General features: G+C 55.7%; 104 protein-coding genes, 4 tRNA genes, 2 other RNA genes and 1 pseudogene (1 of these 111 running past the window's edge). 31 read left to right on the top strand and 80 right to left on the bottom strand.

What is annotated here, in order from left to right:
• From hemG to pepQ, 4 genes are all read right to left on the bottom strand, one after another.
• The coding region (hemG, locus tag ACUTSU_RS15395; RefSeq protein WP_445654363.1) for a menaquinone-dependent protoporphyrinogen IX dehydrogenase at window positions 1-526 on the bottom strand (526 nt) is incomplete at its 3' end.
• Window positions 527-548: 22 nt separating this feature from the next.
• Window positions 549-2,000: a Trk system potassium transporter TrkH gene (gene trkH / locus ACUTSU_RS15400; RefSeq protein WP_012004734.1), complete on the bottom strand. Its 1,452-nt coding sequence runs from the start codon at window positions 1,998-2,000 to the stop codon at window positions 549-551.
• Window positions 2,001-2,034: 34 nt separating this feature from the next.
• A complete protein-coding gene (locus ACUTSU_RS15405) occupies window positions 2,035-2,649 on the bottom strand; it encodes an IMPACT family protein (RefSeq protein ID WP_261166075.1) in 615 nt (204 codons plus the stop codon).
• The gene (pepQ, locus tag ACUTSU_RS15410; protein WP_445652155.1) at window positions 2,649-3,980 is read right to left on the bottom strand and encodes a Xaa-Pro dipeptidase; all 1,332 of its coding nucleotides are present in this window, start codon (window positions 3,978-3,980) and stop codon (window positions 2,649-2,651) included. Before pepQ ends, ACUTSU_RS15405 begins: the two co-directional genes overlap by 1 nt.
• Before the next feature lie 390 nt (window positions 3,981-4,370).
• On the opposite strand from pepQ, the gene fadB reads away from it, so the two are divergent.
• Both fadB and fadA read left to right on the top strand, forming a co-directional pair.
• A complete protein-coding gene (fadB, locus tag ACUTSU_RS15415; RefSeq protein ID WP_445654364.1) occupies window positions 4,371-6,560 on the top strand; it encodes a fatty acid oxidation complex subunit alpha FadB in 2,190 nt (729 codons plus the stop codon).
• A gap of 10 nt (window positions 6,561-6,570) precedes the next feature.
• Entirely contained in the window at window positions 6,571-7,734 is a 1,164-nt protein-coding gene (gene fadA, locus ACUTSU_RS15420; RefSeq protein WP_445652157.1) for an acetyl-CoA C-acyltransferase FadA, read from the top strand.
• A 170-nt stretch (window positions 7,735-7,904) separates the two neighbouring features.
• Here the strand turns inward: fadA and fre are convergent, their stop codons facing one another.
• The 3 genes from fre to pepE all read right to left on the bottom strand — a co-directional run bounded on the left by fre (window position 7,905) and on the right by pepE (window position 11,090).
• Window positions 7,905-8,606, bottom strand: a complete 702-nt coding sequence (gene fre / locus ACUTSU_RS15425) for an NAD(P)H-flavin reductase (RefSeq protein ID WP_445652158.1) — start codon at window positions 8,604-8,606, stop codon at window positions 7,905-7,907.
• A gap of 173 nt (window positions 8,607-8,779) precedes the next feature.
• The gene (ubiD, locus tag ACUTSU_RS15430; protein WP_135314738.1) at window positions 8,780-10,276 is read right to left on the bottom strand and encodes a 4-hydroxy-3-polyprenylbenzoate decarboxylase; all 1,497 of its coding nucleotides are present in this window, start codon (window positions 10,274-10,276) and stop codon (window positions 8,780-8,782) included.
• Between the two features lie 88 nt (window positions 10,277-10,364).
• Window positions 10,365-11,090 (bottom strand): dipeptidase PepE, encoded by a 726-nt coding sequence (pepE, locus tag ACUTSU_RS15435; RefSeq protein ID WP_445652159.1) that lies wholly within the window; start codon window positions 11,088-11,090, stop codon window positions 10,365-10,367.
• A 244-nt stretch (window positions 11,091-11,334) separates the two neighbouring features.
• Between pepE and rfaH the strand changes: the two genes are divergently transcribed.
• A complete protein-coding gene (gene rfaH, locus ACUTSU_RS15440; protein WP_445654365.1) occupies window positions 11,335-11,823 on the top strand; it encodes a transcription/translation regulatory transformer protein RfaH in 489 nt (162 codons plus the stop codon).
• Window positions 11,824-11,988: 165 nt separating this feature from the next.
• On the opposite strand, the gene hemB is transcribed toward rfaH, so the two are convergent.
• From hemB to udp, 12 genes are all read right to left on the bottom strand, one after another.
• Window positions 11,989-13,011: a porphobilinogen synthase gene (gene hemB / locus ACUTSU_RS15445; protein WP_012004724.1), complete on the bottom strand. Its 1,023-nt coding sequence runs from the start codon at window positions 13,009-13,011 to the stop codon at window positions 11,989-11,991.
• Between the two features lie 14 nt (window positions 13,012-13,025).
• Window positions 13,026-13,808, bottom strand: coding sequence for a 3'-5' ssDNA/RNA exonuclease TatD (gene tatD, locus ACUTSU_RS15450; protein ID WP_445652161.1), 783 nt, complete (start codon window positions 13,806-13,808; stop codon window positions 13,026-13,028).
• 213 nt (window positions 13,809-14,021) lie between these two features.
• Entirely contained in the window at window positions 14,022-14,792 is a 771-nt protein-coding gene (gene tatC / locus ACUTSU_RS15455) for a Sec-independent protein translocase subunit TatC (RefSeq protein ID WP_261093067.1), read from the bottom strand.
• A 3-nt stretch (window positions 14,793-14,795) separates the two neighbouring features.
• Complete coding sequence (tatB, locus tag ACUTSU_RS15460) at window positions 14,796-15,362, bottom strand: Sec-independent protein translocase protein TatB (RefSeq protein ID WP_445654366.1); 567 nt, start codon at window positions 15,360-15,362, stop codon at window positions 14,796-14,798.
• A 3-nt stretch (window positions 15,363-15,365) separates the two neighbouring features.
• Window positions 15,366-15,629 (bottom strand): Sec-independent protein translocase subunit TatA, encoded by a 264-nt coding sequence (gene tatA / locus ACUTSU_RS15465; protein ID WP_085116539.1) that lies wholly within the window; start codon window positions 15,627-15,629, stop codon window positions 15,366-15,368.
• A gap of 80 nt (window positions 15,630-15,709) precedes the next feature.
• Window positions 15,710-17,341, bottom strand: coding sequence for a ubiquinone biosynthesis regulatory protein kinase UbiB (gene ubiB, locus ACUTSU_RS15470; protein ID WP_445652163.1), 1,632 nt, complete (start codon window positions 17,339-17,341; stop codon window positions 15,710-15,712).
• Window positions 17,338-17,946 carry a ubiquinone biosynthesis protein UbiJ gene (ubiJ, locus tag ACUTSU_RS15475; RefSeq protein WP_445654367.1) on the bottom strand — a complete coding sequence of 203 codons (609 nt, stop codon included), beginning with the start codon at window positions 17,944-17,946 and terminating at the stop codon, window positions 17,338-17,340. The genes ubiB and ubiJ overlap by 4 nt, the downstream gene beginning before the upstream one ends.
• 13 nt (window positions 17,947-17,959) lie before the next feature.
• Window positions 17,960-18,715, bottom strand: a complete 756-nt coding sequence (ubiE, locus tag ACUTSU_RS15480) for a bifunctional demethylmenaquinone methyltransferase/2-methoxy-6-polyprenyl-1,4-benzoquinol methylase UbiE (protein WP_012004718.1) — start codon at window positions 18,713-18,715, stop codon at window positions 17,960-17,962.
• A gap of 79 nt (window positions 18,716-18,794) precedes the next feature.
• Window positions 18,795-20,342: a DNA recombination protein RmuC gene (gene rmuC / locus ACUTSU_RS15485; protein WP_445652165.1), complete on the bottom strand. Its 1,548-nt coding sequence runs from the start codon at window positions 20,340-20,342 to the stop codon at window positions 18,795-18,797.
• 140 nt (window positions 20,343-20,482) lie between these two features.
• The gene (locus ACUTSU_RS15490) at window positions 20,483-21,013 is read right to left on the bottom strand and encodes a DedA family protein (protein WP_445654368.1); all 531 of its coding nucleotides are present in this window, start codon (window positions 21,011-21,013) and stop codon (window positions 20,483-20,485) included.
• Between the two features lie 87 nt (window positions 21,014-21,100).
• On the bottom strand, window positions 21,101-21,883 hold the full coding sequence (locus tag ACUTSU_RS15495; RefSeq protein WP_445652166.1) for a tyrosine-protein phosphatase: 783 nt from the start codon (window positions 21,881-21,883) through the stop codon (window positions 21,101-21,103).
• Window positions 21,884-22,053: 170 nt separating this feature from the next.
• On the bottom strand, window positions 22,054-22,815 hold the full coding sequence (udp, locus tag ACUTSU_RS15500) for a uridine phosphorylase (protein ID WP_153858756.1): 762 nt from the start codon (window positions 22,813-22,815) through the stop codon (window positions 22,054-22,056).
• 705 nt (window positions 22,816-23,520) lie between these two features.
• On the opposite strand from udp, the gene ACUTSU_RS15505 reads away from it, so the two are divergent.
• Entirely contained in the window at window positions 23,521-24,357 is an 837-nt protein-coding gene (locus ACUTSU_RS15505) for a dienelactone hydrolase family protein (RefSeq protein ID WP_445652167.1), read from the top strand.
• A gap of 112 nt (window positions 24,358-24,469) precedes the next feature.
• Here the strand turns inward: ACUTSU_RS15505 and metE are convergent, their stop codons facing one another.
• Window positions 24,470-26,746 carry a 5-methyltetrahydropteroyltriglutamate--homocysteine S-methyltransferase gene (metE, locus tag ACUTSU_RS15510; protein ID WP_445652168.1) on the bottom strand — a complete coding sequence of 759 codons (2,277 nt, stop codon included), beginning with the start codon at window positions 26,744-26,746 and terminating at the stop codon, window positions 24,470-24,472.
• Between the two features lie 105 nt (window positions 26,747-26,851).
• Here metE and metR point away from each other — a divergent pair, with 105 nt between their 5' ends.
• A complete protein-coding gene (metR, locus tag ACUTSU_RS15515) occupies window positions 26,852-27,802 on the top strand; it encodes an HTH-type transcriptional regulator MetR (RefSeq protein WP_012004711.1) in 951 nt (316 codons plus the stop codon).
• A 33-nt stretch (window positions 27,803-27,835) separates the two neighbouring features.
• Here metR and ACUTSU_RS15520 read toward each other — a convergent pair whose 3' ends face one another.
• Window positions 27,836-28,699, bottom strand: a complete 864-nt coding sequence (locus tag ACUTSU_RS15520) for a carboxylate/amino acid/amine transporter (RefSeq protein WP_445652169.1) — start codon at window positions 28,697-28,699, stop codon at window positions 27,836-27,838.
• Between the two features lie 151 nt (window positions 28,700-28,850).
• Between ACUTSU_RS15520 and ACUTSU_RS15525 the strand changes: the two genes are divergently transcribed.
• On the top strand, window positions 28,851-29,180 hold the full coding sequence (locus tag ACUTSU_RS15525; protein ID WP_445652170.1) for a hypothetical protein: 330 nt from the start codon (window positions 28,851-28,853) through the stop codon (window positions 29,178-29,180).
• On the opposite strand, the gene ugpQ is transcribed toward ACUTSU_RS15525, so the two are convergent.
• The 11 genes from ugpQ to ACUTSU_RS15580 all read right to left on the bottom strand — a co-directional run bounded on the left by ugpQ (window position 29,177) and on the right by ACUTSU_RS15580 (window position 40,930).
• Entirely contained in the window at window positions 29,177-29,923 is a 747-nt protein-coding gene (ugpQ, locus tag ACUTSU_RS15530; protein ID WP_445652254.1) for a glycerophosphodiester phosphodiesterase, read from the bottom strand. The two genes, ACUTSU_RS15525 and ugpQ, sit on opposite strands and share 4 nt — an antisense overlap.
• Window positions 29,923-30,996 (bottom strand): sn-glycerol-3-phosphate import ATP-binding protein UgpC, encoded by a 1,074-nt coding sequence (locus tag ACUTSU_RS15535; protein ID WP_445652171.1) that lies wholly within the window; start codon window positions 30,994-30,996, stop codon window positions 29,923-29,925. Before ACUTSU_RS15535 ends, ugpQ begins: the two co-directional genes overlap by 1 nt.
• A 270-nt stretch (window positions 30,997-31,266) precedes the next feature.
• Complete coding sequence (ugpE, locus tag ACUTSU_RS15540) at window positions 31,267-32,112, bottom strand: sn-glycerol-3-phosphate ABC transporter permease UgpE (RefSeq protein WP_445652172.1); 846 nt, start codon at window positions 32,110-32,112, stop codon at window positions 31,267-31,269.
• On the bottom strand, window positions 32,109-32,996 hold the full coding sequence (gene ugpA, locus ACUTSU_RS15545; RefSeq protein WP_445654390.1) for a sn-glycerol-3-phosphate ABC transporter permease UgpA: 888 nt from the start codon (window positions 32,994-32,996) through the stop codon (window positions 32,109-32,111). The genes ugpE and ugpA overlap by 4 nt, the downstream gene beginning before the upstream one ends.
• Before the next feature lie 162 nt (window positions 32,997-33,158).
• Entirely contained in the window at window positions 33,159-34,478 is a 1,320-nt protein-coding gene (ugpB, locus tag ACUTSU_RS15550) for a sn-glycerol-3-phosphate ABC transporter substrate-binding protein UgpB (RefSeq protein ID WP_445652174.1), read from the bottom strand.
• A 315-nt stretch (window positions 34,479-34,793) separates the two neighbouring features.
• Window positions 34,794-35,981: an aminotransferase-like domain-containing protein gene (locus ACUTSU_RS15555; RefSeq protein ID WP_445654369.1), complete on the bottom strand. Its 1,188-nt coding sequence runs from the start codon at window positions 35,979-35,981 to the stop codon at window positions 34,794-34,796.
• 42 nt (window positions 35,982-36,023) lie between these two features.
• Window positions 36,024-36,725 (bottom strand): high-affinity branched-chain amino acid ABC transporter ATP-binding protein LivF, encoded by a 702-nt coding sequence (gene livF / locus ACUTSU_RS15560; protein ID WP_445654370.1) that lies wholly within the window; start codon window positions 36,723-36,725, stop codon window positions 36,024-36,026.
• Window positions 36,725-37,495 carry a high-affinity branched-chain amino acid ABC transporter ATP-binding protein LivG gene (gene livG / locus ACUTSU_RS15565; RefSeq protein WP_445652177.1) on the bottom strand — a complete coding sequence of 257 codons (771 nt, stop codon included), beginning with the start codon at window positions 37,493-37,495 and terminating at the stop codon, window positions 36,725-36,727. The genes livF and livG overlap by 1 nt, the downstream gene beginning before the upstream one ends.
• A complete protein-coding gene (locus tag ACUTSU_RS15570; protein ID WP_445652178.1) occupies window positions 37,492-38,775 on the bottom strand; it encodes a high-affinity branched-chain amino acid ABC transporter permease LivM in 1,284 nt (427 codons plus the stop codon). The genes livG and ACUTSU_RS15570 overlap by 4 nt, the downstream gene beginning before the upstream one ends.
• Window positions 38,772-39,698 (bottom strand): high-affinity branched-chain amino acid ABC transporter permease LivH, encoded by a 927-nt coding sequence (livH, locus tag ACUTSU_RS15575; protein ID WP_445652179.1) that lies wholly within the window; start codon window positions 39,696-39,698, stop codon window positions 38,772-38,774. The genes ACUTSU_RS15570 and livH overlap by 4 nt, the downstream gene beginning before the upstream one ends.
• A gap of 116 nt (window positions 39,699-39,814) precedes the next feature.
• On the bottom strand, window positions 39,815-40,930 hold the full coding sequence (locus ACUTSU_RS15580; protein ID WP_261093052.1) for a branched-chain amino acid ABC transporter substrate-binding protein: 1,116 nt from the start codon (window positions 40,928-40,930) through the stop codon (window positions 39,815-39,817).
• A gap of 406 nt (window positions 40,931-41,336) precedes the next feature.
• Here ACUTSU_RS15580 and panM point away from each other — a divergent pair, with 406 nt between their 5' ends.
• Genes panM through ACUTSU_RS15595 form a run of 3 tightly spaced genes read left to right on the top strand, consistent with a single transcriptional unit; the run spans window position 41,337 to window position 44,987 of the window.
• Window positions 41,337-41,729, top strand: a complete 393-nt coding sequence (panM, locus tag ACUTSU_RS15585) for an aspartate 1-decarboxylase autocleavage activator PanM (protein ID WP_445652180.1) — start codon at window positions 41,337-41,339, stop codon at window positions 41,727-41,729.
• Window positions 41,726-42,943 carry a DUF3142 domain-containing protein gene (locus ACUTSU_RS15590; RefSeq protein ID WP_445654371.1) on the top strand — a complete coding sequence of 406 codons (1,218 nt, stop codon included), beginning with the start codon at window positions 41,726-41,728 and terminating at the stop codon, window positions 42,941-42,943. The genes panM and ACUTSU_RS15590 overlap by 4 nt, the downstream gene beginning before the upstream one ends.
• A gap of 46 nt (window positions 42,944-42,989) precedes the next feature.
• The gene (locus ACUTSU_RS15595; RefSeq protein WP_445652255.1) at window positions 42,990-44,987 is read left to right on the top strand and encodes a hypothetical protein; all 1,998 of its coding nucleotides are present in this window, start codon (window positions 42,990-42,992) and stop codon (window positions 44,985-44,987) included.
• A 59-nt stretch (window positions 44,988-45,046) separates the two neighbouring features.
• Here ACUTSU_RS15595 and rpoH read toward each other — a convergent pair whose 3' ends face one another.
• The 4 genes from rpoH to ftsY all read right to left on the bottom strand — a co-directional run bounded on the left by rpoH (window position 45,047) and on the right by ftsY (window position 49,451).
• Window positions 45,047-45,904 carry an RNA polymerase sigma factor RpoH gene (gene rpoH / locus ACUTSU_RS15600; RefSeq protein WP_012004694.1) on the bottom strand — a complete coding sequence of 286 codons (858 nt, stop codon included), beginning with the start codon at window positions 45,902-45,904 and terminating at the stop codon, window positions 45,047-45,049.
• 316 nt (window positions 45,905-46,220) lie between these two features.
• Window positions 46,221-47,174, bottom strand: a complete 954-nt coding sequence (ftsX, locus tag ACUTSU_RS15605) for a permease-like cell division protein FtsX (RefSeq protein ID WP_445652182.1) — start codon at window positions 47,172-47,174, stop codon at window positions 46,221-46,223.
• A complete protein-coding gene (gene ftsE, locus ACUTSU_RS15610; RefSeq protein ID WP_012004692.1) occupies window positions 47,164-47,835 on the bottom strand; it encodes a cell division ATP-binding protein FtsE in 672 nt (223 codons plus the stop codon). Before ftsE ends, ftsX begins: the two co-directional genes overlap by 11 nt.
• Before the next feature lie 5 nt (window positions 47,836-47,840).
• Entirely contained in the window at window positions 47,841-49,451 is a 1,611-nt protein-coding gene (ftsY, locus tag ACUTSU_RS15615; protein ID WP_445654372.1) for a signal recognition particle-docking protein FtsY, read from the bottom strand.
• Window positions 49,452-49,796: 345 nt separating this feature from the next.
• Between ftsY and rsmD the strand changes: the two genes are divergently transcribed.
• Together rsmD and ACUTSU_RS15625 are read left to right on the top strand one after the other, a co-directional pair.
• The gene (gene rsmD, locus ACUTSU_RS15620; protein ID WP_445652184.1) at window positions 49,797-50,417 is read left to right on the top strand and encodes a 16S rRNA (guanine(966)-N(2))-methyltransferase; all 621 of its coding nucleotides are present in this window, start codon (window positions 49,797-49,799) and stop codon (window positions 50,415-50,417) included.
• A complete protein-coding gene (locus tag ACUTSU_RS15625; RefSeq protein WP_006317223.1) occupies window positions 50,407-50,679 on the top strand; it encodes a DUF1145 family protein in 273 nt (90 codons plus the stop codon). The genes rsmD and ACUTSU_RS15625 overlap by 11 nt, the downstream gene beginning before the upstream one ends.
• Window position 50,680: 1 nt before the next feature.
• Here ACUTSU_RS15625 and ACUTSU_RS15630 read toward each other — a convergent pair whose 3' ends face one another.
• Window positions 50,681-51,046, bottom strand: coding sequence for a DUF2500 domain-containing protein (locus ACUTSU_RS15630; protein ID WP_445652185.1), 366 nt, complete (start codon window positions 51,044-51,046; stop codon window positions 50,681-50,683).
• A 160-nt stretch (window positions 51,047-51,206) separates the two neighbouring features.
• Between ACUTSU_RS15630 and ACUTSU_RS15635 the strand changes: the two genes are divergently transcribed.
• The gene (locus ACUTSU_RS15635; RefSeq protein WP_261152884.1) at window positions 51,207-51,833 is read left to right on the top strand and encodes a lysoplasmalogenase; all 627 of its coding nucleotides are present in this window, start codon (window positions 51,207-51,209) and stop codon (window positions 51,831-51,833) included.
• A 37-nt stretch (window positions 51,834-51,870) separates the two neighbouring features.
• Here the strand turns inward: ACUTSU_RS15635 and ACUTSU_RS15640 are convergent, their stop codons facing one another.
• The gene (locus ACUTSU_RS15640) at window positions 51,871-52,248 is read right to left on the bottom strand and encodes an AprI/Inh family metalloprotease inhibitor (protein WP_445652186.1); all 378 of its coding nucleotides are present in this window, start codon (window positions 52,246-52,248) and stop codon (window positions 51,871-51,873) included.
• A gap of 52 nt (window positions 52,249-52,300) precedes the next feature.
• Window positions 52,301-53,764, bottom strand: a complete 1,464-nt coding sequence (locus ACUTSU_RS15645) for a serralysin family metalloprotease (RefSeq protein WP_445652187.1) — start codon at window positions 53,762-53,764, stop codon at window positions 52,301-52,303.
• Window positions 53,765-54,378: 614 nt separating this feature from the next.
• Between ACUTSU_RS15645 and ACUTSU_RS15650 the strand changes: the two genes are divergently transcribed.
• Window positions 54,379-56,694: a zinc/cadmium/mercury/lead-transporting ATPase gene (locus tag ACUTSU_RS15650; RefSeq protein ID WP_445652188.1), complete on the top strand. Its 2,316-nt coding sequence runs from the start codon at window positions 54,379-54,381 to the stop codon at window positions 56,692-56,694.
• Window positions 56,695-56,756: 62 nt separating this feature from the next.
• Here the strand turns inward: ACUTSU_RS15650 and tusA are convergent, their stop codons facing one another.
• Window positions 56,757-57,002, bottom strand: coding sequence for a sulfurtransferase TusA (tusA, locus tag ACUTSU_RS15655; protein ID WP_445652189.1), 246 nt, complete (start codon window positions 57,000-57,002; stop codon window positions 56,757-56,759).
• 487 nt (window positions 57,003-57,489) lie between these two features.
• Here tusA and ACUTSU_RS15660 point away from each other — a divergent pair, with 487 nt between their 5' ends.
• The 4 genes and pseudogenes from ACUTSU_RS15660 to ACUTSU_RS15675 all read left to right on the top strand — a co-directional run bounded on the left by ACUTSU_RS15660 (window position 57,490) and on the right by ACUTSU_RS15675 (window position 59,023).
• Window positions 57,490-58,155, top strand: coding sequence for a 7-cyano-7-deazaguanine/7-aminomethyl-7-deazaguanine transporter (locus tag ACUTSU_RS15660; protein WP_445652190.1), 666 nt, complete (start codon window positions 57,490-57,492; stop codon window positions 58,153-58,155).
• 3 nt (window positions 58,156-58,158) lie between these two features.
• Window positions 58,159-58,287, top strand: coding sequence for a hypothetical protein (locus ACUTSU_RS15665; protein WP_445654373.1), 129 nt, complete (start codon window positions 58,159-58,161; stop codon window positions 58,285-58,287).
• Window positions 58,281-58,379: pseudogene (locus ACUTSU_RS15670) on the top strand (GNAT family N-acetyltransferase); the annotation flags it as partial. The gene ACUTSU_RS15665 and the pseudogene ACUTSU_RS15670, both read left to right, overlap by 7 nt.
• A gap of 80 nt (window positions 58,380-58,459) precedes the next feature.
• Entirely contained in the window at window positions 58,460-59,023 is a 564-nt protein-coding gene (locus ACUTSU_RS15675; RefSeq protein ID WP_445652192.1) for a DcrB family lipoprotein, read from the top strand.
• Between the two features lie 47 nt (window positions 59,024-59,070).
• Here the strand turns inward: ACUTSU_RS15675 and glpC are convergent, their stop codons facing one another.
• Genes glpC through glpA form a run of 3 tightly spaced genes read right to left on the bottom strand, consistent with a single transcriptional unit; the run spans window position 59,071 to window position 63,171 of the window.
• On the bottom strand, window positions 59,071-60,270 hold the full coding sequence (glpC, locus tag ACUTSU_RS15680) for an anaerobic glycerol-3-phosphate dehydrogenase subunit GlpC (protein ID WP_445654374.1): 1,200 nt from the start codon (window positions 60,268-60,270) through the stop codon (window positions 59,071-59,073).
• Window positions 60,267-61,538, bottom strand: a complete 1,272-nt coding sequence (gene glpB / locus ACUTSU_RS15685) for a glycerol-3-phosphate dehydrogenase subunit GlpB (protein ID WP_445652256.1) — start codon at window positions 61,536-61,538, stop codon at window positions 60,267-60,269. Before glpB ends, glpC begins: the two co-directional genes overlap by 4 nt.
• Window positions 61,528-63,171: an anaerobic glycerol-3-phosphate dehydrogenase subunit A gene (gene glpA, locus ACUTSU_RS15690; RefSeq protein ID WP_445654375.1), complete on the bottom strand. Its 1,644-nt coding sequence runs from the start codon at window positions 63,169-63,171 to the stop codon at window positions 61,528-61,530. The genes glpB and glpA overlap by 11 nt, the downstream gene beginning before the upstream one ends.
• A gap of 365 nt (window positions 63,172-63,536) precedes the next feature.
• Here glpA and glpT point away from each other — a divergent pair, with 365 nt between their 5' ends.
• Window positions 63,537-64,892: a glycerol-3-phosphate transporter gene (glpT, locus tag ACUTSU_RS15695; RefSeq protein WP_445652195.1), complete on the top strand. Its 1,356-nt coding sequence runs from the start codon at window positions 63,537-63,539 to the stop codon at window positions 64,890-64,892.
• A gap of 82 nt (window positions 64,893-64,974) precedes the next feature.
• The gene (gene glpQ / locus ACUTSU_RS15700) at window positions 64,975-66,054 is read left to right on the top strand and encodes a glycerophosphodiester phosphodiesterase (protein WP_153858711.1); all 1,080 of its coding nucleotides are present in this window, start codon (window positions 64,975-64,977) and stop codon (window positions 66,052-66,054) included.
• Window positions 66,055-66,089: 35 nt separating this feature from the next.
• Here glpQ and yigL read toward each other — a convergent pair whose 3' ends face one another.
• On the bottom strand, window positions 66,090-66,890 hold the full coding sequence (yigL, locus tag ACUTSU_RS15705; protein WP_445652196.1) for a sugar/pyridoxal phosphate phosphatase YigL: 801 nt from the start codon (window positions 66,888-66,890) through the stop codon (window positions 66,090-66,092).
• Between the two features lie 11 nt (window positions 66,891-66,901).
• Window positions 66,902-67,939, bottom strand: coding sequence for a lysophospholipase L2 (gene pldB, locus ACUTSU_RS15710; RefSeq protein WP_445652197.1), 1,038 nt, complete (start codon window positions 67,937-67,939; stop codon window positions 66,902-66,904).
• Window positions 67,940-68,074: 135 nt separating this feature from the next.
• On the opposite strand from pldB, the gene rhtB reads away from it, so the two are divergent.
• Window positions 68,075-68,695: a homoserine/homoserine lactone efflux protein gene (gene rhtB / locus ACUTSU_RS15715; RefSeq protein WP_174354698.1), complete on the top strand. Its 621-nt coding sequence runs from the start codon at window positions 68,075-68,077 to the stop codon at window positions 68,693-68,695.
• A 126-nt stretch (window positions 68,696-68,821) separates the two neighbouring features.
• Here rhtB and rhtC read toward each other — a convergent pair whose 3' ends face one another.
• The 3 genes from rhtC to pldA all read right to left on the bottom strand — a co-directional run bounded on the left by rhtC (window position 68,822) and on the right by pldA (window position 72,321).
• Window positions 68,822-69,448 carry a threonine export protein RhtC gene (gene rhtC, locus ACUTSU_RS15720; RefSeq protein WP_445652198.1) on the bottom strand — a complete coding sequence of 209 codons (627 nt, stop codon included), beginning with the start codon at window positions 69,446-69,448 and terminating at the stop codon, window positions 68,822-68,824.
• Between the two features lie 12 nt (window positions 69,449-69,460).
• A complete protein-coding gene (gene recQ, locus ACUTSU_RS15725) occupies window positions 69,461-71,293 on the bottom strand; it encodes an ATP-dependent DNA helicase RecQ (protein WP_445654376.1) in 1,833 nt (610 codons plus the stop codon).
• 149 nt (window positions 71,294-71,442) lie between these two features.
• Window positions 71,443-72,321 (bottom strand): phospholipase A, encoded by an 879-nt coding sequence (pldA, locus tag ACUTSU_RS15730; RefSeq protein WP_445652200.1) that lies wholly within the window; start codon window positions 72,319-72,321, stop codon window positions 71,443-71,445.
• 201 nt (window positions 72,322-72,522) lie between these two features.
• Between pldA and ACUTSU_RS15735 the strand changes: the two genes are divergently transcribed.
• Together ACUTSU_RS15735 and rarD are read left to right on the top strand one after the other, a co-directional pair.
• Window positions 72,523-72,993, top strand: a complete 471-nt coding sequence (locus tag ACUTSU_RS15735) for a thioesterase family protein (protein WP_445652201.1) — start codon at window positions 72,523-72,525, stop codon at window positions 72,991-72,993.
• A 64-nt stretch (window positions 72,994-73,057) separates the two neighbouring features.
• On the top strand, window positions 73,058-73,945 hold the full coding sequence (gene rarD / locus ACUTSU_RS15740; protein WP_445652202.1) for an EamA family transporter RarD: 888 nt from the start codon (window positions 73,058-73,060) through the stop codon (window positions 73,943-73,945).
• Window positions 73,946-73,953: 8 nt separating this feature from the next.
• Here rarD and ACUTSU_RS15745 read toward each other — a convergent pair whose 3' ends face one another.
• Together ACUTSU_RS15745 and corA are read right to left on the bottom strand one after the other, a co-directional pair.
• Entirely contained in the window at window positions 73,954-75,012 is a 1,059-nt protein-coding gene (locus ACUTSU_RS15745) for an AbrB family transcriptional regulator (RefSeq protein WP_445654377.1), read from the bottom strand.
• Between the two features lie 202 nt (window positions 75,013-75,214).
• Complete coding sequence (gene corA, locus ACUTSU_RS15750; RefSeq protein ID WP_445652204.1) at window positions 75,215-76,165, bottom strand: magnesium/cobalt transporter CorA; 951 nt, start codon at window positions 76,163-76,165, stop codon at window positions 75,215-75,217.
• Between the two features lie 445 nt (window positions 76,166-76,610).
• On the opposite strand from corA, the gene ACUTSU_RS15755 reads away from it, so the two are divergent.
• Window positions 76,611-77,108 (top strand): WbuC family cupin fold metalloprotein, encoded by a 498-nt coding sequence (locus tag ACUTSU_RS15755; RefSeq protein WP_445652205.1) that lies wholly within the window; start codon window positions 76,611-76,613, stop codon window positions 77,106-77,108.
• Between the two features lie 131 nt (window positions 77,109-77,239).
• On the opposite strand, the gene uvrD is transcribed toward ACUTSU_RS15755, so the two are convergent.
• The 6 genes from uvrD to lptM all read right to left on the bottom strand — a co-directional run bounded on the left by uvrD (window position 77,240) and on the right by lptM (window position 83,017).
• Window positions 77,240-79,402, bottom strand: coding sequence for a DNA helicase II (uvrD, locus tag ACUTSU_RS15760; RefSeq protein WP_218218128.1), 2,163 nt, complete (start codon window positions 79,400-79,402; stop codon window positions 77,240-77,242).
• 201 nt (window positions 79,403-79,603) lie between these two features.
• Window positions 79,604-80,320: a 5-amino-6-(5-phospho-D-ribitylamino)uracil phosphatase YigB gene (gene yigB / locus ACUTSU_RS15765; protein WP_445652206.1), complete on the bottom strand. Its 717-nt coding sequence runs from the start codon at window positions 80,318-80,320 to the stop codon at window positions 79,604-79,606.
• On the bottom strand, window positions 80,320-81,231 hold the full coding sequence (xerC, locus tag ACUTSU_RS15770) for a tyrosine recombinase XerC (protein ID WP_445652207.1): 912 nt from the start codon (window positions 81,229-81,231) through the stop codon (window positions 80,320-80,322). The genes yigB and xerC overlap by 1 nt, the downstream gene beginning before the upstream one ends.
• The gene (locus ACUTSU_RS15775; protein WP_445652208.1) at window positions 81,228-81,932 is read right to left on the bottom strand and encodes a DUF484 domain-containing protein; all 705 of its coding nucleotides are present in this window, start codon (window positions 81,930-81,932) and stop codon (window positions 81,228-81,230) included. The genes xerC and ACUTSU_RS15775 overlap by 4 nt, the downstream gene beginning before the upstream one ends.
• Window positions 81,929-82,753 carry a diaminopimelate epimerase gene (dapF, locus tag ACUTSU_RS15780; RefSeq protein ID WP_020824769.1) on the bottom strand — a complete coding sequence of 275 codons (825 nt, stop codon included), beginning with the start codon at window positions 82,751-82,753 and terminating at the stop codon, window positions 81,929-81,931. Before dapF ends, ACUTSU_RS15775 begins: the two co-directional genes overlap by 4 nt.
• A 57-nt stretch (window positions 82,754-82,810) precedes the next feature.
• A complete protein-coding gene (gene lptM / locus ACUTSU_RS15785; protein WP_017891271.1) occupies window positions 82,811-83,017 on the bottom strand; it encodes an LPS translocon maturation chaperone LptM in 207 nt (68 codons plus the stop codon).
• A gap of 78 nt (window positions 83,018-83,095) precedes the next feature.
• Between lptM and cyaY the strand changes: the two genes are divergently transcribed.
• The gene (cyaY, locus tag ACUTSU_RS15790) at window positions 83,096-83,416 is read left to right on the top strand and encodes an iron donor protein CyaY (protein WP_012004651.1); all 321 of its coding nucleotides are present in this window, start codon (window positions 83,096-83,098) and stop codon (window positions 83,414-83,416) included.
• Window positions 83,417-83,462: 46 nt separating this feature from the next.
• On the opposite strand, the gene ACUTSU_RS15795 is transcribed toward cyaY, so the two are convergent.
• Complete coding sequence (locus tag ACUTSU_RS15795) at window positions 83,463-86,015, bottom strand: class I adenylate cyclase (RefSeq protein ID WP_445652209.1); 2,553 nt, start codon at window positions 86,013-86,015, stop codon at window positions 83,463-83,465.
• A gap of 316 nt (window positions 86,016-86,331) precedes the next feature.
• On the opposite strand from ACUTSU_RS15795, the gene hemC reads away from it, so the two are divergent.
• Genes hemC through hemY form a run of 4 tightly spaced genes read left to right on the top strand, consistent with a single transcriptional unit; the run spans window position 86,332 to window position 90,355 of the window.
• On the top strand, window positions 86,332-87,273 hold the full coding sequence (hemC, locus tag ACUTSU_RS15800; protein ID WP_445652210.1) for a hydroxymethylbilane synthase: 942 nt from the start codon (window positions 86,332-86,334) through the stop codon (window positions 87,271-87,273).
• Window positions 87,270-88,010, top strand: a complete 741-nt coding sequence (gene hemD, locus ACUTSU_RS15805; protein ID WP_445652211.1) for a uroporphyrinogen-III synthase — start codon at window positions 87,270-87,272, stop codon at window positions 88,008-88,010. The genes hemC and hemD overlap by 4 nt, the downstream gene beginning before the upstream one ends.
• 23 nt (window positions 88,011-88,033) lie before the next feature.
• A complete protein-coding gene (gene hemX, locus ACUTSU_RS15810; protein ID WP_445654378.1) occupies window positions 88,034-89,158 on the top strand; it encodes a uroporphyrinogen-III C-methyltransferase in 1,125 nt (374 codons plus the stop codon).
• A 3-nt stretch (window positions 89,159-89,161) separates the two neighbouring features.
• The gene (gene hemY, locus ACUTSU_RS15815; protein WP_445652213.1) at window positions 89,162-90,355 is read left to right on the top strand and encodes a protoheme IX biogenesis protein HemY; all 1,194 of its coding nucleotides are present in this window, start codon (window positions 89,162-89,164) and stop codon (window positions 90,353-90,355) included.
• Between the two features lie 791 nt (window positions 90,356-91,146).
• Here hemY and ACUTSU_RS15820 read toward each other — a convergent pair.
• The 21 genes from ACUTSU_RS15820 to trxA all read right to left on the bottom strand — a co-directional run bounded on the left by ACUTSU_RS15820 (window position 91,147) and on the right by trxA (window position 109,280).
• A non-coding RNA gene (locus tag ACUTSU_RS15820) (RtT sRNA) lies at window positions 91,147-91,276 on the bottom strand.
• A 31-nt stretch (window positions 91,277-91,307) separates the two neighbouring features.
• A non-coding RNA gene (locus ACUTSU_RS15825) (RtT sRNA) lies at window positions 91,308-91,435 on the bottom strand.
• Between the two features lie 32 nt (window positions 91,436-91,467).
• A tRNA-Pro gene (locus tag ACUTSU_RS15830) sits at window positions 91,468-91,544 on the bottom strand.
• A gap of 76 nt (window positions 91,545-91,620) precedes the next feature.
• Window positions 91,621-91,707, bottom strand: a tRNA-Leu gene (locus ACUTSU_RS15835).
• Window positions 91,708-91,750: 43 nt separating this feature from the next.
• A tRNA-His gene (locus ACUTSU_RS15840) sits at window positions 91,751-91,826 on the bottom strand.
• Window positions 91,827-91,888: 62 nt separating this feature from the next.
• Window positions 91,889-91,965 (bottom strand) — tRNA-Arg (locus tag ACUTSU_RS15845).
• A gap of 135 nt (window positions 91,966-92,100) precedes the next feature.
• Window positions 92,101-93,504 (bottom strand): bifunctional threonine/serine APC transporter ThrP, encoded by a 1,404-nt coding sequence (gene thrP / locus ACUTSU_RS15850; RefSeq protein ID WP_445652214.1) that lies wholly within the window; start codon window positions 93,502-93,504, stop codon window positions 92,101-92,103.
• Window positions 93,505-93,873: 369 nt separating this feature from the next.
• Window positions 93,874-94,614 carry a lipopolysaccharide N-acetylmannosaminouronosyltransferase gene (wecG, locus tag ACUTSU_RS15855; protein WP_445652215.1) on the bottom strand — a complete coding sequence of 247 codons (741 nt, stop codon included), beginning with the start codon at window positions 94,612-94,614 and terminating at the stop codon, window positions 93,874-93,876.
• Window positions 94,615-94,627: 13 nt separating this feature from the next.
• Entirely contained in the window at window positions 94,628-96,004 is a 1,377-nt protein-coding gene (gene wzyE, locus ACUTSU_RS15860; protein ID WP_445652216.1) for an ECA oligosaccharide polymerase, read from the bottom strand.
• A complete protein-coding gene (locus tag ACUTSU_RS15865) occupies window positions 96,001-97,086 on the bottom strand; it encodes a TDP-N-acetylfucosamine:lipid II N-acetylfucosaminyltransferase (RefSeq protein ID WP_445652217.1) in 1,086 nt (361 codons plus the stop codon). The genes wzyE and ACUTSU_RS15865 overlap by 4 nt, the downstream gene beginning before the upstream one ends.
• Entirely contained in the window at window positions 97,083-98,333 is a 1,251-nt protein-coding gene (gene wzxE / locus ACUTSU_RS15870) for a lipid III flippase WzxE (RefSeq protein WP_445654379.1), read from the bottom strand. The genes ACUTSU_RS15865 and wzxE overlap by 4 nt, the downstream gene beginning before the upstream one ends.
• A 1-nt stretch (window position 98,334) precedes the next feature.
• The gene (gene rffA, locus ACUTSU_RS15875; protein ID WP_445652219.1) at window positions 98,335-99,465 is read right to left on the bottom strand and encodes a dTDP-4-amino-4,6-dideoxygalactose transaminase; all 1,131 of its coding nucleotides are present in this window, start codon (window positions 99,463-99,465) and stop codon (window positions 98,335-98,337) included.
• Window positions 99,452-100,183 carry a dTDP-4-amino-4,6-dideoxy-D-galactose acyltransferase gene (gene rffC, locus ACUTSU_RS15880; protein ID WP_445654380.1) on the bottom strand — a complete coding sequence of 244 codons (732 nt, stop codon included), beginning with the start codon at window positions 100,181-100,183 and terminating at the stop codon, window positions 99,452-99,454. The genes rffA and rffC overlap by 14 nt, the downstream gene beginning before the upstream one ends.
• Window positions 100,161-101,042 (bottom strand): glucose-1-phosphate thymidylyltransferase RfbA, encoded by an 882-nt coding sequence (rfbA, locus tag ACUTSU_RS15885; RefSeq protein WP_445654381.1) that lies wholly within the window; start codon window positions 101,040-101,042, stop codon window positions 100,161-100,163. Before rfbA ends, rffC begins: the two co-directional genes overlap by 23 nt.
• Before the next feature lie 51 nt (window positions 101,043-101,093).
• On the bottom strand, window positions 101,094-102,161 hold the full coding sequence (gene rffG / locus ACUTSU_RS15890; RefSeq protein ID WP_445652222.1) for a dTDP-glucose 4,6-dehydratase: 1,068 nt from the start codon (window positions 102,159-102,161) through the stop codon (window positions 101,094-101,096).
• Window positions 102,158-103,420 (bottom strand): UDP-N-acetyl-D-mannosamine dehydrogenase, encoded by a 1,263-nt coding sequence (gene wecC / locus ACUTSU_RS15895; protein ID WP_445652223.1) that lies wholly within the window; start codon window positions 103,418-103,420, stop codon window positions 102,158-102,160. Before wecC ends, rffG begins: the two co-directional genes overlap by 4 nt.
• A complete protein-coding gene (gene wecB / locus ACUTSU_RS15900) occupies window positions 103,417-104,547 on the bottom strand; it encodes a non-hydrolyzing UDP-N-acetylglucosamine 2-epimerase (protein ID WP_261093006.1) in 1,131 nt (376 codons plus the stop codon). Before wecB ends, wecC begins: the two co-directional genes overlap by 4 nt.
• Window positions 104,548-104,631: 84 nt before the next feature.
• Complete coding sequence (gene wzzE, locus ACUTSU_RS15905; RefSeq protein ID WP_445652257.1) at window positions 104,632-105,684, bottom strand: ECA polysaccharide chain length modulation protein; 1,053 nt, start codon at window positions 105,682-105,684, stop codon at window positions 104,632-104,634.
• Between the two features lie 20 nt (window positions 105,685-105,704).
• Window positions 105,705-106,802 (bottom strand): UDP-N-acetylglucosamine--undecaprenyl-phosphate N-acetylglucosaminephosphotransferase, encoded by a 1,098-nt coding sequence (gene wecA / locus ACUTSU_RS15910; protein ID WP_445652224.1) that lies wholly within the window; start codon window positions 106,800-106,802, stop codon window positions 105,705-105,707.
• Window positions 106,803-107,115: 313 nt separating this feature from the next.
• A complete protein-coding gene (rho, locus tag ACUTSU_RS15915; protein WP_004950874.1) occupies window positions 107,116-108,375 on the bottom strand; it encodes a transcription termination factor Rho in 1,260 nt (419 codons plus the stop codon).
• Between the two features lie 578 nt (window positions 108,376-108,953).
• Window positions 108,954-109,280 carry a thioredoxin TrxA gene (gene trxA, locus ACUTSU_RS15920; RefSeq protein ID WP_445652225.1) on the bottom strand — a complete coding sequence of 109 codons (327 nt, stop codon included), beginning with the start codon at window positions 109,278-109,280 and terminating at the stop codon, window positions 108,954-108,956.
• Window positions 109,281-109,397: 117 nt separating this feature from the next.
• Here trxA and rhlB point away from each other — a divergent pair, with 117 nt between their 5' ends.
• Both rhlB and ppx read left to right on the top strand, forming a co-directional pair.
• Window positions 109,398-110,684 carry an ATP-dependent RNA helicase RhlB gene (gene rhlB / locus ACUTSU_RS15925; RefSeq protein WP_445652226.1) on the top strand — a complete coding sequence of 429 codons (1,287 nt, stop codon included), beginning with the start codon at window positions 109,398-109,400 and terminating at the stop codon, window positions 110,682-110,684.
• 6 nt (window positions 110,685-110,690) lie between these two features.
• Window positions 110,691-112,187 carry an exopolyphosphatase gene (gene ppx / locus ACUTSU_RS15930; protein WP_445652227.1) on the top strand — a complete coding sequence of 499 codons (1,497 nt, stop codon included), beginning with the start codon at window positions 110,691-110,693 and terminating at the stop codon, window positions 112,185-112,187.
• Between the two features lie 337 nt (window positions 112,188-112,524).
• On the opposite strand, the gene rep is transcribed toward ppx, so the two are convergent.
• Complete coding sequence (gene rep / locus ACUTSU_RS15935; protein WP_012004628.1) at window positions 112,525-114,549, bottom strand: DNA helicase Rep; 2,025 nt, start codon at window positions 114,547-114,549, stop codon at window positions 112,525-112,527.
• Between the two features lie 109 nt (window positions 114,550-114,658).
• On the opposite strand from rep, the gene ppiC reads away from it, so the two are divergent.
• Entirely contained in the window at window positions 114,659-114,940 is a 282-nt protein-coding gene (gene ppiC, locus ACUTSU_RS15940; protein WP_017891252.1) for a peptidylprolyl isomerase PpiC, read from the top strand.
• Window positions 114,941-114,965: 25 nt separating this feature from the next.
• Here the strand turns inward: ppiC and ACUTSU_RS15945 are convergent, their stop codons facing one another.
• On the bottom strand, window positions 114,966-115,343 hold the 3' portion of the coding sequence (locus ACUTSU_RS15945) for a M16 family metallopeptidase (protein WP_445652228.1). Its footprint extends 1,116 nt past the window's final position; only the last 378 of its 1,494 coding nucleotides appear in the window; its start codon lies beyond the right edge, outside the window; it ends in the stop codon at window positions 114,966-114,968.

Consider the following 115,343-nt stretch of genomic DNA (forward strand, 5'->3'; position numbering starts at 1 on the left):
CATACTGAATATGGCCAAACTCCTGGGCAAAACGATCCACCTGCTGCCAGTCTGTGTACTCCACTTCTTTACTGGTATCTGTTTCGCCCCCCGTCATACGCATAATAAGTTGAATCATGACTCGATCGAACCAGCGATAACGTGGATAGCGAAGCGCGCCGGCAAACACGGCACACTGTTTTGGCTGCCAGGGAGAAGACAAGAGGAACTTGCGGGTATAGGCGTTGGTCTGTGGCGAACGCTTGTCTGCCGTACGGGCGGTCAGGTTAACGCTAAAAAACGCGCTCGGCATCTGGTTCAACTGCTCAACATGCCTCTTAACAAACTTCTCCAGTGTCGGATGAAAATGGCCATAGCGTATCGAGGCACCAATCAGCACCTGCTGATACTGGCTGAGGTCGACATTATCCGCCTGTAGCAAATCGATCACATCGCAGCGCAGCGTATCCTGCAATTTGCTTGCTATATAAGAAGCAATAGAACGTGTTTGCCCATCACGGCTAGAATAAAGAATCAGTGCCTTCACGGCGTTACTCCTTCTATCAGGATCATTCACGCCAGAATGTCGGCGTGAACAGAACCAGCAGTGTAAAGACTTCAAGGCGCCCGAACAGCATCGTCAGGACCAAGATCCACTTCGCCGGGGCAGGCATAGTAGTGAAGTTATCCGCCACCACTCCCAGCCCAGGCCCAAGGTTGTTCAGCGTCGCCGTGACCGCAGCAAAAGCAGAAAAATCATCAACGCCGGTGGCAATAATCGCCAACATGCTGACGATAAACACCAACGCATATGCAGAGAAGAAACCCCATACCGCCTCCAGGATGCGTTCCGGAAGCGCGCGGTTACCCAACTTGATAGTGTAAACCGCATTAGGGTGCACCAGCCTTTTTAGCTCACGCGAGCCCTGTAAATACAGCAGCAGAATGCGAATCACCTTCAGGCCGCCACCGGTCGAGCCGGCACAGCCACCAATAAATGCAGAGCACAGCAACAACATCGGCAGGAATAACGGCCATTTGGCAATACTATCAGTCGTAAAACCGGCAGTTGTCGCCATAGACACTACCTGGAAGAACGCCTGATTGACCGTTTCCATACCGGTTTTGTAGACACCATGCCCCCACAACACGGCAGTACACACCACTACCAGCGTCAACTGCACGGCAATGAACATGCGGAACTCAGGATCGCGCCAGTAAACTTTCAGGCTACGGCCGCTCAGCAAGGCGAAGTGCAAGCCGTAATTACAACCGGAGATCAGCAGGAAAATAGCAATGATAGTGTTGATGGTCGGACTGGCGTAATAACCGATGCTGGCGTCATGGGTAGAGAAACCGCCAATCGCGATGGTCGAGAAGCTGTGGCCAATGGCGTCAAACACTGACATGCCAGCGCCCCAAAGCGCCAGTGCACAGGCAATGGTCAACAGGACATAAATCAGCCACAGGGTTTTGGCCGTTTCGGCAATGCGCGGCCGCATTTTATTATCTTTCAACGGGCCTGGCATTTCTGCGCGATACAGCTGCATGCCACCAACACCGAGGATCGGCAGTATCGCCACTGCCAACACAATGATCCCCATCCCGCCCATCCATTGCAGCATCTGCCGATAGAACAAAATGGCTTTGGGTAGTGAGTCCAGCCCCACCAGCGTCGTCGCGCCGGTGGTGGTTAAACCGGAAAATGATTCGAAGAAGGCATCGGTCAGTGAAAGATTAGGCCGCTCCGAGAATAAAAACGGTAATGCCCCGACGCTGCCCAGCACCGTCCAGAACAACACCACAATCAGAAAACCCTCTCGCGGCTTCAGCTCATGCTTTTGTTTACGGTTGGGCCACCACAGCATCAGACCGATGGTTACCGCTACAAAGAAGGTTTGGCTGAACGCCCGCCCCGCCCCATCGCGGTATATCAATGCCACCAGCCCAGGAATAAACATCGTCCCGGAGAACAGGATGACCAGCAAACCAACGATACGGGTTATAGCGCGAAAATGCATTTCAGCACGATCCTTAGCAATTCAGTTGGGGGAATTATTGCGAAATGGGGGTTAATTGCAAATTACCGCGACTGAGATCACGTAATTTATTCCCGAACGCTTCGACACCGGTGACCGGCAAAGCCAGATGCAACATGACGGAAGCACCATATTCCCCCTGCACTATCCGTCCTTCAGTTTGCTGCAATAAATTCTCTACCAATGCCAACTGAGCATAGTCACATTGCAAAGTATATTCGGCCTGCGGGATTTTGTAGCTCACGGCCAATTGCTTTAATGCCTGCTGCACGCCACTGCCGTAGGCTCTCACCAAACCGCCGGTGCCCAACTTGATACCGCCGTAGTAACGCACGACCACGGCGGTGATTTCGCCGATTCCACTGCCCATCAGTTGTGCAAGAATGGGTTTACCGGCCGTGCCGGAAGGTTCGCCGTCGTCGGAGAAACCCAACTGTTGTGAGTCAGTCGGTGAGCCTGCGACAAATGCCCAGCAATGATGCCTGGCCGCAGGGTGTTCATCACGAACCTGCTGGATAAACGCCTTTGCCGCATCAACCCCGCTGGTCGGTGCCAGCAGGGTGATAAAACGACTCTTCTTTATTTCTTCACTGACGCTGACGGGGCCTGCCGGGATCGGGTAAGGCTGCATCAGGCCAGATTCAGATCGCGCGTCATGTTCTCGATACGCTTTTCGTGGATCACGATATTGTCTTCAATACGGATACCACCATAAGGTTTCAGCGCATCGATGCGATCCCAGGCAAAGTGTTGACTGAATTCGCCGCTGCGCCATGGCGCCAACAGGGAATCAATAAAATACATACCGGGTTCAATGGTTAACACCATGCCAGGTTGCAACACGCGGGTGCAGCGCAGGTACGGGTATTTGGATGGGGCGGCGAGATGGGTACCCTGTTCATCCTGCATAAAGCCGGCAGAGTCATGCACCTGCAATCCCAGGGGATGGCCCAGGCCGTGTGGCAGGAATGGCGTGGTCAGCCCCTGCTCAACCATCGCCTCTTCACTGATGCCGGTCACCAGTTTGTGGCTCTTGAGCAGTTTGGCGATACGTTGATGCATTTGCACATGGTAATCGGTGTAACGCACTCCGGCTTTAATGGTCTCCATCAGTGCCAGTTGCTCACCGTTAAGATCTTTTATCAGATGCGCGAAATCACTGCCGCTCTGGCCAGCGTAGGTACGAGTCAGATCGGCAGCGTAACCGTTATATTCGGCACCGGCATCAAGCAGGAAGCTCAGCATTTCTGACGGTGGTTGATGATCCAACGTGGTGTAATGCAGTACCGACGCATGCTCATTCAGCGCAACAATGTTGTCATAAGGCACATCGGTGTCACGATGCCCCGTGGCGGTGAGGTAAGCCTGGTTGATATCAAACTCACTCATGCCTGACAGGAAGGCCTCATGAGCAGCACGGTGCCCCATAACCGCGGTTTTCTGCGCTTCGCGCATGCAGGCCAGCTCGTAGCCAGTTTTGATTGAGCGATGGAAATCGAGGTAATTCAACACTGCTTTCGGGTTGACGTTTTCTGCCAGGATACCGAGATCGCGGGCACGTTGCTGCGCATAGCCGATATAACCCACACGCTCACGCTGGGCAGGAAGTTGCTGCGCGATATCATCAGCATTGGCCAAGGGCATCAGTTCAACGGATTTGGTCCAGAAACTCTCCGGCAGTGGCTCAACGCTGTGCCAGTAATCGACCGGCGAATAGAACCACAGCTTCGGTTTGTTAACGCCATCCACCCACAACCAGCAGTTGGGTACCGAGGTGACTGGCACCCAAGCCTTAAAGTGCGCGTTCACTTTGAACGGATAGCTGCGATCATCTTGGAATATCCTTTGCAGCTCTCCTGAGTGAATCAGCAGCGCATCCAGTTTGTTGCGCGTTAACACTTCACACGCCCGTTTTTGCAGTTCTGCCAGGTGGTCGTTATACAAAGAAGCCAGCGTTTCCATCACAATACCCTTATACATACCATTAGAACGGAATGAGTCATCTTAGCACACCGTTCAGGTGCACCAACCCCATCAGCTCTGGCATGCGGAGCGGTTCGCAAATCGCTGTAAACGTCGTTACATCCGTAGCTTAACAATTAACCAGGCGAGCAGACCAAGCCGCGCGATGGCGGCCGCCCAACGCGACGATAAAGGCTTATGAAGGCTTTCACTCGTCGACAAATCAGCATAAAGCATAAAATATAACTTCGTTTTAAATCAAAGCACTAACTCATAGTCATGTGATCAGACTAGCAAAAATGCAATCTCTCATTTGCATATTGTTAACATAAAAACCACACTCCTCATCATCTGGTCATACCAGATCAAACGCTGATTCAGGAGATAGACATGCTCTACCAAGGCGAAACATTACAACTGCACTGGCTCGACAACGGCATCGCCGAGCTGGTGTTCAATGCCCCAGGCTCGGTAAACAAGCTGGATACACGCACCGTTGCCAGCTTGGGCGAAGCGCTCGCGGTGCTGGAAAAGCAGACCGAGTTAAAAGGCCTGCTGCTGCGTTCTACCAAGGCCGCCTTTATTGTCGGCGCCGACATCACCGAATTCCTTTCGCTGTTTGCTGCCCCGGCTGAAAAGCTGCAGCAGTGGCTGAACTTCGCCAATGCGATCTTTAACCGGCTGGAAGATTTGCCGGTGCCAACCATTTCGGCCATTAACGGCTATGCGCTCGGCGGTGGCTGCGAATGTGTTCTGGCGACCGACTTCCGCGTTGCATCTCCGGATGCGCGTATCGGCCTGCCGGAAACCAAACTGGGTATTATGCCCGGCTTCGGCGGCTCGGTTCGCTTGCCACGCCTGTTGGGTAACGACAGCGCACTGGAAATTATCGCCGTCGGTAAGGACGTCAGTGCCAAAGATGCATTGAAGGTTGGCCTGGTGGATGCGGTAGTTGCACCGGAGAAGTTGGTGGATGCTGCGCTGAACATGCTGCAACAGGCGATTGAGGGCAAATTGGACTGGCGCGCCTATCGCCAGCCAAAGCTCGAGCCGTTGAAACTCAGCCCAATTGAAGCGGCCATGAGCTTCACCACCGCCAAAGGCATGGTGATGCAAACGGCCGGGAAACACTATCCGGCGCCAATGACCGCAGTCAAAACCATTGAGGCCGCAGCCAAGCTGGGCCGTGATGAAGCGCTGAAACTGGAAAGCGCCAGCTTTGTGCCGTTGGCCCGCTCCAAAGAGGCCCGCGCGCTGGTTGGCATCTTCCTTAATGACCAATTTGTGAAAGGTCAGGCGAAGAAGCTGGCAAAAGGTGTCGAAGCACCGAAGCAGGCTGCCGTGTTGGGTGCCGGTATCATGGGTGGCGGTATCGCCTACCAGTCGGCACTAAAAGGCGTGCCGGTTGTCATGAAAGACATCAGCGACAAGTCCCTGACGCTCGGTATGAACGAAGCCGCCAAGCTGCTGAACAAGCAGTTGGAACGCGGCAAGCTCGATGGCATGAAAATGGCCCAAGTGCTGTCGACCATTCAACCCCGGCTTGATTACGCCGGTATCGAGCGCGCTCAGGTGATCGTCGAAGCCGTGGTCGAAAATCCAAAGATTAAGGCGGCAGTACTGTCCGAAGTGGAAGGCTTGATCGGTGAAGATACCGTACTGGCGTCCAATACCTCGACCATTCCTATTAATCACCTGGCCAAATCGCTCAAACGCCCACAGAACTTCTGCGGCATGCACTTCTTTAACCCGGTACATCGCATGCCACTGGTGGAAATCATCCGTGGTGAGCAGACCAGCGACAGCACCATCGCCGCCGTGGTGGCCTATGCCAGCCGTATGGGTAAAACGCCGATTGTGGTTAACGACTGCCCAGGGTTCTTCGTCAACCGTGTGCTGTTCCCGTATTTTGCCGGTTTCAGCATGCTACTGCGCGACGGTGCGGACTTCCGCCAGATCGACAAAGTGATGGAAAAACAGTTTGGTTGGCCAATGGGCCCAGCTTATCTGCTCGACGTTGTGGGGATTGATACCGCGCACCACGCCCAGGCGGTGATGGCGACCGGCTTCCCTGAGCGCATGAGCAAAGATTACCGCGACGCTATCGACGTGATGTTCGATAACCAGCGTTTTGGTCAGAAAAATCAGTTGGGCTTCTATCGTTACAGCCAGGACAACAAAGGCAAGCCACGTAAAGATAACGATGAGCAGACCGATGTGCTGCTGGCCGAAGTCAGCCAACCGCGTCAGACCATCAGCGACGAAGAAATTATCACCCGCATGATGATCCCGATGATTAACGAAGTGGTGCGCTGCCTGGAAGAAAACATTATTGCCAGCCCGGCCGAAGCCGATATGGCGCTGGTTTACGGCATCGGTTTCCCTCCGTTCCACGGCGGGGCGTTCCGCTACCTGGATACGCTTGGCACCGCCAATTATGTTGAACTGGCCCAGCGTTATGCGCATCTTGGCGCCCTGTATCAGGTGCCTGCCGGCCTGCGTGCCAAAGCTGAACATAATGAAAGCTACTACCCGGTGGCAGCGCCGCTGTCCGATGTCTCCACTGGCCAACCGGCATGAGGTCATAAAGATGGAAAACGTAGTTATTGTTGATGCCGTACGCACGCCGATGGGCCGCTCCAAGGGCGGCGCCTTCCGCCAGGTACGTGCTGAAGATCTTTCCGCTCATCTGATGCGTGCCGTACTGAGCCGTAATCCGTCACTGGATGCCGCCGAAATTGACGACATTTACTGGGGTTGCGTGCAGCAAACGCTGGAGCAGGGCTTTAACATTGCCCGTAACGCTTCGCTGCTGGCTGAGATCCCACACAGTGTCCCGGCGGTCACCGTCAACCGACTGTGCGGCTCATCCATGCAGGCACTACACGACGCCGCACGCGCCATTATGGTCGGCGATGCACACGTCAGCCTGATTGGTGGCGTAGAACATATGGGCCACGTACCGATGAATCACGGTGTGGATTTCCACCCGGGTCTGAGTCGCAGCGTGGCAAAAGCCGCCGGTATGATGGGGCTGACCGCCGAGATGCTGGCCAAGATGCACAATATCAGCCGCCAGATGCAGGATGAGTTCGCAGCACGCTCGCACCAACGCGCGCATGCCGCCACCCTGGCCGGCTATTTCAAGAATGAAATCATCCCAACCACCGGCCACGATGCCGACGGCGTGCTGACTCGTTATGACTTTGACGAAGTGATCCGTCCGGAAACCACCGTCGCCAGTCTTGCAGCGCTGCGCCCGGCCTTCGATCCGGTCAACGGGACCGTGACCGCCGGCACTTCTTCAGCGTTGTCCGATGGTGCGTCTGCCATGCTGTTGATGAGTGAATCACGCGCCAAAGCGCTTGGCCTGAAAGCCCGCGCCCGCATTCGTTCAATGGCGGTAGTCGGTTGCGATCCTTCCATCATGGGCTACGGCCCGGTGCCTGCCAGCAAATTGGCGCTCAAACGTGCCGGACTGAGCGTGCAGGACATCGACCTGTTTGAACTGAATGAAGCCTTTGCCGCCCAGTCACTGCCGTGCATCAAGGATTTGGGACTGTTGGACAGCATCGACGACAAAATCAACCTGAACGGCGGTGCCATTGCTCTGGGCCACCCATTAGGCTGCTCGGGCTCGCGTATCTCGACTACCCTGCTGAACAATATGGAACGCCGCAACGTACAGTTTGGTCTGGCGACCATGTGTATCGGTCTGGGTCAGGGGATTGCCACCGTTTTTGAACGCGTTTAGCTGTGTCTATTAGGGATGACTGCGTCAACACTTCAAACCGCAGCATTCCACCAAGTTTAGTTGCCGTACTTCCCGCCTGTCAGGGGCGGGTTTTTTACGTCTGAATTCTTCTGACGCCCCCAATAAAAAGGGGCAGCCATTGGCCACCCCGTTTGCTACTGCTTCGCGCCTCAGATAAACGAGAAGGCGTCGCCAAACATATGCGCTTCCAGCGCGCCACGTTCGGCACAGAAACGTTCGCGAGCGATTTTTGCCATCTCGAAGCGACCGGCAATATAAATGTCGTGCTCTGCCAGCGTCCCGAAATCTTGCAGCACCGCGCTGAGCACCGTGCCACTACGGCCACGCCACTCCTCTTCCGGCTGTTCAACTACCGGTATGACTTTCAGATTTGGATGCCGCAACGACAGCGCTTCCAGCTCGCTCAAGTCATACAGGTGCTTCAGCTCGCGTCCGCCCCAATAGATGGAAATATCGCGTTCCGGCTGCTGCTCCAGTGCGGCCAACAGAATCGAGCGCGCGTAGGAGAAACCTGTGCCACCGGCGATCAACACCAGCGGACGGCTGCCTTCTTCACGCAACCAGGCGTCACCGTGCGGGATATCAACGGTAATCGCCCGCTCTTTCAGAATGCGACCCATCACCGCCATGGCGTACAGATTCAGCTCCGAAGCGCCAATATGTAGCTCAATGTAATCCTGGTCTGACGGAATGGAGGCCAGTGAGAACGGACGCTTGTCACGCTCATCCATCACGACCATCAGATACTGTCCTGCCTTGAAAGAAAACGGTGCCTCAGGCACCAAGCGTACCCGATAAACCGTATCGGTAATGGCCTCTACGGAGGTCACTTTACAGCTCAATATTGTCATGCGTTCCCTCTGTCGGGTCATCAATGCAAAACTGAGAACAGAACCTGTCATACCCTTCATACTTGAAGCTGCATTTTGTTGGCTTTCCTCGCTTATCCCAGTCACTTACTCAAGTAAGCTCTTGGGATTCGCTGCGTTGCCGCCTCAATGCAACTCCAATTATTTTGGGTATATTATAATGTCGGTTCTCTGTCACTGAAAATTGCGAGCTCATCCCAGATTTCATCGACGCGCGCACGCACCTTTTCATCCATCTGAATCGGACGGCCCCATTCGCGCTGGGTTTCACCCGGCCATTTATTGGTGGCATCCAGCCCCATCTTCGAACCCAAACCGGAAACCGGTGAGGCGAAGTCCAAATAATCGATCGGCGTATTCTCCACCAAAACAGTATCCCTTGCCGGATCCATTCGGGTGGTGATCGCCCAAATCACATCATTCCAGTCGCGTGCGTTGACGTCATCGTCGCAGACGATAACAAATTTGGTGTACATAAACTGACGCAGGAACGACCAGACCCCCATCATTACGCGTTTGGCATGACCAGCATACTGTTTCTTGATAGTCACCACCGCCAGGCGATAAGAGCACCCCTCAGGCGGCAGGTAGAAATCGACAATTTCCGGGAACTGCTTTTGCAAGATAGGAACGAAAACTTCATTCAGCGCCACGCCTAACACCGCAGGCTCATCCGGTGGACGGCCGGTATAGGTCGAGTGATAAATGGCATCACGACGCTGGGTGATATGGGTGATGGTGAATACCGGGAAGTGGTCAATTTCGTTGTAGTAACCGGTGTGATCGCCATACGGGCCTTCAGGCGCCATTTCACCCGGTTCGATATAGCCTTCCAACACGATTTCCGCGCTGGCGGGCACTTCCAGATCGCAGGAGATACACTTGACCACTTCGGTTTTGTTGCCGCGCAACAGCCCGGCAAAGGCATATTCAGACAGGGTATCCGGCACTGGCGTGACCGCACCGAGAATGGTGGCGGGATCCGCGCCCAGCGCAACCGCAACCGGGAAACGCTCACCGGGGTGCGCCTGGCACCATTCAAGATAATCCAGCGCGCCGCCGCGGTGCGACAGCCAACGCATGATGACTTTATTCTTACTCAGCACCTGTTGACGATAAATACCCAGGTTCTGCCGCTCTTTTTGCGGCCCACGGGTCACGGTCAGGCCCCAGGTGATCAGCGGTGCGGCATCTTCCGGCCAGCAGTGCATCACCGGAATACGGCTGAGATCGACGTCATCACCCTGCCATACCTGCTCCTGACAAGGCGCTGAACCCAATACCTTGGTCGGCATGTTCAGCACTTGCTTGAACTTCGGCAGTTTATCGAACAGATCGCGAAAGCCCTTTGGTGGCTCCGGCTCTTTCAGGAACGCCAGCAACTTGCCGACCTCGCGCAACGAGCTGACATCCTCCTGGCCCATCCCCATCGCTACACGACCAGGAGTACCGAACAGATTGCACAGCACTGGCATGTCGTACCCTTTCGGGTTTTCGAACAGCAATGCCGGGCCGCCCGCACGTAAAGTACGATCGGCAATTTCTGTCATTTCCAGATAGGGATCAATCGGCTGGCTAATGCGTTTTAGTTCGCCTCTCTTTTCCAGCAACGAGAGGAAATCGCGTAAGTCACGGTATTTCATGCTGATCATTATAACGGCCAGTGAGGAGGATATTATAAGCCCTCTTCACGGTTGTTGCTGCACTTTTGTTAAACACCGGTAAAGACCTCACCAGCACTCAGTGACACGTGAACGGCACCAGCGGGCGTAATGCCTGCGTATCCTGGTACTCATGGGTCTCTGCGCCTTGGCGGAACACCTTGAAGCCCTGGTCTCTGGCACTGAAATAACGTAATTCATTGCCCTCAACATGCAACATGCTGCCCTCGCGCAGCGCCACCACAGATTCGCTCGGATTAACCGCGCAGAACTCCGCCAGGCGCTCATCACGGGTTTCGCCCATGTGACCGCTGATATGGGCGTCAATGTAGTGCGGGTTAATCTGCACCGGGAACAGGCTCAACGCCGGCAACACCACGCTGTTGCGTACCGGCATGTCATTGGTGGTACGGATACTTGGCGTAGCCACGTTACAACCGGCGCTCCAGCCAATATAGGGGACGCTACGTTCACGAACAGCCCGCTGGATCGGGACAATCAGGCCTTTCTCATGCAGCATTTGGTTCAGCATCCAGGTATTGCCGCCGCTGACCAGGATACATTCCGCCTGTTCAATTGCCGCAGCCGGGGATTCGGCATGGTGAATGCTGGTGACCTTGATACCCAACGTTTGCGCCAGCTCCTGCGCACGCTGATCGTAATCACCGCGGATCATGGCATATGGGATAAAGACGGCGGACGTGATACTGCGGCGCGCGATCATCGCCAACAGGTGGCTCTTGGCATAGCCCAGCAGCTCACTCTCACCGGACAGTTTACCGTTGCTTAACAGAAATAACTCCATTTCTCCCCCTCAATCAAAAACGATGAATGCCGTCACATCAGGCGACAGCGCCCCGAGGCATACTGCGACGGTAGCAAATTTTTAGCCCTCTGTTATACCCAAGCCGTGCGGATAAGTGTGTGACCCCTCGCTAATTGCAAAAGATTCATGCAGATAGCGGCTGTTACATGCTGAAACCTGCATCACTATGTATCCGTAATGGCTTTTGATATGCTTACCGGCTGACAGAAAGGCATGTGAAATTATGGAATCCTGGTATCTATTGTATTGCAAACGCGGCCAGCTCTTACGGGCGCAGGAACATCTCGAGCGGCAGGAAGTGAACTGCCTGAGCCCGATCATTACGCTGGAAAAGATCGTTCGCGGCAAACGCATCGCGGTCAGCGAACCCCTGTTCCCCAACTATCTATTTGTGGAATTCGATCCGGAGCGTATCCATACCACCACCATCAGTGCAACACGTGGTGTCAGCCACTTCGTGCGCTTTGGTTCGACACCGGCCACTATCCCGCAGAAGGTCATCGAAGAGTTGCAGACTCATACCTGCGAAACCTATGTCGATCCGGAAACGCCGCAACCTGGCGATAGTGTGTTGATCGTCGATGGGGTGTTCGAAGGGCTGCAGGCGATTTACACCGAGCCGGACGGCGAAGCGCGCTCAATGCTGTTGCTCAACCTGATCAACAAACAGGTCAGCCAAAGCGTGGACAACCGACAGTTCCAAAAGCTGTAATGTAAAAAAGGCGCCCAAGGCGCCTTTCAGACTGATGACAAACCTCATTCCTGCCCAGAGCAAGTAGAGGCCGATAAACAAAAATCAGGAGAAACCACGCTTTTTCCTGCTTTGTCAGCAACCTAAAAGGCGCCCAAGGCGCCTTTTTTATTGGATACTCGCGCCTTAGCGCTGCATTGCGTCGTCATGCATCCACTGAGCTACCCGCTTGGCGAAGTAGGTCAGCACGCCATCCGCACCGGCACGCTTGAAGCACATCAACGACTCCATCACCGCCGGTTGTTCCTGCAACCAACCGTTTTGAATCGCCGCCATGTGCATCGCATATTCACCAGACACCTGATAGGCGAAGGTCGGCACACCGAAGGTGTCTTTCACCCGGCGTACCACGTCCAGATACGGCATGCCCGGCTTCACCATTACCATATCTGCACCTTCCTGCAGATCCTGCGCAATTTCCTGTAGCGCTTCGTCGCTGTTGGCAGGGTCCATCTGGTAGGTTTTCTTATTGCCACCTTTCAGATTACCGCTGGAACCGAGCGCATCCCGGAACGGGCCATAGTAGCAAGACGCATATTTGGCTGAGTAAGCCATGATCTGAGTGTTAATCAGGCCCTGATGTTCCAGTTGATCGCGGATCGCACCAATTCGGCCATCCATCATGTCACTTGGTGCCACGATTTCTGCACCGGCTTCAGCATGGGACAGTGCCTGGCGTACTAAAATCTCTTTGGTGATGTCGTTAATCACATAACCTTGCTCGTCAATGATGCCGTCCTGACCGTGGGTGGTGTAAGGGTCGAGCGCCACATCAGTCAAAATACCCAGCTCTGGCACCGCGTCTTTCAACGCACGTACTGTGCGCTGCACCAGGCCGTCCGGGTTATAAGCTTCTTCTGCGTGCAGTGACTTGAGGCCCGGCTCAATGACCGGGAACAGGGAGATCACCGGCACGCCCAGCTTGGCAATGGCTTCCGCTTCTTTAACCAGCAGGTCGATGCTCATACGCGATACGCCAGGCATCGATGCCACGGCTTCTTGGCGGTTACTGCCTTCCATGACAAATACTGGGTAGATCAGGTCGTTAACCGTCAGTTGGTTCTCCGCCACCAGGCGACGACTGAAATCATGACGGCGCACGCGGCGCATACGGCGACCTGGGAAGGTGCCCGGAAATGCATAGCTCATAGTTTTCTCCTAACTCATTCCAGCCGGAATAGCCGGCGGGCGTTCTCATCGATTTTTCGCCCCAGCCATTCGGGATCTTCTTGCCGCCAGGCAGCCACCTGCCGGACGATATGAGGCAAAAAACAGGGTTCGTTGCGGCGAGATGCGGGTTTCGGAAGTAAATCCCGGGGCAACAGATAGGGGGCGTCGGTTTCCAGCAACAGACGGTCCGCCGGGATCTGCGGCAGCAACGCACGCAATTCCAGGCCACGCCGCTCATCGCAGACCCAACCGGTAATACCCACCGACAGGCCTAACGACAGGCAGTTTTCCAATTCTTCGGCAGTGCCGGTAAAACAGTGGACCACGGCCGCGGGCAGTTTATCCAACCAAGGGGTCAGCAGCGCGGCAAATCGTGCGTGTGCATCACGGCAATGAAGAAAAACCGGCATCGACAGCTCTGCTGCCAGCGCCAACTGCGCGCTGAATGCCGCTTCCTGCTGCTTCGGGGTAGAAAAGTTACGGTTGAAATCCAGCCCGCATTCACCAATAGCCGCGACCTGCGTCAAAGAGGCTAACTCGCGGATTTGGTCTGCGGCCCGATGGTCCCAACCGCTAGCATGGTGAGGATGTACGCCGACAGTGGACCAGCAAAAACCCGCATGCTGTTGCGCCAGTTCACTGGCAGCCAGGCTTTCCGGCAGATCGGTACCAGTAATCAGCAGCCCTGTTACACCTGCAGCACGGGCGCGCTCCACCACCGCCGGACGGTCTTTGGCAAATTGTGAGCTGGTGAGATTGACGCCGATATCAAACATGATGTTCCCAAAGTAAAAGCCGCCCATCGGGCGGCTTCAGACTGATGACAAACCTCATTCCTGCCCAGAGCGAGTCGAGGCCGATAAATAAAAATCAGGAAAATCAATTTATTGATTTTCGGCTGCTCACCACAAAGCAGGAAAAACCACGCTTTTTCCTGCTTTGTCAGCAACCTAAAGCCGCCCATCGGGCGGCTTGCGACATACTAATTTTTAAGGTGCCGGGGGTTCATCGCCCTCATCTTCTTCTTCCGGCTGCGCGCGACGCTTACCCGTGTAGAAACGGGCAAAGAAAACGCCCACTTCAAACAACAGGTACATCGGGATCGCCAACAGAGTCTGAGAGAACACATCCGGCGGGGTCAACAGCATACCAACCACGAAAGCGCCAACCAGCACGTAAGGTCGTTTCTTTTTCAGGTCTTCCGGTGAAGTGACGCCACTCCAGCACAGCAGAATAATGGCAACCGGTACCTCAAAGGCCACGCCGAACGCCATAAACAGCGCCATGACGAAATCGAGGTAGTTATTGATGTCGGTGGCAATCATCACCCCGGCAGGCGCGGTCTTGGCAAAAAAACCGAACGCCAACGGGAACACGATAAAGTAGGCAAACGCCATGCCGAGATAAAACAGCAGGCTGCTGGAGACCAGTAAAGGCATCATCAGACGGCGTTCATGCTTGTATAACGCCGGTGCGATAAACGACCACACCTGATACAGGATCACCGGTGCAGACACAAACACCGAGACGATCATGGTCAGCTTGATCGGAGTAAAGAACGGTGAAGCCACGTCGGTGGCGATCATGCTCGCCCCGGCAGGCAACTGCTTGATCAGCGGTGCAGACACCAGTTGATAAATGTCATTGGCGAAAAAAACCAGCACCAGGAAGATCGCCAGTATGCTGATAATCGAGTTTAACAGCCGCTTACGCAGTTCTATCAGATGACTGATAAGGGGTTGGGTATCTTCAACAGCCATGTTTTAACGATCGCCACTAGGTTGGTGAGACGCTGGGGTTTTATCCACAACAGGTTCTGAGGTTGCCTGAACGGCCGACGCGACCGGTTGTTTAACCGGCTCGACCACGGGTTGTGCAGCCGGCGGCGTTACCGCAACCACCGGCTCCGGCACGGCAGCCGGGGACGATGCCACAGCCGCAGCCTCTGCCGGCGTCACACCGTCATGAATGGCTTCAGGATCGGTGACCAGAGGGTTATGGATGGTGTGCGCAGGTTCGGTTTTATCGTCACTGCCGCCCTGATAAGAACGTTTCAGCGATTCCGCCGCGTCTTTCAGCTCATCCATTGACGCCTTCAGCTCCGGCGACAAATTCTGCATGCCCGCCTTCTCTACCTTTTTCAGGCTATCCTGCAGTTCCTGCAGTTTTAGTTCCTGAGAAAGTTCGTTCTGCACCGAAGCCGCCAGCGCTCGCAGCGCGCGGATCCAGCCCGAAACTGTTCTTACCGCAACCGGCAACCGTTCCGGTCCGAGTACCACCAGGCCGATAACCAGAACCAGCAACAGTTCACTAAACCCAATGTCAAACACGGTTTATACCTGCTCTTTGTTCTTCGACTCTTCCGTTTTCACTTCCGGCTGCTTATCGGTAATAGGCTTGGCCGTGAAGTCAGCGTCATCCAGGCTGCTTTTCTCAGCCGTGTTGGTCGGCGGCGTATTTTCATCGCCGATCGCCTTTTTGAAACCTTTGATTGATGCACCGAGATCAGAGCCCAGCGTACGGAGCTTTTTGGTACCAAACAGCAGCACCACGATCACTGCGATGATCAACAATTGCGTAATACTAATACCGCCCATTGCAATTACCTCTATTTTTACAGGTTTTTTTCAAAATCCGTCGCATTATACGGCAGATTTTACCAGAGTTTCGAATCAATTCAGGTGGTTCGCTTCCAGCCAATCACCCAGGATACGATGCCGGCCGTTATCAGCCACGCAGGGAACACTTCAACATCCCCCAACAGCAAAATCGTACCGCTTACTAACAGTGTAGCGCCAACGCCGAACAAATAACGCGATTGTCCCTGACGAACGCGCTGGGCCTGCATCTGATTGGTCAGCTTATCAACGCTTTGTTGCAACAGTTTATGCTGCTGCAGGCTGTCGTAAAATAATTCGGGCAGTTCGGGCAGTTTCTCGGCCCAAAACGGCGCTTTTTCTTTCAGTGCGCGGAGCACTGCTGGTATACCGACCTGATCACGCATCCAACTTTCCAGGAACGGCTTCGCAGTGGTCCACAAATCCAGCTGTGGATAGAGCTGCCGGCCCAGACCTTCAACATACAGCAAGGTCTTCTGCAATAACACCAGTTGGGGCTGCACTTCCATATTGAAACGGCGTGCGGTATTGAACAGGTTCATCAGCACGTTGCCGAACGAAATTTCCGACAGTGGCTTTTCGAAAATCGGCTCACACACCGTGCGAATAGCGAATTCGAAATCTTCCACGTTGGTGTCGCGCGGCACCCAGCCAGAATCAACGTGCAGCTCTGCAACCTTGCGATAGTCGCGATTGAAGAAGGCAATAAAGTTTTCCGCCAGATAGCGTTTATCGTCTTTGTTCAACGAGCCGACAATACCGCAGTCAATGCCGATATAGCAGGGATCTTCAGGATGCTCATAGCTGACAAAAATATTACCGGGATGCATGTCTGCATGGAAGAAACTGTCGCGGAAGACCTGGGTGAAGAACACCTGAACCCCGCGTTCGGCCAACAGTTTCATGTTGGTGCCCTGCTTTTCCAGCGTTGGGATATCCGAAACCGGAATTCCGTAGATGCGCTCCATCACCAACACGCTTTCGCGGCAGTAATCGGAATAAACCTCCGGCACGTACAGCATCGGGCTACCGTCGAAATTACGGCGCAGCTGGATGGCGTTGGCCGCTTCACGCAGCAGGTTCAACTCATCCAGCAAGGTCTTTTCATATTCGCGCACTACTTCACGCGGACGCAGACGGCGACCATCCGGCAGCAGCTTTGGCACCCAGGCCGCCAAACGATACATCAGGCGGACGTCAGCCCTGATGATCGGCCGGATATCGGGCCGAATCACCTTCAGAACCACTTCCTGCCCGGTCGTTTTTAGCCGTGCGGTATGCACCTGAGCTATCGATGCCGAAGCCAGCGCCTGCTGGTCAAAATCATCAAACCAGGTTTCCAGCGGGCCGCCCATCGCCAACTCAATATGCTTGCGCGCCAGTGCACCATCGAAGGGGGCAACCCGGTCCTGCAGCAAAGTCAGTTGATCGGCAATCTGTGGTGGGAACAGGTCGCGGCGGGTAGACATCATCTGCCCAAACTTGATCCATACCGGACCCAGCTCCTGCAAGGCCAAACGCAGACGCTCACCCAGAGGTTTATCCGCATGGCGGTTTGGCATCCAGAACAGCAGACGGCGCCCCACGCGCAGCGGCAACGTCAAGCGCATCTGGGGGATCAATTCATCCAGGCCATAGCTGAGAAAAACGCGGACGATCAAATACAGGCGGCGTAGTTCGCCAGGGGTCATCGTTTACCCTCCAACTTGTCCATGCGAGCAATCAGCGCTTCGAGGTTGCGAACGGTGGCATCAACTTCCTCGTTGAACCACACAACTTCCAGTGGGCCTGGTGCCACGCGCCACTCTTCCGTCAGCGTTTCCGCTACATAATGCTGTTGACGCTGGAAGCCGGTCTTCAGCAGGTTCGCGCCCTTACCGAGCACCTGCGTAATACCCTGCGCGGCAATATCACCGATGTAGGGGGCCAACCATTCAGCCGGATCCCACTCTGCCAGATCGAGCAGCCCAACCAGTTGCTGAACCACCTGAATATCCCCTTCGACGATCAGCTCACCGCTACGCATCAATGGCGAAAGTTGCTGGCGATCCCGCAGCTTCAGCAACACCGAGATGCAGCTGCGCACCGTGCAGTCGGCGGTATCTTCAGACTGACCAAGCACATCAACACGCTGCTCACTGAACAGCAACACCAGCGGTGAGGAAAGCTCTTGCAATTCAATACGCAAGACCTTACCTGCCAGGCGCAAACGGGCGGCTTTCATGCTGCGATCGCGGAACAACAGGCTATTGAGCGATGTTTCCAGCACGCCGGTCAACAACGGGGTTAACAGCATCGGCATGTCCATATCAGAACTTGAAGCCGCGATGCAGGGCCACAATACCGCCGGTCAGGTTAAAATAGGTCACGTTGTCAAAGCCGGCAGCCCCCATCATGCCTTTCAGGGTTTCCTGATCGGGATGCATGCGGATCGACTCAGCCAAATAGCGGTAACTTTCCGGATCCTTCACCACCAGCTCACCGATTTTCGGCAGCACGTGGAACGAGTAAGCGTCATAGGCTTTACTTAACGGCGCCAGCAGCGGTTTGGAGAACTCCAGCACCAGCAAACGGCCGCCCGGCTTAAGCACGCGGAACATGGAACGCAGCGCTTTGTCCTTGTCGGTCACGTTACGCAGGCCGAAGGAAATGGTAATGCAGTCAAAATAGTTATCCGGGAACGGCAGCGCCTCGGCATTGGCCTGCACATAGTTGACGTTGCCAATAATGCCGCGGTCACGCAGCTTCTCGCGCCCCATCTTCAGCATGGAATCGTTAATGTCCGCCAGTACCACCTGCCCCTGCTCGCCGACCATGCGGGAGAACTTGGCGGCCAGGTCACCGGTACCACCGGCCAGATCCAACACCCGCTGCCCACGGCGAACGCCGCTGCAGTCAATGGTAAAACGCTTCCAGATTCGGTGGATACCAAACGACATCAGGTCGTTCATCACGTCATACTTTGCAGCTACCGAATGAAAAACGTCTGCCACCATGGCCTGCTTCTCGTCTCTAGCTACGGTGCGAAAACCGAAGTCGGTGGTTTCCTGCGGTTGATCTGCCATTGTCCTGCCTGCTATTCAGTCAATTTAGTGTGGATGAGTGTACCAGAACCCTACGCAATACCCCACCTCGCCGCAGCTGTCATGCCTGCGATGCGGAGCGGGGTTCCTCTGCGGAGTCGTCGTCTTCCGCCCCGGGCAACGCGTCAACTTCATCAAGGCCCGCCGTCTCGAATTCTTCATCATGCTGCGCACTGGCCTGCTGAGCCAGCAGCGGGTTAATCGGTCTTTTCACCTCAACCCCCAACGCGCGGAACCCCTCGGTCTGGCCAATAAGATTACCACGGCCTTCGCTCAGTTTATTCATCGCCTGGCGATAACTCCCCTGGGCCTTGTCCAGGCTCTGCCCCAGCGCCGACATGTCGTCAACAAACAGCCGCATTTTGTCATACAACCGCGCCGCTCTGTCGGCAATGCGTTGGGCATTCTGGCTTTGATGCTCATAGCGCCAAAGGTTGGTGATGGTACGCAACGCCACCAGCAAGGTGGTCGGACTGACCAGCATGATATTGTGTTTGAGCGCTTCGCTGATCAGCTCCGGTTCACGGTCAATGGCCAACAGGAAAGCCGGCTCGACCGGAATAAACATCAGTACGTAGTCCAGCGAACGCAAGCCGGGCAACTGCTGGTAATCCTTGCGGCCCAACAGGCGGATATGGCCACGCAGCGAGCCAATATGCTCACTCAGCGCCGCCTCGCGTTCCACTTCATCTTCACTGTTGAAGTAACGTTCATAGGCCACCAGCGACATTTTCGCATCGATGACCACGTCCTTCCCCTGCGGCAAACGAACAATGACGTCGGGCTGCATACGGCTCTGATGATCCAGCCGCACATTGACCTGGGTTTCGTATTCGTGCCCTTCACGCAGGCCGGAGGCCTCCAGTACCCGACTTAACACCACCTCACCCCAGTTACCCTGAGTTTTATTATCCCCTTTCAGGGCCTTGGTGAGGTTAATCGCCTCGCGCGCCATTTGTGCATTGAGCTGCTGCAGGTTACGTATTTCGTGAGTCAGCGTATGGCGTTCACGCGCTTCCTGGCCAAAACTGTCCTGCACCTGGCGGCGGAATCCATCAAGTTGCTCACGCAGCGGCAGTAACAGGCGGTCCAGACTTTGCTTATTCTGCTCGTCAACCTTGCGCCCGCTGTGTTCAAAAATGCGGTTGGCCAAATTTTCAAATTGGGTGGTGAGGCGCTGTTCACTGTTAATCAGCAGACGCTGTTTCTCTTCTGCCGCCATACGGGTTTCTTCCAGACGGATAGTCACCTCACGCAGCTCGGCCTCCTGAGCGCTGTTAACCTCACGCTGGGCGCGTAGTTCCTGATTCAGTAACTCGCATTCGTTGCGCCAGTGATTGAGCTGTTGAAGTTTTTCGTGCCCGGCAGCCAGCTGGCTGTGCAAATTACGCAGTTCCAGATCGGTTTGCCGCATTTGTTGTTCATTACGCTGCAGCGTTTCTTGCCGGGCTGCTGTTTCCTGCTGCGCCTGTTGCAGCGATTGTTCCAGCAGACGTAGCTCGGTTTCATGCTGTGCATGCGTCTGCTGCACGCGCAGACTGGCAATTAGCCAGCCCAGCAGCAGGCCAATTGCCACCCCGCCCATACCGTAAACCAAACTGGTATCCACCCTGCCTCCTGTTACACCTGATCGTTCCGGCGTTTTATGCGCCTGTTGCCCGTCACGTTAAGGGGATGCTGTATGGATGTCCAGTCTGTTTTTACCTCGACGGCGCAAAATTGCGAAACGCTACGCAAGTCAGACCAGAACTAGCCAAACCACTGGCTTAACCACTTGATGCCAAACGCCCCCGGCGCGAGCATGCCGAACGCCCAGATCATCGCCGAAGTAATATTCGCTACCTGGAAATAACGTTGGGGCATGCCGCAAATGCCACCGACCAACGGCACCACGGCACGCAACGGGCCGAAGAAGCGACCGATGAAAATGCCCAGTACGCCCCAGCGTTCAAAAAACGCATGGCCACGCGTGAGTAGCTGTGGATTGCGGGAAAGGGGCCACATATGTGCCACCCGGTCTTGGTAGTGATAGCCAATCCAGTAAGAGAGCCAGTCGCCGAAAAAGGCCCCGGCAGCAGCAGCGGCCCAGATAGGCCAGAATGCAATGCCGCTTTCGCCGATCAAGGCTCCCAGCGCCAGCAAAATCACCGTGGCCGGCAACAGCAGCGACAGGAACGCCAACGATTCGCCGAACGCCAGGAAGAAAATAATCGGGATGGCCCAGGCTTCATGCTGCCGCACGGTGTCGCTGACCCAGTGGATAATGTCATTGAGGCTCAATATGGGCTCCTGATGCGGGATTTATGGTCCCAAGGATACGCAATGCCGGCCGGGGCCGATTAAACCCCGGCTAAACACCCGTGCAGTTTACTCGAGGTAAAACGCCTGCAACACTTCACGCTGATTTTGGCCCAGGCCGTACTCGGCTTCCAGCCAGCGATCGGTTGAACCGTATTGGTCACGGATGCAGCTCAGGGCGGTCATCAGGAATTCTTCACGGGCGCTGAGCACGTAGGTAAATTGCCCCAGTGCCGGGGCGCTCAGGCGAATCGACAATTGATCCAGCATCTGCTCGCGGAAGGTCGCCAGCGTGGTTTCGGTCAGTAGGTAATCTTCCACTACCGTCGCCTCATCCGCTCCCAGAGCAAACAACACCAGCGCCGATCCTATCCCGGTGCGGTCTTTACCTACCGCGCAGTGCTGGACGATGGCTCCGTTATCGACATTGCTCAGCAATTGGACCAACTGTTTATACGCCGCATTACCGAAAGGCAACCGACGGTACAGTTCCAGCATAAAAGCCTGAGCGTCGAAGCCGGCCAACGTATCACTGGTCAACTTTTCCAGATTGGCATTCACTTCATTGCTCAACGGGTTGGCTGGGAAATGATGGTAATCGGCACCACTCCACAGGATGTCTGGCTTGGCCTGAACTTCATCGGCATCCCGGTAATCGAGTACCGAACGCACCGGCACACCGGCCAGGAAGGTGCAGTCGTCTTCGGTCAGACGCTCCAGTGAACCGGACCGGAACAACAAACCGCGCTTGATACGGCGGCCGTCGGCGACACTGTTTCCGCCAAGATCGCGAAAGTTAATGCCGCCATCAAGCGGCGCCAATGAAGGGTGAAGCAGGATCTGGGCAGTCATAGACGTCCTCGTGGTTATTGTCTGTAAAACGCAACCTGAGAGCAGCGGAAAAACCGGGCTCAGCGGATAAAGAGGCGGCCAGAAAGATGGCGCTGATGAGATTAACCGTAACAGATTACGGCTGAATGGAGAAACGGGCCGCGTCGGCGCCCCGTCGAACTACGAGATAATTACAGCAGGCGGCGCGCCGCATCAACTACGATCTGCACCGCTTTGCTTTCAGTGTTTTTCATAGTTTCTGCGTTCGGGATTTCCTGCTGGGTGCGGTTAACAATCACACCGGCAACCATACCGGCACGCAGGCCCTGGCTGGCACACATGGTCAGCAAGGTAGCGGACTCCATTTCATAGTTCATCACGCCCATCGACTGCCATTCTTCCATCGAGCCTTTGAAGCGGCTGACAACGCGGCCGGAGAAGGTATCGTAACGTTCCTGGCCAGGGTAGAAGGTATCGGAAGAGGCGGTCACGCCAATGTGCGTGGTGGCACCGGCAGCCTTGGCGGCTTCGACCAGTGCCGTGGTACAGGCAAAGTCGGCCACGGCCGGGAACTCCATCGGGGCGAAATGCAGGCTGGCACCGTCAAGGCGAACCGCCGCGGTGGTGACCAGGACATCGCCAACATTGATGTTCGACTGGATCGCACCGGTGGTGCCGATACGCAGGAAGGTACGGATCCCCAATTGCGCCAGTTCTTCAACGGCAATAGAGGTAGACGGGCCGCCGATGCCGGTAGAGCAGACGATCACCGCCTTGCCGTCCAGCTCTGCGCGCCAGGAAGTAAATTCACGATGGGAAGCCAGATGCACCGGATTTTCCATCAGCTTGGCAATTTTCTCTACGCGCTGTGGATCGCCAGGAACGATGGCAAGCTGGGCCCCTTGTAAATCGTTTTTAGTGAGGCCGAGATGAAAAACGTCAGATTGGGACATGCGAGACTCCTCATGGATCATGTTTATTGGGAGGAACAAAAAAGTACTCTACTGAAAATTGCCATTCAATTTCGTGACAACCATCACTATGAATAAAGAAACAGAATGCAATCTACATATCTTTTGTGATTGAAGTCACAAAAAAAACCAGAAGCTACAATGGTCATCTCAGATGCCCCAAGTCTAGTCGACAAAATGCACCGCCGTTGTTCAATGCCGTTGTTGAGCGCAAGGCTGATTTCCTGATGAAACTATTGACACCGCCACAGAAAATAACCTTATTTTATCGGTGACTTAGCCACAATAAAGGGAGCTAACGCACCTTATGGTATTAATGCAGGTCAACATGCGTAATAGCATGATAAAAAGGCAACAAAAATGCGCTACAACCAGATAATTATTCGTTTTTATATACCCTATAGCTTTCAAGTTGCAGCTAGGCGGCTAGCTCGCTCATCCCCAGGCGCTTACTCAAGTAAGTAACTGGGGTGACAAATCTGCCAGGAGCAGATTTGAACGCTGCTTGCAGCGGCCCCGATGGGGTGTGGCCCATGGACGGGCCACATATCTGAGTGCAGATAACAACGCTGCAACTTGAAAGATGACGGGTATAGACTTGGCCGAAAATGCTCCATCCGGAGCCAATAACGGGTAATCTTTCCTATAGTTAATCTCAGCGCTTTTCTCGATTGCACGGAGACCGCAATGAAAACCGATCAAGTGATGACATTAAAACAGGCTCAGGGGGGATTCACCCCGGCCGTTACACCCTTGGCTGCTTCAACCATTCTCACCGATGAACAAGGCATTCATGCCGGGGAAACCACTATTCCCTCGCAGGGTGACAATCTGCCGGCCTATATCGCCAAACCTGCAGATAGCAGCGGCCCCTTCCCGGTGGTGCTGGTGGTACAAGAGATTTTTGGCGTGCATGAGCACATTCAGGATGTCTGTCGTCGCCTGGCCAAACAGGGCTATCTGGCGATAGCACCGGAGCTGTATTTCCGTCAGGGAGATGCCCGGGATTACACCGACATCGGCGAGCTGTTCCAAAAGTTGGTGCTCAAGGTGCCGGACCGCCAGGTATTGGCAGATCTGGATCATGCCGCCCATTGGGCCACGCGCCACGGCGGTGATGCAGGCAAGCTGGCGATTACCGGTTTCTGCTGGGGTGGGCGTATTAGCTGGCTGTATGCGGCACATAATCCGCAGTTGAAAGCAGCCGTCGCCTGGTACGGTAAACTGGTGGGCGAAAAAACCCTGAACTCGCCAAAACAACCGATCGATGTCGCGACCCAACTCTCTGCGCCGGTGCTGGGGTTATATGGCGGAAAGGACACCAGCATCCCGCAGGATACGGTGGAAAGCATGCGTCAGGCACTGCGGGCGGCCAACGCCGATGCCGAGATCGTGGTCTATCCCGACGCCGGCCATGCCTTCAATGCCGACTACCGGCCAAGCTATGATGCCGAAGCGGCCGCCGACGGTTGGCAACGCATGCTGGCATGGTTCGCCCAACACGGCGTACCGGGCGCGAAATAAACCTCACCTCACGGCTGCCTGACCAGGCAGCCGTTTGCGATATGAAAAAGGGCGCCGAAGCGCCCACAATAATCACAAATCACAGCAAAGCATCCTTGCCCAAGGGTGACAATCAGGCCTGCTGCTCGCGCAGGCGCTGTGCTGCCAGCACCATGTTGGCCAGCGACTGACGGGTTTCCGGCCAGCCACGGGTTTTCAGGCCACAGTCCGGGTTAACCCACAGGCGTTCTGCCGGGATGTTCTGCGCGGCTTTACGCAGCAGCGCTTCAATCCATTCCACGCTTGGCACGTTTGGCGAGTGGATGTCATACACACCCGGCCCGATTTCGTTCGGATATTCGAACTCTTTGAAGGCTTCCAGCAAATCCATATCGGAACGCGAGGTTTCGATGGTGATCACGTCAGCATCCAGCGCCGCAATCGAATCCATGATGTCGTTGAACTCGCAGTAACACATGTGGGTGTGGATCTGAGTATCATCCTGCGCCACGGCGGCATTCAATTTGAACGCATCCACCGCCCAATTCAGGTAGGCGGCCCAATCGGATTGACGCAGCGGCAGGCCTTCACGCAGTGCCGGTTCGTCAATCTGGATGATGCCAATACCGGCTTTTTCCAGATCTTCCACTTCGTCACGCAGCGCCAGGGCGATTTGTTTGGCAATCACTTCACGAGTCACGTCTTCACGCGGGAACGACCAGCAAAGAATGGTCACCGGACCGGTCAACATGCCCTTCACCGGCTTGTCGGTCAGCGACTGGGCATACTTCGCCCACTCTACGGTGATGGCTTGCGGCCTGCTAATATCGCCGATGATCACCGGCGGTTTTACGCAGCGGGAACCGTAACTCTGTACCCAGCCATTTTGGGTGAAGACGAAGCCGTCGAGGTTCTCACCGAAGTATTCGACCATGTCGTTACGCTCGGCTTCGCCGTGCACCAATACGTCCAGGCCCAGACGTTCTTGCTCAACGATCGCCTGTTTGATGTGCTCGCTAATGCTGGTGCGGTAGTTGTTGCCATCCAAACGCCCCTGTTTGAAGTCCAGACGCAGGCCGCGAATTTCGGTGGTTTGTGGGAATGAACCAATAGTGGTGGTCGGCCAGGTCGGCAGGTTAAAGCGTTCACGCTGTGTTTGAGCGCGCTCGGCGTAAGGACGCTGACGTTCGCTGTCCTGCGTGGTAATAGCCGCCAGGCGTTGGCCGACCTGGGCGTTATGCACACGGCTGGACTGACGACGGGCACGGATGGGCGCGCTGTAGGCGTCCAGTTCAGCCTGTTTTGCTGCACCCGATGCGTTCAACGCCCCACTCAGCAACGCCAGTTCGCCACATTTTTGCAGGGCAAAGGCGAACCAGCTCTTCACTTCTTCGTCCAGTCGGGTTTCCACGCTCAGATCGATCGGGCTGTGCAGCAGGGAACAGGAAGTCGCGATCCACAGCGGGCGACTGCCCACCAATGGCTGCAAACGTTCGAACCAGCTGCTCAGATCGGCGCGCCAGACGTTGCGACCGTTGATGACCCCCAGTGACAGCAGCCACTCTTTCGGCAGCGCTTTATTCAATACCGCGATATCGTCGTGACCGCCAACCAGGTCAACGTGCAGCCCTTGCACAGACAACTCACGGATGGTGTCAAGATTGTGGCCAACGCTGTCAAAATAGGTGGTCAACAGCAGCTTTACCTGGCCTTGCAGTGCGTCATAAGCCGGTTTGAAGGCATTCAGCCACGCCTGTGGCAATTCCAGCACCAGCGCAGGCTCGTCGATCTGAACCCATTCAACGCCGCGTTTCGCCAATTCGGCCAGCACCTGCTGATAAACCGGCAGGATATCGCTCAGCAGCGACAGGCGATCAAATTGCTCACCCTTCACTTTGCCCAGCCACAGGTAAGTAACCGGCCCCAGCAGCACAGGCTTGATTTTGTGACCCAACGCCAGCGCTTCGTCAACCTCGTCCAGCAATTGGGTCCAGCCCAGTTTGAACTGCTGGCCCTTGTGGAATTCAGGCACCATATAGTGGTAGTTGGTGTTAAACCATTTGGTCATTTCCGCCGCTGCCGCCGGTTCACCGGTCGGTGCTCGGCCACGACCCAGTCGGAACAGTGTATCGAGATCGATTGTGCCGTCCGCATTTTGATGACGCGCCGGCACGTTGCCGAGCAGCAGACTGGTGGTCAAGACATGATCGTACCAAGCGAAATCGCCGACCGGCACCAAATCCACCCCGGCCTGTTGTTGCTGTTGCCAATGGCGAGCACGCAGCTCGCGGCCAACGGCCAACAGTTCTTCCTGCGTTGAGTTACCTGCCCAGTAGCTTTCCTGAGCTTTTTTCAGTTCACGTCGTAGCCCAACGCGAGGAAAACCCAGAGTGTGATTTAGAATTGCCATCGTCATATTCCCCATTTAGCCGTCCAGATGTTTACACATCCATAATCCGCAGGTACTGTATTAACCACAAGCGCAATTTATTCACTGTCACTGTGAAGGACTCTCATGATCGAACTGAAACACTTACGGACGCTGCAGGCTCTGCGCAATACCGGTTCGCTGGCGGCCGCGGCTGCTCAACTCCACCAGACGCAGTCTGCTCTTTCGCATCAGTTCAGCGATCTGGAGCAGCGCCTGGGTTTCAAATTGTTCGTTCGTAAAAGCCAACCGCTGCGCTTTACCGCGCAGGGAGAGATCCTGTTACAGCTGGCGGAGCAGGTTCTGCCGCAAATTCAGCAGGCGTTGCAAACGTGCCACGAACCGCATCAGGCCACGCTACGCATCGCCATTGAATGCCACAGCTGTATTCAGTGGCTGACACCGGCGCTGGATAACTTTCGTCAGAGTTGGCCACAGGTGGTGATGGACTTTAAGTCCGGCGTTACCTTTGATCCACAACCGGCCTTACAGCAAGGCGAGCTGGATCTGGTGCTGACCTCCGATATTCTGCCGCGCAGCGGTCTGCATTATTCACCGATGTTTGATTTTGAAGTGCGGCTGGTGTTGGCGCCGGATCATCCGTTGGCCAGCAAGCTGCACATTGAACCTGAAGATTTGATCGATGAGACGCTGATGATTTATCCGGTACAGCGTCAACGGCTGGATATCTGGCGTCATTTCCTGCAGCCAGCGGGCATCAGCCCGGCGCTGAAAAACGTCGATAACACTCTGCTGTTGATCCAGATGGTGTCGGCGCGGATGGGGATTGCGGCGTTACCGCATTGGGTGGTGGAGAGTTTTGAGCGCCAAGGTTTAGTGGTGACCAAAACCCTCGGCGATGGTCTGTGGAGCCGTCTGTATGCCGCTGTTCGCGATGGTGAGCAGCGCCAGGCGGTCACCGAAGCCTTTATCCGTTCGGCACGCCAGCACGCCTGCAATCATCTGCCGTTCGTCCGTGACGCTGCACGCCCAAGCGCCGGCGTTGCCAGCGTCAAACCGCTGGCCTCACAGCCCTGACGACCAGGGCTGTCTGCGCTTGGGCTGCCCGGTTTATTTACTGATTATTTTGGGTACCACCCAACGGCGATGCACCCACAGCGAAGCCACAATCACCGCCCCACCGATAATAAAACTTGGCCAGTGCGGCTGTTGCTGCCAGATGGCCAGATTCACCAGCAGCCCGGCAGGCACATGCATGTTATTCATGATGCCCAGCGTGCCGGCATCCACCTGCGTAGCGCCGTAGTTCCACATGAAATAGCCCAGCCCGGAAGCTACTACGCCCAGCCACACCAGAATGCCCCATTGCAGATTGGTGGTCGGCAACTGTTGCGGATTGCCCCACAGGCACCAGGCCACCACCGCCACCACCAACGCCCCCAGATAGAACCAGGAAAACGCGGTGTGCTGTGGCAACGGATGCACTTCCATCAGACGCTTGTAACCGACCATGCCAATGGCGAAGCTGATATTCGCCGCCTGCACCAGCAGCAGCCCCAACCAGAAATGCTCGCTAAGCTGGTGGTAACGGATGATCGCCGCCCCCAAAACGGCCAGCAACGCACTGAATACGTAACTCCAGCGCAAGCGCTGCCCACTGATCAGGTCATAAATCAGCGTGACATACAGCGGCGTCAGCACGGTAAACAGCAGGAATTCCGGCACCGTCAGGTACATGTAAGCACGGAAGCTGAACAGGTACATGATACCGAGCTGGCAAGCCCCCACCAGCATGTACATCAGGATCACTTTCAGTCTGATATTGCGCCAACGCAGAAAAGGTAGAAACACCAATGCCGCCAGGCCAATACGCATCAGCACCGAGAACCAGCTGTCGACCTGGCCCGCCAGATATTCGCCAATCAGGCTAAAAGAGAACGCCCACAAAATGGTAGTAATCACCAGAAGCAGCACGATGGGTCCACCCTAAAAATTCACAAAGGGCGATTGTAACGGAAGGCGGGAGAAGGGGTGACGAAAAGGCAGTTTACATCTGCTCAAAATACAAACTTTCGGCAAATTTTCACCGCTGGGTTAGTCTTAATAGAAAACAGGAGTCAACATCATGAAAACTTATCACCTGCTCTACGGCCTGTTGCTGCTGTCCGGATTGGCTAGTGCAGCCAACGGGGTTACCGAACTCAGCTCGCAACAGCAGTTTCTCAACCAACGCAATCAACAAACGCAGCAGCAGCGCATGCTAAATAACCAGCAGTTGGATCAGCGCCGCCTGCAACAACAGCAGCAGTTTGACAACAACCAGCAGCAACTGCAGCAAACTGCTCCGAACGGTGGAAAACTGCTGCCAAATGGCAACCAACCGCGCAATCCGTTCGATCGCACCACGCCTGCTGTACCTCAGGCGCCGCTGCCGACGCCGGTCAACCGAGGTTAACCATTGGGGAAATCGGGGCCAATCAAATCTATTCGGTCGGTGCAAATGCAGTCAACGCCCCAGTTCAACAACAAGCGCGCCCGCGCCGGCTGGTTGACGGTATAAACCAGAATGCGCAATCCCGCCGCTTTCAGCGCTGCCACCCGTTCGGCGGTCAGTTCTTTATGGTTGATATGCAACGACACGCAACCCAGGCGTTCGGTCAATGCCAGCCAGTTGTTATCCCACTGATCCAGAAGCAGGCCGCGTGGCAACTCCGGCACGGCGTGCTGCGCCGCCTCAAGCGCTTCCACAGAGAAAGAGGAGAGCAGCGGTTCGGTCTGGCCTTGCCACAACAGCCGTGCCGCCAGCGCCACCACGCGGCCGGTTTCATCGTCAGTGCCGGTGGTGGGCTTGATTTCGATATTCGCCATCATGCCGTGCTGCAGGCAGCGTTCCGCGACCTCCGCCAGCAAGGGTAAGCGTTCGCCCTTATAGGCCGAGTTGTACCAGTTGCCGGCATCCAGCTGTACCAGCTTATCCCACGGCAATTCGCCCGCCACACCCCAGCCGTTGCTGGTACGATCCAGAGTATCGTCGTGCAGCAGGAAGATTTGCCCGTCCTGTGCCAGCTTGGCGTCGAACTCAATCATTTTGTGGCCGTGTCGCGCGCCAACGTCGATTGCTGCCAGGGTATTTTCCGGTGCCAGGGAACCGCCGCCGCGGTGGGCAACAATATGAGGGTAAGGCCAGGCTGTGGTCATCATTCCATCCGTAATCCGCTATCGGTATCAAAAAAGTGCAGTGCCTGTGCAGGCAGTTGTAAATATAGCGTGCTGCCTGCCGTCGGCATAGTTTCATGCGATAGCCGCGCAATGATCCCGTGGCCACCCCACTGCCCGTGCGCCAGATTATCTGCGCCCAGCAGTTCCAGCGTTTGCAGCACCAGCGGCACACCACCCTGCCCATCGGGGAGCAGTTGAATATGCTCGGGGCGGATACCCAGCGTCAACCGGCGTCCGCCCCAGTGCGCCTTCGCCTGCGGTAAATTCAAGGTCATACCGTCCGCCAGTTGCAGTTGGCTGCCGTCGGCGCTCAGGGTGCCCGGCAACAGGTTCATCGCCGGTGAGCCAATAAAGCTGGCGACAAACAGCGACGCCGGGCGTTGATAGACCTCGCTCGGGGTGCCAATCTGCTCCGCCACGCCCTTGTTCATCACGATAACCCGCTGCGCCAGCGTCATCGCCTCCACCTGGTCGTGCGTGACATACAGGCTGGTGGTTTTCAACCGGCGATGCAGCTGTTGTAACTCCAGGCGCATTTGCACCCGCAGCTTGGCATCCAGGTTGGACAGCGGTTCATCAAACAGGAACACCGCCGGTTCACGCACGATAGCCCGCCCCATCGCCACCCGCTGACGCTGGCCGCCGGAAAGCTCACGCGGCTTACGCTGCAGCAATGGCTCCAGTTCTAAAATGCGCGCCGCTTCTTCTACCCGCTGTTGGATATGCTGTTTGCCAAAGCCGCGAATTTTCAAGCCATAGGCCATGTTGTCATACACGCTCATATGCGGGTACAACGCATAGTTCTGGAACACCATCGCAATGCCGCGATCTTTCGGCTCCATATCGGTCACACGCTGGCTGTCGATATAGATATCCCCGCTGGTGGTACGTTCCAGCCCGGCGACCATGCGCAGCAGCGTCGATTTACCGCAGCCGGACGGGCCGACCATCACGATAAACTCACCGTCCGCCACGTCGAGATCGATCTGCTTAATCACCGGCGTTTTACCGTCGTAGGATTTGGTGACTGCCTGTAGTTTTAAACCTGCCATTCAGGGGGTACCCCATAGTTGTTAGTCGATGGCGCTGGCTCTGTGCCGTTTCGGGGCAAGGCGCGCGCCGTGCACTTTGGTGGGTCCAAAGAAGCGGGAAGTAACGCAGTACCGGAGCGGCGCAGGGCCAGCCCTCCGGGTCGCGTCCAAAAGACGCCCCCTCTGTGTTGTCGGGCTTGTTCATAGACCCACTATGAGCTGTACCCTCCGCCGTGACGGACCGCCTTTTGCCCAGCGACGCCACGATTAACAACTATGGGATGCCCCCTACTACTTCTCGCTATCAACCAGACCGCGCACAAACCAGCGCTGCATCAGAAGAACCACCGCCAGCGGTGGGATTAAAGTCAGGATCATCGCCGCCATTACCTGATTCCACTGGGTCGGCGCGCCGGAGGTGGAGATCATGCTTTTGATGCCCGCCACCGCAGTACCCATGGAGGCGTCGCTGGTAATCAGGATCGGCCACAGGTACTGGTTCCAGCCGTAGATAAAGGTGATGACAAACAGCGCCGCCAGGTTAGTCTTCGACAACGGCAGCACGATGTCCCAGAAAAAGCGCATCGGGCCGGCGCCATCGATGCGCGCCGCTTCCAGCAGTTCATCCGGCAGCGTCATGAAGAACTGGCGCAGCAGGAAGGTGGCTGTCGCCGAGGCCATCAGCGGCAACGTCAGGCCGGTGTAGCTGTCCAGCAGGTTGAGGTTGGAAATCACCTCCACCGTGGGGAAAATACGCACTTCCACCGGCAACATCAGCGTCATGAAAATCAGCCAGAAAAACAGGCTGCGCAGCGGAAAACGGAAATAAACGATGGCATAGGCCGACAGCACCGATACCACGATTTTGCCGAAGGTAATCGCCAGCGCCATGATCACGCTGTTGAGCAGCAGCAGCGAAAACGGCACCTTGAGGTTGCCCACTCCGCCCTGCCAGATATTGCGGATGTTTTCCCACAGGTGGCCGCCCGGGATCAGGGTCATCGGCACCTGGAACACCTGTTTGTCGTCCAGCGTGGCGGCAACAAAGGCCACATACAGCGGGAATAGCACCACCAGCACGCCGATAATCAGCATTACGTGGCTGAAGATATCCAGCCCGCGTCGGTTCTCAATCATTGGTAACGCACCTTACGTTCGACAAAACGGAACTGGATCACCGTCAGGCCTATCACCAGCAGCATCAGGATCACTGACTGCGCCGCAGAGCTGGACAAGTCCAGACCGGCAAAGCCTTCGCGGTAGATCTTGTAGATCAGCGTGGTCGTGGACTGCACCGGCCCACCGCCGGTCGCGGCATCGATCACCGGGAAAGTGTCGAAGAAGGCGTACACCAGATTCACTACCAACAGAAAGAAGCTCACCGGCGTGATCAACGGCAGCACCAAATTGAAGAAACGCCGCACCGGGCCGGCGCCATCGATGGCTGCCGCTTCAACCAGAGAGCGGGGAATGGACTGTAATGCCGCCAGGAAAAACAGGAAGTTGTAGCTGATTTGCTGCCAGACCGAAGCCAGCACCACCAGGAACATCGCCTGCCCACTGCTCTGCGCGTGATTCCAGTTGTAGCCCAGCCCATTAAGGAAATGAGTAATCAGCCCCAGGCCGGGGTTGAACAGGAAGATCCACAGCACCGCTGCCACTGCCGGAGCTACCGCATAAGGCAGGATCATCAGAGTCTGGTAAATCCGGCTGCCGCGCAGCACGTAATCCACCAGCGCAGCGAAGAACAGCGACACCACCAGCCCGATACCCGCCACCAGGAAGCTGAAAATCAGCGTGGTGTAAAAAGAATCGAGGTAGTACGGATCCTGGAACAGTTGGCTAAAGTTATCCAACCCGACGAACTGGCTGGACAGGCCAAAGGGGTCGAGGCTTTGCACCGAATACCACAGCGCTTCACCGGCGGGCCACAGAAAGAATATTGCGGTAATCAGCAACTGTGGCAGCACCAGAACATAGGGTAGCCAACTGCAGCCGAAACCGGGACGATGTGAGCTCATCATTAGGGACTCATGAAGACAAAAAACGGGTGACTCGAAGCAAGGCGTCGCGAGCAAAGCCAGTCTGGGTGCGGACAGCGCACAGCTCCCGGAGTGGACATAAAGCCCATGAGGAGAGCGAGCACTGCCCAATCCCAGAATGGCAAAGCGCAGTAGCTGCTATTACTTAGTCTGAGACTCGAAGCGACGCAGCAACACATCACCGCGCTGCACGGCGGCATCCAATGCCTGCTGTGGCGTTTTCTTGCCGGTCCACACGCCTTCCAGCTCTTCATCCACCACGGTACGGATCTGCGGCATATTGCCCAGACGCAGGCCCTTGGTGAACGGCAACGGTGGCTTATTCAGCATTTGGCGCGTCGCAACGTCGGCGCCCGGGTTCTTGTCATAGAAGCCCTGTTGCTTGGTCAAGTCGTAGGCGGCGGTGGTGATCGGCAGATAACCGGTCTTCTGGTGCCATTCGGCGGCAATTTCCGGTTGCGCCAGATACTGCAGGAACTCGGCTACACCCTTGTAGGTGGCGGCATCTTTGCCGTTCATCACCCACAGGCTGGCGCCGCCGATGATGGCGTTCTGAGGCGCATTCTTGGCGTCGGCATCGTAAGGCATCATGCCCACGCCATAGTTGAATTTGGCATAGTGTTTGATATCCGCCAGCGAACCGGAAGAGGCGGTAGTGATGGCGCAGTCGCCGCTGTAGAACTTCTCGGTCGATTCATCTTTACGGCCGAAGTAGGTGAAATCACCCTTCTTGTTCATGTCCGCCAACAGCTGGATATGTTTGACCTGCAAGGGTTTGTTGAACTCCAGCTTGGCGCTGGCACCACCGAAGCCGTTGTTTTCGGTAGCGAACGGCACACCGTGCCAGGCGCTGAAGTTCTCCAGTTGGATCCAGCCCTGCCAGCCGCTGGCGTAGCCGCATTTCATGCCTGCTGCGCGCAGTTTGGCGGTGTCCGCCGCCAGCTCTTGCCAGGTTTTTGGCGGCTGGTCCGGGTTCAGGCCGGCTTTTTTGAAGGCATCTTTGTTGTAATACAGCACCGGGGTGGAGCTGTTGAACGGCTGGGACAGCAGATGGCCGCTCTTGTTGTCGGTGTAGTAACCAGCCACCGTCGGCACGAACACCGATTCGTCAAAGTTGATGCCCGCATCTTTGAACACCTGATACACCGGTTTGATCGCTTTGCTCGCCATCATGGTGGCGGTGCCCACTTCATAAACTTGCAAAATCGCCGGCGCTTTACCGGAGCGATAGGCCGCGATGCCCGCCGCCAGGCTCTGTTCGTAGTTGCCTTTGTAAACCGGAACAATTTTGACGTCGCTGTGCGACTGGTTGAAGCGGTCCGCCAGGGAATCCACTTCTTTACCCAGTTCACCCTCCATCGAGTGCCAGAACGGGATCTCGGTTGCCGCCAGTGCCTGGGTGCTGACCGCCAGGGTCAACGCGACGCACAGCGTAGTTTTGCGAATAGCGTAGGTGAGCATGCCTAACTCCTGAAAAAAGCTGGTGTATCCCCGGTATCTTTCAAGCCGCAGCCGCGTTGGCTTCCCTTCATCACCCCAGTCGCTTACCGATGTAAGCTCACGGGGATGCTGGCGGTCGCCGCCTGGCTGCAACGTGAAATCTATTGGGGCAATAAGCGCGTGAGCGAAAAGAATCAGTTTTTTGTTCGGAAGCTAACATGCCATGCTCGGATGACAGAAAAATAACTAAAAAATGACAGCAAGGTGACAGCGAAGTGAAGTGCAGATTGCGGTTTGATGTCGGCGGCGGGGAAAAGTGCCCCGCCGCCGTGGGGATTACAGAGAACGACGCAGGCGGGCAACGGCTTCCTGCATCTGTTGCTCGGTGGCAGTAGCAAACGACAGGCGGAAGGTCGAACGGTCCGGGTTGTCAGAGAAGAAGTATTCCCCCGGCACAAATACCACGCCCTGCTGCAGGGTGGTTTTCAGCCATTCGGTGGCGTTAAACGGCTGACGGAAGCGCGCCCACAGGAACATACCGCCCTTCGGCATATCAAAGCTGATATGGTCACCCAACTCTTGTTCCACCAATCCGGCCAGGATCTCGCCCTTTTGCTTGTAGGCGGCGCGGATCTTGTCGATCTGCCCCGGCAGACGATCCAGACCCAGGTAGCATTCGACGATGCTCTGCGACAGCGCGCTGGCGTGCAGATCCGCCGCCTGTTTGATGATCGCCACTTTATGCAGCAGAAACTCAGGCAAAATAGCCCAGCCCAGACGCAAGCCCGGCGCCAGGATCTTGGAGAAGGTCGAAGTGTAGATAATGTTATCGGCATGGCCCAGCACCTGCTGCGAAATCTGGTGCAGCGTGGCGTTACGCTCTTCGGTAAAACGCAGTTCGCCGTACGGGTCATCTTCGATGATCAGGAAATTGTGCTCGGCCGCCAGTTTTACCAACAGTTCGCGGCGCGCTGCACTCAGGGTGATGCCACTTGGGTTACCGAAATTCGGCACCACATACACACCCTTGATCCGCTGGGTTTTCAGCAACTCGGCCAGTTCTTCGACCACCATGCCATCGCTGTCGGACGACACCGACATGATGTTGGCTTCCGCCAGCTCCAGCGTCTGCAGCGCCGCTAGATAGGTCGGACGCTCCACCACAAACACGTCGCCAGGGTTGACGATCGCGCGCATCACCAAATCCAGTGCCTGCTGGGATCCTGCCGTGACCATCACTTCTTCGGCCGTGGCCGAAACACCACGCTGGGCGCACAGCTCGCAGATGCGTTCACGCAGCACCGGGCTGCCTTCGGTCAAACCATACTGGAAAGCGCTTTTCGGCTGCTCGGTGATCGCCTGATGAGTGGCGATACTCAGGCCTTCGAAATCAAACAGGGCATCAGAGGGGATGCCGCCCGCCAGCGAAATGACGTTTTCCATCTTACTGTGCTTGAGCAATTCACGAATTGCCGAGCTTTTTACTTTTACGATGCGCTGCGCGAGTAACCCTTCTGTGTTCATTTCTTCTTCTCATTCCTGATTATTATTAGTTCTTGGGACAAATCATCCACCGAGATAAGCGGAGCGCACAGCTTCGTTTGCTAACAATGCGGCTCCCGTATCTTCCAACACCACGCGGCCGTTTTCCAGTACATAACCACGATCGGCCAGTTTCAGTGCCTGATTGGCGTTTTGCTCCACCAGGAAGATGGTCATTCCCTCTTCGCGCAGTTGCTCAATGATGTCAAAAATCTGCTGGATAATGATCGGTGCCAGCCCCAGCGAGGGTTCGTCGAGCAACAGCAACTTTGGTTGGCTCATCAGCGCACGGCCGATCGCCAACATCTGTTGCTCACCGCCGGACATGGTGCCTGAACGTTGGGTGCGGCGCTCCAGCAGGCGCGGGAACAGGCTGAAGACCCGTTCGATACGCTGCTGATACTGCTGGCGGTCGGCAAAAAAACCGCCCATCGCCAGGTTTTCTTCCACCGTCATGCGCGAGAATACCCGCCGCCCTTCCGGCACAATCGCCACCGCCTCACGCATGATGCGCGAGGTCTGCCACTGGGTAATATCCTGATCGAGGAAAGTGATGCTGCCCTCGCTGGCACGAGGTTCACCGCACAGCGTGCCGAGCAGCGTAGTTTTACCTGCGCCGTTAGCACCGATCAGCGTGACTATTTCACCCTGCTTAATGTTCAGGCTGACCTGATGCAGCGCCTGAATTTTGCCGTAATGGGCGGAGACCTGATTAAATGACAACATTAAGCTTCCCCCAAATACGCCCGGATCACGTCCGGGTTGTTACGAATTTCTGCCGGAGTACCCTGCGCCAGCGGCGTGCCCTGGTTCACCACGTAGATACGGTCAGAAATGCCCATCACCAACTTCATATCGTGTTCGATCAACAGCACCGACACCTTATGCTGATTACGCAGCTCGACGATCAGGTGATCCAGCTCATCGGTTTCCTTCGGGTTCAGCCCCGCAGCCGGCTCGTCCAGCATCAGCAGCTCCGGCCGGGTCACCATGCAACGCGCAATCTCCAACCGCCGCTGCTGGCCGTAAGCCAAGTTGCCTGCCGAGCGATTAGCCATCTCCAGCAGGCCAACCCGCTGCAGCCACACCGCAGCACGTTCCAGCGCGTCGGCTTCGGCACGACGGAAGGCCGGCGTTTTCAACAGCCCGGCGAAAACGCCGCTTTTCAGATGCTGGTGCTGCGCAACCAGCAGGTTTTCAATCACCGTCATTTCACGGAACAGCCGCACATGTTGGAAAGTCCGCACTACGCCCATGCGAGCGATGTTTTGGCCGGATAACCCTTCCAGGTGGCGTTCGCGCAGTTTAATGGTACCGCCGGTTGGGTGGTAGAAACCGGTCAGGCAGTTAAATACCGTGGTTTTTCCGGCACCGTTCGGGCCGATCAGCGAAACGATTTCGCCTTCATTGAGTTCCAGCGCCACGTTATTGACCGCCAGCAGGCCGCCGAAACGCATCGACAACCCTTCGACCTTCAGCAAAGGTTGCGTACTCATGCCTGTTCCCCCTTGCTCGCGTGGATATCCGCCGCTTTCAGTTTCAGCTGTGGCCGCTTCATCGGCAGCAACCCCTGTGGTCGCCAAATCATCATCAAGACCATCAGGGCTCCCAGCAGCAACATGCTGTATTCGTTCAGATCGCGCATCATTTCACGCGACACCACCAGCAGAATAGCCGCCAGGATCACGGCAAACTGCGACCCCATGCCACCCAAAACCACGATCGCCAACACAAAGGCCGACTCGACAAAGGTAAAGGACTCCGGACTGACAAAGCCCTGACGCGCGGCAAACAGCGTACCGGCAAAACCGGCAAAGGCGGCGCTGATGGTAAAAGCGGTCAGCTTGATTTTGGTCGGGTTAAGGCCCAGTGAACGGCAGGCGATTTCATCTTCGCGCAGTGCTTCCCAGGCACGGCCCAGCGGCATGCGCAGCAGGCGGTTGATCACAAACAGCGTCAGTACCACCAGCAGCAGAGCCACCAAATACAGAAACACAATGCGATCGCTCGGATCGTATTTCAGGCCAAAGAAGTTGTGGAAGGTATCCCAGCCACCGTCGCGCACGCTGCGGTTGAACTCCAGCCCAAAGAAGGTCGGTTTCGGGATCTGGCTGATACCGTTCGGCCCGCCGGTGATCTCGGTATTGTTCAGCAGCAGGATGCGCACGATCTCCCCGAAGCCCAGGGTCACAATCGCCAGGTAATCGCCGCGCAGTCGCAGCACCGGGAAACCGAGCAGGAAACCGAAGATGGCGGTGACGATGCCCGCCAGCGGCAGGCTTTCCCAGAAGCCGAGACCGTAATAATGGTTCAGCAGCGCATAAGTGTAGGCGCCGATGGCGTAAAAACCGCCGTAACCCAGCACCAGCAGGCCGGACAACCCGACCACCACGTTCAGGCCCAGACCCAGCATCACGTAGATCAAGGTCAGGGTGGCGATGTCCACCGTGCCGCGCGAGACCAGGAACGGCCAGGCGACGGCGGCAACAATGATCGCCGCGGCCAGCAGCTTCTGGCGTGCAGTGGTACCATCAAAACTCGGCAAGACGAATGACGGGCCAGAGATTTTCTTCAGCCCTTGCTGCATCAGTGGACGCAACAATTGGAAGAAAAACACGATGACGCAGCCAATGCCGATCCACATCCAGCGCACTTCCGCCGCGCCATGCACCACCAGTTTGGTGCCGTCGAGACTCAGTTGCATCCCCATCAAGAATGAAGCCATCACAAACAGCACCAGCGTGGCGATAAACGCATTGAGCAGATTGAGTTTCATACCTTCTCAACCTCCGGACGCCCAAGGATGCCGGTTGGCATGATCAGCAACACCACGATCAGCAGCGCGAACGACACCACATCTTTATATTCAGTGCTCAGGTAGGCCGAGGTCAGCGCTTCCGCCACACCCAGTACCAGGCCACCAATCATTGCGCCGGGAATGCTGCCGATACCGCCCAGCACCGCCGCGGTGAAGGCTTTCATGCCGGCCATAAAGCCGATGTAGGGGTTGATCACTCCGTAGAACTGGCCCAGCAGCACGCCGGCCACTGCCGCCATTATCGCACCAATTACGAAGGTCAGTGAGATAACCCGGTCGGTATTGATGCCCAACAGGCTGGCCATCTTCAAATCTTCCGCGCAGGCACGGCAGGCGCGGCCCATGCGTGAATAACGAATAAATATCGTCAGCGCCAACATCGCCAGGAAGGTGACGCCCCAGATAATCACCTGCATGGTAGTGATGGTGGCGGCAAAACCGTTACTTTCACCCAGCACCCACTGGCCGGTGACCAGGCTAGGCAGCGCCAGATCGCGCGAACCCTGTGTCAGGCTGACGTAGTTTTGCAGGAATATCGACATCCCGATGGCGGAGATCAGCGCGATCAAACGTTTGGAGTTGCGCACCGGCTTGTAGGCCACCCGCTCAATGCTCCAGCCGTAGGCGCTGGCAATGACGATCGACACCAGGAACCCGGCGCCAATCAGCAACCAGCTCACGTCGATGCCCACCATCATCAGGGCGGCAATAACAATAAAGGAGACATAGCTGCCGATCATATACACCTCGCCGTGGGCGAAGTTGATCATGCCGATGATGCCGTAGACCATGGTGTAACCGATGGCGATCAATGCATAGGTGCTGCCCAACGTGACGCCGTTGAACATCTGCTGCAGAAAATAGAGAACCTGCTCTGACATACTCTAACCCTTGGCTGCGAAACCTGAACGCGAAGAGCATTCAGGTAAAGGGATACGGAGCCGGCAAGCCGGCCCGCGGGCGCAGCAGAACTGCGCCCTACCCTGATGATTATGGCTTATTTAATTGGAGTTGATGTGCCGTCTGCATGCCACTCGAACACGCCGAACTCGAAGCCTTTCAGATCGCCCTTGTCATCCCAGCTCAGTGGCCCCATCACGGTGTCCACCGGCTTGCCGGTTTTCAAATCCTTGACGATATCGGCCGGCTCCTGGCTGCCGCTGCGCTCCATCCCGGTGGTCAGAGATTGCAGTGCGGCGTAGGTAGTCCAGACAAACGGCCCGGTCGGGTCCAGTTTCTTGGCTTTCAGCGCATCCACAATCGGTTTGTTGGCCGGAACCTGATCGTAACGTTTTGGCAAGGTCACCAGCATGCCTTCGGAAGCGGCACCGGCGATGTTGGACAGTGAGGAGTTGCCCACCCCCTCTGGCCCCATAAAGCGGGTGGTCAGGCCGGCTTGTTTAGCCTGGCGCAGGATCTGGCCCATTTCCGGGTAGTAGCCGCCGAAGTAAACAAAATCGACGTTCTCTTTCTTCAGGCGTGCCACCAGGGTGGAGAAATCTTTATCCCCGGCGGTGATACCTTCAAACATCACCACGTCGGTACCTTGCTTTTTCAGGCTGTCGCGTACCGAGCGTGCCAGGCCTTCGCCATACTGCTGCTTGTCGTGGATAACGGCAATGCGCTTGGGTTTGATTTCACTGAGGATGTACTTGGCCGCGGTCGGGCCCTGATCGGAGTCCAGACCGGTGGTACGCATGATCATCTTGTAACCACGGGTGGTCAGATCGGCGTTGGTGGCCGCCGGGGTGATCATGATCACGCCTTCATCTTCATAAATATCGGAAGCCGGCTGCGTCGAGGAAGAACACAGGTGGCCGATCACATAACGAATACCGTCGTTGATCACCTTGTTGGCCACCGCTACCGCCTGTTTCGGGTCACAGGCATCGTCGTATTCCACACCAACCAGCTTATCGCCCTTGATGCCGCCCTTGGCATTGATATCGGCAATCGCCTGACGGGCACCGGTAAACTCCATATCGCCATACTGTGCGACCGGGCCGGACATCGCCCCGACGATCGCCACCTTAATGTCTTTTGCCATTGCCGCATGCCCGATTGCCATCGCGATACAGCCAGCCAACAATGCCTTACCTTTTGTTAATTTCATCCGCAAATCCCCATCTGTCGTTGTGAACGTACCTGTTGTGTTTGCCTGCACCTGACCCTTATTTACTGCTTTTATTCATAAGTAATAATGATTTAGGTGTTTTCATGGCAATATTTTCTAATAAGACTTTATTTTTCATGCCATTAAACAGGAATTTTCTGCTGCAAATCAACTTGCACAATCAGGAACAAGCGGTGTAAACAGCATAAAATCCGGATTAAATCTGCGCCATTTAGCGTCAGGCGCAGCGCGTTATGCTGGTTCTCGATCGCTTTACTACATATTTACTCGGAAAATGCGTCTTGCAAAAAACATTTCGCGCAGTAATCGTACAGAAAAACTTACACAACGCTCTGTGCAAGATCTATTACACTGTCGGCATCGATTAGCCGTTCGGAAATCCTGCATGAAACTGACTATTGAGCGATTAACCACGCTGTCCCCGCAAGACCTTATCGACCTTGGCAAGATCTGGCCGCATCAGCAGCCGGAGCAGTGGGAAAGCTGGCTGGGTGGCAATAAAGCCCTGTTTGCCGCTCGCTTCAACGAACGGTTGCTCGGTGCGGTGAAAATCGAGCTGGACGGCGACCATGCCCAACTGCAGGATTTACTGGTGCGTGAGGTGACACGCCGTCGCGGCGTCGGGCTGTATCTGGTACAGGACGCCCAGCGCCAATTGCCGCAGATAACGCACTGGCAGCTTTTGACCGCCGGTCTGACCGCGCGCGAACGTGGTGAAGTGGATAACTTTATGCGCGCCTGCGGTTTTACTCAACAAGGCGAACTCTGGCAGCAATGAAACGCGGGCTAATGGCGTTATTAATGCTGGCACTGGCATTGATCGCCTGGTTTGGCGGCCACCAGCAGGCACTGCAACTACAGCAAGCCTGGGATAACCAGGTCTACGTTTGGCAACGAGTCTGGACGCCGCAACATGCTGCGGCATTGGCACAAAGCCGCGATCTTTTCTCTACGTTACGGGTGCTGGGTTTGCAGGTACATCCGCGCGAAGGCTGGCGTGAAATCCCGGCTAATCTCCCATTATTGAAACAAGATGGCCGCCCGCTGTGGCTGGTCGTGCGCCTGAACGGGCAGTTGGCGCAGTTGGACGAATCTGCTATTCGCCAGCGCCTGCTAAAACAGCTGCATCAGTGGCAAGCCGCCGGGCTGCAGGTCATCGGCGTTGAAATCGATCACGACGCCGCCACCGCTCGCCTGCCCGACTATCAGCATTTCCTTCAGCAACTGCGCCAGCAGCTACCTCGCTCATTGCAACTGGGTATCACCGCCTTACCGACCTGGATCGGCTCAGTGACGCTGCCCGGTATATTACAGCAGGTGGACACTTCGGTACTGCAGGTACATGCGGTGCTGTCTCCGCAGCAAGGGTTATTTTCCGGCCCGCTGGCACTGCGCTGGGTAAAGCAGTACGCGAAAATAACGCCGAAGCCCTTCCGGGTGGCCCTGCCCGCCTATGGCATGGGTCTGGTGGGGTTTGATGCACAGGGCGCGCAGGTTGAAAGCGAAGCCTCGCTGCGTGTGGCCGGGACCACGCGAGAGCTGACGGTCGCACCGCAACAGGTTGCCGACTTTTTGCATCAATTGAACGCGCAGACCACGCCACACCTGCGTGGCATTATCTGGTTCCGGCTGCCGCTGGCGGGCGATCGCCGCGCCTGGTCACTGACGACGCTGCGGGCCGTGATTGAAAACCAACCGCTTAACGCCAGCTGGCAGGTAAAATTTAGCCCTCAGCCACAGCAAAATGGGCTGTATGATCTGATAATTCATAATAACGGGCCGGTTGATGCCCCGCTGCCCCATGAAATTGTCATCACCGCCAGCGACTGTCTGGCGGCAGATACCGCGGGCAACTACCGGCTGGAAAGTGAGCCTCAACGGCAACGCTTTGTCCTGATTAACGACGACCAGTTACGCGCCGGGCAATCCCGCCCACTGGGCTGGCTTCGCTGCCAACAACTGACGCCAGGAGGCACCCTTGTCACACCTTAATGCTCGCACTCTTCCACTGGCGACCCTGATCGCCTCTGCGTTGGCGATGCCGATTAACGGCTACGCCTGCGGGCCGGATTTCCCTAACCGGTTGCTGGTCGATCGCAATGGCACGCTGCTGTATATGCCGGAAGGTAACTTTGCCTTTGAGGCTGGGCGCCTGGTCACCGTGGATAAACAGCTGCCGTTATGGAAAGCGCCACCCCCCCCCATGCCGCCGAAACCGATGCCGCAGTCGCCGGAAACCATCATCATCGGCAAAATGCGCGCTGCCAAAACGGTTGAAGAAGCCGATGCGGTCAATACTCAAGGGTTGTCTAACGCCACTCGCCTGTACCAACTGGGCGCAGTGGCCTTTGCCGGCCAGGATCCGCGTGCAGGCGAATACTTCCAGCAGGTATTGGCGCTACCCATTGCAGAGCAGGGCGATTGGGGGCTGCGAGCGCAATACTCACTCGGCCGACTGCTGATGGGCGATCGCGGCACGCCAGAGAACGAAAGTGGCGAACCGGCTGCGACGGTCAAACACCCGGCAAAACCACAGTTGGAGCAAGCGCTGACAGCTTTCCAGCAGGTGATTGAGCGAGTGAAAAGCGGCACGGCCGATCCGGATCAACTGGCGCTAAGCAGTCTCGGCCAGCAGGCGCGTATCCACCTGTGGCTCAATGACGTGACTCAAGCGGCGCGGCTGTATGCCCAACAGGCGGCGCAGGGGGATCAAGACGGCGGACGGTCGTTGCAGTACGTCTCCAGTTATCTGGTCAATCCTGATCACTTCGATACGCTAAAACAGGCAATTACCGATCCGCTGATCCAGCAGCTGGTGACCATTGAACTGTTCGCTCGCAGCAGTAATCTGCAAATGGCCGACACGGACGGCACCGGTAGCCGCTCAACGCAGATTATCAGCCAAATTCTGACGCTGTTGGACGCCTCGGTGAAAAGCGGCTTCAGCGGCAGCGACCGGTTGGCAGCATTGGCCTACCGCGCCGGGCAATATCCCATGGCGGCCAGCCTGCTGAAACACGCCGGTGACAGCGGCCTGGCCTGGTGGCTACGCGCCAAGATGGCGCTGCGTGACGGTGATGTTAAAACCGCGACCGCTAACTACGCCAAAGCGGCGGCCGCTTTCCCATCCAGTGAAAGCTGGGGCGAGCAGCGCAATGTCGACTTTGTACAAGAAACCATCGTGCCCGAATGTCGGGTTGCGGGTGAACAGGCGATCCTGGCGTTGGATCGCGGCGACTATCTGCAGGCAATGGATTTCCTGTATCGCGGTAAAGATATTTATTGGGCCGACGTCGCCGACGTGGCCGAACGGGTGCTGACCGCCGACGAGCTGAAAGGCTTTGTCGATAAGCATGCGCCAGCGCCCACTACGCCGCTCAAACCGGTCAATCCGGACGAGTACAGCGGTCAGCCACTGACGCCGGAGATACAGCTGCGCGAGCTGCTGGCGCGGCGACTGATGCGCGCCGGACGTCCTCAAGAGGCCATGGGCTATTTTGATATCCCTAACTATCGCCAAGTGGCGCAGCAGTACGCCGATACTCTGAAGACGGCACAGGATAAAACCGCCGACAAATTGGAGCGCGCCAAAGCCTATTATCAGGCGGCCACGCTACTGCGCACACAAGGGCTAACTTTCACCGGTTATGAGATGACGCCGGATTACGCGATTTATGACGCAGGTTATTCCTATCTGGGAGATGCGTTTGATACCCGCGAACTCAAACATAAGAGTTGGATCAGCGGCGCGGAGGCGGCACGGGCCAAAGCAGCGCTACCGCCACAGGACAATCGCTTCCTGCACTACCGTTGGCAAGCCGTCACCCTGGCCCAGCAGGCCGCCGATTTGCTGCCGCCAAAAAGCCAGGCCTATGCCGCCGTGCTGTGTAATGCCGCCGGTTGGGTGATCAAACGTGATGCAAAAACCGGTCAGGCACTGTATCAGCGCTATATCAACACCGGGTCTCGCTATCCCTGGGCCAACAAGTTTGGCTATAGCTGCCCAGCGCCAGACTTCGCAGCTGTTACGCTATAGCGCCGAATTTCAGGCACAAAAAAGCCCGGCTAGCCGGGCTTTTTAACGCTTACTCGAGATTAGGCTTCGATCGCCATTTTCAGTTTCTTCATGGCATTCTTTTCCAACTGACGAACACGCTCAGCGGAAACGCCATACTGATCGGCCAGCTCTTGCAGCGTGGACTTGTTATCGTCGTCCAGCCAACGGGCACGAATAATATGCTGGCTACGCTCGTCTAGCCCTTCCATCGCGTAGGCCAGTTTGTCTGCGGCGTTGCTTTCCCAGTTATCTTCTTCGATACCTTCGGCAAAGTCAGAGCTTTTATCCTGCAGGTACAGCACCGGCGCCATCGACTGGCCTTCACGGGCGTCGTCATCCGGCGTTGGATCGAAAGTCATATCCTGTGCCGCCATGCGGGATTCCATCTCGCGTACGTCCTTGCTGGTCACGCCCAGTTCACGGGCCACCAACTCCACCTCGTCCTGATTGAACCAGCCCAGACGCTGCTTGGTTTTACGCAGGTTAAAGAACAGCTTGCGCTGTGCCTTGGTAGTAGCAACTTTGACGATACGCCAGTTGCGCAGTACGTACTCGTGAATTTCTGCCTTGATCCAGTGCACCGCAAAGGAAACCAGGCGCACCCCAACCTCTGGGTTGAAGCGGCGAACAGCTTTCATCAAGCCGATATTACCTTCCTGGATCAGATCCGCCTGCGGCAGGCCATAACCAGAGTAATTCCGGGCAATATGAGCGACAAAGCGCAGGTGAGACAGGATCAGCTGCTTTGCGGCTTCCAGATCGCCCTGATAATGCAGCCGTTCAGCCAGCTCCCGCTCTTCCTCTGCCGTCAGCATCGGATAGGTGTTGGCGGCCCGGATATAGGCTTCCAAACTGCCCTGGGGCACTAAAGCTAAAGTTTGCATTTCTTTGGTCATTCAAACCCTCTCTTGAAAAAACAGGTCATGCAGGTGATTTATCACGGCGGGAAAATAATTGATTTTACGGCAGTTGCTATTGCAAAAGCGGTCCACACGCCGGGCACCATAACATTTTGCTGCAGATTTTGACCGTGTTCCGCCCTATTGGTTCACAGTTTTTCGATCATATTGTGCATGACAATACGTGACGAAGACTCAGGCCGATAGGGAATTTGTGCGCAAAGAAGAGACTGGATGGGGCTTGGATTGGTGCCGGTAGCTCTTCTCCCACAACACGCTCGGAGCAGCAGGAGAAGAGTATACCAAAAAAACTTTATTGTGGTGTAAATCGACGTAAATGTTGCACCGTCGCCAGCCAGGCGGCGATCCAGCCGATCATCGCGGAGACAATCAACAGCAACAAAGCCTCATCCCAACCCAGACCGTGCAGGGTAAAGGTAGTGCCAAACACCTTGGCCACGCCGGTGACCACCGACTCCAGACGCCACACCATCCCGCCGGATAACAGCAACGACAGCAATGCGCCAAAGAAGCCCAGCATGGCCCCGCCATTCAGGAACGGCCGCAGGATAAAGCCGTCGGTCGCACCGATCAGCTTCATCACGTTGATGGTGTCACGGCGGCTGAAGATGCTCAGCCGTACGCTGTTGCCGATCACCAGGAAGACCGCCACAATCATCAGCACGCCGATCATCGCAGCTACCTGGCCCACCAGCCCGGTCAGCGCCGCCAGGCGGGCAAACCAGCTGTCGTCCATTCTTACTTCATCCACACCCTGTACCGCGGCTACGCGATCGCGCAGAGTATTGAGGGTGTCGGAACTTTGGAAACTCATTTTAGGCGTGATGATAGCTACCGCCGGCAATGGGTTCTCTTCCAGCATATCCAGTGCGCCGCCAAAGCCGGACCAGTTGCGGAATTCGCCCCGGGCCTCTTCACGCGACAGATAATTCACTTTCTCGACGCCGGCTTCCGCCTTGATGGCGTCGAGCACTTTCACCGCCGCGTCGTCATCAAGGGATTTATCCAGATAAACCGTCAGCTGTGGGGTCGGGTACCATTGGGTAGCCGCAGTACTGACGTTTTTCCAGACGATGTAACACAGACTCGGCAGCGTCAGAGAAATAGCGATCACCATCACCGTCAACAACGTTGCCAACGGCTGGCGCAGCATATCCTTGATGGCATTCATCCAGGCATAACGCCATTGTTCACGCCAGCCACCGCGCAGCGCTTTGCTCTTGGCGGTTTTTGCGTTATTCGCCATGATGCGCTCCTCCAGCCATACGACCCTGGCTCAGACGCAGAGTGCGGTAATTGCGACGGGCAATCAGCCCGGTGTCATGGGTGGCCATCAGCACGGTCACACCAACACGGTTAAATTCTTCAAACAGACGCAGGATGCCTTCCGACAGCGCATCGTCCAGGTTACCGGTTGGCTCATCCGCCAGCAGCACCGCCGGTTTGTTCACCACCGCACGGGCAATACCCACGCGCTGCTGCTCACCACCGGAAAGCTGGATTGGGAAGTTTTTCGCCTTATCCAGCAGCCCGACCTTGTCCAGCGCGGCGGAAACGCGGCGACGGATGTCCTCGGTACTGGCACCGGCGATAATCAGCGGCATCGCCACGTTGTCATACACCGTACGATCCAGCAGCAGATGGTGATCCTGGAAAATCATGCCGATCTGACGACGCAGGAACGGCACCTCACTGTTTCTCAGGCGACTGATGTCGTGACCACCAAACCAGATATGGCCGGCGCTCGGCCGTTCTATGCCACAAATCAGTTTCAGCAGGGTACTTTTACCCGCGCCGGAATGGCCGGTCAGAAACGCCATCTCTGCCGGGCGCAGATGGAAATCAACCCCCTGCAGGGCCTGCCGTCCGCCCAGATAAGCTTTACTGACCTGTTCAAAGCGAATCATCCGTATTAATCCTCTCGGGCAAAAAGTGCCTCAATAAAATCGTCAGCCTTAAACGGCCGCAAATCTTCGATGCCTTCCCCAACACCGATATAGCGAATCGGGATAGCGAACTGATCGGCAATGGCGAAGATCACCCCGCCCTTGGCGGTACCGTCCAGTTTAGTCAGTGTGATACCGGTTAAGCCTACGGCTTCATTAAATAATTTCGCCTGGCTGACAGCATTCTGCCCGGTGCTGGCATCAAGAATCAGCATAACCTCATGGGGGGCCTGGTCGTCCAGTTTTTTCATGACGCGGACGATTTTCTTCAGCTCTTCCATCAGGTGCGCTTTATTCTGCAGACGCCCGGCGGTATCGGCCAGCAGTACGTCGATGCCACGAGCCTTGGCGGCCTGTACCGCGTCAAAAATCACCGAAGCGGAGTCTGCCCCGGTATGCTGCGCGATCACCGGGATCCGGTTACGTTCACCCCATACCTGCAGTTGTTCCACCGCCGCCGCACGGAAGGTATCCCCCGCCGCCAGCATCACCGATTTGCCTTCCGCCTGGAACTGGCGCGCCAGCTTGCCGATGGTGGTGGTTTTACCCACGCCGTTCACGCCAACCATCAAAATGACATACGGGTTTTTACCGCCAACATCCAGCGGCTGATCAACTTTAGCCAGAATTTCGGACATTTCCTCCTTCAGCTTGCCGTACAGCGCCTCGGCGTCTTTCAACTGCTTGCGGCTGGCATGCTGAGTCAGAGAGGTAATGATTTTACGCGTGGTTTCCACGCCGACATCGGCAATCAGCAGCTGCTCTTCCAGCTCTTCAAAAAGATCGTCGTCGATTTTCTTGCCGCGGAACAGGCCGATAAAACCGGAACCCAGATTCTGTTTGGTTTTCACCAGGCTGCGTTTCAGGCGGGCGAAGAAACCTTCTTTAGTTGGGCGTTCCTGCTCCTGAGTCACCGCAGGGGCCGGCAGTTCAGATTGTTGTTCTTCAATCTCTTCAATAATGGCCGGAGCGACGATAATCGGCTCCAGCGCCACACTGGCCGGCAGAGGCTCTGGTTCTGACTCTGGCGTAATGACCTCAGGTTCAGGCTCGATCGCTTCCGCTTCTGGCACAATAACCGGTTCTGGCGCAGGCTCGATAACAGGCTGCTGCGCAATCACTTCCGGTTCAGGTTCGATAACCGCTGCTGGCTCGGGTACGACAACCACTTCCGGCTCAATCAGGGCCACCGTTTCAGGTTCGATAACGGCAACCGACTCGGCAATCTCTTCCTCTGTCACCGACTGCTGTTCTGCCGCCACCTGTTCGGTGATAGTAACAATCTCTTCCGCCAGCGCTTCAGCCGCTGCTGGGTGCTCGGCAACCACCGGCACGCTTTCTGCGATATGCTCGCCGGTCAGGCTGCCGTCCCATTCTCCCGGGGTTTCTACGGAGGCGGCAGGTTCAGATTCCTGGGCGGGGAGCTGGTCATCGAGCTTGGGTGCAACCGGTTCAGCCGGGGCCTCCACGGCCTGATGTTCCGCCGGTTCTACCGCCGTCTCAGGCTGCTGTTGCTCTTCTTCCTTCTGGCCGAAGCCCAACCAGGAGAAAAACCCGCGTTTCTTATCTTTTGCCATGTTATGACTCTACTCCGTACCGAAGGCTTGCTTTCCCTTCATACTTGAAAACGCCTCTGCGTTGGCTGCCAGCATTCCCCCCAGTCACTTACCTGAGTAAGCTCTTGGGGACTCACGCTGTTGCCGTCTTGATGCATCTTCAATTATTTTGGGTATATGCTGACAATAATTCGCCGAGTCTATCACTTTCCCTCGCCCAGCAACACGCATCCGGTATGCTTTCCACGGTGAAATCAGGCAACAAAGTTTTAACGTTTCCCCCGGCGCGTCTCACCGGTAGAATAGAGGCAACTTTTCGTTAACTTGTGCGGCCTTCACCGCCCCAAACAGAAATAAACCAATCCTATGACAAGAATATCGCCACGGGCGTCGGCAAAAAAACCGCCTCAGGCTGCGGCTGGGCAGATCCGTATTATCGGCGGCCAATGGCGCGGAAGGAAACTGCCAGTGCCCAATAGCCCTGGGCTACGTCCCACTACCGATCGCGTCCGTGAAACCCTGTTTAACTGGCTGGCACCGGTGATCCAGGGCGCACGTTGCCTGGACTGTTTCGCCGGTAGCGGTGCACTCGGCCTGGAAGCGCTGTCCCGCTATGCCGGTAGCGTTACGCTGTTGGAGTTTGAACGCCCGGTGGCGCAGCAGTTGGAAAAGAATCTGGCGCTGCTGCAAGGCAAAGGCCATGTGGTCAATACCAACGCACTGAGCTGGCTGGCGAAAAATGCCCAACCGTTTGACGTGGTGTTCCTCGATCCGCCTTTTCGCAAAGGGCTGCTGGCGGAAACCGTCACGCTGCTGGAACAACAGGGCTGGCTGGCCGATGAAGCCTGGATCTACATAGAGGCCGAAGCCGAAAACGCCGCCACCGACGTCCCGGCCAACTGGCAGCTACACCGTGAAAAAGTCGCCGGTCAGGTGGCTTACCGTCTTTATATCCGTTCTCAAGAGAAAACCGACAATGCTGATTAATCTGGGTCGCCTGCTGATGCTGTGCGTATGGGGCTTTCTGCTCTCCAATCTGTTTCACCCTTTTCCCAAGCCGCTGAAGTACTTCATCGACGTGGCGCTGTTCTTTATGGTGGTGATGCACGGGTTACAACTGGTGCTGCTGAAATCCACGCAACCGAAAGATCAGCCGATAAGCTACTGGCAGGAAGCCAAGATCTTCATCTTTGGCGTCTTCGAACTGCTGGCCTGGCAGAAAAAGCAGCCGCCAATCAAAAGAAAATAGCTTAGTGCGGCGCCGGCTGAGCGGTGAATGACACAAAACGCGTGCCCTGCACCATCAACATGCCCTGCGCACCTTTCTCTATCGGGTTGTATTGCTGCTGTTTCAGCCGCAGGGTGATGTCCTCTCCCCCACGCTGCGGGTGGAACACCACTTCATAGCGCATTACCTCATTGACGATATGCTCGCGCTGGCGTGAACGGTTATTTGAGGCAGGGAATTCACGCTTCTCGCTCACCGTAACCTGCAGGCTGCGAACCGGCGCGCGGTCATTTTCCGCCTCAGATCGGCGCTGGTTGAAATAGCGCTGCGTGGCCAGTACGGCGATCAGTGCTATCACGGCGATAAAAAACAGCGGCGGTTTGCTCATCTCTATTTCCATTCCCTTCGCGGTTAAATCAGCGTAAACATAGCATTCTCAAGAAAGCGTTGTCGATTACAGGCCTACTGCCTACACTGCAAGCAGGAAGTGACACTGGTGACAATTTGGAGCCGGAGGCTGTGGCTCCCATAATGAATAAGGAAGACATATGAGTTGGCCGTTCCTTGCCGTATTCTTTTCCGGTTGGCTGTTCGTCGACGCCTCCTACCGTGGGCCGCGCTGGCAACGTTGGGTATTTAAACCTGTTACCCTGCTGTTGCTGTTATTGCTGGCCTGGCAAGCGCCGGTATTGGGTGCGGCAGGCTATCTGATCGTTCTCGGCCTGTTGGCGACGCTGATCGGCGACGCTCTGTTGCTGCTGCCGCGTGAACGCGTGCTGTACGCCATCGGCGCATTTTTCCTCTCGAGCCTGCTGTATACCCTGAGCTTCGCCAGCCAGATGACCTTCAGTCTGTTTTGGCCACTGCCACTGGCGCTGCTGGTGATTGGCGTGCTGTTGCTGGCGACCATCTGGACCCGGCTGGAAGAAATGCGCTGGCCGATTGCCACCCTGGTCGCGATGACGCTGCTAATGGTGTGGCTGGCAGGGGAGCAGTACTTTATGCGCAGCACCGATTTCGGTTTCTCGCTGCTGGCGGGGACCTCACTGCTGTTGCTGGCCAATGTTATTTGGCTGCTTAATCGCTATCGCTTTAGCTTCCGCGCGGCCGATGCGCTGGTGGCCTTCTGCTATTTCTCCGGCCACTTCCTGATTGTCCGTTCGCTGTACCTGTAGTGACTCAGGGCGGGTTCGGCTGCCGAACCCGCTGCTACTAAGCCAGAGCCTTGAGAGTCAAACCGTCATCGGCACCACGCTGGTTACGATAAACGTCCCCATCCCGCGAAAAGAACGCCAGCGTGCTGCCGTCTGCCTGCAATAAAGCAATGCCATCCGGTGCCGGGCGCCAGCCGACCACCTCAGCCGTTAAAACTTTTTTCAGGCAATTTTGCCGATCAATCAATTGATAGCCGTTGGTTGCCCTCTGTTCGCTGGCCAAAAATTCAATCTGGCATTGCTGCTGCGCATCGGCAACTTGCCATTGACCCGCCAGAGACTGCGCGGAAGGAAGAACCAAACTGCTGGCCATAGCTGCCCCCGTTACCATCATATTTCCCGCCATTATGGCGGCGCATGCCAAGCTGCCCTTCATATCGGCTCCCGCATAAAGCCCGGCCAGAATGCGCCGGGCGTTACCTTCACTGTTACACGATGAAATCAGTGGTGACGTCTACCTGACCCACGATCTTCACCAGGAAGTCCGGTGCCTGATGGCCACCGATATTCAGCGCCAAATCGCTGACATTATTCGAAGCATCATAAGTCAGTAACGCTTCACCCACAGAGCCGCTGAAATGATCGACGAAGTGAATTTGGTCACCGCTCTGCTTGCCCTGATTAAAGAACGACAGATCGATTTTATCAGTGCCTTTCTGGAAATCCTTGATCACGTCGGAAGCGCCCGGCGTAGAATCGCTGACCGCTGAAAAGACAAAGATATCCTTGCCTGCACCGCCCCACAGCTCATCCACCCCGCCGCCACCGAACAGTACGTCGTTGCCCACGCCGCCCTTCAGCACGTTGTTGGCTGCGTTGCCAACAAGCACGTCATTACCCGAACCGCCGATGGCGTTCTCAATGGTCACACCCGCCGCGATAGACACGTTGCCTTTCAGCCCGCCGACATCGGAGAAGGACTTCTCGTTCAGGTTGATACGCTGGTTGGCGGTGTAACCAGAGAAATCGAAGGTGTCGTTACCGCCCGCATCCCATGCTGCAAAGATCACTTTCTGCGAGTTGCTGGTGGTGCTGAGGAAGTCACGACCGGTATTGGAGTTGAAGCCATACACTGTGTCACCGGTGCGGGTAGACAGGTTGGCGCCATACAGATGCTGAATGGCAGCAATGTCATCCAGCAATGGTGCTGCCGCGTAGTGCCCACCGTTGTCACCACCGGTGTTGGTTTCACTCCAGTAGCTCATCAGGCTGAACTCGCGGGTATCTTCGGCATAGGTAACGTCATTGTAGGTTGGGTTGCCTTCCCCGGCGTTGTATTCACCTGGGTGGCTCAGGCCGAGCGCATGGCCAATCTCGTGGGTAAACGTCTGGCGGCCATAGTCTTCACTGGCCGGATGTTTGATGTTGGACTGGTTGACGTTGTACCAGGTCTGGCCACCCAGATCCTGGCCCTGATAGATAGTATTCGGCAGAAAAGCGTAGGCCTGCGTACCATAGTCATAATGGCCAGGACGATCCTGACTATAGTTGCCGAAGGTGATATTGGCCTTTTGGCCGGCGGCAACTTCAGTGAAGGTAAGATTGGCCACGTCAGACCAGGATTGCAGCGACAGTTTGGCCTGCTGTTGCTGTTCCGCGCTGAACTTGCTCAGCCCGGTATCGCCGGCGACGTTGGTGGAAGAGAACTTATAGTCCGGGAATGAGAAAGTTAATTTAGCCGGCTGGCCAAAAACTTTATAACCATTCCAGGTTTGGTTCTCACGGGTAATAAACAGCCCAGCTTGTTCGTTAGAAAATGAGTCCTTGCCATTAACCTGAATCCCGTTGCCACGCTCGTGATAATGCAGCAGATCGTCTACAGCATTGTAGCCGGAGCCAGTAGTTGCGAGACTTGATTCAGTAACTTCAATTGCCTTTTTAGTAGATTGCATTGGTTCGATTCCACTCATTAGCTGATCGTTATCAATCAGTCAGATAGACATAACCTGCCTGCCAGCCACGGAGAACGATCCGCCAGCTAACGGGCAGGGACTTATGCGCCGTTACCGGCAGTGTGTTAGATAGAATTAATGCATATATATCAGCAAATAAGATTACCTCTATAAACGGTAATCGATTCCAATTATAGGCAGGTGCGCAAAACTGCACATAAAATAATCATCTATATATTTTCATAACGAAGGAGAGTTATGCTGGTTTTTGGCGATAATTACAATCTAAATGAAACCTGAAAGTCACAAGTTAGCAACAAACTTCAACAAAAATGCGGCCTACAGATACAAGCGGATCGTGCTGGCATTTAGCCCCCTAAAAGTTAAATTTAGCTAAAGAGTTATATATTAATAACTCTTTATTATTAGCCGACGGGACTTTTAAGTTTCTAAGGGAATAGCCATTTATTTTCTCGTCTAACGGCCTTGCGCCACCCGCGATAGCGCCTGCCTCACAGTTAGTAATTATTCTCATCCACTGCTTGACTCTGGAGTTGGCTCCAGGGTGTAGAGTCTGCCCAATGAACTTCATTAACGGCCCGGAGGGGGACGCTATGACCAACCATGAAAACCATAATCATCAGGAACATCACCACGCGGAAGGCAGCTGCGGTTGCAACCACAGCCACAGCAAAACCCAGCACGGTTGCAGCAGTGCAAAACAAAACGCCGACAGCCATGCCGATCATGCCCATACGCACGATCATGGTGCCGGCGGGTGCAGCGCTGACGATCACGAGGATCCGGATGAGGAAAGCGACAGGCTAGCCGCCGCCCCTCTCTCCGGCAGCCAGCGCTACAGTTGGAAAGTCACCGGCATGGATTGCCCAAGCTGTGCCAAAAAAATTGAGAATGCGGTAACCGCGCTCCCGGGCGTCGACAACGCTCGCGTGTTGTTCGCCACGGAAAAACTGGTGGTCGATGCGCAATCCGATATCAGCCTGCGTATTCAGGACGCGGTGAAACAAGCCGGTTTTACCCTGCTCGGCACCCAGTCCACCCAAGCCGAGCAGCCAAAAACATCGCGCCTCGGCGAGTTTGGGCCACTGCTGCTGCTCACCACGCTGATGATCGTCAGTTGGGCGCTCAGCATGGTCGACCCTGAACTGAGCCGTATTTCCTTTATCGCCACTACGCTGGTGGGTCTGGCTCCGGTTGCCACCAAAGCAGTACGCCTGATCCGCTCCGGCACGCCGTTTGCCATCGAAACCCTGATGAGCGTGGCAGCCATTGGCGCGCTGTTTATCGGTGCCACCGCCGAGGCGGCGATGGTGCTGCTGCTGTTTATGGTCGGCGAGGTGCTGGAGTCCTACGCGGCCAACCGTGCACGCCGTGGCGTGAAGGCGCTGATGGAGCTGGTGCCGGAAGATGCCCTGCTGCTGCAGGGAACGGAGCGCAAGCGCGTACCGGTCGCCAGCCTGCGCCCCGGTGATGTGATTGAAATCGCCCCCGGTGGCCGCCTGCCGGCCGATGCCGAACTGCTCAATCCGTTTGCCAGCTTCGACGAAAGCGCCCTGACCGGCGAGTCGGTGCCGGTCGAGCGTCAGCAGGGCCAGAAAGTTGCCGCAGGCAGTTTGTCGGTCGATCAAGCCGCGCAGATGAAGGTGGTTTCCGAGCCGGGCAAAAACGCCATCGACCGTATCTTGCAACTGATTGAAGAAGCCGAAGAGCGCCGTGCGCCGATCGAACGCTTCCTTGACCGTTTCAGCCGTTACTACACCCCAGCCATCATGTTGTTGGCCATCGCGGTGATCCTGGTGCCGCCGTTGCTGTATTCACAACCTTGGGATACCTGGATTTATCGCGGTCTGACCCTGCTGTTGATCGGTTGTCCTTGTGCCCTGGTGATCTCTACCCCGGCAGCGATCACTTCCGGGCTTGCAGCCGCCACCCGTCGCGGTGCGTTGATCAAAGGTGGTGCGGCGCTGGAACAATTGGGTCAAGTGCAAACTATCGCCTTTGATAAAACCGGTACGCTGACGGAAGGTAAACCGACGGTGACCGATGTACTGCCGCTCAACGGCATCAGCGAACAACAATTGCTGACCCTCGCCGCCGCCGTAGAGGCCGGTTCCCATCACCCACTGGCGCAAGCGATTATCAACCGGGCCGAGCAGTATGGCGTCCCTCTGCCACTGGCACAGGGCCGCCGCGCCCTGGCGGGCGTTGGGGTAGAGGGTGTTATCGACGGAAAAACCTTCCTGATCAGTGCGCCGGCCAAGTTAGCTGCAGGCCTGCTCAGTCAGCAAGGTGCCAATCAGGTAGAACGTCTGGAAAACGCCGGTAAAACGGCGGTGGTGGTGCTGGAAGACGGTGCCCCGATTGGCCTGTTGGCGCTGCGCGACACGCTGCGTAGCGATGCCAAACTGGCGATTGCCGAACTGAAAGCGCTGGGGATCAACGGGGTCATGCTAACCGGTGATAACCCGCGTGCAGCGGCGGCGATTGCCACTGAGCTGGGGTTGGATTACCGCGCCGGGCTGCTGCCGGAAGATAAAGTGAAGGCGGTAACCGAACTGAGTGAACTGCGCCCAACGGCAATGATCGGCGACGGTATCAATGATGCACCGGCGATGAAAGCCTCCAGCATTGGTATCGCGATGGGCAGCGGCACCGACGTAGCGCTGGAAACCGCCGACGCAGCACTGACCCACAACCGGCTGGTTGGCGTGGCGGAAATGATCCGCATATCACGCGCGACACACACCAATATTCGGCAGAACATCACCATTGCGTTGGGGCTGAAAGGAGTATTTCTGATCACCACCCTGCTGGGCCTGACCGGGCTGTGGCTGGCGGTGCTGGCTGACTCCGGTGCTACCGCACTGGTCACCGCCAACGCCCTGCGGCTGCTGAAAAAGCGCGCTTAGGTTATCAAATGCCCCAGGGAGCCGAATCGGTACCCTGGGGTGAGATAACGCCAGTACCGCGTTTAGACGCCCTTGCGGAGTAAGTAACGGTAAGGCGCGGTGTCGGTTTCCTGCGCCACCAACGTATGTTCCATAAAGCGGCAGAACCCCGGAATGTCGCGGGTAGTCGCCGGATCGTCGGCGATGATCAGCAGAGTTTCACCGTTATCCATATGGCGCACGGTTTTGCGCACCATCATTACCGGTTCAGGACAACGCAGCCCCATCGCATCAAGCGTCTGGTCGGCTTGGGCAAATAAGTCAGTCATGCAATTTTTCTCGGTCGAAAACGATCGGCGAACGCTCGCCACATCTCATTGGCGCATAGTTTACGCCAGTAGTTTTTCTGCGCAAGATGCGTTAACGTTTGCGTTAAAAGAGGCTGCGTCTCCCTATGAAATGTGGTGCCGTCACTGCCCCCAACTGCCGTTATCACGGCAGAGGGTGCAGCCCATAGTGGGGCCTATGGGCAAACCTGACAACACAGAGAACGGTTGTTGGGGGCGTGACCTTTCAGGCTGGGGCCAAATCACAGTGCTGCTGCGTTATTCGCCGCTTATTTGGCCCACCAAACCTCGCGACTCACGCCTTGCTGCACTGTGATTTGACCTCCAGCGGCCCTCACGTTTCATAGGGAGACACAGCCTAACCATTGCATTGGTTGCGCAAACGCGTATCATGCGGCCGCGACGCTTATTTCGCGGCGTAGACAAGACATTTTGGGTTCCCTCACCCCATTATTAAAAAGGCTACAACATGTATTCGTTTACTGCTCGGCAGCGCCTGACCGCGTTGGTCTGGCTATCGCTGTTCCATATTGTCATCATTACCTCCAGTAACTACCTGGTGCAGTTGCCGATGTCCATTTTCGGCTTTCATACCACCTGGGGAGCTTTCACCTTTCCGTTTATCTTCCTGGCGACCGATCTGACGGTGCGTATTTTTGGCGCTCCGCTGGCACGACGCATTATTCTTTTGGTGATGGTACCGGCGTTGTTCATTTCGTACGTGATCTCCACCGTGACCTATCAGGGCGAATGGCAGGGCTTTGCCGCACTGGGCAGCTTTAATCTGTTTGTCGCCCGTATCGCCGTCGCCAGCTTTATGGCTTATGTGCTCGGTCAGATCCTCGACGTCCACGTTTTCAATCGTCTGCGTCAGCGCAGCGCCTGGTGGGTGGCTCCTGCAGCCGCCATGTTCCTCGGCAATATCAGCGATACCCTGTCGTTCTTCTTTATTGCGTTCTACAAGAGTAGCGACGCCTTTATGGCTAACAACTGGGTTGAAATCGCGCTGGTGGATTACAGCTTCAAGGTGCTGATCTGCCTGTTGTTCTTCCTGCCGATGTACGGCGTACTGCTGAATATGCTGCTTAAGCGCATTGCCGCACGCCAGGACGACGGCAGCCTGCAACCAGGCTGACCCGTGTTATTATTGGCGGCCTGCACCCATCCGGAGGCCGCCATGACCATCAACATCCGCCACGGCACCCTCGAAGAAATTCACCGCCTGTACCAACAAACCCTCAAATTCGACAACCTGCAGTGCTGCTGATGATGCTCATCAGCCATCACTCTCGGATTGTTCAACTGGAAAAGAAAGGCGAAGTGGCTGATTATCGGCTATTACTTGAAAAAACCTTGTGACAACATCTGCCTTGCATTTCAACCTTGAATAGGTTGCGATACGTGAGAGACCCCCTACCTGAAAGGAAGAAGGAAGCCCAATGCGTAAAGTAGCAAAATTGATGGGTATCAGCCTGTTAGTGCTTGGCCTGACGGCCTGTGACGGCGACACCAAAGACACCAAGGCATCGGCAGGAGATGCCGCAGCCAGCGCCCCAGCCGGGCAACAGGTAAGCTTGCTGGATGGCAAGCTGGCGTTCACCCTGCCAGCGGGCATGGCGGACCAAAGCGGCAAGCTGGGTAATCAGGCGAACAACATGCACGTTTACGCCGACAGTACCGGCCAGCGCGCGCTGATCGTGATCCTCGGCGACAAGACTGCCGACAGCCTGGAAACCCTGAGCAAGCGTCTGGAAGATACCCAGCGCTCACGCGACGCCAACCTGCAGGTGATCACCAACAAAGCCATAGACGTTAACGGTGTTCCGCTACGTCAGTTGGACAGCATCATCACCAGCGGCGGTGAGAAAGCCTACTCCTCTATCCTGATCGGCACGCTGGACAACAACATGCTGACTATTCAGGTGACGCTGCCGGCGGATAACCAGCAGCAGGCGCAGAGCGAGGCCGAAGGCATCATCAACACGCTGAAACTGAAAAAGTAAACTTTTACTGACTCAGCCTATAGGGCGCAGTTCACACTGCTGCGCCCTCAAGCCAATGCCTGCGCCAGCAGGGTGATCGGATGTTCGCAGCGCTTGCTGGTCGACATCTCGATTTGCCATTTGCAGGTTTCGCAGTCCGTCACCACCAAATCGACCCCGCTCTCCTCTATCTGGCGGAACAGCGACGCCCCAATCCCCTGCGAAGTCTCATAGTTCTCCGATTTAAAACCATAGGTGCCGGCAATACCGCAGCACTGCGAATCCAGCACCACCAGTTCCAACCCCGGTATCTGCCGTAACAGCTCCAGCGTATAGGCGGTCCAGCCCATTTTTTCCATATGGCATGGCGTATGATAAGCCACCCGCAACGGCGTGTGCTTCAGCGGCAACTGACGCCCTTGATTGATCAGGCGGTAAAGGTAGCGCGTCGCCAGCTCCACGCGTTCACGCACCGCCGAGGTGTCCACGTCCAGCAGGTGTGGGTACTCGTCACGCAGGGTAAAAGTACAGCTCGAGGAGGTCGCCACTACCGGGCTCCCCCGCTCCAGTACCGTCTCGTGCAGCGATTCGGCGTTAACCTTAGCCTGTTTTTTTGCCTGGGCAATAAAGCCGTTGGCGATCAGCGGTACACCGCAGCATTTCTCCCGCTTGAGCAACTGCACGCCGATGTCCATCGCATTGAACACCTTGATCAGATCCTTGCCCAGTTGCGGATGGTTGTAATTGACGAAGCAGCCGTGGAAGAACGCCACCTGATCGGCATAACGCTGCTGGGCCTGCGCCTGCTGACGGTACCAGCGGCGGAAGGTACCAAACGAGTACTTTGGCAATTCACGCCGATGGTCAATTTTCAGCGCCTTGTCGAGCAGGGCACGCACCGGTTTAAGCCCGGTAGCGGCATTAACAATCGGCGCAAACGGCGTCGACAACGAGCCCATGAGATCGGTATGGCTGAGGATAGCGTCACGCAGCGTGGGCTTGGTCTGGGCAAAGTCGGCACGGGCACGCTGAATGATGTCGCCGATTTTGACGTCGGACGGGCAGGCCACCTCACAGCGTTTGCAGTTGGTGCAATACTTCAGCGCCTCATCATACAGCGCCGGATCCTTCAGTCGCAGGCGCTCGCCGTCCGGCCCCGCCTGTTTTGGCCCTGGATAGAGCGGATTCACCTTGGCCACCGGACAATAGGTAGTGCAGACGGTACATTTGATACAGTTTTCAAAACTATTATCTTTGTGCAGGCTCATGGACGCTCCTCCTGTGCCGCAATCTGTTGCGCGACGTACAGCGCCCCAAGCAGCGAAACACCCGCACCACAGCCCTGCTGCAGGGGATCATAGCCGCCGGTCACTGCGCCGATGGCATACAGGTTGCTCAATGGCTCCCCCTGCCTTAAGGCACGCAGCCGGTTATCGGTACGTACGCCAAATTGCAAATAGGGCTGCGGAGCAAATAGATTGCGATGGCTCCAGTCTGCGCGATCCGCACGACTGTCGACATCCAGCCCAAATACCGGTTCACGTATACCGTCAAGATCCGCCACCAGCCCGTTATTGAAGAAACTACCGCTGGCCAGCACCACCTGCTGCGCCAGCAGCGGGATATCGGTATGGTTGCGGGTATAGAGGCCAGTGACTTGCCCGGCGTCAATATCTGCCCGCAGCACGCTGTCACCCGGCATAAAAACGCCGCCCAGCTGCTGCAGACGCGAACGCAGCGCCTGATGCAGGCGCATACCCAGAACCGAAGGCGGCAACGTCGGTAACAGCAGAATCGGTTTACCCAGCGCCGCCTGCAACGCGGCCAGTGCGCTATCATCTTCCAGCCCCAGACAGGCGGGCAGAAAAATCGCCTCGGCATCAGCGGCCAGCCGACGCATTTCTTCCGCCACCGGCGTCAGGTTTTCCGGCAGGTCCAGCACTCTGGCGATATTCACCGCCCGGAACTCACTGGGGTTGTTGCGCAGCCGATCCAGCGCCGGCAAGTGCATATAAGCGACTTCAGCCTTGATGCCCAAGGTTTGCGTCAGGGAACTGGCGGCCAACTGCGGCTGAAAATCCAAAAATCCTTCAATGCCGATCACTGCAATATTTTTCCACGGCAGTTCGCCGTCCAACGGCGTGACCGGAATAGCCTGTGGACTAAGCCAGGTAGCCCGGCGCGTACCCAGCGGAGTCACTCGCAGATGATTACGTTCACTGCTGCCCTGCAGGCTCAAACCACAACGTTGCAACAGCAGGGCCGCGTCATCCGACAGTCCGGCTACCCTTTCAGCGCCCATCAGCGAATAAGGATGCTGTGGTGCCTGTAGCGCAAGTGCCGGTAGCGCCATCAACGGTGATTCCACCGGGGTGCCATCGGGCAACTGCGCCAGCAGATCAAGCGATCCGGATGAAAAATAGAGTGCGCTTTGGCCAGAACTGACCACGGCGCAGCGCTTGCCCTGTTCCGCCAGCCTGATAGCGCAGGTCATGCCTGCCAGTCCGCCGCCAATCACCACTACGTCAAATCGCATCATCGGCCTCCTGATCCCCTCGGGCATCGAGCCCGCACAATCCTTGGTAAACCCAGCTGGTAAACTCACTTTCACGTAGCGCATCGCCCCAGGCGATCGGTCTCACCCCTTTCCAACGCTCGTTAAGGAAATGCGATAGCTGATCGATAGACTGCTGCGGGGTAGTGACGTTAAAACGCGTCAACAGCCCGGCGGCACGGCAGGCGCAGAGCTCCCCCTGGCAGGTGCCCATGCCGACACGGGTACGGCGGCGTAGATCGAGCAGGTTATTGACGGTGAGGGAGTTCACCGCATAACGCACTTCACCGGCGGTGACCGCTTCACATTCGCACACCAGGCTGTTATCCAGCCGATCGCCGGCCGGTACCTGACTGGCCCTGTCGCCGTGGCGATAAACCGCCGAGCCGCGAATGCTGGCAGGCAGGGAAACCACGCTGCGCACCGTTTCTTCCGCCGACTGACGGGAGCCGGGCAAGGCTTCCTGCGCGGTGGTACAGGGGCTATCCAACCTGAGCTTTTCACACACTTTATCGGTCGCCCACTGCGCCATCAGCCGGTAGGTCATCAACTTGCCGCCGGTAATGGTGATAAAGCCTTCCAGGCCGTCGCGGCTGGCATGATCGAGCAGCACGATGCCACGGCTGACGTTGCGGCCGCTGGGGTCGTCGTCACTGGCTACCAGTGGCCGCACACCGGCATAGGCTCGCAGAATACGCGTCTGCGCCAGCTCCGGCGCCAGCAGCGCCCCCTCGCGGATCAGAATGTCCACTTCCTGCGGCGTCACCAGCATGTTGTCGATCTGGTCATAATCAATATGGGTGGAGGTGGTGCCAATCACCGAGATGGTGTCGCCCGGCACCAAAATATCGGCGTCCGCCGGTTTGCGGCAGCGATTGATCACCATGTTGTTGATGCGATGGCCGAGGATCAACAGCGCGCCCTTGGCCGGGAACATACGAATGCGCAGATCGGCATATTCCGCAATCTGCTGGCCCCAGATGCCCGCGGCATTGACGACCACTTCGGCATGAATATCGTAGCGCTGCGCAGATTGATGGTCGAAAACACGCACTCCGGTTACACGATCGCCAGCGCGAAGTAAACCGACCACCTGATGATAGGTGAGGATCTGCGCACCGTGCTCTCGGGCATCGAGCATATTGGCGGTTGTGAGACGGAAGGGATCGACAGTGCCGTCCGGCACGCGAACCGCGCCGATCAGCGCCGGATTGGCCGCTGGCTCCAGACGCAGCGCCAACTGTGGGTCAATCGCTTCGGCGTTGATACCGGCACTGTGGCAGGAGGCAATAAACTGTTGTTGGTAGGCCAGAGAATCCTGCGGCAGCGTAATAAACAGCCCATCGCTACGCTCGATGCAATGGTACGCAATGCGCTTGAGGATTTGGTTTTCTTCTATGCATTCACGCGCCGACTCGCCGTCGGTCACCGCATAGCGTGCTCCACTGTGCAGCAGCCCGTGGTTGCGCCCAGTGGCACCGGTAGCGATATCGTGACGCTCCAGCAGTATACAACGCAGGCCTCGGCGCGCGCAGTCACGAGCAATGCCCGCACCGGTCGCACCACCGCCAATGATGATCACATCCGTTTCGTTATCCGATGAATGGCTGCTCATGAGACTCTCTCAGAATCTGTAGTTATTCACCTATTGAGCCACATTCATTGGGGGCTTTGTTTGATAAGGAACAATAACGAACTCAAAACGAAAACCAAATGTCCACAAAAAACCATGAATGTGATCATAATCACGATTTTTAGGCGTTTTTCTATTTCATAACGTTAACGAATCGCTCAAAATCCGCCGGTGTTTCATAAAAGTGTAACAAATGCGCCATTCATCACAGCGACACCAGGCTGATTTGACTAGGATGACGCTCGTTATGGAACAAAAAAACACCACATTCGATATCCGCTCAATCATCAAATGAACGTAAAAGATCATATTGATGTGATAACTAGATAAAGCCATCGGAGGCGCTCATGTTGAGTATTTTTAAGCCGGCAGCACACATTTCCCGTGTGCCGGTCGACAAAGTCGACCCGCTGTACCGTAAATTGCGCTGGCAAATTTTTATGGGGATTTTCTTCGGTTATGCCGCCTACTACCTGGTGCGCAAGAACTTCACCCTGGCCATGCCTTACCTGATCGACCAGGGCTTCAGCCGCGGCGACCTCGGTTTCGCCCTGTCCGGTATTTCCATCGCCTACGGTTTTTCCAAATTCATCATGGGGTCGGTTTCTGACCGCTCCAACCCACGCGTGTTCCTGCCCGCCGGCCTGATCCTGGCTGCTGCGGTGATGCTGTTCATGGGCTTCGTGCCATGGGCGACTTCGAGCATCGCGGTCATGTTCGTTCTGCTGTTCCTGTGCGGTTGGTTCCAGGGGATGGGCTGGCCGCCATGTGGTCGTACCATGGTGCACTGGTGGTCGCAGAAAGAGCGCGGCAGCATCGTTTCGGTCTGGAACTGCGCCCATAACGTGGGTGGCGGTTTGCCGCCACTGCTGTTCCTGCTGGGCATGGCCTGGTTCAACGACTGGCATGCAGCGCTGTATATGCCGGCCTTCGGCGCCATCCTGGTTGCTCTGATCGCCTTCGCCCTGATGCGTGATACCCCGCAATCCTGTGGCCTGCCGCCGATCGAAGAATACAAAAACGATTACCCGGACGACTACAGCGAGAAAGCGGAAGAAGAGCTGACGGCCAAGCAGATCTTCATGCAGTACATCCTGCCGAACAAACTGCTGTGGTACATCGCCGTAGCCAACGTGTTCGTTTATCTGCTGCGTTACGGCATTCTGGACTGGTCACCGACCTACCTGAAAGAAGTGAAACACTTCGCGCTGGACAAGTCTTCATGGGCTTACTTCCTGTACGAGTATGCCGGTATTCCGGGCACCCTACTGTGCGGCTGGATGTCGGACAAGGTGTTCAAGGGTAACCGTGGTGCCACCGGTGTGTTCTTCATGACGCTGGTGACCATTGCCACCGTCGTTTACTGGCTGAACCCGGTCGGTAATCCTGGCATCGATATGGCCTGTATGATCACCATCGGTTTCCTGATTTACGGCCCGGTGATGCTGATCGGTCTGCACGCACTGGAACTGGCGCCGAAGAAAGCCGCCGGCACCGCCGCAGGCTTCACCGGTCTGTTCGGTTACCTGGGCGGCTCTGTTGCAGCCAGCGCCATCGTCGGCTACACCGTTGACTACTTCGGTTGGGACGGCGGTTTTATGGTGATGATTGGCGGTAGCATCGGTGCGGTTGTGCTGTTGTTGCTGACCATGCTGAGCGAGAAAAAACACCACGCGGAAATCGCTGCCAACAAACGCGGTTAAGCGTCATACAACTTTCGCATTATTTAAAGGCCGCGCTGCGGCCTTTTTATTACCTGGCACCTACAACATGGAGAACAACAATATGCGGACTCAAGTCAAAGCCCTGCTGACAGGGATTATCCTGGCCACCTCAATGGTCAGCGCTGCACAGGCTGCCGACAAGGTGGTGATCGCCCACCGTGGCGCCAGCGGCTATCTGCCGGAACACACGCTGCCGGCGAAGGCTATGGCCTACGCGCAGGGTGCAGACTTCCTCGAGCAGGATCTGGTGATGACCAAGGACAACGAGCTGGTGGTGTTGCATGACCACTATCTCGATCGCGTCACCGACGTAGCCGAACGTTTCCCGGACCGCGCACGCAAAGACGGCCGCTATTACGCCATCGACTTTACCTTGCCGGAAATCAAATCGCTGAAGTTCACCGAAGGCTTCGAGATTGAAAACGGTAAAAAAGTGCAGGGTTACCCTGGCCGCTTCCCGATGGGTAAATCCGATTTCCGCGTCCATACCTTCCAGGAAGAGATCGAGTTTGTGCAGGGTCTGAACCATTCAACCGGCAAGAACATCGGTATTTACCCGGAAATCAAAGCGCCATGGTTCCACAAGCAGGAAGGCAAGGATATTTCCAGCAAGGTGCTGGCGGTGCTGAAGCAGTACGGTTATACCGGCAAGGGTGACAACGTTTATCTGCAATGCTTCGACGCCAACGAGTTGAAGCGGATTAAAACCGAGCTAGAGCCGAAGATGGGCATGGATCTGAAGCTGGTCCAACTGATTGCCTATAACAAATGGCAGGAAACCTATGAGCAGAAGGCCGATGGCAAATGGGTGGAATATGACTATGACTGGATGTTCAAGCCGGGTGCGATGAAACAAATCGCCCAGTATGCCGATGGCATTGGGCCGGACTACCACATGCTGGTGGTGGCTGAGAAATCCAAACCGGGCAAGGTGGTACTGACCGATATGGTGAAAGAAGCCCATGCCAACAAGCTGGCGGTGCATCCCTTCACCATCCGTGCAGACGCACTGCCGGACTACGTTACCGACGTAAATCAGCTGTATGACGTGATTTACAATCAGGCAGGCGTTGACGGCGTGTTCACCGATTTCCCTGACAAGGGCGTGCAATTCCTGCAAAAGCAGAACCAGCACAAGTAATACCGTTCGGGGCGCCGCAAGGCGCCCTGTTCATATCAACCCAGGAACATCTTGCGCAGATAATGCGGCACCGCGTCATCGACATTGGAGCCAATCACTTCCAGCTCCGGCAGCTTGTCTTTCAGGCGCTGATGCGCGTCGCGCATGATGCAACCCTTGCCAGCCATCGACAGCATTTCCAGGTCATTCATGCCGTCGCCGAAGGCAATGCTCTCTTTCAGCGTATAGCCGATGATCTTGGCTACTTCTTCCAGCGCATGGCCTTTTGACACACCACCGGCCATCACTTCCAGACAAGTTGGGAACGAGAAACTGACGTTAACCCGATCTCCCCAACGCGCATTGATGGCATCTTCCAGCGGCAACAGCTTTTCATGATCGTCACAGGTGAAGTACACCTTGCACACGCCGTCGGTTTCCAACAGGCCCGGTTCGAACAACTGGTACTGGAAAATCGATTCCTGGAAAAACTCTTTCTGTTCAGGGCTTTCGCGGTTGATGTACCAGTCGTCGTTGCGGTAGACGTTGGTGGTGATGTCCGGATCGTTATGCAGCATACCGTAGAGATCGCGGGCAATGTCTTCGGCCAGGTTGTGGCTGAAAATCAACTCACCGTCAGTGTTATGCACGCGAGCGCCGTTGGAGGTGATCATAAAGGCGCTGATCTCGAGGTTATCGCGGATCTGCGCAACGTCGATGTGATGACGGCCGGTAGCAAAGACAAAATGTACGCCACGCTGGGTCAACAGCTTCAGTGTCTCTTTGGCGTAAGGTGACAGGGTGTGGTCGGGTGACAGCAGCGTGCCATCTAAATCGGAAGCGACGACGTGATACATAGCGGTAATTTCTAACCTCTAATGGTGTAGTCGGCGGTAGGGGTACCGCCTAAGTGTTGAGCAAAGAAACGCAGGATTGCGCTCAGTGCTTCGGCGCGCATCGCGTCCCGCTCAAACAGGATCTCATGCCGTGCGCCTTCGATAACCTGCGGTTTTCCCCCTTCACAGGGATGTCCCGCTTCTGACAATGCCTGACAAAAAGCCTGATGAGAACGGTTGTCGACCACCCGATCCTCACCGGCCTGCAATAATAATAGCGGCGTGGTGATTTTAGCCGCTTGGGCGATGATCTCTCGTCCGGCCTGCAGGCTTTCCCGTACCCAGTGGTAGGTTGGCCCTCCCACCTGCAACTCGGGATAATCGGCGTAATAACGCAAACAGCGACGGTAGCGCTCACGGCTGTGGGTCAACACGTTGACCACGTAAGGTAGCGGTCGCCACTGACCGGTCCCTATCGCATAGTAATCGCGCACCCTCGGGTGCTTCTCCGTCCAGTTCAGAATGCGGTTGGCCATCCAGCCTGGCATCGGCAAATAAATGCCGAACATCGGTGCACAGAACGCAGCAGCGTCAAATGCTTGTGGCTGGCAGGCCAGAAACTGCGCCAGGATCGCACCGCCCATCGAGTGAGCCAACGCAAAGTGTTGCCGGTAACCCAGTGGCACCACTTCCTGCTGATAAAACTGGGCAAAGTCGTCGACGTAATCGGCAAAGTTTATCACATGACCGCGGTGCTTATCAGCCAGCAAACGGCCGGAACGGCCTTGCCCGCGATGATCCAAAATCATCACGTCATAGCCGCAATGGAACAGATCGTAGGCAATCTCGGGGTATTTAATATAACTTTCGATACGACCGGGACTTACCACCACCACCCGCTGATGGCGAGGGGAACTGAAACGCACAAAACGGATGGGGACGCCGCCGACCCCGCTGAACTCACCCTCCTCACGCTGCCGCCAAAAGTCCAGCAGCGGTCCCGTGGCGAAAGCAGCAAACTGCTTTTCACGCGTTAACCAATCATCAGTGCTGAGAGTAAACGACGTCATCAAGTGCTTTTCCCTGAGCTACCAGTGGCAAAAATGTGACCTCTGGCACAAGAAATAATACTAGCGTATTGTGATTCAATTCTTACAAAAACCGCATCATTTTGGCACAAATTGGCGCTTTCAGGGAGTACTGCAATGACCTTGGACTGGTGGTTAACCTATCTGCTGACAACTCTTATCCTCAGCCTGTCACCCGGTTCAGGAGCAATCAACACCATGAGCACCGGTATCAGCCACGGTTATCGTGGCGCAGCGGCGTCCATTGCCGGCCTGCAGGTTGGGCTGAGCCTGCATATCGTACTGGTGGGTATTGGTCTGGGTGCGCTGGTATCGCAGTCACTGCTGGCGTTTGAAATGCTGAAGTGGTTCGGCGCCGCCTATCTGGTCTGGCTTGGCATTCAACAGTGGCGCGCTGCAGGTTCGCTGGACTTGCATACGCTGGCAGGTACTATGCCGCGTCGCCGTCTGTTCCGCCGTGCTGTGCTGGTGAATCTGACCAACCCGAAAAGCATCGTGTTTCTGGCCGCACTGTTCCCACAGTTTATTTTGCCCAACCAACCGCAAGCCGAGCAGTATCTGGTGCTCGGTGTCACCACCGTGGTAGTGGATATTTTTGTCATGATTGGCTACGCCACGCTGGCCACCCGCATTGCCGGTTGGCTGAAGACGCCTCGTCAGATGCAGTTGTTGAACCGTATTTTCGGTTCACTGTTTATTCTGGTGGCCGGGCTGCTGGCTACGGCCAGAAAAGCCTGAAAATTCGAGTTTAGGCGTTATTGTCGCAGATAGGTTGGACGCGGCCAGCGCTCAGGACCCGGAGCATACATAAAGTACGTGAGGAGTCTGCGCACTGCCCGGGTACAACCTGGCAAGTAAAATAGCCTAACGGGTAAAGATCAGATGCAAGCCGAAACCGGTGAATAGCACACCCGCCAGCCCGTCAATCCACTTGGCCAGCCGTTGATAACCGCGGCGCATGGTCGGCAATGCAAACACCACCGCCACCAGGCTGAACCAGACAAAAGTCTCAGCGACGATCAGCAAGAACAAGCCCCAGCGGGCACCGGCACCGACGTCATCCCCTACAAACAGTGAAAATACGCTGCCGAAATAGATAACCGCTTTCGGGTTGGACAAGTTGGTCAGAAAACCACGGATAAAACTGCGCCCAGGCTTCGGCAAGGCCACTTTCACCTCCGCCGCAGGCACCGACTGGGCATTTTGAGAACGGGCGGAGCGCAACAGTTGCCAACCCATCCAGCATAGGTAAATCCCACCGCCAACCATGATAATTTGATGCAGCCAGGCCATTTTTTGCAGGATCAGGTGCAGGCCCATCAAGGCTACGCCCGCCCACACCACGATGCCCAATGAAATGCCCAGTACGCCCATCATCGCCTCACGCCGCGAGCGACTGGCGGCGGTTTGTGAAACAAAAAAGAAGTCCGGCCCTGGGCTCATCAGTGCAATCAGGTGCACCAGTGCCACGGTCAGAAACAGCATCAGCATGATTTATCGCCCTTAATCTTCGTCATTATCGAGATGATCGCGGATCATCGCCATAAACGGCGCGCCAAAACGCTCCAGTTTGCGCTGCCCGACACCGTTAACACTTAACAGGTCGCCAGCCTTGATAGGCATCTGCTCCGCCATTTCCAACAGGGTGGCATCGTTAAACACCACATAAGGCGGGATATTTTCTTCGTCGGCAATCGATTTTCGCAACTTGCGCAATTTGGCGAACAGTTTGCGATCGTAATTGCCGCCGTAGGACTTTTGGTTACTGCTGCTGCGGGCCTTCAGGCTCTGGATGCGCGGTACCGCCAGTTGCAGTTCCAGCTCACCCCGCAACACCGGGCGCGCGGCCTCGGTCAGTTGCAGCGCCGAGTGCATGGCAATGTTCTGGGTGATAAAGCCCAGGTGGATCAACTGACGCAGCACGCTGGTCCAGTGTTCGGTGGTCTGCTCGCGACCAATGCCGTACACCGGCAGTTTCTCGTGTCCGTATTCGCGGATACGCTGATTATTGGAACCGCGCAGTACCTCGACAATGTATCCCAACCCGAAACGCTGGCCGACGCGATACACACAGGACAAAGCCTTGCGCGCATCTTCCAGCCCATCGTAACGCTTGGGGGGATCCAGGCAGATATCGCAGTTGCCGCAGTTCTGGTGTTTACCTTCTCCAAAATAGTTGAGCAACACCAACCGGCGGCAAGTTTGCGCTTCGGCGAAAGCCCCCATGGCATTCAACTTGTGACGCTCAATATCCAGTTGCTGCCCGACAGGTTTTTCCTCCAGACAGCGACGCAGCCAGGCCATATCGGCCGGGTCATACAGCAGGATCGCCTCGGCCGGTAAACCATCGCGGCCGGCGCGGCCGGTTTCCTGATAATAAGATTCGATATTGCGTGGAATATCAAAGTGCACCACAAAGCGCACGTTGGGTTTGTTAATGCCCATGCCGAAGGCGACGGTGGCGACTACCACCTGTAAATCGTCGCGCTGGAACGCTTCCTGCACCTGCGCACGGCGATCGTTGTCCAACCCGGCATGATAGGCACCCACACTCAGCCCACGGCTTTGCAGACGTGCAGTGGTATCTTCTACCTTGGCGCGGCTGTTGCAGTAAATGATGCCGCTTTTGCCACGCTGGTCCTGCACAAATCGCCACAATTGGTCGAGCGGCTTGAATTTCTCCACCAGCGTATAGCGGATGTTTGGCCGGTCAAAGCTGCTGACCTGCACCAGCGGCTCCTGCAGTGCCAGCAGACGGACTATGTCACCCCGGGTCGATTCATCTGCGGTTGCGGTCAGCGCGATCACCGGCATATCAGGGAAACGTTGTTTTAACAGCCCCAATGCGCGGTATTCAGGACGGAAATCGTGACCCCATTGAGAAATACAGTGCGCTTCGTCTACCGCCAACAAGGCAGGTGGGTTACCGTCGAGCTGGTCGAGGAAACTGTCCATCATCAGCCGCTCGGGGGCGATATAAAGCATTTTGATCTGGCCGCTGCGGCAACCCGCCATGACCTCAAGCTGTTGTTCGCGCGTCTGGGTCGAGTTATAGCAGGCAGCGGAGACGCCATAGGCCAGCAACTGATCGACCTGATCTTTCATCAATGAGATCAACGGGGAAACCACTAGCGTCAGGCCATCCATCACCAGCGCCGGGATTTGGTAGCACAACGATTTACCGCCGCCGGTCGGCATTACCACCAGGCAATCCTGCCCGCCGATCGCCGTGTTGATAATCGTTTGTTGACCCGGTCGGAATTGCTGGTAGCCGAAGGTATCGCGTAATACCTGCTCTGCCAGCAACTCTTTGTTTATCACTGCTGCGGTTGACACACACTTCCCCACTTTGAACTATATACCCAAAGTAATTGGAGCTGCGGCAAGGCGGCAAGTACGTGAACCCCCGGGAGCTTGGCCAACCAAGTAACCGGGGTGAGTGTACGCAGCCAACACAGCAGCAGCTTCAAGTACGCAGGGTATGATTACATAATATCGTTAAGCATGACACCAACGCCAACCCGTGTCTGCCGGAAGTTGTAATCAATCAAGGATTCGCCGTAACCGCTGAACACCTGGGTATAGAAACGCACGTGTTTGCTGATCGGGTAGCTCCAGCCTAATTCCGCACCGCCGTAGCCGCTGTTCCAGTTGTAGTGACTGTCGACACTGAACACACTTTCACCCCAAGCGTAACCGACTTTCAGACGGTAATAGCCCATGTATTTGGTGATATCCGGGTTATCGTCGCTGCTGTCGCTCTCTGCGAAGCGGAACCAGGGTTTGAGATCCACCTGCCAGTTGCCGTTTTGCGCCATAAAGCGGGCATAACCGCGGTTCCAACTGCGGGAAGTGGGATCCGAGCGCCCGTTGGACTGGTGATTCAAGCCCACTTCAACGTCACGCAGTGTCCAGCCGGCGAAGCTGTAATCAGTCGCCCACCCCAGGAACACCTGCGGTTCGTAGTTGGTCTCACGAAACGGTGATGACTCACTGTGGTTGGAAAGCTGCCACCAGGAGCGCTGAGTATAAGACGCACCCAGCACCGAGTTGTCGCCCAGAATGCCACGCCATAGCGGGAACGCCAGGCTGAGCTGGTATTTCACCTCATCCTTGCGAGCATTATCAGCCCAGTTATAGGACTTGATGGCTTCTTTGTTGATATTGCTGGTATCGGTATACAGCACATAGTTGGTGTCGTACGGATACAGCGTGAATGGGTTGTCGTGATCCTGCAGCATATTGGCAATAATGCTGCCCCGCACCGCCGGCTTATCATGAATTTGCTGCTCTTTGGCTTCTTCTGCCTGTACCAGCGGAGCCGCCGCCAGCGTGGCCAAAACGACCCCGGTCAAAATGCGCATAACCTTCCTCACCCCAACATGAAATGACAAACGCTGAAATAAAAACAGGCCATTTTACACGCAAAGGGAGTTTTACAGCAGTGTGGCGTGTATTTATTGGATTAGTCTGGAAAGCAACAAAATATAGGCATAATATCAACAAACAGTTAACCTGGACTGACCAGTTAGCTTCCCCTACTACACAGAAAAGAATGGGTATTTATGTCTACCACACCACTGACTCTTGAAGCTGCCCGCCAGAAAATTGGCGAAATCTTTGTTTATCACATGCCGTTTAACCGCGAGCTGGGCCTGGAACTACGCCGCTTTGACGACGACTACGTGGAGCTGAGTTTCACCAACCAACCCAAACTGGTGGGCAATGCCGCCCAGAAAATTCTGCACGGCGGGGTGATTGCTTCGGTGCTGGACGTTGCGGCGGGTTTAGCATGTGCCGGTAGCGTACTGATGCGTCTGGATCCGTTGATCGAAGAAGAAGTCGCCACTCGCCTTTCCCGCATGGGAACCATCGATCTGCGCGTTGACTATCTGCGCCCTGGCCGTGGCGAGCATTTCGTCGCTGCCGCCAACGTATTGCGCAGCGGCAACAAAGTCGCGGTCGCCCGCGTCGAACTGCATAACCACGATGGCCTGCATATCGCCAGCGCCACTGCCACCTATCTGGTCGGGTGATTGTGTGCGGTGAGCGTCTTCAGTACACTCACCGCATCTCCGTTTTTCCCATCCGAGTAACGTCATGGACGCAAAGCAAACACGACAGGGCATCTTCTTTGCTCTGGCCGCCTATTTTATTTGGGGTATCGCCCCGGCCTATTTCAAGCTGATCCAGCAGGTGCCTGCTGACGAGATCCTCACCCATCGGGTGATTTGGTCGTTCTTCTTTATGCTGGCACTGATTACTCTCGGACGTAACTGGCCACAGGTGCGGGCTGCCTGCCAAGACCACAAACGGCTATTATTGCTGGCGGTGACCGCGCTGCTGATCGGTGGTAACTGGCTGCTGTTTATCTGGGCGGTGAATAACCATCATATGCTGGAAGCCAGCCTGGGTTATTTCATTAATCCGCTGGTAAATGTGCTGCTGGGGATGTTGTTCCTGGGCGAACGCTTCCGTCGTATGCAATGGCTGGCGGTGATACTGGCATTCGCCGGCGTGTTGATTCAGCTGTGGCAATTCGGTTCGCTGCCGATTATCGGCCTGGGGCTGGCATTTAGCTTTGCGTTCTACGGTCTGCTGCGCAAGAAGATCGCCATCGACGCGCAAACCGGCATGCTGATAGAAACCCTGTGGCTGCTGCCGGTCGCGGCGGCGTATCTTTTCCTGTTCGCCGACAGCCCGACCAGCCACCTCGGCGCCAACCCTTGGTCGCTGAACCTGATGCTGGTGGCAGCCGGCATCGTCACCACCGTACCGCTGCTGTTCTTTACCGCCGCAGCCACCCGCCTGCGCCTGTCGACACTCGGCTTCTTCCAGTACCTCGGCCCCACGCTGATGTTCCTGCTGGCCGTCACCTTCTACGGTGAAACCGTCGGTCAGGACAAGCTGGTGACCTTCGGCTTTATCTGGGCGGCGCTGCTGCTGTTTATTCTCGACGCGCTCTACACCCAGCGCAAACTGCGTTGATTTCAGCGTCAAGTTGAGGCCGGCGTTGCGTGGTTGGAGATAAACCGCGCCATCGCTGGCCCTGTAAGCAGAATGGTGAATAAACGCAGCGTCTGCATTGCCATCACAAAAGACATGTCGACCCTGCTTCCCGCCGCAATAATCGCCACGGTATCCAGCCCACCGGGGCTGGTAGCCAGATAGGCAGTCATCAGATCTACCGGCAGAAAGTGCGTCAGCATCCACGCCAGCAGGCCACAAAACAGCATCAGCGCAGCGATCGACACCACCATCTGCGGCAGGGTCCGCAATGCCAGCAAAAATATCGGCCGGGTAAAACGCAGCCCAACGCTCCAGCCAATCAGCGTGTAGGCTAACGCCAACAACCATTCTGGCACTTGTAACGCCATGGTACCGCTGGAATGCAGTGCCGCACCGATGATCATCGGCAACAACAGTGCACCGGAAGGAATACGCAACCGTGGCCCTAGCCAGGCACCGACAATGGCCACACCCAACGTTGCCGGGAAACGCCAGTCCAGCGACGGAAACCACTCCAGCGCCACACTACCGTGCCCCGCCTCATCACCCAGCCCAATGCGGGCCACCATAGCTGCTGCGGTCGCAACAAACAGCACCCGCAAATACTGCATAAAGGCCACCAGTCGAACATCCGCGCCAAAATCCCCGGCCATTGCCACCATCGCCGACGCTCCGCCAGGCGATGAGCCCCAGGCACCGGTCGGCCCAGGCAGGCTGCTAAAACGCACCAGACACCAGCCGGAAATGCCACTGGCCAGCAGCGTGGCGATCAGCACCAGCAGCACCAACGGCCAGTCGTCGAGTAACGGCGTGAGAATAGCGGGAGAGAGGCTTTGTGCGATCATGCAGCCCAGCACCGCCTGTGCGGCGATAAACAGGTAGCCAGGGATGCGAACCGAGGCCCCCAACAGCCCCATGGCTACGCCGACAATCATCGGCCCCAGCAACAGCGCAGCGGGAATATGGAGGGTTTGCAGGCCAAAACCTAACGCCAGCGAAACCAGCAGCAGGAGCAACCATTGAGACCAGCGGGGCAATTTCTCCATCAAAACTCACGCCTTACGGACTGATGAGACGAGGCGACATTGTACCCCTATTTAGCAAGCTAAGGGATAATGAACCCTGATTCTTTAAACGTAGCGCGCACAGTCAAATTGAGTGCGGACAGCGCGCAGGCCCCGGAGCATACACGCAGTATGTGAGGAGGGCGAGCACTGCCCAAGCTCAAGTTGGCAAAGCGCGTTTCGTTTAAAGCCAGTTTTTGCGTTTGAAGTACAAATAGGGGGCCAGCCCCGCCAGGATCATCAGGCTGATAGCGCCAGGATAACCGAACGACCATTTCAGCTCCGGCATAAACTCAAAGTTCATCCCGTAGCTCGAGGCCACCAGCGTTGGCGGCAGGAACACCACCGAAACCACCGAGAAGATCTTGATGATGCGGTTCTGCTCGATGTTGATAAAGCCCATCGCCGCCTGCATCAGGAAGTTGACCTTCTGGAACAGGGATTCGTTGTGCGGCAACAGGGATTCGATGTCGCGCAGCACTTCACGCGCCTGTTCGAGTTGGCCCGTCGGCAAACGTGCCTTACGCACCAGGAAGTTCAGCGCCCGTTGGGTATCCATCAGGCACAAACGGACTTTCCAGCCGATATCTTCCAGCTCGGCCAGCGTCGACAGCGCCTCGTCGTATTCATCGCCCTGATGGCCTTCCATGATCACCCGGCTGAGCTTTTCCAGATCGCTGTAGACGTTTTCGATCTCGTCCGCCAACTGCTCAATCTTGGTTTCGAACAAATCCAGCAACAGCTCGTAGGCGTTGCCGTCAACCATCTTCAGATTACGGGCGCGCATGCGATACAGACGAAATGCCGGCAGTTCGCGCTCACGCAGGGTATACAGGCGACCATCGCGAATAGTGAAAGCCACGGTGGAGTTGCCGGCATGGTCTTCCGCATCTTCAAAATAGAAGAAGGAGTGAATATGCAGACCGTCTTCATCTTCGAAGAAACGCGCCGAGGCTTCGATGTCATCCAGCTCCGGGCGTGTCGCCAGGCTTTGACCCAGCTCGTTTTGCACGCGCTCACGTTCGCCTTCTTCCGGCTCAACCAGGTCAACCCACAGTGACGTAGTGAGGTCATCGGAGTCATCCAACTCCAGACGGGACAGGCGGCTGTTATCTAATTTAAACGCGCTCAGCATCTGCTAAAACTCCCTTGGGTTGACAGGGGTAAACAACGCGTGGAAGCACAGAAACAGGGGGATGTTGTATCACCAGCTTGTTTCAGACCATGAAGGATCTGACTCATAGCGACACTGAAGAGGTCGCCGACAACCACGAAGGCTATCAGCTCAATGGGATAGCCTTAGAAGTTGCACCTGTTGTTGTCCAGGTCAGTGAGCCAGTATCTACTGGGTGTGTCCAAGGCGTATGTCCTCATTGATAATAGTGCGCGCATGTTACGCCGAGAAGAAAAAGCCTGTCAACCGGTTAGGCGCGATAATTGCGCAACAATTCATCGCTAAAACCGATGGGGGAAAATCAGCAAAATCTGCGATAAAGGGTAACGAAAAAGCTGCGACGATCTCTGACCACGCCCGAGAATGTTGCTAAGATTAGGCCACGATAAGCTTGCGGACTTTACCGATGAAACAAATTACTGCCCACGACCTGACCAGCATGAGTGAACAGGCCGCAACAGTGGCACGCCTGCGCGCGCACCGTACGTTACACGAAGAGTTGAGCGACCCGGTACAGCGCCTGGCGATTGCCATGGAACCCGGCACCTATATCCGCCCCCACCGCCATCCGCAAACCTGGGAGCTGCTGACACCGCTGCGCGGCCGCTTTGTGGTGCTGCAGTTTAACGAGGACGGCGTCGTCACCCAGCGCACCCTGCTCGGTGAAGAAACCAAAGTGCTGGAGATGCCGGCGTTTACCTGGCATGCCGTGCTGTCGGTTGATCCGGGTGGCGTGATTTTCGAAGTGAAACAAGGGCCTTACCAGGCGCTGTCGGAAGAAGACTGCATGCCGTGGGCACCGCAGGAAGGGGCAGAAGGTACCGAAGCAGTGATGCGTTGGTACGCCACCGCGCAAATTGGCGACCACTATAACCCGTCGTCTTTCAAGCCACAGCGTTGTTGACTGCGTTCATTCACCCCAGTCGCTTACCCGAGTAAGCTCCTGGGGATGAACGAACTGGTCGCCTAGCTGCAACTTGAAATCCATAGGGTATAGTTGCAGCGCTGTTATCCGCAAACGTTCGGCTCTGTTTGTTACACCGCCTCCAGGCGGGCGTAAGCGGCCACCAGCCACTTGATGCCTTCGCCCGGGAAAGCAATCTGCAGCCGGCTGTGTTCACCGCTGCCTTCCAGATTGACGATGGTCCCTTCACCAAACTTGGGATGCCGCACGCGCTGGCCCAGCTTGTAACCGGTGTCGTTTTCACTGATCGGCGTGCCCATGCGGCGGTGATTCGCCGGCCGTGAGACACTGGCGCGCAAACGTACTTCTTCCACGCACTCTTCCGGCAGTTCACCGATGAAACGTGAAGGCCGGTGATAAACCTCTTTGCCGTACAGACGACGGGTTTCGGCATAGGTCAGCGTCAGTTTCTGCATGGCGCGCGTCAGCCCGACGTAGGCCAGGCGGCGCTCTTCTTCCAGCCTGCCGCCTTCGTCCAGCGACATCTGGCTCGGGAACATCCCCTCTTCCATGCCGACAATAAACACCTGCGGGAACTCCAGCCCCTTCGCCGAGTGCAGGGTCATTAACTGCACCGCGTCCTGATAAGCATCAGCCTGCCCCTCGCCCGCTTCCAGCGCGGCATGTGACAAAAACGCCTGCAGCGGCATCAGATCCTGATCTTCATCCTGATAGCTGTACTGACGCGTTGCCGTCACCAGTTCTTCAAGGTTTTCGATACGCGCCTGACCTTTTTCGCCCTTCTCCTGCTCATACATGATGAACAGCCCCGAGTCGCGGATCACCCGATCGGTCTGGACGTGCAGCGGCATATCGGCGGTTTCGTGCGCCAGTGAGTCCACCAGTTCGGTAAAGCGTTGCAGCGCAGATGCCGCACGCCCGGCCAGCACCTTGTCCTGCAACAGTGCGCGAGTGGCCTGCCACAGGGTCAATTGACGATCGCGCGCCGTACGACGCACCTCGTCCAGCGTCCGGTCGCCAATGCCGCGCGTCGGCGTATTCACCACGCGTTCGAACGCTGCGTCATCGTTGCGGTTGGCGATCAGCCGCAGGTAGGCCAGAGCATCCTTGATCTCCTGACGCTCGAAGAAACGTTGCCCGCCGTAAATACGGTATGGCATCGCCGTTTGCAGCAGCGCCTCTTCCAGCACCCGTGACTGGGCGTTGCTGCGATAGAGGATGGCACAGTCATTCAGCGCACCGCCGTTTTCCTGCCAGGCTTTGATGCGGCCGACCACGAAGCGCGATTCATCCAGTTCGTTGAAGGCACAGTAGACTGATATCGGCTCGCCTTCGCCGCCTTCAGTCCACAGGTTTTTACCCATGCGCCCGCCGTTGTTGGCGATCAGGGTATTGGCCGATTTCAGGATATTGCTGGTCGAACGGTAGTTCTGTTCCAGAAGTACGCTTTGCGCACCGGGGAAATCCTTCAGGAAGCGTTGGATATTCTCCACCTGAGCGCCACGCCAGCCGTAGATCGACTGGTCATCGTCACCGACGATCATCACATTGCTGTTATTGCCGGCCAGCAGGCGGATCCAGGCGTACTGAATGCTGTTGGTGTCCTGAAACTCGTCCACCAGCACGTTGGTGAAACGTTCACGGTAATGATTGAGGATATGCGGCTTGTTAAGCCACAGTTCGTGCGCACGCAGCAACAGTTCGGCAAAGTCCACCAGCCCGGCACGATCACAGGCTTCCTGATAGGCCTGGTAGATACGCAGCCAGGTCGCCTCCACCGGATTGTTATAGGTTTCAACGTGCTGCGGACGTAGGCCTTCATCTTTTTTGCCGTTGATGTACCACATTGCCTGTCGCGGCGGCCATTGCTTTTCGTCGATATTCAACGCTTTGACGATACGCTTGAGCAGGCGGAACTGGTCGTCGCTGTCGAGAATTTGGAAATCTTGCGGCAAGTTGGCATCCAAATGATGAGCGCGCAGTAGCCGATGAGCCAGGCCGTGGAAGGTACCAATCCACATGCCGCCCTGGCTGGTGCCAATCAAGTGTTCGATACGGTGGCGCATTTCCGCCGCCGCCTTGTTGGTAAAGGTCACCGCCATAATGGAATACGGCGAGCAGTTCTCTACCGCCAGCAGCCAGGCGATGCGATGCACCAGCACCCGGGTTTTACCGCTGCCCGCGCCGGCCAGTACCAACAGGTTGCCACGTGGCGCCGCCACGGCTTCGCGTTGTTTTTCATTCAGGCTGTCGAGCAGATCGGAAACGTCCATAGGCACCATTAATTGGTAAGGGAAAGCGCGTCAAAAATGCGATTCCACTGTGAATTTATACAGAGTCAATTTGGGATTATACCCGAAATAATTGAAGTTGCAGCAAGGCGGCAAGTGTGTGAGTCCCCAGGAGCTTACTCAAGTAAGTGACTGGGGTGAGTACACGTAGCCAACACAGCTGCGGCTTCAAGTATGAAGGGGTTATAACAATGCTGTCAGCGATGCCAACTGAGTGAGCTCAATATGTGGCAACAGACGGCTGTCGGCGGCCTGCATCAGGCTGCGCTGGCGGTCGTTGATCCAACAGGCCTGCAGGCCGGAACGCAATGCCCCGGCGACGTCGGTGGTCAAATCATCACCCACGTGAAGGATCCGTTCAGGGGCTACCCCCAACCGCTCGGCGGCCAGTTGATACATGTCCTGATAGGGCTTGGCGCGGCCATCTGGCCCGGAGCGCAGCACAAACTGGAAGTAACCATCCAGCCCGCACAGTGCTGGATCGGCATTGCCGTTGGTGATCGCCACCAGCGGGAAACGTTCACCCAGTGCTTTCAGGGTGGTATGGGTCGCGTCCGGCACCTCGATGCGACTGCGCCACAGCGCGAAGTTCTGCATCGCCGCATCGGCACCGTCGGCGGCTTCGGCATCACGCAGCCCCTGACGGCTCAGCGCCAAATGGATAGCACGCCAGCGCCACTGGGTGACATCATGATAAATTTCCGGATCCTGCTCACGCAGTTCCTGGCGCAGGCGATGAAAATCTGCCGACTGGAAGTGGTTCAGCCCAGGATGGTAGTTCTGCAAAAAGGCCACCGACTGCAGCTCGGTCTGCTTGATCACCGGCCGATTGTCATACAACGTGTCGTCCAGATCAAAAGTCAGCGCTGCCAGCGGTCGTAACGGACGATAAAAATGCATCAGGATTTCCCCCGTTTGGCGCGTGGATGCGCAGCATCGTACACGTTCGCCAGATGTTGAAAGTCGAGGTGGGTGTAGATTTGGGTGGTGGTCAGATTGGCGTGACCGAGCAGCTCCTGCACCGCACGCAGATCGCCGCTCGATTCCAGCATATGGGTGGCAAATGAGTGGCGTAGCTTGTGCGGATGGATATGGCTGTTAACGCCCTGTTTGACGCCCCACTCGGCAAAACGCTTTTGCACGTTGCGGGTCGAGATGCGCTTGCCCTGATTAGACAGGAACATGGCATCGTCTGATGGCCCGAACAAATCGCGCATCGCCAGCCAATGTTCAAGCCAGGTCACTGCAGTGCGGCCCACCGGCAGCTTGCGTTCCTTGCTGCCCTTCCCCAACACCCAGATTTCACCGGCGGCCAGATCGACATGGCGGCAATCGAGCCCCACCAATTCCGAAAGACGCAGCCCGGCACCGTACATGACTTCAAGCATGGCGCGATCGCGCACCGCCAACGGATCGTTAAGATCGATATTCAGCAGCTGATTCATTTCATCGACGTCGATGTTCTTCGGCAGATGACGGCCGCTACTTGGCGTTCGGATCCCTTTGGCGGGGTTGGCAATCAGCATACCCTGGCTGACCTGCCAGTCGAGAAAACTGCGTAATGCCGACAGGCGCAGTGCGAGGCTGGAAGACTGTAATCCGGCACGTTTGCTGCGTGCCGCAAGCTGACGGACTTTGGCAGCGTCCAGCAGCGGCCACTCCGTAACGCCAATGTCCTGCGCCAGCGCCAGCAGCGCCTGCAGTTGACGCGAATAACTCAGCTGGGTGAGCGGGCTGAGCTGGCGCTCGACCTTCAGATAGCGCAAAAAAGCGTCCACCGGCTGTTGCAGGCTGGCCGCCAGCGGAGTCATGCGCGTTCGACCCAGCGTTCCAGCAGTTCCGGTAGCATACGCGCCAGTTGATTGAGCATCACCGTACCCATACCCTGCTGGTAGTGTTGTGTATCGCGGCTGCTGAAAATCACCATGCCCAGTTCGCCGTCTTCACCCAGCATCGACAGCGCTACCGAACCGACCAACTTGGCCTGGGGCAGCAGCAACAGCAGCTCAGGGCCATTCAGGCTGCCGAGGAAATGCTGTTGGTCACCCAGGCGCTGAATGCGCAGCGGTTCGAACGACGAACGCGTCAGGGCAAGGTGAGTGAAATCGGAAGGCGCACCGATTTTCCAGCTTTCAGAAAACAGGCGAATATTGGCACCGGCCAAACCGAAACCCCGCGCCCAACGCTGCAGGCGATTAAGCATATCCTGCAGGCTGTCGGCGGTGGCCAGATTAGCCTGCAAATTCAGCAAGCTGGCAAACAGCGTTTCGTTGGCGCTGGCCTGCTCCATCAGCAGGGTGATTTCTTCTTCCAGCCGGTTGATATGGTTACGCTGGCGGGCCAGATGCCACTCGACCAGCGACACGGTACCGCGAACGGGATGGGGAACGCGCATCTGTTCCACCAACCGCGCATTGCGGATAAAGAAATCCGGGTTTTGCAGCAGAAACTGCATCACGGTGTCGTCGTCAAGCTCGATGCCTGCGACAGCCTGGTCCTCAACACTCTTCATAGATGAATAAATCCGTCATATACATGGGTTGCCGGACCGGTCATAAACAGCGGACTGCCCGGTCCTTTCCAGCGAATATGCAGGCTGCCGCCCGGCAGTTCTACATGCACCTCTTCTGACAGCAATTCCTGTTGGATCCCCACTGCCACTGCCGCGCAGGCACCGCTTCCACAGGCCTGGGTTTCGCCGGCACCGCGCTCATACACGCGCAATTTGATGTGCTCACGGCTGACAATTTGCATAAAACCAATATTGGCTCGCTCAGGGAAGCGCTCATGCCCTTCCAACACCGGCCCGAGCAATTCCACCTTGGCGGTTTTTACATCATCCACCTGTAAAACACAATGCGGGTTGCCCATCGACACCACGCCGCACAGCACCGTATGTTCCGCCGCGCGCATAATGTAAGTCTTTTCTTCTTTGGTCGCGCGAAAGGGCACCGCCTGCGGATCGAAGTTCGGCTCACCCATGTTCACACATACCAAATCGTCATCGGTGACACTCAGCACCATACGCCCGGTCTGGGTGCTCACGCGAATATCGCGCTTGTTGGTCAGCCCTTTCAGCCGCACAAAGCGGGCAAAACAGCGAGCGCCGTTGCCGCACTGCGCCACTTCACTGCCGTCGGCGTTAAAAATGCGGTAGTGGAAATCCAGTTCCGGATCGTAAGGCGGTTCTACCACCAGCAGCTGGTCAAAGCCAACGCCCAGATGCCGATCGGCCAAACGGCGGATCAGCTCGGGTGAAAAATAGACATTCTGTGTAACGGCATCGACCACCATAAAGTCGTTGCCCAGACCGTGCATTTTGGAGAACTGCATATCATACTCCGCTATCCGTCTTGGTTTGCGGTGGCCTGTGCCGCCGCAAATAGGGTGTTACTGAGCGCTCATCGACGGTTTTTGCTGAGAGCTGGAAAGTTCCTGCTGATTTTTCTGTACCTGTTCGCCGGTCTGAACCTGAGTAGCCGGTTTCTTAGTGCTGGCCGGATCGGCCGGCGGGAAGTACAGCGGGCCTTTCAGACCACAGCCGGAGAGCCCGGCAAGCAGAACTGCCATCAGCGCATAGCGTAGTTGTTTTTTCATTTGCATTAATGCCTGTAATTCATGCGTCCAAGGTCTCTATAATCGCAGGTGGATCATGAAAAGCAATAGGAATTGAATATGAACGACAGTGAGTTTCACCAGTTGGCTGACCAACTGATGCTTAATATTGAAGAGACACTGGACGATTTTGACGGCGATGCGGATATCGATTACGAAACCAACGGCGGCGTAATGACGTTAAGCTTCGAAAATGGCACAAAAATTGTCATCAATCGCCAGGAGCCACTGCATCAGGTTTGGCTGGCAACCAAGACCGGCGGCTATCACTTTAATTACCGTGATGGCGTGTGGCTTTGCGATCGCAGCGATCGTGCGTTTTATCCGTTGCTAAGCGAAGCCGCCAGCGCACAGGCCGGCGAAGAAGTGAAATTTGCCTGAAAATAGCCGCACTCACAGGGGCTCAGTTAACTGAGCCCCTGTGATGTCAGTGCAGCTGGAACTGCTGTTTCAGCGGCTGAGCCGCGCCGGCGGCCAGCGGAACACACAGGCTCGACAACACGTTACTGCGGAATGGAATCACCTGAGTGCGTCCATCAAGCTGCACTATCTGGTAGAACTGCGGCAAATTGAAGTTGATAAAACTGGAACCGTAAGTGAAACGATCGTGCGAGGAAGAGTAGAAACGGCTGACATCGCGCACCAGTTCCTCTTTACTGCCTTCACAATGGTGATAAACCTCAACCCGGTTCGACTCATCCAGAATATAGATGTTAAAGCCTTTGTCGTCCGAAGTGTCTTCAAAGAAGAATTGAATGATCCCCTCACTGGCGAAGCCATCCACTACCGGCGGCAAATGCACCTGATCGGTTTCCACTTTGATCGACAGGCCATGCAATTTGTTGTTGGAAATCGCCCCGTAAAATTCCACCGCGTTTTCCAGCTTTTGCACCGACACACTCAGCCGCTCAAAGAACAGGCCCCAGGTCTGACCGGCAACCCGCACCGCTTTAAAGCGGCCCGGTTCCAGTCGGGTGCTGGACAAGCGCAGTTCAATGCACTCTGACACCAGCTGCTGAATACGGGTACGGATTAAACCGCGCAGATGCTGGCTGTAGCAGAACACCTCTACCGATTCCGGTGGGGCGGCGTCCTGATGCATTTTGCCGAGAATGGTTTTCAAGGCTTCCAACACCGATTGCTCACCGCTGAAATGCAGAGTACGCACTTCGTTCCAGGAGTTGCGGTACAGCAGATCGATACTGCCCACCAGGCACTGTTGTTGCTGGCCAAAGCTGAACACATCGAGCTTGCGGAAATCGAAATGCACCACCTGATTGCGGAAGGCGGCAGTCGGATCGTTTTCCAGATTGACGATAATCGCCAGATGGCGAATTTCACACGGGCTGTACAAGGCTTTGGGCGTGGGTGCCGCCAGCCGCAGCGGGAAGTGGTGCGACACGTCGGCCACCAGTTCCTGCAGTTTAGCGGTATCGCACAGATTGCCGCTCTTGATATGCAAACGGGTCTTCGGCGTCAGCAGGCCATTGAAATAAGCCCAGGCCACCAGTTTGTTCAGGTAGCGGTTATATTCCAGCGGTTGATGGCTGACGATCGAGTCCATGGCCGGCGCCTGGTTGTACAGGTACCAGCCGGTACGGTTGGCGCGGCCAACCGGCACGTGAATAAAGGTCAAGTCGTCTTCTGACAGGTCCGGCGAAATCTGCGGGTTCACCAACGTCACCTTGCCGGGCAGCGCTTCAAACGCGGCGTACAGCTTGCGGGTCAGCACGCCGATATCCTGCGGGCTGGCGCTGACGCTGAGGTTGTTGCGACGGGCGAAGCGGATCAGGTTGCGGTAGCTTTGCATCATCGCATCCAGCAGTTCGTTGTGCGCTTCCCGCACCCGTCCGATTTTCCAGTTGGCGCGATTATCCAGGATAGCCAGACGCTCTTCGTCCCAGCCCCATTCACTGACCAACTGGCTGAGGATCTCACGACGCCAGCCGACGCATGCGTTGGCACGCGACAGTTTTTCACAGACTTTCAGGTAGAAACAGCGGCGGACCAGATCAAGGCGGGTGGTATCATTGATGGCGTTCAGATAATGCGTGACGCGTTCGAGCATCATACAGTAGGCGTCAAGACCAAAGCAGACGATCTCACCCTGATGCAGGCGCTGTTTGATGTCCATCGCCAACAGTTGAGTATTCGGGTATTCCCAGGAATAAGCTTCCAGTAACAGGGTCTTCAGCACCGCCTTGTAAGGCGAGTCGATACTTTTGTACAATTGCCACAGGCTGGCACCGAAGTATTCTTCCGCCGACAGCGTACCCAAACCACCGAGATCCAGCCATTCATTTGGCGTTAACGCGCCTTGCGAGTACAACGACAACACATACTCATCGTAGTGCGCTTCTTCTTCGCCCGGCACCATGTTCCACAAAATACGTTTGCCTGCCAAGCGCACCGCGGTACGGTAAAATTCGTCCAGCAGCAGGATATGTTGGGTAGAACCGCAGTCTTCACCGCCCAGGCTACCGCTTTCGTTATGGCGGAAGCGGTTTTCATCGATCAGGAAGAAGCTGACCTCGACCCCCATCGACGCCGCCCATTTTTCCAACAGGCTGCATTTCTGCTGCAGGCGGTTACGCTCTTCGTTATCCAGCCAAGACTGGTGGCACACCCAGATGTCGAGATCCGAGCTACAACTCTGGCCGATCGACGAGGTGCTGCCCATCGAGTAAACCCCGGTAATCGGCAGTTCACCGCTGGCCGGTTTGTCAAACGGGCTGCCCCATTTGTCTTCTAAATCGTTGAGGTAATCTTGCTGGGTTTCATCAGGCGTGTAGATACAAACGCCATGGGGAACGTTACCGTTCAGATAACCTGGCATCAGTGGGTGGTGGTGGTGCAATAAGGTAGGCAGCAGACTGTATACCCGTTGGAACGCGGGCTTCATGGCCGCTAGGGCGCGATCGATTCGTAATTGATTGATCGCATCCAGTCTCTGCTTCAGTGTCTCGATGTAGAGGTACAAGACGTCTCGCCTGATTATCCCGGTATTTAGAAAAAAACCCGTATTCCTTAAGCGCCGTTAGTGTTGGAAGAATATTTGGCAACTTATTGCTGGAAACGTGATCAATCTAACACCTTGCTGATTGACCGTAAAGGAAGTAACGCTTCACTATTATTGTAGCGCCATTCCAAACGATTTACCCGCAGTGTTAACTGCCCCAAAACACATCACACGTCCCGTTGATTCCGTTGTCCTTTCTTCGCCTGCGGCTTCTTGCACTGACAGTTTTCACACGCAGTGGTAGGATGAACGGCGAATTATAAAAACGGTACCAAGCATGTTAGACAAAATTATTCGAATTGCCACCCGACAAAGCCCACTCGCTCTCTGGCAGGCACATTATGTGCAGCAGCGCCTGATGGCCAGCCACCCCGGCCTGCAGGTCGAACTGGTGCCAATGGTGACGCGAGGCGACATTATTCTGGATACGCCACTGGCGAAAGTCGGTGGTAAAGGGCTGTTTGTTAAGGAACTTGAGCTGGCGTTACTCGATGGCCGCGCCGATATCGCCGTCCATTCGATGAAAGACGTCCCGGTAGATTTCCCCGCCGGCCTGGGTTTGGTGACCATTTGCGAGCGCGACGATCCACGCGACGCATTTGTATCCAATCGTTTCGCCTCGCTGGATCAACTGCCACAGGGCAGCGTGGTCGGCACCTCCAGCCTGCGCCGCCAGTGCCAGTTACGTGAGCGTCGTCCGGACCTGATCGTGCGCGATCTGCGCGGCAACGTTGGCACCCGCTTGTCAAAGCTGGACAACGGGGATTACGACGCCATTATTCTGGCAGTCGCCGGGCTCAAGCGCCTGGGACTGGAACAACGCATCCGCAGCCCGCTGAGCCCGGAAGAGTGCTTGCCGGCGGTCGGTCAGGGTGCAGTGGGCATTGAGTGCCGTCTCGACGATGAAACCACCCGTGCGCTACTGGCCCCACTCAATCACGTCGTCACCGAAACTCGCGTTCGTGCCGAACGTGCGATGAATACCCGGTTGGAAGGCGGTTGCCAGGTGCCGATCGGCAGCTATGCCGAACTCGATGGCGACAGCCTGTGGCTGCGTGCGCTGGTAGGCTCCCCGGACGGTAGTCAGATGGTGCGCGGTGAACGTCGCGGCCCGGCAGCGCTGGCAGAACAAATGGGCATTGAGCTGGCTGAAGAGTTGCTGGCACGCGGCGCTCGCGAAATTCTACAGGATGTTTATCAGGGGAATCCTCCAGCATGACGATTCTGGTAACCCGCCCTTCTCCTTCGGGAGAGCAATTGGTTAGCCGACTGCGTGCGCTCGGCCGGGTTGCCTATCATGCCCCGCTGATCGACTTCGCCCCTGGCGGCGATCTGCCCAAACTGCCGCAGGCGTTGCAGCAACTCAATGATGGCGATTTGGTGTTTATCCTGTCGCAACATTCGGTCAGCTACGCCAACTCGGTGATGGGTCGCGTTGGGCTGCCCTGGCCTGCCCGGTTGACCTATTATGCTATCGGCCGTAACACCGCACTGGCGATGCACCGCATCAGCAGCCTGCCGGTGGAATATCCGCGCGAGCAGGAAATCAGCGAAACGCTGCTTCTGTTGCCGGCTTTGCAGAAGCTGGACGGTAAACAGGCATTGATCCTGCGCGGCAATGGCGGGCGTGAGCTGCTCGGCAACAGCCTGAATGAGCGCGGCGCCGCCGTCAGCTATTATGAATGTTATCAACGCAGCCCGGTGCACTATGATGGCAGCGAGCAAAGTGCCCACTGGCAACGTGCCGGTGTTGATACGCTGGTAGTCACCAGCGGTGAAATGTTACAACAGCTCTATACTTTAGTTCCTGATTACTACCGTTCATCGTGGCTGTTACGTTGCCGCCTGGTAGTGGTGAGTGAACGCCTGGCTACCCTCGCCCAGGAATTGGGCTGGAGCACAATTCGGGTAGCTGATAACGCCGATAATGACGCGCTGATCCGCGCGCTACAATAAACCTGACTATGGGATGTGCCACTATGACGGAACAAAATACCCCCTCCGCCCCGGTTGAAGAGCCAACCCCAGTGGCTGATAGCCCCAAGCCACCAGACGCTAGCCCGCGTAAAGGTAAAAATACCGGCCCGGTATTGGGCGCAATCGCCATCGTGCTGGTTATTGCCCTTGGCGCGGCTGGCTATTACCACACACATCGACAGGCACAGCAGCTGATCGCCGCCAATCAAAACTTGCAGCAGCAGCTCGAAGCGCTGAAACAGAGCCAACAGCAGGAAAAAAATGCGCTGGAAGGCCTGTTACAGCAACAGGGAAAAACGCTGGATGCCGCCGACCGCGAGCAAGCGACCCTGACGCGACAACTGAGTGAACTGCAAGAAAAAGTCGCCATCATCTCCGGCAGCGACGCCAAGACCTGGTTACTGGCGCAGGCCGACTTCCTGGTGAAAATGGCAGGGCGTAAACTGTGGAGCGATCAGGACGTGACTACCGCCGCCGCCCTGCTGAAAAGTGCCGATGCCAGCCTGGCAGACATGAACGATCCGAGCCTGCTTGAGGTTCGCCGGGCGATCACCGAAGACGTCAGCACGCTGTCCACCCTGACCCAGGTGGATTTCGACGGTATCATTCTCAAGACCAATCAGTTATCCAATCAGGTTGATAACCTGCGCCTGGCGGATAACGACAGTGACGAAGCGCCGATGGATCAGGACAGCAATGAGCTATCGAGTTCAATCAGCGAATGGCGGCAAAACCTGACCAAAAGCTGGCACAACTTTATGGCCGACTTTATTACCGTTCGCCGCCGTGATAGCAGTGCCGAACCGTTGCTGGCTCCGAACCAGGACATTTACCTGCGCGAGAATATCCGTTCGCGCCTGCTGGTCGCCGCTCAGGCGATCCCACGCCACCAGAACGAAGTGTATAAACAGTCGTTGGAAACCATCTCTACTTGGCTCCGCGCCTACTTTGATACCACCGACCCGGCCACGAAAGCTTTCCTGGAAGAGTTGGATGCCCTGAGCCAGCAGTCAATCACCATGGACGTGCCGGATCAGTTGAAAAGCCAGCCACTGCTGGAAAAACTGATGCAGAGCCGGGTGCGTAATCTGATGACCCAGTCCCCTGCCGCTCATCAGGAGGGATAAGCCATGTTACGCGTGCTATTTCTGTTCCTGGTGCTGATCGCCAGCGTGGTCGTCGGGCCGATGTTGGCCGGCCATCAAGGCTATGTGCTGATTCAGACCGATAACTACAATATCGAAACCAGCGTCACCGGCCTGGTGATCATGGGCGTCCTGCTGTTTGTCGTGCTGCTGGTGATCGAATGGATCCTGCGTCGCATCTTCCGCACCGGTGCTCACACCCGCGGCTGGTTCCTGGGGCGCAAACGTAGCCGTGCGCGCAAGCAAACCAAGGCCGCGCTGATCAAACTGGCCGAAGGCGATTACAAGCAGGTCGAAAAACTGCTGACGCGCAACGCCGATCACGCCGAACAGCCGGTGGTTAACTATCTGCTGGCCGCCGAGGCCGCGCAGCAGCGCGGTGACGATTTCCGCACTAACCAATACCTGGAACGCGCCGCCGAAGCCGCTGACACTGACCAGTTGCCGGTAGATATCACCCGCGTGCGCATCCAACTGGCGCAGGGCGAAAACCATGCCGCACGTCACGGGGTCGATCGCCTGCTGAACCAGGCACCGCGTCACCCGGAAGTGTTGCGTCTGGCCGAGCTGGCTTATCTACGCACCGGCGCTTTTGCCTCGTTGCTGGAAATCCTGACGTCGATGAGCAAGATCAACCTGCATACCGAGGCTGAACTGCAGGCCCTGCAGCAGCAGGCCTATATTGGCCTGATGAATCAGGCCATGGCGGATGAAGGCAGCGAGGGTCTGAAACGCTGGTGGAAAGATCAGAGCCGCAAAACTCGCCATGAAGTTCCGCTGCAAATTGCGATGGTGGATCACCTGATCGAATGCAATGACCATGAATTGGCGCAGGAAATCGTGATCGATAGCCTGAAGCGCCAGTACGATGAGCGTCTGGTGCTGTTGATCCCGCGCCTGAAGTCCGGCAATCCTCAGCAGTTGGAAAAAGCGCTGCGCCAGCAGGTGAAGCTGCATGGTGCCACACCACTGCTCAACAGCACGCTGGGTCAGCTATTGATGAAGCATGGCGAATGGCAACAGGCCGCCGATGCATTCCGGGAAGCATTGAAACAGCGTCCAGATGCCTACGACTACGCCTGGTTGGCGGACGTGCTGGATAAGCTGCACCGCTCTGATGAAGCGGCCCAAATGCGTCGTGAAGGTTTGATGTTGACCCTGAAGCAGAACGGCGAGTAACGCCGGCAATGCATTGTCCTCAAGGCGCGCCCCCTGGTCGCGCCTTTTTTATCCAACGTTGCTTATACCCAAGATAGTTGGAGTCACAGCAAGGCGGCAAGCTCACGAATCCCCAGGAGCTTTGTCCACCAAGTGACTGGGGTGAGAGCGCGCAGTCAACGCGGCTGTGGCTTCAAATATGATGGGTATTAGGCAAAAAAAAACACTTGCCGCAGTGGCAAGTGTATAAAAAAACAATCAGGTCTAGGACAACAGGGGCGGTGCCTCACTCAACGTTATGCCCGGAGTGTGATGTCTGCGGCTGCAAGCAACGCTGACATCGTTCTGGTGGGCAATAGGCACCTTAAATCGGCTCTGCGTCATTCCCAGGGTTTATGAAGCCTAAGCAAACATAAGAGGTGGAATGAGCATCTACAGAGTAGATATTGCACTTGGCGTGCCAACTTTGGGAAAAGTGTCTTTTCGCTTGGATAAAATAATTTAACTAATTGAATTTAAATAAATTTAAACGTCAAAATAAATCAAGAGCTTCTCATCGGGTGCTACCCCGCTCTCTCCCTGACCCCAGCAGATATGTCGCCTTATAACGACGACTTAAGCCAAAGTGATTTTTATCTTATTAAATCATAAAGTTATATGTCTCAACCTGGCGACAATGCACTATACCAATGTCGCTGAAAGCCAACACGGGCCCAGAAACCAAAAGCAGGACAGCAGGAAGTTAGAAATGAGGTGTGCCGAATGGCAGAAAGCGAAAAGCCCGTTCATTACTGAACGGGCTTTTCTGAAAATGGTCGGAGAAAGAGGATTACGCGCATCTTTGATGCTTGCCCTGCGGGCAGTTGCTAAAGCAACGTGGTCTCGCTGCGCTGCGCTCAAACCTCCTTCGGAGGTGCTCATCCTCATAAACTACAGGCGTAAAAAAACCGACTTTCGTCGGTTTCTTTGAATGTGGTCGGCGAGAGAGGATTACTGCATCTGCGATGCTGCCCTGCGGGCCGTTGCTAAAGCAACGTTGTCTCGCTACGCTCGGCTCAAACCTCCTTCGAAGGTTCTCATCCTATAAACTACAGATGTAAAAAAACCCGCTATAAAGCGGGTTTTCTTGAATGTGGTCGGCGAGAGAGGATTCGAACCTCCGACCCACTGGTCCCAAACCAGTTGCGCTACCAAGCTGCGCTACTCGCCGATTTCTTGTTGCAGATACTACTGAATCTTATTGCTTATGTCTATGTAAATATTAAATTTATTAGACATTTTGTGTGTGGTGCGAAGAGAGGGACTTGAACCCTCACGTCCGTAAGAACACTAACACCTGAAGCTAGCGCGTCTACCAATTCCGCCACCTTCGCACTGCCACAAAACAGCTTACAATTCTTCACTTCTCTTAGGAAGTGGGGTGGCTAATGGGACTCGAACCCACGACAACTGGAATCACAATCCAGGGCTCTACCAACTGAGCTATAGCCACCATTACTTCTTAACTACTTCACGCGGTAATACTACCACCGCAGCTCTTGCACACAAACTTAATGGTGCGCCCGACAGGATTCGAACCTGAGACCTCTGCCTCCGGAGGGCAGCGCTCTATCCAGCTGAGCTACGGGCGCATAGCGCCGTTGCGGGAGGGGATACTACGGTTTTAACCCAATCCTGTCTAGTGCTTTTTCGCAGAAATGTTGCGTTTGATTACGCTTTGCTCACTACTGAGCAGGAAAGGGCTATCCGTAGCCCTTTTTCACCGGTTACTGCTGGGTTTCTGTCCGTTTTTCAGCCGGATGATGTTTCTTGTGCATACCAAAAGCAAAGTAGCACAGGCTGACTGCCGCCAAGAATATCGCCCCAACCAGCAAAGAAATTCGAGTATCTGGGTTAATTCCCATGCCGATCAGCACGCAGATCAGGAAAGCGATGGTCAGATAGTTCACATAGGGGAACATAATCGACTTAAAGCTGTGGGTTTTGATCGCTTCTTTATGGGCTCGGCGGAAATACAGCTGGCTAATCAGCACCACAAACCACGGCACCATGCCCGGCAGCACGCTGGCGCTGTAGACATAGACAAACACCGCCTGCGGATTGGGGATCAGATAATTCAGGCCAGAGCCGACCAACAGACAGGCGATGGTCACGGCAATACAGTTCACCGGCACGCCGCTGGCAGACAGCCTGGTCAGCGAGGCAGGCAGTTGACGGTTCTTGGCCAGCGCGTACAGCATACGCCCCCCACTATACATACCGCTATTACAGCCAGAGAGTGCCGCGGTCAACACCACGAAGTTAATGATGCCGGCGGCGGCAACGATGCCGATTTTGGCGAAGGTCAGCACAAATGGGCTGCCGATGGTGCCGATACCGTTCCATGGGAAGATGGTGACAATGACAAAAATGGCGCCGACGTAGAAGATCAGAATACGCCACAGGATGTTGTTAATCGCGCGTTTCAGTGTCACCTGCGGATTCTTGGCCTCACCGGCGGTAATGCCGACCAGCTCAACCCCCTGATAGGACGCCACGACAATACACAGCGCAAACAGGAAACCCTTCCAGCCGCCGGCAAAGAAACCGCCGTGCTCGCTCAGGTTGGCAAAGCCGATAGGTTGTCCCCCATTGCCAAAGCCAAACAGGATCACCCCCAGCCCGACCAGAATCATCACAATGATGGTGGTCACCTTAATCATGGCAAACCAAAACTCCAGTTCGCCGTACAGGCGTACCGCCGCCACGTTAGCCAGCGCTACCATCGCCACCGCGATCAGCGCCGGCAGCCACTGCGGGATCTCCGGGAACCAGAACTGCACGTAGACCCCAATGGCGGTAATTTCCGAGATGCCGACGGCAATCCACATAAACCAATAGCCCCAGGCGGTCAGATAGCCAAAGTAAGGACTCATGTATTTATGGGCATAAACAGCAAAGGAGCCCGCGACCGGTTCAAGGAACAGCATCTCGCCCATCGAACGCATAATAAAGAACACGAACAGCCCGGCGATGATATAAGCCAATAATACTGACGGCCCCGCCCATTTCAGCGTGCTGGCCGAGCCCATAAACAGGCCAACGCCAATGGTGCCGCCCAGAGCAATCAGCTCAATATGCCGGGCTTCTAGCCCCCGGTGTAGCCCCTGCGGTTTTTTAGTGTGTGGCATAAATCCTCGATAATATTCTTTTGATTGTGTCTGCATGCCGGCCGTGTACCGGTCGTTATTGTTTTATTGAAAAATAGCGCAAATCATCTCCCGCCGCTCAGGCGGACATCAGCTTGTGATAGGACGGTCTTACGGCGGAGAAAAACGTCGTTCAATGCGGCCACATCTAGCGCCAACAGCTGGGGGAAATTTCAGGGCGGTATCGTTTCGCATTTTGCCGCTATAAGCAAACCGCAATTTAAAACTTTATGGCATAAACATGGAGGGGTTTAGCGACTGAGGTTATAGAATGCTGGATAATTGGTCACAAAGCAGATTAATTAAACAATTCATTGCGCCGGGGCAGAATAATCCGCCCCGTCGCTTGCATTACATCTTGCCGCGATAATAGTAACTCACGAACTTCAGCAACCGCAGTTGACGTCCGATGCGGCTCGGCTGGCTGAGCAGCCTGTAGAGCCACTCCAGGCCGAGGTTCTGCCAGACCTTTGGCGCACGCTTAACGTGCCCGGTGAATACGTCGTAGGTCCCGCCTACGCCCATATACAACGCTTGCGGATGCACCTTGCGACAGTCACGCATCAGGATTTCCTGTTTTGGCGATCCCATCGCGACCGTCACTATAGCGGCCCCGCTGGCACGAATGCGCTCAAACAGGGGTTCACGTTGTTCCGGCTTGAAATAGCCGTCCTGACTACCGACCAGATTCACATTCCACTGACCACGCAGCTTCTGTTCGGTTTCCGCCAGCACCGATGGCTTGCCGCCGATCAGAAACACCGGTGTTCCCTCACGTCCGGCGCGTTGCATCAGCGCTTCCCACAGATCGGCTCCGGCGACCCGAGAGACGTCGGCATGCGGATATTTACGCCGAATTGACCGCACCATGCTGATGCCGTCGGCATACTTGTACTCCGCCTCATCCAGCAAGGCATGCAGCTCAGTGTCCTGCTCCGCCGTCAGGATTTTTTCGGCGTTCATGGCAACCAACGTGCCCCGCTTTACGTGGCCACCGTCGAACAGAAAATCCATGCACTGCGCCATATCGCGAAATCCCCACAGGCTGAAACCGCGCAGCTCATATTTGGGAACCGAGATTTTTGCTTCCATCTTATTATTACCCTTACAAAAGGCCATCGGCCCGCACAGACGAAGCAGGCGGTGTCAGCGTTCGTGAACGCAGCACTCGCGCCTTAATCAATCCGGCAGTATCAAACAGCCAGTACAGCAATTTTGCCATCAGCAAACAGGTGCCGAAAACGAGGCAGAAGAACACCACCCGCGAGACAAAGGAATCCACCCCTTCTCGCGCCAATACGATGATGTTGAATACCGCGCCAAAGCAGAAGCCCTGCAATATGGCGGCTTTATAAGGGTTCGACTCGCTTTTGCCCATCTCATACAGCCAGTCGAACCATTTGATGATCATACCCACCAGCACCGCGCCGACAGGAATGAACAACGCGCCGCCCATCACCACCAGCGAACCGATCAGCGTCGGTGAGATTGCCAGGCCGGAATGGTTATCCAGCACTTCCCAGGTGAAATAGTTGGCGGTATTAAGCACCGTGTCCGGTCGGCCCGGCCAAAGCCAGCTCGGGATAAACACATAGAAATCACGCACTATCGGCGCCAGCCCCTGGAAATCAATCTTGTCGTAGTTTTGCAGCAGCAACGCCAAATTTTCCCACGGCGAGAAGGTGTCGCGCGTCAGATAGAGGAAGGTATAAAACGCCTCAGGGCCACTGACGTCCAGACTGTAACGCTTTAACGCCAGCCAGAACATGCCGACAATGCCGAACACCCCGGCTGCCACCAGCATCCACAACGAGATCCAGCCGCGCACGATACCGATAAACAGGAATAGCGAGAAGGCGATAATAATATTGGCGCGGGTGCCGCCGACAATCACATAGGTGAGGATGCCAAAAGCCACCGTCGTCGCCAGGAAAAAAAACCAGGCTCGCAGATCCTGCTTCAGGAAATACACCACCAGCATCGCCGGAATGAAGAAATAGAAGAACCGTTTGAGCGCTACGCCCAACACGTCACTGGAGAAAATCTGGCTGTATGAGTTGAGCTTGAACAGCAGGAAACCGTTTTGCAGAAAGAAAATGCCGACGGTAACGATCGCCACCAATGCCAGTAAAATCCAAGTCAGATGGGTTTCAACCCGATTCATGCTGAATACCGGTTTACGCGGTTGCACGCTACGCTTACGCAACCGGGTTTTATAGCTGACGTAGTAAATCGCATAAAACGCGGTGGCCGAGAGGATGGCGTACAGCAGGAACTCCACCGGCACCACCTCGACATCAAACTGAAAAACCAGCAGGCAGGTCAGCGGGAAGCCGAAGTAAAACGTCAACAAATACAACAATGAAAAGAAGACGTTGAAGTTAAAGCGGACGCGCCGAAACTCCTGATAGGTCAACGTCAGAACAAACAACGTGCCCATCAGGTAGACGATAAATAACCCGCCAAATTGCGCCAGCGTCATGAATTGTCCCCTGCCGCCAGGGCTAATGCCTGTTGCCAGCCATTAACGTAGTTGGGATTAAAGAAAGCGATCGTCTGCTTGTCCACTGACGCCAGTTGGCGCTGCGCTTCACGCACTACCGCCTCATCCAGCGAATCACCGTAGAACAGCACCGGCAGATGCTGCTCCGCCAGATCCTGCCAGAACGGGTTCTGCCGGCTCAGCACGAACGGCACGCCAAACTGGATCAGTAGGCAAAGCGTGCCGATACCCTGCTGGCGGTTAAAGATAAAGTAGCCGAGATCGCACTCGCGCAGAATGTTCAGGTAGTCGTCGAACGCCACCTGCTGCGTCAGCACTTGCAGGTTCCTGGCACTGAACAACGCCAGCCCGGCAGTGCGGACCTGATCAATATAAGCCTCGTTGTTGGCCGGATAGCCCATCGGCAGGATCACGCGCACATCCGCACCAAACTGTTGATGAATCGCTTTCAGTGCCTCAACGTGCCGGTTGGTGCGATCGCCGGAGTTACCCACCAGAATGGTCATCGGCCCGGCCATATTTTTCTCTACGCTGATACCGGTCAACGCCGGATCCATCCGCGTAGGGAAATACAGCAGGGAGGCCGGTACACGTGCATGCCGCTGTTGATAATGGATCACATCACCACGGGTAGCGAATACGCGTCCGACACGGCCTTGTGCAATTCGGCGCAGCAAATAGAACAGGCGGAATTTCCAACTGGTGGCGTCTTCATACAGGTCCGCGCCCCAGATATGCCAGCTGACCTGATGGGCTTTGATTTTGCCGCTCAGCAATGCCAACCACAATGTCGGGTTAAACTGCCCATGGAAGAAGAAACGCTGGTCGCGATCGGCCTGTGCACGGGCTATAACCGCCATCGCCAGGCTTTTTTTATCCGGATGACATTCAAGGTTCAGTTCAGGGAACGCCCCTAACGCAGCGGCATCTTTGGCAGCCACCATGAAATGGCGTGTCTGATCGGACGGCAGTCGCTTCGCCAACACATCGTTGAAGAAACGCAGCACCGTCTGGTTGTGATGCGGGATGTCAGATCCCAGTACGTGAATCAGTGTAGTCATACTCGTCTACGATAAAGAATAAATACGCAGCTACAGAGCGTGAAATACACGATGTAGGTTGCCATGTAGGCCTGTGCCGCACCCAGCGCGCCGTGCAAAGGGATCAACCAATGCGAGAACAGCGTCAACAGCAGGAACTGGCTGACTTCGGTCAGGATATAAAAACGCAGCGACGCCTTGGCAATAACCAGATAGCCAAATACATAAGCGCCCACCTTCAGCACATCTCCCACCAGTTGCCAGGCGAACAGGTCGCGCATCGCGACAAACTTGTCCGTAAACAGCAACCAGATGGCGAAATCGCGTAGTAACCAGACCGTGAAACTTGCTGCCGCCACCGCAGGCAGCACAAATTTTAGTGAGCGCACAATCTCCTGCGAGATAGCGCTTTTTTCCTTTAACCGCGACAGCGTTGGCAGCAGATAGACGGTAAACGAGGCGGTAATAAACTGCAGATACGCGTCGGAAATGCTGCTGACGCCCTGCCAAATCCCCACCTCTTCCCAGCTGTAATGGCTTGCCAGCAGGTTACGCATCATCACATAGGCCACTGGCAGCGTTACTGAGGTGATCAGCGCCATAATGGTGAACTTGCCGAGATGGCTGGCCAGCGTCTTGTCCCATGCCAGCGCCAAATAGCTCAGCGGCAGGGTTTTGCGTCGCCACAACATAAAACCGGCGGGAAACACCACCAATGCCGGGACCAGCGCCAACCCTGCAAGGGCACCTTCATAACCACCCAGCCTGAAGCACAGGTAGTAGGCCACCACGCCAATCAGGCTGCCGCCAATCACCGACAGTGCGTTGCCCATCGCATCGCGGTAGCCCTTCAGCACCGCCATAAACAGGTTGGCGTAAGCAATACCCATCTGAATAAACGCCACCGCCCGCACCACGCCGACATAATCAGCATGGCCAAATAGCCCGACGCTGATAGGTTTGGCCGCGAACAAGAACACCAGCGCCAACAGCGTAGAAAACCCCAGCACAATAGTCGACGCAGTGCCAACAGCCAGCCGCAACCTCTGCGGATCCTGATGGTATTCGGCAACGTATTTTGTGATGCCGTTAAAAATCCCGGCACCGGACAGCACGCCCAGCACGGTAATCAACTGACGGAAGTTACCCGCCTGCCCTACGCCGCTGGGGCCAAAGGCCACCGCCAGCAGTTTCACCACCAACAGCCCCACGCCAATCTTGATAAGCGTAGAGCCGGCGGTCCAAATCGATGCTTTTGCCAGCGACATATCAGGCGAAGAAGCTGAGAATGGTATTGATCACCGTGCGCTGAGTGACATCAGTCATATTGTAGAACAACGGCAAACGTACCAAGCGCGCGCTCTCCTGGCTGGTAAAGCGATCTTCACCGGCAAAGCGGCCGAAACGATCGCCCGCCGGGCAATCATGCAGCGGAATGTAATGGAATACCGTCATGATTTCGGCTTCTTTCATGTAATCGATAAACGCCGTACGGTCTTCAATATCGCGCAGTTTGATATAGAACATATGAGCATTCTGCACACAGTCCGCCGGGATACTTGGCAGCTCGATACGGCCCGCATCGGCTAACGGCAGCAGGCTGTCGTAATACTGTTGCCACAGCGCCAGACGACGTTGGTTGATAGCTTCGGCGGCTTCCAGTTGCCCCCACAGATAAGCGGCCTGCAGATCTGACATCAGATAGCTGGAGCCGATATCGCGCCAGGTGTATTTGTCCACCTGGCCGCGGAAGAACTGGCTGCGGTTGGTGCCTTTCTCGCGAATAACTTCCGCCCGATCAATCAGCGCCGGATCGTTAATCAGCGTGGCGCCGCCCTCACCACCTGCGGTGTAGTTTTTGGTTTCGTGAAAGCTAAAGCAGCCAATATGACCGATGGTCCCCAGCGCTTTCCCCTTGTAGGTGGACATCACGCCCTGCGCGGCATCTTCAACAACATATAATTTGTATTTTTCCGCCAGCGCCATGATGGTGTCCATCTCGCAGGCAACACCGGCGTAATGCACCGGTACAATGGCACGGGTCTTATCGGTGATGGCCGCTTCAATCTTGCTTTCATCGATGTTCATAGTGTCAGGACGCAGGTCGACAAACACTACGGTGGCACCACGCAACACAAAAGCATTGGCGGTTGAAACAAAGGTGAAGCTCGGCATGATCACTTCATCGCCCGGCTGAATATCCAGCAGGATCGCTGCCATCTCCAGCGAGGCGGTACAGGACGGCGTCAACAGCACCTTCGGGCTGCCAAACCGCTGCTCCATCCACTGCTGGCAACGACGGGTAAAGCCACCGTCACCGCACAGCTTGCCACTGCTCATTGCAGCCTGCATATAGTCAAGTTCAGTGCCAACAACCGGTGGAGCGTTAAATGGGATCATGTCTTCCTCTGTATAACCAGTACGAGGTGCTTTCAATAACAGCACCCTGTCGTTGATAGAGCCGCAGTGCGGCAATGTTACCGAACTGGGTCGCAACCCGTAGGCGCTGCAGCGTCCTTTGCTGGCACTCTGCAATGGCTGCCGCCATCAGTCGCGAGCCAATTCCTTTGCCTGCCGCGCCGGGGAACGCCGCCAGCAGGCCGATTCGGGCCTCCTGGCCACCCAGCTCACGCAGGCTGACAAAGCCTTCCGTCTGCCCGGTATCGTCGAGTACCAGCAGGCATTGATGGTCAAAGGTCCCCAATACCGCCTTTTCGATCCATTCAGCATAAAAGCGGCCGCTATCTTGGGTGTGATACCAGGGGGCGCGGAAACGGCTGGCGGTGAACACGCTGGCCGCCGCTGCACGCAGCATCGGGATATCTGCCAGCACCGCCGGGCGAGTGGCCTGCATCGGCACAGTATGGGATGATGCACATTCCGTGCCGATATTTAGCACCAGATCGACTTCCCCCTCAACCAGTTGGAAGTCCAAACGGGTCAAACCGTCCACCAAAGCAGTGTGATGCGCCGGAATTTTGGCCTGCACCAATGCGTAGGCATCCAGTTCAGTCTCGGTGAGCATAGGAGCCGCCGTAGAGAAGTTGAGTTTGGCGCTATTAAGGGCGAAAAACTCTGTTTCCCAGGCTAATGGCTCAATACTGGCGTGGACGGGCATGTAACAAATCCAGCAGGTATTTTCCGTAACCGGTTTTCAGCAACGATTGTGCGGCGTGCTTCACGCCCTCATCGTCCAGCCAGCCGTTACGCCAGGCAATTTCTTCCAGACAGGCAATTTTAAAGCCCTGACGCTTTTCCACCGTTTGCACAAAGCTGCTGGCTTCCAGCAGGCTGTCATGGGTGCCGGTATCCAGCCAGGCGAAGCCACGTCCCAACAGTTCAACGGTCAGTTCACCACGCTCCAGATACATCTGGTTAATGCTGGTGATCTCCAGCTCGCCGCGCTCCGAAGGTTTCACCTGTTTGGCGAGCTCCACTACTTGGCTGTCATAGAAATACAGCCCAGTCACCGCCCAATTGGATTTAGGCGCTTTCGGCTTTTCTTCGATCGACAGCGCGCGGAAATTATCATCAAACTCCACCACGCCAAAGCGCTCGGGATCCATGACCTGATAACCGAACACGGTAGCGCCCTGCGTACGGGCGGCAACCGTTTTCAATTTAGGACTAAAGCCTTGGCCAAAGTAGATATTGTCGCCCAGAACCAGACAGCTCGGCTCACCGGCGAGGAATTCCTCACCAATCAGAAACGCCTGTGCCAGGCCGTCGGGCCTGGGTTGTTCGGCATAGCTGAGGTTAATGCCGAACTCTTCGCCGCTGCCCAATAAGCGTTTGAATGAGGGCAAATCTTCTGGGGTAGAGATGATTAAAATGTCGCGGATCCCCGCCAGCATCAAAACTGACAGCGGATAATAAATCATCGGCTTGTCGTAAATAGGTAATAGCTGCTTGGATACGCCGCGGGTAATCGGATGTAAGCGTGTGCCGGAACCGCCCGCCAGAATAATACCTTTCATACTCACTCCAGAATCCACAGGGCCACCATTCGAACGGCAGCCCAGCTAAATTTAGTCGGATAAACCTAAACGTTCACCCGCATAGGAACCGTCCTGAACGCGACGCCACCAGGTTTCATTGTTCAGATACCAGGAAACCGTTTTGCGGATGCCGCTTTCAAAGGTTTCCTGCGGATGCCAGCCCAGCTCCCGGTCAATTTTTCCGGCATCGATCGCGTAGCGCATATCATGGCCTGGACGATCCTTGACGTAAGTAATCAGGTCGCGGTATTTCACAACGCCCTGTGGCTTGTTCGGAGCCAACTCTTCCAGCAGATCGCAGATAGTTTGTACCACCTCAATATTCTTGCGCTCGTTGTGGCCGCCAATATTGTAGGTTTCGCCAACCACACCTTCGGTAACCACCTGGTACAACGCACGAGCGTGGTCTTCCACATACAGCCAATCACGCACCTGCGCCCCATCGCCATACACCGGCAAGGGTTTACCGGCAACGGCATTGAGGATCACCAACGGGATCAGTTTCTCAGGGAAGTGATAGGGGCCGTAGTTATTGGAACAATTGGTGACCAGCGTCGGCAGGCCATAAGTACGCAGCCAGGCGCGAACCAGGTGATCGCTGGAAGCCTTCGAGGCCGAATACGGGCTACTTGGCGAGTAAGGCGTGGTTTCGGTGAACAAATCGTCCGTGCCGTGCAGATCGCCGTACACTTCGTCGGTGGAAATGTGATGGAAGCGGAAGCTCTGCTTTTTCTTCGCGTCCAGCGGCTGCCAATAATGGCGGGCCGCCTCCAGCATGGTGTAAGTACCCACCACGTTGGTTTCAATAAATGCCGCCGGGCCGTCGATAGAACGGTCAACGTGGCTTTCTGCCGCCAGATGCATGATCACGTCTGGCTGGTACTCGGCAAACACCCGATCCAACGCCGCGCGATCGCAGATATCCACCTGTTCAAACGAATAGCGTGGGTTGTCGGCCACCACCGAAAGCGACTCCAGATTGCCCGCGTAGGTGAGCTTATCCAGTACCAGGACGCTGTCCTGCGTGGCTTCGATAATATGCCTCACGACCGCAGAGCCAATAAAGCCGGCGCCTCCAGTGACTAAAATACGTTTCAACGCCAAACCCCTTTGGTATCCACAACCCAGGAATGCGTGATCTCTTCCGGCTTGATTGCCTTGAATTGCTTATGGTCGACCAGCATCACTATCACATCCGCCTGCTGCAACGCTTCTGGCAACTCTTTCAGCGTCACGTGGCCAGCCAGCGATTTCGGCAGTTGCTCCACGTTTGGCTCAACGACCAGCGTCTCGCCCACGTGCCAATCGGCAATCAGGTGTGCGACTTCCACCGCCGGACTTTCGCGCAGATCGTCGATATTCGGTTTGAAGGCCAAACCAAAGCAGGCAATTTTCACTTCTGAGGCACGCTTGTCGGTCGCCGCCAGACAGTCGGCAACGGCCGCTTTCACGCGATCAACCACCCACAAAGGTTTTCCGTCATTCACCAGACGCGCAGTATGAATCAAACGTGCCTGCTGCGGGTTTTGCGACACAATAAACCAAGGATCGACCGCAATGCAGTGGCCGCCGACGCCAGGGCCTGGCTGCAGGATATTCACCCGCGGATGGCGGTTGGCCAAGCGAATAAGCTCCCAGACATTGATCCCCTGATCGGCACAAATCAACGACAGTTCGTTGGCAAAGGCGATGTTCACATCACGGAAGCTATTTTCGGTGAGTTTGCACATCTCCGCAGTGCGGGAATTGGTAATCACACACTCGCCTTCGAGGAAAATCTTGTACAACGCGCTAGCGCGCTCCGAACATTTTGGCGTCATGCCGCCAATAACACGATCGTTCTGAATCAGCTCAACCATCACCTGCCCTGGCAAAACGCGCTCTGGGCAATAAGCAATGTTCACATCAGCGGCTTCACCAGCCTGCTGCGGGAAGCTGAGATCGCTGCGCGCCTCGGCCAGCCACTGCGCCATCTGCTCGGTGGCGCCGACCGGAGAGGTGGACTCCAGAATAACCAGGTCGCCCTTTTTCAGCACCGGTGCCAGAGATTTGGCTGCGGCTTCGACATAGGCCAGATCCGGCTCATGGTCGCCTTTAAACGGCGTTGGTACCGCGATCAGGAAAGCATCTGCCGCCAGAGGTCGGGTCACCGCCTGCAGATAGCCGCCGTCTACCGCGTCTTTAACCACTTTATCCAGATCGGGTTCAACGATGTGGATCGCGCCGCGATTAATGGTATCTACCGCATGTTGGTTAACATCTACGCCCACCACTTTTTTCTTGCGGGAGGCAAACGCCGCCGCCGTTGGCAGACCGATATAACCCAGGCCGATAACCGAAATAGTGTTAAAACTCATAGTGTCACCTGATGATTCTTCAAAGCTTCGAGAATACGTTGGCAGGCATGCCCGTCACCGTAAGGGTTATGCGCCCGACTCATGGCGTGATATTCGTCTTCGTCCGTCAGCAACCGGGTCACCGCATCAACTATTTTGGCTACGTCGGTTCCCACCAGACGCACCGTGCCCGAATCGACGGCTTCAGGCCGTTCGGTGGTGTCGCGCATGACCAGCACCGGTTTACCCAATGACGGCGCCTCTTCCTGAATACCGCCCGAGTCGGTCAGGATCATATAAGCGTTAGCCATCAGGTACACAAAGGGCAAGTAATCCTGCGGGTCGATCAGGATGATGTTATCAATCCCTTTCAGAATGCGGTTGACCGGCTCACTGACGTTGGGATTGAGATGCACCGGATACACCACTTGGGCATCAGAATGAGTGCGGGCAATTTCTGCCAGCGCACTGCAAATCCGCTCAAACCCGCCACCAAAACTTTCACGACGGTGGCCGGTCACCAGGATCAATTTTTTGTCGGCATCCAGGAACGGATAACGCTGTGACAGGCTGTCATGCAATGCAGCATCACCCATCACCCGATCGCGTACCCAGAACAGTGCGTCAATCACCGTATTGCCGGTGACGAAGATATGATCGTCCGGTATCAATTCGCGCAACAGGTTCTGGCGCGAATTTTCCGTCGGGGCAAAATGATACATCGCCAGATGACCGGTCAGCTTGCGGTTAGCCTCTTCCGGCCACGGGGAGTAAAGATCGCCGGTGCGCAGACCTGCCTCTACGTGCCCAACAGGAATACGCTGGTAAAACGCCGCCAAACTGGTCGCCAGTGTGGTGGTGGTATCACCATGAACCAGCACCACGTCCGGTTTGAATTCTTCAAGAACGCCTTTCAGGCCTTCCAGAATACGGCAGGTGATCTCACTCAATCCCTGGCCGGGCTTCATGATGTTCAGGTCGTAATCAGGCACTATCTCAAATAACCGCAATACCTGATCCAACATCTCACGATGTTGTGCCGTAACGCAGACTCTTGATTCAAAGGCTTCATCCTGAGCCAGGGCATGTACCAGCGGAGCCATTTTGATGGCTTCAGGTCTGGTGCCGAAAACAGTCAACACTTTCACAGCGAATCTCTTTTGGTCGGTTAACCGCAGGCGTACCTGCGAATTGGGCGCTTACGCGCCCTTCAGCGAATTATTATATTATTTTTAATTACGCGGCCGACGCACCAGGGCAACACCTGCGCCAACCAAAGCGCCCATCGCGCCCCACATGATCAACCAGAATATCCGCCGTGGGCTATCACGTTTTACCGGTTCTTCCGGGGTCCGCAAATAGCGGTAAGTCTGAAATTTCTCGTCCAACGTCGGGCCAACGTTCAATGTCGACAGCATCGCACGATTTTGATCGTAATCGAGATCGAAGGTTGGCCCTGAAGCCTGTAACCCTTCCAAACGCGCCTGCAGCATAGGTTTACCCAGCAGGAACAGGTCGGAGTCCGGCAGTTGCTCTGCCGGCGTATCGGTCTGAGTCCGGCTGATACCCTGCGTTTCAGCAATTTTCAGTGCCTGTTGAATGGTATTCAATTCACGCTTATACACTGCCGCCGCCACCGCTTCCTGACGCTTGACCTGCGCCTTCATCGAGGTGGTACGTGCCGCCCAGGCACCCTGGATCTCTTCGTTCAAATGTTGCGCCGCCCGGTGACTGGCGAACGCCACATATTGACGTAACAGACGGTTGGCATCGGCTGCCGTTTCCGCCGTCAGCTTCACGCCGTCGTTCGGCACTTTTTTATCATCACGCGGCGTGAACTGAATGTTGTTGATCAGTTCGTCGAGCAAGGCCGCATCGGCAGCGGCATCGCCTTCCTGGCGCTGCTTGTAATAATCGCTCTGCAGCCAGAAATCACGACGCGTATCGTAGGCCGCCAACTGCATAATAAATTCATTATAGGCTTCGTCAGCAATGCCGGGTTGATCGGTGCTGGCGGCCGGTATGGTCCGCACATCCAGATTACGCAGGAATTGTTGCTGGGAATAATACCCCCCCAACGCATTCACAGTTGGCCGGTCGGTAATCGCCGTCGCACTCCACTCCTGTTTCACCAGGTAGGAAACCATCAATGCAACCGCGGCGAATAAAACCGCAATACCGATAATCCATGGCTTACCACGCCACAGGGTGCAGCACAGGCCGCGAATATCGAGTTCGTTATCCACCGCCGGGATATTCTTGTCAGACCTTGTTTCTGGATTCATCACTGCCCAAAAGCCTCTGGTTAAGATACTTGCTTATTGCCGTTCGAACGCCGCAGACGACGCTTGATACGCTTAATGTAACGTGCAACACGCCAGGCGCGTTTAATGCAGTAACCGTATAAGAAGAAGGCAAGCAAGAATAATGCCAACATAACCCATTCAGGGATAAAAGTAAGGCGTTCGCCAAGCACGCCGATGGCCGCCAGCAAGGCTGCCGCCAGGGTAATCAACACGAAGGCCTGCCGTGGCGTAAAGCCCGCTCGCATAATCAAATGGTGAATGTGTTGGCGGTCTGGAGAGAAAGGGCTCATCCCTTTGCGTAAACGGCGGTACATGATCGCAATCATGTCCATCAGCGGGATGGCAATAATCCACAACGCGGTAACCGGATTGATGGAGTGAGCTTTGCCCTGCGAACTTTGCAGTAAGAGCCAAATGGCGGTGAAACCGATCAGCGTGCTGCCAGCATCCCCCATAAACACTTTATATCGGCGGCCAAGAATGCCGAGGTTAAGCAGAATATAAGGAACGATGGCGGCAATCATTGCGAAGCACCAGAAGGCCAGTTCAGAATGGCCGCTCAGGTACAACAATACGCCCAGCGCACCGAAAGACACGCACGATAGCCCACCCAGCAGACCATCAATGCCGTCAACCATGTTAAAGGCGTTGATGGCTGCCCAGACGGCAAACAGCGTGACCAGATAGCCAAACGGCCCCAGCAGCATTTCCCAATCGCCCAGCACATGACCAAAACTGCGCAGGTAAAGCCCGGCGAAAACCATCATCGCGATACCGACCAGTGCCTGAACCAGCGCACGAATTTTAACGCTGATATCAAAACGATCGTCGAGAGCACCGACGAACACTAATATCCCGGCACAGACGAGGTAGAGTTTGCCATGCGCAATCGTTTGGTCAGAGATAAGGAAGGCAAAGCACAGCCCGGCATAAACAGAAATACCCCCAACCAGAGGGATCAGCCCCTGATGGCGTTTACGGTAATTAGGTTTATCAACCAGACCAATACGTTTTGCTGCTTTACGGGCAACAAAGAGAAAAGCCAAAGAAAACAGGAAAACAAATAGAATTTCAGTACTCATAGTGAGTAAGTTCACAGTTAACAAGATCTCTGTAGAAGATAAGGCAGCTTAACACGGGCGACAGGTTGCGCCATGGTATCCCGCTACCTTTCAGTCATTTCCTATGACGACAGTCATTCATTCTTATTCCACCGTGTTTGCCCACTGTTTCGGCAGTAACAATGCGCGAACGACAAAACGTCGAGCGCAAATAAGATGAATTCTCAGTAAGTCACGAAAATAACTTACGTTTCCATTTCTGTTACTTATCGTATCTTCCAAAAGCAAAAAACGCCACGACTAGGCGTGGCGTTCCTGGAATATTTACTCAATTATGAGCGCATCGTCATTATGAGCGCTTCATCATATCGAAGAATTCATCGTTGGTCTTGGTCATGGCCAACTTGTTAATGAGGAATTCCATCGCATCAATCTCACCCATCGGGTGAATGATTTTACGCAGGATCCACATTTTCTGCAGTTCTTCAGAGGTGGTGAGCAATTCTTCTTTACGGGTACCAGAGCGGTTGTAGTCGATAGCAGGGAATACGCGCTTCTCGGCAATTTTACGCGCCAGATGCAATTCCATGTTGCCGGTACCTTTAAACTCTTCGTAGATAACTTCGTCCATTTTCGACCCGGTATCGACCAGTGCGGTAGCGATGATGGTCAGGCTGCCGCCTTCCTCAACGTTACGTGCCGCACCGAAGAAACGCTTGGGACGATGCAAGGCATTGGCATCCACACCACCGGTCAACACTTTACCAGAAGCCGGTACCACGGTGTTGTAGGCACGCGCCAGACGAGTGATGGAGTCAAGCAGGATGATCACGTCTTTCTTGTGCTCAACCAAGCGCTTGGCCTTCTCAATCACCATTTCTGCAACCTGAACGTGGCGAGATGCCGGCTCGTCAAAGGTAGAAGCGATAACTTCGCCCTTCACCAGACGCTGCATCTCGGTCACTTCTTCCGGACGTTCGTCAATCAGCAGTACCATCAGCACGCAGTCTGGATGGTTGTAAGCGATGCTCTGCGCAATGTTCTGCAGCAGCATGGTTTTACCGGCTTTCGGCGGAGCAACAATCAGACCACGCTGACCACGACCAATCGGCGAAGCCAGGTCCAGCACGCGTGCTGTCAGGTCTTCGGTTGAGCCGTTGCCACGTTCCATCCGCAGACGGGAGTTGGCATGCAGTGGGGTTAAGTTTTCGAACAGGATCTTGCTACGGGCGTTTTCCGGTTTGTCGTAGTTAACTTCGTTAACTTTCAACAGGGCAAAGTAGCGCTCGCCTTCTTTTGGCGGACGAATCTTACCGGAAACGGAGTCACCTGTACGGAGGTTAAAACGGCGGATTTGGCTAGGGGATACGTAGATGTCGTCGGGGCCTGCAAGGTAGGAACTGTCTCCAGAACGGAGGAAACCAAATCCATCCTGCAATATCTCCAACACGCCATCGCCGAAGATATCTTCTCCACTTTTTGCATGTTGCTTAAGGATAGAGAAGATAATGTCCTGCTTGCGCATGCGGGCAAGGTTTTCCAGCCCCATATTTTCGCCGAGAGTAATCAGCTCAGAAACCGGCGTATTCTTTAATTCGGTAAGATTCATAGTGGTGGGTTCTTAAACTCGGGGTATGTCTCGAACTTACATCGTGAATGGTATGGCAGCGGGATATCTCTTCCGGCTTTCTGGTGGTTGCGTTGGCTTCCCTTGTTCATCCCAAAACTTAGCGGACTAAGCTGCGAAGACGCTTTCGGTTGCCGACTGGCCACACCTTGAAATCCATTGGATATTCGTGCCTGTTTACTGGACGTTCGATCACCGGGCGCTGAGCCGTCACGGTAAGAAATGGCTTACAGAGGACGCGCGCATTGACGGTTTAAGATCGAAGGTACCTTAAAATTGATTTTGCAAAACCGTTTGATTGCTAAAACGCGGGCTGAGTTCATTTTTTCTTTCAACGCCAGCGGTTCAACACAGAGTAAAGCTTTAGATTTAGACTCTTTAGATTTAAAACTTCGGGCAAGTTCTATATGCAGTATGGTTAAACTTAGCACGCTTCTTGGCAGGCGTCTAGCGGTGAATTGAACATCCCCGCCAGACGCCTGTATATCCCCGTTGTCTCTCACGCGACAGCGTTTTTATCCGCCGCATCACATCCATTGGGTATAGGGCTTCCCGCCCGATTACAGATTCGCGTTAAGGAAATCTTTGAGCTGACCTTTGGACAGCGCACCAACCTTGGTCGCGGCCACTTCACCGTTCTTGAACAGCAACAGCGTAGGGATACCACGGATACCGTACTTGGGTGCGGTTGCCGGGTTCTGGTCGATATTCAGCTTGGTGATGGTCAGCTTGCCTTCGAACTCATCGGCAATCTCATCCAGAATCGGAGCAATCATCTTGCACGGCCCACACCATTCAGCCCAGAAATCGACCAGGATTGGCCCTTCAGCTTTCAGCACGTCGGTGTCGAAGCTGCTGTCAGTCAGGTGAATAATTTTATCGCTCATGTTCTACTCCAAAGGATTGTGTCTACCTTGTTGGTGTAGCATTAACCAACCTAAGGTGACTTTATTTCACCGGATACGCTTTCGTAAAGCAATAGTTAGCTGATATTCTACCACACTATGAGCAAAACACACTTGACCGAAAAGAAGTTTTCCGACTTCGCCCTGCACCCGTTAGTCCTTGAAGCCCTTGAAAAGAAAGGGTTTCAACATTGCACGCCTATTCAGGCGTTAGCATTGCCGCTCACGCTCTCTGGGCGTGACGTTGCAGGTCAGGCGCAAACCGGTACCGGAAAGACGTTGGCATTTTTAACGTCTACTTTTCACTATTTGCTTTCTCACCCGGCGAAACAGGATCGCAAGATCAACCAGCCGCGCGCCTTGATCATGGCGCCAACGCGTGAACTCGCGGTGCAGATCCACTCCGATGCGGAAGCCCTGTCCCAATCCACCGGCCTGAAAATGGGTCTGGCGTACGGCGGCGATGGCTACGACAAACAGCTGAAAGTGCTGGAAAGCGGCGTGGATATCCTGGTGGGGACTACCGGTCGTTTAATTGATTACGCCAAACAGAACTATATCGATCTGGGCGCGATCCAGGTTGTGGTGCTGGATGAAGCCGACCGCATGTACGATCTGGGCTTTATCAAAGACATTCGCTGGTTGTTCCGCCGCATGCCTGCGGTCGATCAACGCCTGAACATGCTGTTCTCTGCCACCCTGTCCTATCGCGTACGCGAACTGGCTTTCGAGCAGATGAACAACGCTGAATATGTTGAAGTGGAACCGGAACAGAAAACCGGCCACCGCATTAAAGAAGAATTGTTCTACCCGTCCAACGAAGAAAAAATGCGTCTGCTGCAGACGTTGATCGAAGAAGAGTGGCCTGACCGCTGCATCATCTTCGCCAACACCAAGCACCGCTGTGAAGACGTTTGGGGCCATCTGGCTGCCGATGGTCACCGCGTAGGCCTGTTGACCGGCGATGTGGCGCAGAAAAAACGCCTGCGTATTCTCGATGACTTCACCAAGGGCAACCTCGATATTCTGGTCGCCACCGACGTCGCCGCCCGTGGCCTGCATATTCCATTGGTTACCCACGTTTTCAACTACGACTTGCCTGACGACTGCGAAGACTACGTTCACCGTATCGGTCGTACCGGCCGTGCCGGCGAAAGCGGTCATTCCATCAGCCTGGCCTGCGAAGAATACGCGCTCAACCTGCCGGCGATCGAAACTTATACCGGCCATAGCATTCCGGTGAGCAAGTACAACAGTGATGCATTATTGAGTGACCTGCCTGCACCGAAACGCCTGGCACGCCCACGCGGCGGCAACGGCCCACGCCGTAACTCCGCGCCACGTCGTGGCGGTGCGCCACGCAATAACCGTAAACGTTCAGGCTGATAGACCATGCTCAGTTCCAGCGCACTTTATGCCGCTATCGACCTTGGCTCCAACAGCTTCCACATGTTGGTGGTGCGCGAGGTGGCCGGCAGTATTCAGACTTTGGCGCGCATCAAGCGCAAGGTGCGTCTGGCGGCCGGGCTGGATCAAAACAATCTCCTGTCGCATGAAGCCATGCAGCGCGGCTGGCAATGCCTGAAGTTGTTCTCCGAACGCCTGCAGGACATTCCACGCGCACAGATCCGCGTGGTCGCCACGGCCACGCTGCGTCTGGCGTCCAATGCCGATGAGTTTCTGCAAACCGCAGAGCAAATTCTCGGCTGCCCGATCCAGGTGATCAGCGGTGAGGAAGAAGCACGGCTGATCTACCACGGCGTTGCCCATACCACCGGCGGTCCGGACCAGCGTTTAGTGGTCGATATCGGCGGCGGCAGCACTGAACTGGTCACCGGTACCGGCGCACAGGCGGCTCAGCTGTACAGCCTGTCGATGGGTTGTGTCACCTGGCTGGAGCGGTTCTTCAGCGATCGCAATCTGGGGCTGGAGAATTTCGAGCGGGCCGAACAGGCTGCGCGTGAAATGGTGCGTCCCATCGCACCACAGCTGCGTCAGCACGGCTGGCAAATCTGCGTCGGCGCTTCCGGCACCGTCCAGGCGCTGCAGGAAATCATGGTGGCACAGGGCATGGATGAACGTATCACCCTGTCCAAGCTGCGCCAATTGAAACAGCGCGCCATTCAGTGCGGCAAGCTGGAAGAGTTGGAAATTGAAGGGCTGACGCTGGAGCGCGCTCTGGTGTTTCCAAGCGGGCTATCGATCCTGCTGGCGATTTTCCAGGAGCTGGGCATCGAAAGCATGATGCTGGCCGGCGGCGCACTGCGCGAAGGACTGGTCTATGGCATGCTGCATCTGCCAGTCGAACAGGACATCCGCAGCCGTACCATTCGCAACCTGCAACGACGTTATCTGCTGGATACCGAGCAAGCCGAGCGCGTCAGCCAATTGGCCGCCAACTTCTCGCAGCAGGTGAGCAATGAATGGCAATTGGATGCGCGATGTCGCGAGTTATTGCACAGTGCCAGTCTGATCCACGAAATCGGCCTCAGCGTTGATTTCAAACAGGCACCGCAACACGCCGCCTACCTGATCCGCCATCTGGATTTACCCGGTTTCACCCCGGCGCAGAAAAAACTGCTGGCCACCCTGCTGCAAAACCAGAGCAACACTATCGATCTGCCACTGCTGAGCCAGCAAAACGCCCTGCCGCCGCGTACGGCTCAACGTTTATGCCGGATTTTACGCCTGGCCATCATCTTTGCCAGCCGTCGCCGCGACGATACGCTGCCGGCGGTACGCCTGCGTGCCAATAATGATGATGAGCTGACGGTGATCCTGCCGCCAGGCTGGCTGGAACAGCACCCGCTACGAGCAGAGTTGTTGGATCAGGAAAGTCATTGGCAAAGCTATGTTCATTGGTCGTTGATGCTGGAAGAACAACGTTGATATGACAAGGGCGCCAATAGCGCCCTAATCTGATAACAAACACCCGAAAAACGTGGTTTTCGGATGTTTGGGGTAAATCAGAAGACATAATCCTTTATTTTTATTAGCCACCAGAACTTGGCTTTTAACCGCAAAGAACTTTGTCAGCAGTCTGAGGGCGCCAATAGCGCCCTTAGGTTGCTGACAAAGCAGGAAAAAGCGTGGTTTTTCCTGCTTTGTGGTGATCGGCCGAAAATCAATAAATTGATTTTCCTGATTTTTATTTATCGACCTCTACTCGCTCTGGGCAGGAATGAGGTTTGTCATCAGTCTGAGGGCGCCAATAGCGCCCTTATTTTTAACTTCCGCCTTTAGCCTTGGCCAACTGGGCGCGAATATTAGCCAGATGGCTTTGACCTTTTTGCATCCGTTCTTGCGGACTGACCACCTTACGTTCACTTTCCCACGCCAGGTCATCCTGCGGCAGCTCCAGCAAGAAACGACTCGGTTCCGGCCGCACCAGTTCGCCATATTGGCGACGTTCGCGACACAGGGTGAAAATCAGCTCTTTTTGGGCGCGAGTGATCCCCACATAGGCCAGACGCCGCTCTTCATCGACGTTATCCTCGTCAATGCTGCTCTGATGCGGCAGTAGCCCCTCCTCCATCCCCACCAGGAACACATAGGGGAACTCCAGTCCTTTGGAAGCATGCAACGTCATCAACTGAACCTGATCCAGCTCCTCGTCGCTTTCGCCGCGTTCCATCATGTCGCGCAGGGTAAAACGCGTTACCACCTGGGTCAGCGTCATTGGCTCATCCAGCTCGCTGCCTTCAAGCATTTCTGTCATCCAGCCGAACAGGGTATTGACGTTTTTCATGCGCATTTCGGCGGCTTTCGGGCTGGGTGAGGTTTCAAACAGCCAGCTTTCATAATCTACGCCGCGGATCAGATCGCGAACCGCGGCTATCGGTTCACGCTCCGCCAATTGGGCAATACCGTCCAGCCAGTGAGTGAAGCGTTGCAGCGATTCTAACCCACGACCGGTCAGGTGCTGGCTCAGGCCGAGATCGAAACTGGCTCGGAACAGGCTTTTGTTACGTTGATTGGCCCATTCTCCCAGTTTTTGCAGCGTTGCCGGGCCAATCTCACGCTTTGGTGTGTTAACGATACGCAGGAAAGCGCTGTCATCATCCTGGTTAGTCAGAACACGCAGGTAGGCCAGCAGATCCTTGATTTCCGGCCGCGAGAAAAACGAGGTGCCGCCAGAAATTTTGTAAGGGATGCGGTTTTGCATCAGCATTTTTTCAAACAGCCGTGACTGATGGTTACCACGATAAAGGATCGCATAATCGCCGTAGTTGGTTTTCTTCACGAAGTGATGGGCAATCAACTCCCCGACAACGCGCTCGGCCTCATGATCCTCATTATTGGCGGTCACCACCTTCAGCTCTTCACCGTAACCCAGCTCGGAAAACAGCCGTTTTTCAAATACGTGCGGGTTATTGGCGATCAAGATATTCGCCGCCTTCAGGATACGCTCGCTGGAGCGGTAGTTCTGCTCCAGCTTAATCACCTGCAACGCCGGAAAGTCTTCCTTCAGCAGCACCAGGTTTTGTGGTCGCGCACCACGCCAGGAGTAAATCGACTGATCGTCGTCCCCCACCACGGTGAAACGCGCGCGGTTACCCACCAGCAGTTTCACCAGTTCGTACTGACTGGTATTAGTGTCCTGATATTCATCCACCAACAGGTAACGAATGCGGTTCTGCCAGCGTTCGCGCACTTCTTCATTGCGCTGCAGCAGCAGAGTTGGCAGCAGGATTAAGTCGTCGAAATCCAGCACGTTACAGGCACGCATATGCGCGTGATACAGGCCGTAGCAATGCGCGAACAGCTTGTCGCGTTCTGAACGCGCCAGCTCCATTGCCTTCTGGGGATCGACCAGGTCATTCTTCCAGTTGGAGATGGTGGAAATCAGCTGCGCCACCAGCGTCTTGTCATTCTCCAGCCATTTCTCGGTCAGTTCTTTCAACAGCGCCAGTTGATCCTGATCGTCGAAAAGTGAGAAGTTGGACTTCATCCCCAGCGCGACATATTCACGTTTGATGATTTCCAGCCCCAGCGTGTGGAAAGTGGAAATCATCAGTCCGCGTGCTTCTTTGCGCCCCATGGTTTGCGCCACACGCTCTTTCATTTCGCGCGCAGCCTTATTGGTAAAGGTCACGGCGGCGATGTGCCGCGCCTGATAACCACAATTGTGGATCAGGTGAGCGATTTTGTTGGTGATGACGCGCGTCTTGCCGGAACCGGCACCGGCCAGCACCAGGCAGGGCCCGGTAACGAATTCGACGGCTTGTTGTTGGCTGGGGTTTAATCGCATGGCGCTTTATTGCTCGACTTTATAACGTGGGAGAGGATTGTAGCAGAAAGCGTCGACGAGATTTAACGGGTATAATCAGCGCAATTTCTGTATCGATAAAGGCAATACCATGGCAAAGACGGCGTGCGCCCTGCACATTCTGGTAGATAACGAAAAGCTGGCCGATGAACTGTTGGCCAAGCTTAAACGCGGCGTCAGCTTTGACACCCTGGCACGCAAATATTCAACTTGCCCATCAAAACGCAATGGCGGTTCTTTGGGCGAGTTCAACAAGGGCACCATGGTGGCGGCCTTCGATAAGGCAGTATTCAGCATTCCGTTGCTCAAGCCCTACGGCCCGGTGAAAACCCAGTTCGGCTACCACATCATCAAAGTGCTGTACCGCAGTTGATTGGGGGGCAAGCGCCCCCCTATTATTACTGTGCGCTGGTCTCCGGCGCTGGAGCGGTATCGGTGGGTTTGATTTCTTCCGTTACCACGGCAGGTGCCGGGGACATAATGCCGTTATAGGTTTCCTGTAACTGCTTCATGCTCATCTCTGGCTCGCCTTTCGGCTGCATCAGCACCAGGGTCGCATCTTGCGAAAGCTTAAGTTTCAGCTCCTGGTTCAGCGCTTCCAGCGTCAATCCGCTCAGGAACTCCTGGCGCAGTTTTTGATACTGCTCCGGTGCGATATCCACCACGCCGCTCTGTTGCGAGCGCAAGCGCTGGCTCATCAACACGTCCGTATCGGTGCGGGCATAAGTGGCAAACAGCTTGCTGAGTTGATCGTTTTTCTGCGCCAGCAGCGCGTT

This window comes from Serratia sp. NA_13 (assembly GCF_052691735.1).

Coding starts and splice junctions, on each gene's coding strand:
- trkH (WP_012004734.1), bottom strand. CDS start 2,000: ATGCATTTTCGCGCTATAACCCGTATCGTTGGTTTGCTGGTCATCCTG.
- ACUTSU_RS15405 (WP_261166075.1), bottom strand. CDS start 2,649: ATGCAGCCTTACCCGATCCCGGCAGGCCCCGTCAGCGTCAGTGAAGAA.
- pepQ (WP_445652155.1), bottom strand. CDS start 3,980: ATGGAAACGCTGGCTTCTTTGTATAACGACCACCTGGCAGAACTGCAA.
- fadB (WP_445654364.1), top strand. CDS start 4,371: ATGCTCTACCAAGGCGAAACATTACAACTGCACTGGCTCGACAACGGC.
- fadA (WP_445652157.1), top strand. CDS start 6,571: ATGGAAAACGTAGTTATTGTTGATGCCGTACGCACGCCGATGGGCCGC.
- fre (WP_445652158.1), bottom strand. CDS start 8,606: ATGACAATATTGAGCTGTAAAGTGACCTCCGTAGAGGCCATTACCGAT.
- ubiD (WP_135314738.1), bottom strand. CDS start 10,276: ATGATCAGCATGAAATACCGTGACTTACGCGATTTCCTCTCGTTGCTG.
- pepE (WP_445652159.1), bottom strand. CDS start 11,090: ATGGAGTTATTTCTGTTAAGCAACGGTAAACTGTCCGGTGAGAGTGAG.
- rfaH (WP_445654365.1), top strand. CDS start 11,335: ATGGAATCCTGGTATCTATTGTATTGCAAACGCGGCCAGCTCTTACGG.
- hemB (WP_012004724.1), bottom strand. CDS start 13,011: ATGAGCTATGCATTTCCGGGCACCTTCCCAGGTCGCCGTATGCGCCGC.
- tatD (WP_445652161.1), bottom strand. CDS start 13,808: ATGTTTGATATCGGCGTCAATCTCACCAGCTCACAATTTGCCAAAGAC.
- tatC (WP_261093067.1), bottom strand. CDS start 14,792: ATGGCTGTTGAAGATACCCAACCCCTTATCAGTCATCTGATAGAACTG.
- tatA (WP_085116539.1), bottom strand. CDS start 15,629: ATGGGCGGTATTAGTATTACGCAATTGTTGATCATCGCAGTGATCGTG.
- ubiB (WP_445652163.1), bottom strand. CDS start 17,341: ATGACCCCTGGCGAACTACGCCGCCTGTATTTGATCGTCCGCGTTTTT.
- ubiJ (WP_445654367.1), bottom strand. CDS start 17,946: ATGCTGTTAACCCCGTTGTTGACCGGCGTGCTGGAAACATCGCTCAAT.
- ubiE (WP_012004718.1), bottom strand. CDS start 18,715: ATGGCAGATCAACCGCAGGAAACCACCGACTTCGGTTTTCGCACCGTA.
- ACUTSU_RS15495 (WP_445652166.1), bottom strand. CDS start 21,883: ATGACTGCCCAGATCCTGCTTCACCCTTCATTGGCGCCGCTTGATGGC.
- udp (WP_153858756.1), bottom strand. CDS start 22,815: ATGTCCCAATCTGACGTTTTTCATCTCGGCCTCACTAAAAACGATTTA.
- ACUTSU_RS15505 (WP_445652167.1), top strand. CDS start 23,521: ATGAAAACCGATCAAGTGATGACATTAAAACAGGCTCAGGGGGGATTC.
- metE (WP_445652168.1), bottom strand. CDS start 26,746: ATGGCAATTCTAAATCACACTCTGGGTTTTCCTCGCGTTGGGCTACGA.
- metR (WP_012004711.1), top strand. CDS start 26,852: ATGATCGAACTGAAACACTTACGGACGCTGCAGGCTCTGCGCAATACC.
- ACUTSU_RS15525 (WP_445652170.1), top strand. CDS start 28,851: ATGAAAACTTATCACCTGCTCTACGGCCTGTTGCTGCTGTCCGGATTG.
- ugpQ (WP_445652254.1), bottom strand. CDS start 29,923: ATGACCACAGCCTGGCCTTACCCTCATATTGTTGCCCACCGCGGCGGC.
- ACUTSU_RS15535 (WP_445652171.1), bottom strand. CDS start 30,996: ATGGCAGGTTTAAAACTACAGGCAGTCACCAAATCCTACGACGGTAAA.
- ugpE (WP_445652172.1), bottom strand. CDS start 32,112: ATGATTGAGAACCGACGCGGGCTGGATATCTTCAGCCACGTAATGCTG.
- ugpA (WP_445654390.1), bottom strand. CDS start 32,996: ATGAGCTCACATCGTCCCGGTTTCGGCTGCAGTTGGCTACCCTATGTT.
- ugpB (WP_445652174.1), bottom strand. CDS start 34,478: ATGCTCACCTACGCTATTCGCAAAACTACGCTGTGCGTCGCGTTGACC.
- ACUTSU_RS15555 (WP_445654369.1), bottom strand. CDS start 35,981: ATGAACACAGAAGGGTTACTCGCGCAGCGCATCGTAAAAGTAAAAAGC.
- livF (WP_445654370.1), bottom strand. CDS start 36,725: ATGTTGTCATTTAATCAGGTCTCCGCCCATTACGGCAAAATTCAGGCG.
- livG (WP_445652177.1), bottom strand. CDS start 37,495: ATGAGTACGCAACCTTTGCTGAAGGTCGAAGGGTTGTCGATGCGTTTC.
- ACUTSU_RS15570 (WP_445652178.1), bottom strand. CDS start 38,775: ATGAAACTCAATCTGCTCAATGCGTTTATCGCCACGCTGGTGCTGTTT.
- livH (WP_445652179.1), bottom strand. CDS start 39,698: ATGTCAGAGCAGGTTCTCTATTTTCTGCAGCAGATGTTCAACGGCGTC.
- ACUTSU_RS15580 (WP_261093052.1), bottom strand. CDS start 40,930: ATGAAATTAACAAAAGGTAAGGCATTGTTGGCTGGCTGTATCGCGATG.
- panM (WP_445652180.1), top strand. CDS start 41,337: ATGAAACTGACTATTGAGCGATTAACCACGCTGTCCCCGCAAGACCTT.
- ACUTSU_RS15590 (WP_445654371.1), top strand. CDS start 41,726: ATGAAACGCGGGCTAATGGCGTTATTAATGCTGGCACTGGCATTGATC.
- ACUTSU_RS15595 (WP_445652255.1), top strand. CDS start 42,990: ATGCCGATTAACGGCTACGCCTGCGGGCCGGATTTCCCTAACCGGTTG.
- rpoH (WP_012004694.1), bottom strand. CDS start 45,904: ATGACCAAAGAAATGCAAACTTTAGCTTTAGTGCCCCAGGGCAGTTTG.
- ftsX (WP_445652182.1), bottom strand. CDS start 47,174: ATGGCGAATAACGCAAAAACCGCCAAGAGCAAAGCGCTGCGCGGTGGC.
- ftsE (WP_012004692.1), bottom strand. CDS start 47,835: ATGATTCGCTTTGAACAGGTCAGTAAAGCTTATCTGGGCGGACGGCAG.
- ftsY (WP_445654372.1), bottom strand. CDS start 49,451: ATGGCAAAAGATAAGAAACGCGGGTTTTTCTCCTGGTTGGGCTTCGGC.
- rsmD (WP_445652184.1), top strand. CDS start 49,797: ATGACAAGAATATCGCCACGGGCGTCGGCAAAAAAACCGCCTCAGGCT.
- ACUTSU_RS15625 (WP_006317223.1), top strand. CDS start 50,407: ATGCTGATTAATCTGGGTCGCCTGCTGATGCTGTGCGTATGGGGCTTT.
- ACUTSU_RS15630 (WP_445652185.1), bottom strand. CDS start 51,046: ATGAGCAAACCGCCGCTGTTTTTTATCGCCGTGATAGCACTGATCGCC.
- ACUTSU_RS15635 (WP_261152884.1), top strand. CDS start 51,207: ATGAGTTGGCCGTTCCTTGCCGTATTCTTTTCCGGTTGGCTGTTCGTC.
- ACUTSU_RS15640 (WP_445652186.1), bottom strand. CDS start 52,248: ATGAAGGGCAGCTTGGCATGCGCCGCCATAATGGCGGGAAATATGATG.
- ACUTSU_RS15645 (WP_445652187.1), bottom strand. CDS start 53,764: ATGCAATCTACTAAAAAGGCAATTGAAGTTACTGAATCAAGTCTCGCA.
- ACUTSU_RS15650 (WP_445652188.1), top strand. CDS start 54,379: ATGACCAACCATGAAAACCATAATCATCAGGAACATCACCACGCGGAA.
- tusA (WP_445652189.1), bottom strand. CDS start 57,002: ATGACTGACTTATTTGCCCAAGCCGACCAGACGCTTGATGCGATGGGG.
- ACUTSU_RS15660 (WP_445652190.1), top strand. CDS start 57,490: ATGTATTCGTTTACTGCTCGGCAGCGCCTGACCGCGTTGGTCTGGCTA.
- ACUTSU_RS15675 (WP_445652192.1), top strand. CDS start 58,460: ATGCGTAAAGTAGCAAAATTGATGGGTATCAGCCTGTTAGTGCTTGGC.
- glpC (WP_445654374.1), bottom strand. CDS start 60,270: ATGAGCCTGCACAAAGATAATAGTTTTGAAAACTGTATCAAATGTACC.
- glpB (WP_445652256.1), bottom strand. CDS start 61,538: ATGCGATTTGACGTAGTGGTGATTGGCGGCGGACTGGCAGGCATGACC.
- glpA (WP_445654375.1), bottom strand. CDS start 63,171: ATGAGCAGCCATTCATCGGATAACGAAACGGATGTGATCATCATTGGC.
- glpT (WP_445652195.1), top strand. CDS start 63,537: ATGTTGAGTATTTTTAAGCCGGCAGCACACATTTCCCGTGTGCCGGTC.
- glpQ (WP_153858711.1), top strand. CDS start 64,975: ATGCGGACTCAAGTCAAAGCCCTGCTGACAGGGATTATCCTGGCCACC.
- yigL (WP_445652196.1), bottom strand. CDS start 66,890: ATGTATCACGTCGTCGCTTCCGATTTAGATGGCACGCTGCTGTCACCC.
- pldB (WP_445652197.1), bottom strand. CDS start 67,939: ATGACGTCGTTTACTCTCAGCACTGATGATTGGTTAACGCGTGAAAAG.
- rhtB (WP_174354698.1), top strand. CDS start 68,075: ATGACCTTGGACTGGTGGTTAACCTATCTGCTGACAACTCTTATCCTC.
- rhtC (WP_445652198.1), bottom strand. CDS start 69,448: ATGCTGATGCTGTTTCTGACCGTGGCACTGGTGCACCTGATTGCACTG.
- pldA (WP_445652200.1), bottom strand. CDS start 72,321: ATGCGCATTTTGACCGGGGTCGTTTTGGCCACGCTGGCGGCGGCTCCG.
- ACUTSU_RS15735 (WP_445652201.1), top strand. CDS start 72,523: ATGTCTACCACACCACTGACTCTTGAAGCTGCCCGCCAGAAAATTGGC.
- rarD (WP_445652202.1), top strand. CDS start 73,058: ATGGACGCAAAGCAAACACGACAGGGCATCTTCTTTGCTCTGGCCGCC.
- ACUTSU_RS15745 (WP_445654377.1), bottom strand. CDS start 75,012: ATGGAGAAATTGCCCCGCTGGTCTCAATGGTTGCTCCTGCTGCTGGTT.
- corA (WP_445652204.1), bottom strand. CDS start 76,165: ATGCTGAGCGCGTTTAAATTAGATAACAGCCGCCTGTCCCGTCTGGAG.
- ACUTSU_RS15755 (WP_445652205.1), top strand. CDS start 76,611: ATGAAACAAATTACTGCCCACGACCTGACCAGCATGAGTGAACAGGCC.
- uvrD (WP_218218128.1), bottom strand. CDS start 79,402: ATGGACGTTTCCGATCTGCTCGACAGCCTGAATGAAAAACAACGCGAA.
- yigB (WP_445652206.1), bottom strand. CDS start 80,320: ATGCATTTTTATCGTCCGTTACGACCGCTGGCAGCGCTGACTTTTGAT.
- xerC (WP_445652207.1), bottom strand. CDS start 81,231: ATGACTCCGCTGGCGGCCAGCCTGCAACAGCCGGTGGACGCTTTTTTG.
- ACUTSU_RS15775 (WP_445652208.1), bottom strand. CDS start 81,932: ATGAAGAGTGTTGAGGACCAGGCTGTCGCAGGCATCGAGCTTGACGAC.
- dapF (WP_020824769.1), bottom strand. CDS start 82,753: ATGCAGTTCTCCAAAATGCACGGTCTGGGCAACGACTTTATGGTGGTC.
- lptM (WP_017891271.1), bottom strand. CDS start 83,017: ATGAAAAAACAACTACGCTATGCGCTGATGGCAGTTCTGCTTGCCGGG.
- cyaY (WP_012004651.1), top strand. CDS start 83,096: ATGAACGACAGTGAGTTTCACCAGTTGGCTGACCAACTGATGCTTAAT.
- hemC (WP_445652210.1), top strand. CDS start 86,332: ATGTTAGACAAAATTATTCGAATTGCCACCCGACAAAGCCCACTCGCT.
- hemD (WP_445652211.1), top strand. CDS start 87,270: ATGACGATTCTGGTAACCCGCCCTTCTCCTTCGGGAGAGCAATTGGTT.
- hemX (WP_445654378.1), top strand. CDS start 88,034: ATGACGGAACAAAATACCCCCTCCGCCCCGGTTGAAGAGCCAACCCCA.
- hemY (WP_445652213.1), top strand. CDS start 89,162: ATGTTACGCGTGCTATTTCTGTTCCTGGTGCTGATCGCCAGCGTGGTC.
- thrP (WP_445652214.1), bottom strand. CDS start 93,504: ATGCCACACACTAAAAAACCGCAGGGGCTACACCGGGGGCTAGAAGCC.
- wecG (WP_445652215.1), bottom strand. CDS start 94,614: ATGGAAGCAAAAATCTCGGTTCCCAAATATGAGCTGCGCGGTTTCAGC.
- wzyE (WP_445652216.1), bottom strand. CDS start 96,004: ATGACGCTGGCGCAATTTGGCGGGTTATTTATCGTCTACCTGATGGGC.
- ACUTSU_RS15865 (WP_445652217.1), bottom strand. CDS start 97,086: ATGACTACACTGATTCACGTACTGGGATCTGACATCCCGCATCACAAC.
- wzxE (WP_445654379.1), bottom strand. CDS start 98,333: ATGTCGCTGGCAAAAGCATCGATTTGGACCGCCGGCTCTACGCTTATC.
- rffA (WP_445652219.1), bottom strand. CDS start 99,465: ATGATCCCATTTAACGCTCCACCGGTTGTTGGCACTGAACTTGACTAT.
- rffC (WP_445654380.1), bottom strand. CDS start 100,183: ATGCCCGTCCACGCCAGTATTGAGCCATTAGCCTGGGAAACAGAGTTT.
- rfbA (WP_445654381.1), bottom strand. CDS start 101,042: ATGAAAGGTATTATTCTGGCGGGCGGTTCCGGCACACGCTTACATCCG.
- wecC (WP_445652223.1), bottom strand. CDS start 103,420: ATGAGTTTTAACACTATTTCGGTTATCGGCCTGGGTTATATCGGTCTG.
- wzzE (WP_445652257.1), bottom strand. CDS start 105,684: ATGAATCCAGAAACAAGGTCTGACAAGAATATCCCGGCGGTGGATAAC.
- rho (WP_004950874.1), bottom strand. CDS start 108,375: ATGAATCTTACCGAATTAAAGAATACGCCGGTTTCTGAGCTGATTACT.
- trxA (WP_445652225.1), bottom strand. CDS start 109,280: ATGAGCGATAAAATTATTCACCTGACTGACAGCAGCTTCGACACCGAC.
- rhlB (WP_445652226.1), top strand. CDS start 109,398: ATGAGCAAAACACACTTGACCGAAAAGAAGTTTTCCGACTTCGCCCTG.
- ppx (WP_445652227.1), top strand. CDS start 110,691: ATGCTCAGTTCCAGCGCACTTTATGCCGCTATCGACCTTGGCTCCAAC.
- rep (WP_012004628.1), bottom strand. CDS start 114,549: ATGCGATTAAACCCCAGCCAACAACAAGCCGTCGAATTCGTTACCGGG.
- ppiC (WP_017891252.1), top strand. CDS start 114,659: ATGGCAAAGACGGCGTGCGCCCTGCACATTCTGGTAGATAACGAAAAG.